At 43.9% G+C, this 115,343-nt stretch carries 96 protein-coding genes, 8 pseudogenes and 2 riboswitches (1 of these 106 running past the window's edge); of the genes and pseudogenes, 73 read left to right on the top strand and 31 right to left on the bottom strand.

Annotation, left to right across the window (positions count from 1 at the left end; all coding sequences use genetic code 11):
- From DW251_RS05690 to DW251_RS05680, 3 genes are all read left to right on the top strand, one after another.
- Positions 1 to 1,051, top strand: partial view of a LysM peptidoglycan-binding domain-containing protein gene (locus DW251_RS05690; RefSeq protein ID WP_118300469.1) — the 3' portion only. Its footprint begins 128 nt before the window's first position; 1,051 of the gene's 1,179 nt are visible here — the last part of the coding sequence; its start codon lies off the left edge, out of view; it ends in the stop codon at positions 1,049 to 1,051.
- A 113-nt stretch (positions 1,052 to 1,164) separates the two neighbouring features.
- Positions 1,165 to 2,448 (top strand): DUF5711 family protein, encoded by a 1,284-nt coding sequence (locus DW251_RS05685; RefSeq protein ID WP_118300468.1) that lies wholly within the window; start codon positions 1,165 to 1,167, stop codon positions 2,446 to 2,448.
- 104 nt (positions 2,449 to 2,552) lie between these two features.
- Positions 2,553 to 3,497: an ROK family glucokinase gene (locus DW251_RS05680; protein WP_021868670.1), complete on the top strand. Its 945-nt coding sequence runs from the start codon at positions 2,553 to 2,555 to the stop codon at positions 3,495 to 3,497.
- A gap of 143 nt (positions 3,498 to 3,640) precedes the next feature.
- Here DW251_RS05680 and DW251_RS05675 read toward each other — a convergent pair whose 3' ends face one another.
- The 4 genes from DW251_RS05675 to DW251_RS05660 form a co-directional block, all read right to left on the bottom strand.
- Positions 3,641 to 4,675, bottom strand: a complete 1,035-nt coding sequence (locus DW251_RS05675) for a hypothetical protein (protein WP_118300467.1) — start codon at positions 4,673 to 4,675, stop codon at positions 3,641 to 3,643.
- Positions 4,676 to 4,882: 207 nt separating this feature from the next.
- A complete protein-coding gene (locus DW251_RS05670; RefSeq protein WP_021868672.1) occupies positions 4,883 to 6,289 on the bottom strand; it encodes a HAMP domain-containing sensor histidine kinase in 1,407 nt (468 codons plus the stop codon).
- 4 nt (positions 6,290 to 6,293) lie between these two features.
- On the bottom strand, positions 6,294 to 7,004 hold the full coding sequence (locus tag DW251_RS05665) for a response regulator transcription factor (protein ID WP_021868673.1): 711 nt from the start codon (positions 7,002 to 7,004) through the stop codon (positions 6,294 to 6,296).
- A gap of 34 nt (positions 7,005 to 7,038) precedes the next feature.
- Entirely contained in the window at positions 7,039 to 9,549 is a 2,511-nt protein-coding gene (locus DW251_RS05660; RefSeq protein ID WP_118300466.1) for an endonuclease MutS2, read from the bottom strand.
- Between the two features lie 389 nt (positions 9,550 to 9,938).
- Here DW251_RS05660 and DW251_RS05655 point away from each other — a divergent pair, with 389 nt between their 5' ends.
- From DW251_RS05655 to DW251_RS05585, 15 genes are all read left to right on the top strand, one after another.
- Positions 9,939 to 11,264, top strand: a complete 1,326-nt coding sequence (locus tag DW251_RS05655) for a S1C family serine protease (protein WP_118300465.1) — start codon at positions 9,939 to 9,941, stop codon at positions 11,262 to 11,264.
- Between the two features lie 60 nt (positions 11,265 to 11,324).
- Positions 11,325 to 12,269, top strand: a complete 945-nt coding sequence (locus DW251_RS05650; RefSeq protein WP_021868676.1) for an HD domain-containing protein — start codon at positions 11,325 to 11,327, stop codon at positions 12,267 to 12,269.
- 9 nt (positions 12,270 to 12,278) lie between these two features.
- Positions 12,279 to 13,643 carry a 23S rRNA (uracil(1939)-C(5))-methyltransferase RlmD gene (gene rlmD, locus DW251_RS05645; RefSeq protein WP_118300464.1) on the top strand — a complete coding sequence of 455 codons (1,365 nt, stop codon included), beginning with the start codon at positions 12,279 to 12,281 and terminating at the stop codon, positions 13,641 to 13,643.
- Positions 13,644 to 13,798: 155 nt separating this feature from the next.
- A complete protein-coding gene (locus DW251_RS05640) occupies positions 13,799 to 14,857 on the top strand; it encodes a LacI family DNA-binding transcriptional regulator (protein WP_118300463.1) in 1,059 nt (352 codons plus the stop codon).
- Positions 14,858 to 15,096: 239 nt separating this feature from the next.
- A complete protein-coding gene (locus DW251_RS05635) occupies positions 15,097 to 16,176 on the top strand; it encodes a TRAP transporter substrate-binding protein (protein WP_118300462.1) in 1,080 nt (359 codons plus the stop codon).
- A gap of 145 nt (positions 16,177 to 16,321) precedes the next feature.
- Complete coding sequence (locus tag DW251_RS05630) at positions 16,322 to 16,837, top strand: TRAP transporter small permease (protein ID WP_118300461.1); 516 nt, start codon at positions 16,322 to 16,324, stop codon at positions 16,835 to 16,837.
- Positions 16,834 to 18,120: a TRAP transporter large permease gene (locus DW251_RS05625; protein WP_118300460.1), complete on the top strand. Its 1,287-nt coding sequence runs from the start codon at positions 16,834 to 16,836 to the stop codon at positions 18,118 to 18,120. Before DW251_RS05630 ends, DW251_RS05625 begins: the two co-directional genes overlap by 4 nt.
- A 27-nt stretch (positions 18,121 to 18,147) precedes the next feature.
- Positions 18,148 to 19,542, top strand: a complete 1,395-nt coding sequence (locus DW251_RS05620) for an L-fucose/L-arabinose isomerase family protein (RefSeq protein WP_021868762.1) — start codon at positions 18,148 to 18,150, stop codon at positions 19,540 to 19,542.
- Between the two features lie 233 nt (positions 19,543 to 19,775).
- Complete coding sequence (locus tag DW251_RS05615) at positions 19,776 to 19,985, top strand: hypothetical protein (protein ID WP_118300459.1); 210 nt, start codon at positions 19,776 to 19,778, stop codon at positions 19,983 to 19,985.
- 110 nt (positions 19,986 to 20,095) lie between these two features.
- On the top strand, positions 20,096 to 20,737 hold the full coding sequence (locus tag DW251_RS05610; protein WP_021868760.1) for a cytidylate kinase-like family protein: 642 nt from the start codon (positions 20,096 to 20,098) through the stop codon (positions 20,735 to 20,737).
- 110 nt (positions 20,738 to 20,847) lie between these two features.
- Positions 20,848 to 21,990 carry an AI-2E family transporter gene (locus DW251_RS05605; protein WP_118300458.1) on the top strand — a complete coding sequence of 381 codons (1,143 nt, stop codon included), beginning with the start codon at positions 20,848 to 20,850 and terminating at the stop codon, positions 21,988 to 21,990.
- 543 nt (positions 21,991 to 22,533) lie between these two features.
- Positions 22,534 to 23,973, top strand: coding sequence for a proline--tRNA ligase (gene proS / locus DW251_RS05600; RefSeq protein WP_118300457.1), 1,440 nt, complete (start codon positions 22,534 to 22,536; stop codon positions 23,971 to 23,973).
- Between the two features lies 1 nt (position 23,974).
- Complete coding sequence (locus DW251_RS05595; protein WP_118300456.1) at positions 23,975 to 25,279, top strand: CCA tRNA nucleotidyltransferase; 1,305 nt, start codon at positions 23,975 to 23,977, stop codon at positions 25,277 to 25,279.
- Positions 25,280 to 25,513: 234 nt separating this feature from the next.
- Positions 25,514 to 25,882: a RidA family protein gene (locus DW251_RS05590; protein ID WP_021868756.1), complete on the top strand. Its 369-nt coding sequence runs from the start codon at positions 25,514 to 25,516 to the stop codon at positions 25,880 to 25,882.
- A 169-nt stretch (positions 25,883 to 26,051) separates the two neighbouring features.
- A complete protein-coding gene (locus tag DW251_RS05585) occupies positions 26,052 to 26,897 on the top strand; it encodes a hypothetical protein (RefSeq protein ID WP_118300455.1) in 846 nt (281 codons plus the stop codon).
- A 58-nt stretch (positions 26,898 to 26,955) separates the two neighbouring features.
- On the opposite strand, the gene DW251_RS05580 is transcribed toward DW251_RS05585, so the two are convergent.
- Positions 26,956 to 28,077 (bottom strand): SLC13 family permease, encoded by a 1,122-nt coding sequence (locus tag DW251_RS05580; protein WP_021868754.1) that lies wholly within the window; start codon positions 28,075 to 28,077, stop codon positions 26,956 to 26,958.
- A 161-nt stretch (positions 28,078 to 28,238) separates the two neighbouring features.
- On the opposite strand from DW251_RS05580, the gene DW251_RS05575 reads away from it, so the two are divergent.
- The 4 genes from DW251_RS05575 (at position 28,239) to DW251_RS05560 (ending at position 32,658) form a co-directional block, all read left to right on the top strand.
- Positions 28,239 to 28,994: a MurR/RpiR family transcriptional regulator gene (locus DW251_RS05575; RefSeq protein WP_021868753.1), complete on the top strand. Its 756-nt coding sequence runs from the start codon at positions 28,239 to 28,241 to the stop codon at positions 28,992 to 28,994.
- 212 nt (positions 28,995 to 29,206) lie between these two features.
- The gene (locus tag DW251_RS05570; protein WP_118300454.1) at positions 29,207 to 30,805 is read left to right on the top strand and encodes a PTS transporter subunit EIIC; all 1,599 of its coding nucleotides are present in this window, start codon (positions 29,207 to 29,209) and stop codon (positions 30,803 to 30,805) included.
- 19 nt (positions 30,806 to 30,824) lie between these two features.
- Positions 30,825 to 32,159: a 6-phospho-alpha-glucosidase gene (locus tag DW251_RS05565; protein ID WP_118300453.1), complete on the top strand. Its 1,335-nt coding sequence runs from the start codon at positions 30,825 to 30,827 to the stop codon at positions 32,157 to 32,159.
- 13 nt (positions 32,160 to 32,172) lie between these two features.
- Positions 32,173 to 32,658: a PTS glucose transporter subunit IIA gene (locus tag DW251_RS05560; RefSeq protein ID WP_021868750.1), complete on the top strand. Its 486-nt coding sequence runs from the start codon at positions 32,173 to 32,175 to the stop codon at positions 32,656 to 32,658.
- Positions 32,659 to 32,751: 93 nt separating this feature from the next.
- Here DW251_RS05560 and DW251_RS05555 read toward each other — a convergent pair whose 3' ends face one another.
- Positions 32,752 to 35,007, bottom strand: a complete 2,256-nt coding sequence (locus tag DW251_RS05555) for a DMSO/selenate family reductase complex A subunit (RefSeq protein WP_118300452.1) — start codon at positions 35,005 to 35,007, stop codon at positions 32,752 to 32,754.
- Positions 35,008 to 35,231: 224 nt separating this feature from the next.
- Between DW251_RS05555 and DW251_RS05550 the strand changes: the two genes are divergently transcribed.
- From DW251_RS05550 to DW251_RS05540, 3 genes are all read left to right on the top strand, one after another.
- Entirely contained in the window at positions 35,232 to 36,173 is a 942-nt protein-coding gene (locus DW251_RS05550) for a MetQ/NlpA family ABC transporter substrate-binding protein (protein WP_118300451.1), read from the top strand.
- A 192-nt stretch (positions 36,174 to 36,365) separates the two neighbouring features.
- Positions 36,366 to 37,340, top strand: coding sequence for a methionine ABC transporter ATP-binding protein (locus DW251_RS05545; protein ID WP_118300450.1), 975 nt, complete (start codon positions 36,366 to 36,368; stop codon positions 37,338 to 37,340).
- A complete protein-coding gene (locus DW251_RS05540) occupies positions 37,333 to 37,968 on the top strand; it encodes a methionine ABC transporter permease (protein ID WP_021868746.1) in 636 nt (211 codons plus the stop codon). The genes DW251_RS05545 and DW251_RS05540 overlap by 8 nt, the downstream gene beginning before the upstream one ends.
- A 154-nt stretch (positions 37,969 to 38,122) precedes the next feature.
- Here DW251_RS05540 and feoB read toward each other — a convergent pair whose 3' ends face one another.
- The 5 genes from feoB to DW251_RS05515 form a co-directional block, all read right to left on the bottom strand.
- Positions 38,123 to 40,480, bottom strand: coding sequence for a ferrous iron transport protein B (gene feoB, locus DW251_RS05535; RefSeq protein WP_118300449.1), 2,358 nt, complete (start codon positions 40,478 to 40,480; stop codon positions 38,123 to 38,125).
- A gap of 160 nt (positions 40,481 to 40,640) precedes the next feature.
- Positions 40,641 to 42,176, bottom strand: a complete 1,536-nt coding sequence (gene putP, locus DW251_RS05530) for a sodium/proline symporter PutP (RefSeq protein WP_021868744.1) — start codon at positions 42,174 to 42,176, stop codon at positions 40,641 to 40,643.
- A 265-nt stretch (positions 42,177 to 42,441) separates the two neighbouring features.
- Positions 42,442 to 43,026 (bottom strand): TetR/AcrR family transcriptional regulator, encoded by a 585-nt coding sequence (locus DW251_RS05525; protein WP_021868743.1) that lies wholly within the window; start codon positions 43,024 to 43,026, stop codon positions 42,442 to 42,444.
- A 106-nt stretch (positions 43,027 to 43,132) separates the two neighbouring features.
- Positions 43,133 to 44,446 (bottom strand): SLC13 family permease, encoded by a 1,314-nt coding sequence (locus DW251_RS05520; RefSeq protein ID WP_021868742.1) that lies wholly within the window; start codon positions 44,444 to 44,446, stop codon positions 43,133 to 43,135.
- Between the two features lie 56 nt (positions 44,447 to 44,502).
- A complete protein-coding gene (locus DW251_RS05515; protein ID WP_118300448.1) occupies positions 44,503 to 45,363 on the bottom strand; it encodes a DUF6282 family protein in 861 nt (286 codons plus the stop codon).
- A gap of 187 nt (positions 45,364 to 45,550) precedes the next feature.
- Here DW251_RS05515 and DW251_RS05510 point away from each other — a divergent pair, with 187 nt between their 5' ends.
- Positions 45,551 to 46,477: a LysR family transcriptional regulator gene (locus DW251_RS05510; protein ID WP_021868740.1), complete on the top strand. Its 927-nt coding sequence runs from the start codon at positions 45,551 to 45,553 to the stop codon at positions 46,475 to 46,477.
- 26 nt (positions 46,478 to 46,503) lie between these two features.
- Here DW251_RS05510 and spoIIID read toward each other — a convergent pair whose 3' ends face one another.
- Positions 46,504 to 46,785: a sporulation transcriptional regulator SpoIIID gene (gene spoIIID, locus DW251_RS05505; protein WP_021868739.1), complete on the bottom strand. Its 282-nt coding sequence runs from the start codon at positions 46,783 to 46,785 to the stop codon at positions 46,504 to 46,506.
- 187 nt (positions 46,786 to 46,972) lie between these two features.
- Here spoIIID and sstT point away from each other — a divergent pair, with 187 nt between their 5' ends.
- The 10 genes from sstT to DW251_RS05455 all read left to right on the top strand — a co-directional run bounded on the left by sstT (position 46,973) and on the right by DW251_RS05455 (position 56,986).
- Positions 46,973 to 48,196: a serine/threonine transporter SstT gene (gene sstT, locus DW251_RS05500; protein WP_021868738.1), complete on the top strand. Its 1,224-nt coding sequence runs from the start codon at positions 46,973 to 46,975 to the stop codon at positions 48,194 to 48,196.
- Positions 48,197 to 48,236: 40 nt separating this feature from the next.
- Positions 48,237 to 49,634 (top strand): sodium:alanine symporter family protein, encoded by a 1,398-nt coding sequence (locus DW251_RS05495; RefSeq protein WP_021868737.1) that lies wholly within the window; start codon positions 48,237 to 48,239, stop codon positions 49,632 to 49,634.
- A gap of 188 nt (positions 49,635 to 49,822) precedes the next feature.
- Positions 49,823 to 50,848: a branched-chain amino acid aminotransferase gene (locus DW251_RS05490; RefSeq protein WP_021868736.1), complete on the top strand. Its 1,026-nt coding sequence runs from the start codon at positions 49,823 to 49,825 to the stop codon at positions 50,846 to 50,848.
- A 78-nt stretch (positions 50,849 to 50,926) separates the two neighbouring features.
- Positions 50,927 to 51,349, top strand: coding sequence for a protease complex subunit PrcB family protein (locus tag DW251_RS05485; protein WP_118300447.1), 423 nt, complete (start codon positions 50,927 to 50,929; stop codon positions 51,347 to 51,349).
- Positions 51,350 to 51,555: 206 nt separating this feature from the next.
- A complete protein-coding gene (cysE, locus tag DW251_RS05480) occupies positions 51,556 to 52,194 on the top strand; it encodes a serine O-acetyltransferase (RefSeq protein ID WP_118300446.1) in 639 nt (212 codons plus the stop codon).
- Between the two features lie 66 nt (positions 52,195 to 52,260).
- Positions 52,261 to 53,850 carry an SPOCS domain-containing protein gene (locus tag DW251_RS05475; RefSeq protein WP_021868733.1) on the top strand — a complete coding sequence of 530 codons (1,590 nt, stop codon included), beginning with the start codon at positions 52,261 to 52,263 and terminating at the stop codon, positions 53,848 to 53,850.
- 98 nt (positions 53,851 to 53,948) lie between these two features.
- Positions 53,949 to 54,863, top strand: a complete 915-nt coding sequence (locus DW251_RS05470; RefSeq protein WP_118300445.1) for a phosphatidylglycerol lysyltransferase domain-containing protein — start codon at positions 53,949 to 53,951, stop codon at positions 54,861 to 54,863.
- A 67-nt stretch (positions 54,864 to 54,930) separates the two neighbouring features.
- Complete coding sequence (locus DW251_RS05465; RefSeq protein ID WP_118300444.1) at positions 54,931 to 56,004, top strand: GNAT family N-acetyltransferase; 1,074 nt, start codon at positions 54,931 to 54,933, stop codon at positions 56,002 to 56,004.
- A gap of 12 nt (positions 56,005 to 56,016) precedes the next feature.
- Positions 56,017 to 56,772 (top strand): NAD-dependent protein deacylase, encoded by a 756-nt coding sequence (locus tag DW251_RS05460; protein ID WP_021868729.1) that lies wholly within the window; start codon positions 56,017 to 56,019, stop codon positions 56,770 to 56,772.
- Between the two features lie 4 nt (positions 56,773 to 56,776).
- Positions 56,777 to 56,986, top strand: coding sequence for a DUF951 domain-containing protein (locus DW251_RS05455; RefSeq protein ID WP_021868728.1), 210 nt, complete (start codon positions 56,777 to 56,779; stop codon positions 56,984 to 56,986).
- Here the strand turns inward: DW251_RS05455 and DW251_RS05450 are convergent.
- Positions 56,976 to 58,796 carry a sigma-54-dependent Fis family transcriptional regulator gene (locus DW251_RS05450; RefSeq protein WP_118300443.1) on the bottom strand — a complete coding sequence of 607 codons (1,821 nt, stop codon included), beginning with the start codon at positions 58,794 to 58,796 and terminating at the stop codon, positions 56,976 to 56,978. The two genes, DW251_RS05455 and DW251_RS05450, sit on opposite strands and share 11 nt — an antisense overlap.
- A gap of 176 nt (positions 58,797 to 58,972) precedes the next feature.
- Here DW251_RS05450 and DW251_RS05445 point away from each other — a divergent pair, with 176 nt between their 5' ends.
- From DW251_RS05445 to rpsR, 8 genes are all read left to right on the top strand, one after another.
- A complete protein-coding gene (locus DW251_RS05445; protein ID WP_118300442.1) occupies positions 58,973 to 60,193 on the top strand; it encodes a four-carbon acid sugar kinase family protein in 1,221 nt (406 codons plus the stop codon).
- 55 nt (positions 60,194 to 60,248) lie between these two features.
- The gene (gene larA, locus DW251_RS05440) at positions 60,249 to 61,526 is read left to right on the top strand and encodes a nickel-dependent lactate racemase (protein WP_118300441.1); all 1,278 of its coding nucleotides are present in this window, start codon (positions 60,249 to 60,251) and stop codon (positions 61,524 to 61,526) included.
- Between the two features lie 151 nt (positions 61,527 to 61,677).
- A complete protein-coding gene (locus DW251_RS05435) occupies positions 61,678 to 62,808 on the top strand; it encodes a glycerate kinase (RefSeq protein WP_021868724.1) in 1,131 nt (376 codons plus the stop codon).
- A gap of 32 nt (positions 62,809 to 62,840) precedes the next feature.
- Positions 62,841 to 63,797, top strand: a complete 957-nt coding sequence (locus DW251_RS05430) for a 2-keto-3-deoxygluconate permease (RefSeq protein WP_021868723.1) — start codon at positions 62,841 to 62,843, stop codon at positions 63,795 to 63,797.
- A gap of 216 nt (positions 63,798 to 64,013) precedes the next feature.
- Positions 64,014 to 65,048, top strand: a complete 1,035-nt coding sequence (pdxA, locus tag DW251_RS05425; RefSeq protein ID WP_021868722.1) for a 4-hydroxythreonine-4-phosphate dehydrogenase PdxA — start codon at positions 64,014 to 64,016, stop codon at positions 65,046 to 65,048.
- Positions 65,049 to 65,229: 181 nt separating this feature from the next.
- Positions 65,230 to 65,517, top strand: coding sequence for a 30S ribosomal protein S6 (gene rpsF / locus DW251_RS05420; protein WP_021868721.1), 288 nt, complete (start codon positions 65,230 to 65,232; stop codon positions 65,515 to 65,517).
- Between the two features lie 47 nt (positions 65,518 to 65,564).
- Positions 65,565 to 66,023: a single-stranded DNA-binding protein gene (locus DW251_RS05415; protein WP_021868720.1), complete on the top strand. Its 459-nt coding sequence runs from the start codon at positions 65,565 to 65,567 to the stop codon at positions 66,021 to 66,023.
- A gap of 53 nt (positions 66,024 to 66,076) precedes the next feature.
- Positions 66,077 to 66,346, top strand: a complete 270-nt coding sequence (gene rpsR, locus DW251_RS05410; RefSeq protein ID WP_021868719.1) for a 30S ribosomal protein S18 — start codon at positions 66,077 to 66,079, stop codon at positions 66,344 to 66,346.
- Between the two features lie 45 nt (positions 66,347 to 66,391).
- Here the strand turns inward: rpsR and DW251_RS18220 are convergent, their stop codons facing one another.
- Positions 66,392 to 66,958, bottom strand: a complete 567-nt coding sequence (locus DW251_RS18220; RefSeq protein ID WP_347474623.1) for a transposase zinc-binding domain-containing protein — start codon at positions 66,956 to 66,958, stop codon at positions 66,392 to 66,394.
- Positions 66,959 to 67,122: 164 nt separating this feature from the next.
- Positions 67,123 to 68,316, bottom strand: coding sequence for a transposase (locus DW251_RS05400; protein ID WP_243034884.1), 1,194 nt, complete (start codon positions 68,314 to 68,316; stop codon positions 67,123 to 67,125).
- Between the two features lie 320 nt (positions 68,317 to 68,636).
- On the opposite strand from DW251_RS05400, the pseudogene DW251_RS05395 reads away from it, so the two are divergent.
- From DW251_RS05395 to DW251_RS05300, 19 genes and pseudogenes are all read left to right on the top strand, one after another.
- Positions 68,637 to 69,074, top strand: a pseudogene (locus tag DW251_RS05395) (linear amide C-N hydrolase); the annotation flags it as partial.
- Positions 69,075 to 69,119: 45 nt separating this feature from the next.
- Positions 69,120 to 70,679, top strand: coding sequence for a cardiolipin synthase (gene cls, locus DW251_RS05390; RefSeq protein WP_118300439.1), 1,560 nt, complete (start codon positions 69,120 to 69,122; stop codon positions 70,677 to 70,679).
- 172 nt (positions 70,680 to 70,851) lie between these two features.
- Complete coding sequence (locus DW251_RS05385) at positions 70,852 to 72,285, top strand: phospholipase D family protein (RefSeq protein WP_118300438.1); 1,434 nt, start codon at positions 70,852 to 70,854, stop codon at positions 72,283 to 72,285.
- A gap of 18 nt (positions 72,286 to 72,303) precedes the next feature.
- The gene (locus tag DW251_RS05380; RefSeq protein ID WP_117504378.1) at positions 72,304 to 72,975 is read left to right on the top strand and encodes a response regulator transcription factor; all 672 of its coding nucleotides are present in this window, start codon (positions 72,304 to 72,306) and stop codon (positions 72,973 to 72,975) included.
- Positions 72,975 to 74,018, top strand: a complete 1,044-nt coding sequence (locus DW251_RS05375) for a HAMP domain-containing sensor histidine kinase (protein ID WP_118300437.1) — start codon at positions 72,975 to 72,977, stop codon at positions 74,016 to 74,018. The genes DW251_RS05380 and DW251_RS05375 overlap by 1 nt, the downstream gene beginning before the upstream one ends.
- A gap of 31 nt (positions 74,019 to 74,049) precedes the next feature.
- Positions 74,050 to 75,114: an FUSC family protein gene (locus DW251_RS05370; protein ID WP_118300436.1), complete on the top strand. Its 1,065-nt coding sequence runs from the start codon at positions 74,050 to 74,052 to the stop codon at positions 75,112 to 75,114.
- Positions 75,104 to 75,292, top strand: a pseudogene (locus tag DW251_RS05365) (CDP-alcohol phosphatidyltransferase family protein); the annotation flags it as partial. The gene DW251_RS05370 and the pseudogene DW251_RS05365, both read left to right, overlap by 11 nt.
- 725 nt (positions 75,293 to 76,017) lie before the next feature.
- Positions 76,018 to 76,107: pseudogene (locus tag DW251_RS18215) on the top strand (short-chain dehydrogenase); the annotation flags it as partial.
- A 58-nt stretch (positions 76,108 to 76,165) separates the two neighbouring features.
- Positions 76,166 to 76,348, top strand: a pseudogene (locus DW251_RS05355) (thioredoxin family protein); the annotation flags it as partial.
- A 12-nt stretch (positions 76,349 to 76,360) separates the two neighbouring features.
- Positions 76,361 to 76,681 (top strand): rhodanese-like domain-containing protein, encoded by a 321-nt coding sequence (locus DW251_RS05350; RefSeq protein WP_021870030.1) that lies wholly within the window; start codon positions 76,361 to 76,363, stop codon positions 76,679 to 76,681.
- A 1-nt stretch (position 76,682) separates the two neighbouring features.
- Positions 76,683 to 77,303: pseudogene (locus DW251_RS05345) on the top strand (FAD-dependent oxidoreductase); the annotation flags it as partial.
- Between the two features lie 249 nt (positions 77,304 to 77,552).
- Positions 77,553 to 77,780: pseudogene (locus DW251_RS18210) on the top strand (4Fe-4S binding protein); the annotation flags it as partial.
- A gap of 100 nt (positions 77,781 to 77,880) precedes the next feature.
- Complete coding sequence (locus tag DW251_RS05330) at positions 77,881 to 78,654, top strand: NifB/NifX family molybdenum-iron cluster-binding protein (RefSeq protein ID WP_118300435.1); 774 nt, start codon at positions 77,881 to 77,883, stop codon at positions 78,652 to 78,654.
- Between the two features lie 265 nt (positions 78,655 to 78,919).
- Positions 78,920 to 79,132 carry a DUF6219 family protein gene (locus tag DW251_RS05325; RefSeq protein WP_118300434.1) on the top strand — a complete coding sequence of 71 codons (213 nt, stop codon included), beginning with the start codon at positions 78,920 to 78,922 and terminating at the stop codon, positions 79,130 to 79,132.
- Positions 79,133 to 79,588, top strand: coding sequence for a thioredoxin-dependent thiol peroxidase (bcp, locus tag DW251_RS05320; protein WP_118300433.1), 456 nt, complete (start codon positions 79,133 to 79,135; stop codon positions 79,586 to 79,588).
- The gene (gene yaaA / locus DW251_RS05315; protein ID WP_118300432.1) at positions 79,588 to 80,340 is read left to right on the top strand and encodes a peroxide stress protein YaaA; all 753 of its coding nucleotides are present in this window, start codon (positions 79,588 to 79,590) and stop codon (positions 80,338 to 80,340) included. The genes bcp and yaaA overlap by 1 nt, the downstream gene beginning before the upstream one ends.
- A 130-nt stretch (positions 80,341 to 80,470) precedes the next feature.
- Complete coding sequence (locus tag DW251_RS05310; RefSeq protein WP_021869258.1) at positions 80,471 to 80,629, top strand: rubredoxin; 159 nt, start codon at positions 80,471 to 80,473, stop codon at positions 80,627 to 80,629.
- 351 nt (positions 80,630 to 80,980) lie between these two features.
- Positions 80,981 to 81,193: pseudogene (locus DW251_RS05305) on the top strand (antirestriction protein ArdA); the annotation flags it as partial.
- Positions 81,194 to 81,378: 185 nt separating this feature from the next.
- Positions 81,379 to 82,063, top strand: a pseudogene (locus DW251_RS05300) (AAA family ATPase); the annotation flags it as partial.
- Between the two features lie 95 nt (positions 82,064 to 82,158).
- On the opposite strand, the gene DW251_RS05295 reads toward DW251_RS05300, so the two are convergent.
- Both DW251_RS05295 and DW251_RS05290 read right to left on the bottom strand, forming a co-directional pair.
- Complete coding sequence (locus DW251_RS05295; RefSeq protein ID WP_021871220.1) at positions 82,159 to 82,983, bottom strand: SDR family oxidoreductase; 825 nt, start codon at positions 82,981 to 82,983, stop codon at positions 82,159 to 82,161.
- 138 nt (positions 82,984 to 83,121) lie between these two features.
- A complete protein-coding gene (locus tag DW251_RS05290) occupies positions 83,122 to 83,736 on the bottom strand; it encodes a hypothetical protein (RefSeq protein WP_021871221.1) in 615 nt (204 codons plus the stop codon).
- Positions 83,737 to 83,938: 202 nt separating this feature from the next.
- Here DW251_RS05290 and DW251_RS05285 point away from each other — a divergent pair, with 202 nt between their 5' ends.
- Positions 83,939 to 84,406, top strand: coding sequence for a heme-binding protein (locus DW251_RS05285; protein ID WP_021871222.1), 468 nt, complete (start codon positions 83,939 to 83,941; stop codon positions 84,404 to 84,406).
- Positions 84,407 to 84,533: 127 nt separating this feature from the next.
- Here the strand turns inward: DW251_RS05285 and DW251_RS05280 are convergent, their stop codons facing one another.
- The 5 genes from DW251_RS05280 to thiC form a co-directional block, all read right to left on the bottom strand.
- Complete coding sequence (locus DW251_RS05280; protein ID WP_021871223.1) at positions 84,534 to 84,875, bottom strand: arsenate reductase family protein; 342 nt, start codon at positions 84,873 to 84,875, stop codon at positions 84,534 to 84,536.
- Positions 84,876 to 84,965: 90 nt separating this feature from the next.
- Complete coding sequence (locus DW251_RS05275; RefSeq protein WP_021871224.1) at positions 84,966 to 86,030, bottom strand: FAD:protein FMN transferase; 1,065 nt, start codon at positions 86,028 to 86,030, stop codon at positions 84,966 to 84,968.
- On the bottom strand, positions 86,031 to 90,893 hold the full coding sequence (locus tag DW251_RS05270; protein WP_182433584.1) for a hemoblobin-interacting domain-containing protein: 4,863 nt from the start codon (positions 90,891 to 90,893) through the stop codon (positions 86,031 to 86,033). It lies immediately after the preceding gene.
- Between the two features lie 384 nt (positions 90,894 to 91,277).
- Positions 91,278 to 91,922, bottom strand: a complete 645-nt coding sequence (thiE, locus tag DW251_RS05265) for a thiamine phosphate synthase (RefSeq protein ID WP_021871226.1) — start codon at positions 91,920 to 91,922, stop codon at positions 91,278 to 91,280.
- Positions 91,923 to 92,070: 148 nt separating this feature from the next.
- A complete protein-coding gene (gene thiC, locus DW251_RS05260) occupies positions 92,071 to 93,378 on the bottom strand; it encodes a phosphomethylpyrimidine synthase ThiC (RefSeq protein ID WP_021871227.1) in 1,308 nt (435 codons plus the stop codon).
- 182 nt (positions 93,379 to 93,560) lie between these two features.
- A riboswitch (TPP riboswitch) is annotated at positions 93,561 to 93,670 on the bottom strand.
- 216 nt (positions 93,671 to 93,886) lie between these two features.
- Between thiC and DW251_RS05255 the strand changes: the two genes are divergently transcribed.
- The 7 genes from DW251_RS05255 (at position 93,887) to DW251_RS05225 (ending at position 100,995) form a co-directional block, all read left to right on the top strand.
- Positions 93,887 to 94,789: a LysR family transcriptional regulator gene (locus DW251_RS05255; protein ID WP_118300430.1), complete on the top strand. Its 903-nt coding sequence runs from the start codon at positions 93,887 to 93,889 to the stop codon at positions 94,787 to 94,789.
- A gap of 155 nt (positions 94,790 to 94,944) precedes the next feature.
- Entirely contained in the window at positions 94,945 to 96,570 is a 1,626-nt protein-coding gene (nikA, locus tag DW251_RS05250; protein ID WP_021871229.1) for a nickel ABC transporter substrate-binding protein, read from the top strand.
- 108 nt (positions 96,571 to 96,678) lie between these two features.
- Positions 96,679 to 97,620, top strand: coding sequence for a nickel/cobalt ABC transporter permease (gene opp1B, locus DW251_RS05245; protein WP_021871230.1), 942 nt, complete (start codon positions 96,679 to 96,681; stop codon positions 97,618 to 97,620).
- Positions 97,620 to 98,441 carry a nickel/cobalt ABC transporter permease gene (gene opp1C / locus DW251_RS05240; RefSeq protein WP_118300429.1) on the top strand — a complete coding sequence of 274 codons (822 nt, stop codon included), beginning with the start codon at positions 97,620 to 97,622 and terminating at the stop codon, positions 98,439 to 98,441. Before opp1B ends, opp1C begins: the two co-directional genes overlap by 1 nt.
- Entirely contained in the window at positions 98,441 to 99,271 is an 831-nt protein-coding gene (locus DW251_RS05235; protein ID WP_118300428.1) for an ABC transporter ATP-binding protein, read from the top strand. Before opp1C ends, DW251_RS05235 begins: the two co-directional genes overlap by 1 nt.
- Positions 99,264 to 100,043, top strand: coding sequence for a dipeptide/oligopeptide/nickel ABC transporter ATP-binding protein (locus tag DW251_RS05230; RefSeq protein WP_021871233.1), 780 nt, complete (start codon positions 99,264 to 99,266; stop codon positions 100,041 to 100,043). Before DW251_RS05235 ends, DW251_RS05230 begins: the two co-directional genes overlap by 8 nt.
- Before the next feature lie 16 nt (positions 100,044 to 100,059).
- Positions 100,060 to 100,995, top strand: coding sequence for a M14 family metallopeptidase (locus DW251_RS05225; RefSeq protein WP_118300427.1), 936 nt, complete (start codon positions 100,060 to 100,062; stop codon positions 100,993 to 100,995).
- Positions 100,996 to 101,136: 141 nt separating this feature from the next.
- On the opposite strand, the gene DW251_RS05220 is transcribed toward DW251_RS05225, so the two are convergent.
- The 7 genes from DW251_RS05220 to glp all read right to left on the bottom strand — a co-directional run bounded on the left by DW251_RS05220 (position 101,137) and on the right by glp (position 109,157).
- Positions 101,137 to 101,535, bottom strand: a complete 399-nt coding sequence (locus DW251_RS05220; protein WP_021871235.1) for a zinc ribbon domain-containing protein — start codon at positions 101,533 to 101,535, stop codon at positions 101,137 to 101,139.
- A 113-nt stretch (positions 101,536 to 101,648) separates the two neighbouring features.
- On the bottom strand, positions 101,649 to 102,887 hold the full coding sequence (locus DW251_RS05215) for an oleate hydratase (RefSeq protein WP_182433583.1): 1,239 nt from the start codon (positions 102,885 to 102,887) through the stop codon (positions 101,649 to 101,651).
- 33 nt (positions 102,888 to 102,920) lie between these two features.
- Positions 102,921 to 103,784: a 16S rRNA (adenine(1518)-N(6)/adenine(1519)-N(6))-dimethyltransferase RsmA gene (gene rsmA, locus DW251_RS05210; protein WP_021871237.1), complete on the bottom strand. Its 864-nt coding sequence runs from the start codon at positions 103,782 to 103,784 to the stop codon at positions 102,921 to 102,923.
- An 89-nt stretch (positions 103,785 to 103,873) separates the two neighbouring features.
- Positions 103,874 to 104,647: a TatD family hydrolase gene (locus DW251_RS05205; protein WP_118300425.1), complete on the bottom strand. Its 774-nt coding sequence runs from the start codon at positions 104,645 to 104,647 to the stop codon at positions 103,874 to 103,876.
- A gap of 5 nt (positions 104,648 to 104,652) precedes the next feature.
- Positions 104,653 to 105,873, bottom strand: coding sequence for an aminotransferase class I/II-fold pyridoxal phosphate-dependent enzyme (locus tag DW251_RS05200; protein WP_118300515.1), 1,221 nt, complete (start codon positions 105,871 to 105,873; stop codon positions 104,653 to 104,655).
- Positions 105,874 to 106,273: 400 nt separating this feature from the next.
- The gene (locus tag DW251_RS05195) at positions 106,274 to 107,554 is read right to left on the bottom strand and encodes an amidohydrolase family protein (protein ID WP_118300424.1); all 1,281 of its coding nucleotides are present in this window, start codon (positions 107,552 to 107,554) and stop codon (positions 106,274 to 106,276) included.
- Positions 107,555 to 107,755: 201 nt separating this feature from the next.
- Positions 107,756 to 107,852, bottom strand: a riboswitch (purine riboswitch).
- A gap of 108 nt (positions 107,853 to 107,960) precedes the next feature.
- Positions 107,961 to 109,157: a gephyrin-like molybdotransferase Glp gene (gene glp, locus DW251_RS05190; RefSeq protein WP_118300423.1), complete on the bottom strand. Its 1,197-nt coding sequence runs from the start codon at positions 109,155 to 109,157 to the stop codon at positions 107,961 to 107,963.
- Positions 109,158 to 109,513: 356 nt separating this feature from the next.
- Between glp and DW251_RS05185 the strand changes: the two genes are divergently transcribed.
- Together DW251_RS05185 and DW251_RS05180 are read left to right on the top strand one after the other, a co-directional pair.
- Positions 109,514 to 111,199 (top strand): 2-hydroxycarboxylate transporter family protein, encoded by a 1,686-nt coding sequence (locus DW251_RS05185; RefSeq protein ID WP_118300422.1) that lies wholly within the window; start codon positions 109,514 to 109,516, stop codon positions 111,197 to 111,199.
- A 133-nt stretch (positions 111,200 to 111,332) separates the two neighbouring features.
- Positions 111,333 to 111,971, top strand: coding sequence for a DUF6198 family protein (locus DW251_RS05180; RefSeq protein ID WP_118300421.1), 639 nt, complete (start codon positions 111,333 to 111,335; stop codon positions 111,969 to 111,971).
- 89 nt (positions 111,972 to 112,060) lie between these two features.
- On the opposite strand, the gene DW251_RS05175 is transcribed toward DW251_RS05180, so the two are convergent.
- A complete protein-coding gene (locus DW251_RS05175; RefSeq protein ID WP_182433582.1) occupies positions 112,061 to 112,768 on the bottom strand; it encodes a hypothetical protein in 708 nt (235 codons plus the stop codon).
- Between the two features lie 494 nt (positions 112,769 to 113,262).
- The gene (gene metG, locus DW251_RS05170) at positions 113,263 to 115,242 is read right to left on the bottom strand and encodes a methionine--tRNA ligase (protein WP_021871245.1); all 1,980 of its coding nucleotides are present in this window, start codon (positions 115,240 to 115,242) and stop codon (positions 113,263 to 113,265) included.
- Positions 115,243 to 115,343 lie beyond the last annotated feature (101 nt).

Here is a 115,343-nt window from a genome sequence, read left to right as displayed (position 1 = left end):
GGCAGGCCAGAACCTGAGGGTAGGACTGCTCCTTGGCAACCGGGAGATCCATGAGGACATGCCTTATGTGTTTGTAGATGGAGCAATGGAAATGGAGATCCTTTCCCAGGAAGGGGAAAAGGTGGTCTTTACAGAGGAAGCGTGGAAAAAGGCATACCAGCAGGTAGAGACCATGTTCCCACGAAGAACAGTCCAGGGCTGGTTTTTGTGCGCCGGAGAAGGGGTTACCTTAAGCCCTTTAAATTACTGGAGGCAGCACAGCCAGTATTTTACAGGGAAAAACCAGCTGATGTATTTAAACAGTGGACTGGACGGGGAAGAAGCTATTTATATTACCTCTTCCGATGGTTTTTACCAGCTGCGTGGATACAGTATTTACTATGAGCGCAACCAGATGATGCAGGATTATATGATCGCAAGGAAAGATATCCTGCGGGAAGAAAGCAAGACCGATGACCGGGCGATCCGGGATTTCAGAAAGAAAATGGACGAGCATAAAACAGCGGCTGTGCGCCAGAGAAGTGCGGTCAGTGTACTTTCCGGGCTTTGCAGTGTGCTGGCAGTCATGGTGCTGGCAGGCGGTGTAGCCATGTTTAATAATTATAAACGGCTTCATGAAATGGAACAGGTGGTGGCTTCTGTAGATCCGGAAGCAGTGATCCGTGAAGCCAGGGGAAATCTTTCTTCTGTTGCGGGAAACAGGACAACCGGGGAAACGCCAGTGGAGGTAATTCCGGAGACAATGGCACCAGGGGGATCTACTGCAGGGACAGTGGAAGCTTCTTTAACCAAGGAAACGCCGGATCAGACAGTGCCACCAGTCCAGACAACATCAGAACCGGCACAGACGACTGCCGCCCAGACCACCCAGGCCCAGGCAGCCAATGCAGAGGCTTCTTACAAAGTATATGTAGTAGGAGAAGGGGAAACGCTGTACGGGATCTGTTTTAAGGAATACCACAATATCAGAAAACTTCAGGAGATCTGCCAGATCAATTCCCTGACAGATGAAAACAGTATTTATGCAGGTCAGAAGCTGCTTCTTCCTTAAGATATATCAGGACGGAGATTTTTTGTTTTGCAAGGATTGGCTGTCGATTTTTCCTGTGAAATGTTGTATACTTAAGCGAGTATGAAGAAAAGAACATTTCACAGGAGACAAGGATGGATAATTCCAGTTTAATGAACCGTGAAAATAAAAAAAGACAATTGCGGCGTCAGATCGTTCCTCCCAGGTATCAGACGGAAGAGGAAAGTGAACAGGCGATCCGCAATGCTCATAAAAAGACAGTCAGGAAGCGACTGGCTGTTCTGGCAGTTGTGGCAGTGCTCTTAGGAGGTGCTGCTTTTGGTATTTATTATTATGACCGTTATCATTCCTTTTACGATTATCAGGTCGTGTGGGAGAAGAGCCTGGCAGAGGAAAATCAGGAAGCAGCAGTAAAAGGAGAGGGAAGTTTCTGCGAGTATGTAGACTTTGGTGATGGGGTGATCAAATACACCAAAGACGGAGCTTCTTATATTGATGGCAGGGGAAAGACCATCTGGATCCAGAGTTATGAAATGAAATCCCCATTTGTTTCTGTCAACGGCGAATTTGCTGCCGTTGGGGACAAACAGGGAAATTCCATTTATATCTGCGACAGAAGCGGCTGCCAGGGTCAGGCAACCACAGCGCTGCCTATTTTGTCCTTATCTGTATCTGCAAAAGGAGTGGTAGCCTCTGTACAGGAAGACTCCAAAGCAAGTTATATTTATCTTTATAAAAAAGACGGAAGCGCTCTGGATATTTATGTAAAATCCCTTCTTTCAGGAGATGGATATCCGGTGGATGTAAGCCTTTCACCGGGAGGGACCCAGTGGATCACTTCTTTTATGTATCTGGATCAGGGAATGATCAAAAACAAGATCGTATTTTATAACTTTGGTCTTGGAAAAAATGATCCTAAGCGAGTGGTTGGAGTTTTCCTTCCGGAAGATCTGAGCGATGCTATGGCCGGCAGAGTCCGTTTTATGGATGAAAGCCATGCAGTGATCTTTACAGACAAGGGACTGCAGTTTTTCTCCACCAGAGTGGAAACTTCTCCGGAATCTGTCAATCAGATCCTGTTAGATGAAAATGTGCGCAGCATCAGCTATACTGACAAGTATGCAGGTGTGATAACGGACAACGGGGAAGGTGCGGATCCATATTGTCTTCGGGTCTACCGCCCTGACGGCAGCCAGGTTTTTGAGACTACGTTCAGTTACCAGTATACAGGATTTGATATAGATGGAGATCTGGTCACACTGTATAATGATAATTCCTGCTGTGTTTACAACATGGCGGGAACGGAAAAATTCAGCGGAAGTTTTGATTTTACAGTGACAAAAGTATTGTCCGGACGTTTCCCTGGAACTCTTCTTGTGTTGGGAACACAGAAAATGGAAGAGATCCGGTTAAAGTAAAAGTAGACCATTAACGAACGAACAGCCTGCGACAGCAGGCAGTAGAGCGCAAATGCGTGGGGCGTAAGTTTACGGTAAAATAAAAGAAAGAGAGGATATATACCATGGGGATGAAATGTATCGGTGTTGATATAGGAGGAACCAGTGTAAAGATTGGTCTTTTTGAGACAACAGGAGAATTACTGGACAAATGGGAGGTAAAGACCCGCAAAGAAGACGGCGGTGTGAACATTCTTCCGGATGTAGCTGCTTCCATCCGGAAAAAACTGGATGAAAAGGGACTGGATCTGAAGAAAGATGTTGCAGGAGCCGGAATGGGCGTTCCGGGACCTGTTATGCCAGATGGATACGTGGAAGTATGTGTCAATCTGGGATGGCGCGACTTAAACCCACAGGAAGAGTTAAGCCGCCTTTTAGATGGAATTCCTGTAAAGAGCGGAAATGATGCCAATGTAGCTGCCCTTGGCGAAATGTGGCAGGGAGGCGGAAAAGGCTATTCTGACCTGGTCATGGTCACACTGGGAACCGGTGTTGGCGGCGGCGTGATCCTGGATCAGAAGATCATTGCAGGAAAACATGGCCTTGGCGGTGAGATCGGTCACATCCATGTACGGGATGATGAGTGGGAACACTGTAACTGCGGCGGTGTAGGCTGCTTAGAGCAGGTAAGTTCCGCAACTGGAATTGCAAGAGAAGCCAGAAGGACCATGGCAAAATCTGACAAGCCTTCTGCCCTTCGTGAATTTGGGGATAATGTAAGTGCTAAGGATGTGTTGGACGCTGCAAAAGCAGGAGATGAGATGGCTCTGGAAGTTATGAAGACAGTCAGCCATTATCTGGGACTTGCACTGGCACAGGTAGCTCTGACCGTTGATCCTGAGATTTTCGTTATCGGAGGCGGCGTTTCAAAGGCAGGACAGTTCCTGATCGATATGATCCAGAAGGATTATGATCATTTTACCCCAATCTCTGAAAACAAGGCAAAATTAGGACTGGCAACACTGGGAAATGACGCAGGTATTTATGGAGCTGCAAGACTGGTGCTGTAGAAGAAAATTAAAATCTGGAATAAATAAAAACTGAAATAAAGAAAATTTGAAATAAAGTAAAACCCGCTGATGTGATCGACTCAGCGGGTTTTTTGTGGTCATATGTAATTGAATTGCGGGAGTGCAAAGCACGCAGCAATGAATTAGTGGATCCATGCACCATTTGCGTCTACATTGTAGCCATCTGGTGTAGTGCAGCTTACATACAGGGCGCCGTCAGGAGCCAGGCAGTAATCTACGCCGCCAACATTGATCCATCCGGTAGCCATGTAGCCTTCCGCATCGAAATAGTACCATTTTCCATCTGTTTCCTTCCACTGGGATGCAGGGTAGGAACCATCTGGATTTTGCCACCACCAGCGGATGCCGTCAGCAGCTTTCTGCCAGCCTTCTGGGAAGGTGTTGGTATTATTGTTATCGGAAGTGTTGGAGCCTGGGGTCCAGGAGCTGGAAGATACCCATTTGCTCTTTGCGTTGTTGCTGGCTTTTACGGAACGTACTTTAAAGGTGTATTTGGAACCTGCGCTTACCCAGCTGGAGAAATCATAGCTGGTTTCATATACGGAAACAGTGGAAGCGGAACCATCTGGAGGTGTTACCAGGTTACCGTCTTTATACAGCTGTACCTGGAAATATTTGGCAGAAGAAACATCGCCCCAGGTTGCAGTACCTTCAGAGGAAGCGCTCCATTCTACACTGCCTGGTGCAGCCGCATTGCTCATATCAGCATCTTTATCAAATACAAGGCGGATGTTCAGGATGATGGTAGCGCCGCCGTCTGTTTTTCTTGCGCTTACATATTCTACCTTGTCATAACGGGATTTAATAGAGCTTGCAAGGGTAAGCTTAAAGTTGCTGGAACTGGAACCGGAGAAGGTATATTCATCTTCATCTTCCAGACCAATGCGGATCTCAGCTTCCGGTGGATTGGACTTGCTCCAGTCATCTCCTTCGTCATTGGTAACTTCCACGGAGTCGATGTAGAAATATTCTGTGTTGTCACCGGTAGGAGTTACTTCTACTTCGCCGCCGCTGCTTCCGGAACGGATGTCCGTGTCAATGGTCAGATTGATCTTTCCCACTTTTGTTTTGCTTGCAGCAAAGGTGCAGGGTGCCATGCAGGAAGAAACAAGAAGGGCGGAAAGAAGAACGGCAGTTACTTTTTTTAAACGGATCATATTATTCATCGTCCTTTCTTTAAAAAAATTGCCTGAGAGCAGTTTTTGGGAAAAACAAATGTCTGCTAACGCAGCCGCTTGTTTTTCTACTTGGCTCATTAAAGTATAACACAGTTCCACCCCTTTTTAAAGCAAAGAACCCCTTAAAAAGGGGCTCTGGAGCAAATCGTAAGGAAAAGTTAAAATATGCCGGTCGTCTAAAAATTTTTATAAAGAGGTAGAACTTGGAAGGGAGAAGATAAACTCAGTTCCGACCCCTTCTGTACTGATCACATCGATATTTTCACCATGTGCCTGGATGATCTCTTTTACAATGGAAAGACCAAGACCGGTACCACGTTTATCTTTGCCTCTGGAAAGATCCGTCTTGTAAAAGCGGTCCCAGATCTTTTTAATGCTGTCTCTGGGAATACCGATGCCTGTATCTTTTACGGAGACAAAGATCTTCTCGTATTTGCTGGATGCCTGGATGTAGATCACAGAGTCATCATGGCTGAACTTGATGGCATTGTCGATCAGGTTATAAAGGACCTGCTGGATCTTGCCCATGTCTGCGTAGACCATCTGGATGTTATCGGAAAATGTAAGGTCAAAGCGGATATGTCTGGAGTCACAGGTTCCTTCAAAGGATGCGGCAGTGTCTTTTATTACCCGGTTGATATCAAAATTAGTTCTGGATAAAAACCCTTTTGCATCTAAGGAGTTTAAAGTCAGCATGCTTTCTGTCAGTTTATGAAGGCGCTCTGTTTCAGAAATCACCCTGGATAAGTATTTTTCATACATTTCCGGCGGAATGGTGCCGTCCAAAATAGCTTCCAGATATCCTTTGATGGAGGTCAGCGGTGAACGGAAATCATGGGAGACATTGGCAATGAAATTGCGCTGGTATTCTTCCATTTTATTCAGCTCATCGGACATATAATTTAGGGTATTGGAAAGGTAGCCCATTTCATCGTGGGTCTTTACCTTGATCCGGTAGTTTAAGTTGCCAGCAGCGTATTCATTGGCACCGGCTGCGATCTTTCGCAGAGGCAGATATACCGTGATGGTAAATACTACAAGGATGATCAGCGACAGGCCAAAGATAATGGCACAGGTCATGTAGAGAATGTCCAAAATATGGCTCTGGGAATTTGCAATCTCACTGATGGGAAGGTGGATGAGCACGTAACCATACGTAGTGTAATTGCCGGTCACAGGAGCGGAAACACTGAGTACATTCTGGTCAAATAACTTGTAATAGGTGCCGATGGTATAAGAACGGTTTCCCGTTGCCGTGGGGTCAAAATCCGGGATGGTGGTATGGACGCGGCTGCCATTTTTACTGTCCATGATCACAACGCCGCTTTTGTTGACCACCCATGTTTCTGTGTGCAGATAGGTGGACACATTTTTTAATTGTGTGGAAAAAAGATCCATATCCTGATGCTGGCCCTGATACATAAGACTGCAGGAAGCCGCAATATCATTTGCCTCATCGTAAAGGGCATTTGCCCGGTCCTTGATCAGATAATCCCGGGTTATACCGGAAGAAAAGGTGGCAATGGTAAGCACGCTTAAAAGGCCGAAGATCAGGTAGCCCAGGACAAATTTGGAATAAAGAGAGCGGGCCATTACATCACCTCTTTACTTCAAACTTGTAGCCAATGCCCCAGACTGTAGTAATGGCCCAGCTGGCGTGATCTTTGATCTTTTCACGCAGTCGTTTGATGTGAACGTCTACTGTACGGGTATCACCAATGTATTCATATCCCCAGATATGATCTAACAGCTGCTCTCTGGTGAAGACCTGGTTGGGAGAGGAAGCTAAGAAATATAACAGCTCCAGCTCTTTTGGAGGCATTTCAATGGAATGACCTTTGTAAATGACGGAATAGTTGGTCAGGTTTACGATCAGGTCCGGGTATTCCACATAATCACCCTGCTGTTTCGGCTCTGTGATGGCAGCTGCAGGTGAAGCCTGATAACGGCGCAGGACCGCTTTTACCCTGGCTACCAGTTCCTTGGAGTCAAATGGTTTGATCATGTAGTCATCAGCACCCAGTTCCAGACCAAGGACTTTGTCAAAGATCTCACCTTTTGCGGAAAGCATGATGATCGGCACCTGGGAACTGGAGCGCAGCTCTCTGCATACCTGATAGCCGTCCATACCTGGAAGCATCAGGTCTAAAAGTACCAGATTTGGTTTAAATTCCGGGAAACGCTTTAAGGCTTCTTCCCCGTCGCCTACGATCATGGTTTCATAACATTCTTTCATCAGATAAAGCGAGATCAGCTCTGCGATGTTGGCATCATCATCTACAATGAGTATCCGCTGTTTTTCTGCCATTACAATTTACCTCCCTAAAAGTTAGATTATGTTCCTATTTGAATGTAACAATAGTAACACCGGTTCCGCCTTCGCCAAATTCGCCCAGACGGAAGTCTTTTACATATTTTAACTGTTTTAAACGCTTGTGGCAGGCAGTCTTTAAGGCGCCGGTACCTCTTCCGTGTACCACGCGTACACTTGGCAGGTGGGCCAGATAAGCGTCATCTAAGTATTTCTCCATAGTAGGAACTGCTTCGTCTGTTGTCATACCGATCAGATTGACTTCCGGTGAAACAGAGAAGGACTTGGACATCTTGATCTGTCCGGAGCCGGAATTAGAGCCTTTTGCCTGTGAAAAGGTCTTTTTGGATTTGCTGATTCCTACACCGGAAACAGCACCGTAGGAACGGGAAGAACCATCTCCTAAGGTAGCGCTGATATCGTCTTCACGGATCAGTTCAATATCACGGATATTGACCTTGGAACGCAGGATACCCATCTGTACAAACAGGTTTCCGGTGCTGTCTGGAAGGGAACTGACAGTACCTTTTAAGTTCATGGAAAGGACTTTTACGCCGTCACCGATCTTTAACTTCTTGGCAGAAACAGGCTGGCTTGGACCTTTGGCCTTTACTGCCAGTTTGTCGTCTGTTTTCTTTAACTGCTCACGCAGTTTGGTCCTCTGGGCCTCTAATTCTTTGTTAATGCCGGAGTCAGCAGCCAGTTTGTTGATCTGGCGGATGGTCTGGTCGGCAGTCTCTTTTGCTTCACGAAGGATGCGCTGTGCCTCTTCTGTTGCATTGCGGATCACCTTGTCCTTGCGCTCATCCAGATGCTCTTCCTTGCGGGTGAGGCGGGATTTTAACTGGGCGATCTCCTCTTTATAGGAACGGATCTCTTCCTGTTCTTTTTCAATGGTCACACGGCTGTTTTCCAGGCTGGTAAGCAGGTCCTCAAAGGACTCATCTTTTGCTTCCAGATGGTTCTTTGCATCTTCAATAATGTAGTCCGGCAGTCCAAGTTTTTTGGAAATAGCAAACGCATTACTCTTTCCCGGAACACCGATCAGCAGGCGGTAGGTCGGCTGCAGTGTTTCTACGTTAAACTCGCAGCATGCATTTTCCACGCCCGGGGTAGTAAGTGCAAATACCTTTAATTCGCTGTAATGGGTGGTTGCCATGGTACGGCATTTCATATTGTGTAAAAATGACAGCATGGCAATGGCAAGGGCAGCACCTTCTGTTGGGTCGGTACCGGCTCCCAGCTCATCGAAAAGGCAGAGGGAACGGGAGTCTGCTTCCTCTAAAATACGTACCGTATTGGTCATGTGGGCGGAGAAAGTACTTAAACTCTGCTCAATGCTCTGCTCATCACCGATATCAGCAAATACATTGTCGAATACAGCTAATTCAGAACCTTCCCAGGCCGGAATGTGAAGTCCCGCCTGTCCCATTAAGGTGAAAAGACCTACGGTTTTTAAGGAAACGGTCTTACCGCCGGTATTAGGACCTGTTACGATCAGCAGGTCAAAGTCTTTTCCAAGCCATACATTGATAGGTACTGCTTTTTTCTGGTCCAGCAATGGGTGGCGTCCGTCCTTGATATTGATGTAGCCCTTATCATTGAAAATTGGGGCTGTGCAGCGGTACTGGTGGGAAAGTGCAGCTTTCGCAAAAATGAAATCCAGCTGTGCTAACAGTGCCATGTCCATCTGCAGTTCTTCAATATGAGGAGCTGTCTGGTTGCTTAAAGAAGCTAAAACAGTCTCGATCTCTTTCTGCTCCTGGATCTCCAGTTCGCGGATCTCATTGTTTAATTTTACAATGGCTATTGGTTCAATAAAAAGGGTAGAACCTGTGGCAGACTGGTCATGGACCATGCCGGATACTTGGCTTTTGTACTCTGATTTAACAGGGAGACAGTACCGGCCGTCACGCATGGTGATCACAGCGTCCTGTAAATAGGTACGGTGGGAGTTCAGGATAGAGTTCAACTGGGTATGGATACGGTCTGCGCAGGCTTTTAAGGAACGGCGCACATGGGACAGGCCGGGACTTGCATCATCAGCGATCTCATCTTCGGAAAGGATGCAGCGCTTGATCTCATTATTCACTGGTGTAAGCGGCTCTAAGGCCTGGAATAACGGGTCTAAGGAGTCAGGCACATATTCCTCGGCTGCTGTCTGTTTCGGTGGCTGCTGACCTGGAAAACGTGGTGTAAAGGTGTTTTCCGGGACGTCCTGACGGCCGTAGGCTTTTGCACGGGCAGCAACTGTAAGAACAGAGCTGATAGAAAGCAGTTCGCTGATGCTTAAAGCACTGCCGATCTCCAGGCGCTTTAAAGAACTGCCGATGTCCCGCAGGCCGGAGAAGGAGACAGTGCCTTTTAAGCGGACTCTGTCAGCCGCGTCGGTGGTCTGCGCCTGCCAGGTACGAACTTCTTCCAGGTCAGAAGATGGCACAAGATCCCGGCAGAGGGCTTTACCCAGTGGGGAAGCCGCATGGGACTCCAGCTGGGCGATGATCTTTGTATATTCTAAAGTTTTTAAGGCTTTTTGGTTCATAAATGTTGGTTCCTCCGAGTGTTGCATAAGGTCCGCGACATAAGACCTGTGCTGACGCATGCGGTCTGTGTCGCTGGAATGTTTCTGGCAGAGTGGGTGTGAAAGGTCCACTCGCAGCCCCGCGCTGGCGCGCTCTACTGTCTGCTTGCGCAGACGGTTCGTTAAAGGCGCATAAAAAACAAATGCCACCTTTGGTGGCGCTTGTTTTTTCTTGGCGCCTTTATATTATATCATAAAAGCTATGTTTGACTATGGGAAATTTCTCAGGTGGTGCGGGGCGAAAACCCAGTAAGACGGGCACTTTTGGCTCAAGAATCCCATAGAACATCTTGCATAATAGCAGGAAGAACCTTATAATAGGAATAAGATTCTTCGCAAGGAGGAACGCAATGGCGGATAAGCGTACAGATAAGGATGACAACGTAAAAGAAGAGCGTTCCTGGCAGTTTATCCAGGAGAAGATCGTGCGTCAGCCGTTATCAAGAAGGCAGATCGTCAGATATATTATATTGACTGTTATTTGTGCAGTACTGTTTGGGACCATATCGGCGGTTTGTTTTACAGTTACGAAAACGGTAGTCAGAAAGATAATGGGGCAGGAAAAAATAGAAGAAAGCCGTTCCATTACAATACCGAAAGATGAACCGGAAACATCAGCTCCGGTACAGCAGACTCAGGAAGCTTCAACAGAAGAGACAGAACCGGTAGAAGAGAAAGTTCGTTCAGAGCTGGAAAAATATCCATATTCTCTGGAAGATCTGAACAAGATGTACGGAAATTTAAGGACACTGGTATCAGAAGCAGATAGTTCCATTGCTGCGATCCATTCCATCCAGCATGAAAAAGACTGGTTTGATAACCCGATTGAAACCACAGGACAGTTTTCAGGTGTTGTGATCGATGCCAGAAAAGAAGAAGTTCTGATCCTGGCACCAACAGAAGCAATAGAGACAGCAGACTCTCTGGAAGTTGCATTTTCAGACAGTGCCGTTCTTCCTGGAGCCGTAAAACAGACAGACTCCCGGATGGGACTGACCATGATCCGTGTAGATGCTACTTCACTGGATGATGCACAGTTTGAGAAGATAAAACCGGTAAAACTGGGAAATTCCTATGGGGTCAGACAGGGAGATCTGGTTATATCCATGGGTTCACCGGCAGGTATGGTACACTCCAGCAGCTATGGTTTCATTTCCTATATAGCTAAAAATGTACAGATGACAGATGGAAATGCCCGTGTTCTGTATGCGGATATCAAAAGTAAGGCAGATGCAGGGACTTTCCTGTTTAATACAGAGGGAGAACTGGTTGGCTGGGCCACAGACCGCTATGAGCAGGATGTGGATACAGGCATGAAAACATTTATGTCCATTTCTGATTATAAAGGAGCTCTGGAACTTTTAAGTAATGGGATCCAGGTGCCTTATTTAGGCATTGAAGGTCAGGAAGTTACTTCAGAAATGGAAAAAAATGGAATGCCATCTGGTATTTATATGATCGCGGCAGCTGCCGAAAGTCCTGCCTATAATGCCGGACTTCAGCCTGGTGATATTTTGTCCGGGATCAATGATATTAAGATCGAGGGAATGAAGAATTTCCAGGCCCAGGTGGAAAAACTCCATGTAGGAGACCGCATTACAGTAACAGTCCAGAGAAACAATGGAAAAGATGAGTACAAAGAGATTGAATTTGAAGTAACAGTGGGAGCCAGGTAGGAAAGGTGCCGGGCTCTCTTTTATGGAAAAAATCAAAATTAGAAAAGATGAGGTAAGAAAATGAGATATATCGAAACCTTCCGTGAAGGTATGCACGTATCTGATGTGTATTTATGTAAAAATAAGCAGATCCAGCTTACAAAAAATGGAAAAGAATATGGCAACCTGGTCCTTCAGGACAAGACAGGAACCATTGATGCCAAGATCTGGGACTTAAATTCTCCTGGTGTTGGAGACTTTGATACCATGGATTATGTTTGCATTGAAGCAGATGTGACCTTATTCCAGAACTCCAACCAGTTAAATGTACGCCGCATCCGCAAGGCAGGAGAAGGAGAGTATATAGAGTCTGATTATCTGCCTGTATCCAAGCGGGATATCGGAAAAATGTATGAAGAGCTTCTGGCATTTATCAAGAGCGTAAAGAACCCGTACTTAAACCGCCTGCTGTCCAGCTTTTTTGTAGATGACGCTGCTTTTGCAAAAGCATTCCAGTTCCATTCTGCAGCAAAGACCGTTCATCATGGTTTTGTAGGCGGACTGTTAGAGCATACGTTAAGTGTTACAAAGCTGTGTGATTATTACGCAGGATATTATAAAGAGTTAAACCGTGATCTGCTGATCACAGCGGCTATTTTCCATGACATCGGCAAGACAAAAGAACTGTCCCGTTTCCCGGAAAATGATTATACCGATGACGGACAGTTACTGGGCCATATCATCATTGGCACGGAAATGATATCAGACCGTATGAAGGAGATCGAAGGCTTTCCGGCAAGTATTGCAGTTGAGTTAAAACACTGTATCCTGGCACATCACGGGGAGCTGGAATACGGTTCTCCTAAGAAGCCGGCTTTACTTGAGGCACTGGCACTGAATTTTGCAGATACGACAGATGCAAAGATGGAGACCATGATCGAGGCATTAAATGCTGGTGGCGAAATCAAGGGATGGTTGGGATTTAACCGTTTCTTAGACTCTAATATCCGCAGAACAACGGAGTAAAATAGAAATATGGAAAAAAATCAGGAATTTACAGTATCCATTGAAGATATAAGTGAAGATGGCGCAGGGATCGGCAAACTGGATGGTTATATCTGGTTCATCAAAGATGCAGTGATCGGTGATGTAGTCCGTGCCCGTGCCATGAAAATGAAGAAAAATTACGGGTTTGCAAGGTTGATGGAGATCCTTACGTCGTCAGAGGCAAGAGTAGAGCCAAAGTGCCCGGTTGCCCGCCAGTGCGGCGGCTGCCAGCTTCAGGCTATGTCCTATGAAGAGCAGCTGAAATTTAAAGAGCGTAAGGTAAAAAACCACCTGTTAAGGATCGGAAAGTTTAAGGAAGATGAGATCCACATGCTTCCCATCATGGGAATGAAAGAGCCGTGGCGTTACCGCAACAAAGCACAGTTTCCGTTTGGGTTGGATAAAAATGGAAATATTGTGGCTGGATTTTATGCAGGCCGTACCCATGACATTATTGAGTGTGAAGACTGTCTGTTAGGTGTGGAAGAAAATAAGGATATTTTAGGCATTATCAAAGGATTTATGAGAGTCCATGGGATCCGCCCTTATGATGAGACGACCCATAAGGGCTTAGTGCGTCATGCACTGATCCGCAAAGGCTTCCATTCCGGTGAGATCATGGTCTGTCTGGTGATCAACGGAAAAGATATTCCGGCAAAGGAACAGCTGGTAGAAGAACTGTGCCAGGTGAAAGGCATGACCAGCATTTCCTACAGCATCAATCAGGAAAAGACCAATGTGATCATGGGAAAAGAGATCGTAAATTTATATGGCCCTGGTTACATCACTGATAATATTGGAAATGTGACCTATCAGATCTCTCCGTTGTCCTTTTATCAGGTCAATCCGGTGCAGACGGAAAAATTGTATGGAACCGCCCTGGAATATGCGGGACTGACCGGAAATGAAACAGTCTGGGATCTGTACTGCGGAATAGGAACCATTTCCCTGTTTTTAGCCCAGAATGCAAAGAAGGTCTACGGTGTTGAGATTGTTCCCCAGGCCATTGAAGATGCCAGAAGGAATGCTGCCTTAAATAACATTACCAATGCAGAATTCTTCACCGGAAAGGCAGAGGAAGTCCTTCCGGAACAGTATGAAAAGAACAAAGTCTACGCCGATGTCATCGTAGTAGACCCCCCAAGAAAAGGCTGCGACCAGGTCTGCCTGGATACCATTTTAAAAATGGCACCGAAACGGGTGGTTTATGTCAGCTGCGACTCCTCTACGCTGGCAAGAGATTTAAGATATCTTGCAGATGGCGGGTATGAGGTAGAGAAGGTAAGATGCTGCGATATGTTTGGGCAGAGTTGTCATGTTGAGACGGTAGTGGGTCTGAACAGAAAAATATAAAAGTGAGATCAAAACAGATACCGGAAAGTGGCTTAAAAACTACGTTTCGGTATATTTTTTATATAAATTTTAAATAATACTTGAAAAAATCTTATCAATATGTTAGTATAAAAAAGCAAACGGAAAACGATTTCCATTATGCAGATTGGAACAATATGAACAAAGACAAAGTAACTATCCATGATGTGGCGAGAGCAGCGAATGTTTCTCCAGCCACGGTTTCCAGAGTTTTAAACAACTCAGACCATCCGGTAAAGCCGGAGTTAAAGGAAAAGATCCTTCTTGCTTCCAAGCAGTTAGGATATATCCCAAATCTTCAGGCCAGAAACTTAAAGAGCAAAAAAAGTACATCCATCGGGATCATTATTCCGTCCATTGCGAATCCCTTTTATCCATCTATTGTAAGAGGGATCGAAGATGAGATCGTCAGCCGGAATTATCACATGTCCATATCAAGCTGTGACAGAGATAAAGAGCGGATCAACTACAGTATTGAAAATATGCTGGCAGTCAACGTTCAGGGAATTATCAGCATTTACATTGATGAGATCCCGGAAGCTATGTTTCGCCTGGTAAAACGTGGTGGAGTTGCTTTAAATGTTGTTTCCAATGGTATCTGTATCCCGGATATGCACACCATCCTTGTAGATAAGGTGGAAGAGTGCGGACTGGCAGTACAGCATCTGCTGGACCTTGGACATAAAAAGGTTGCCATGCTCTTTGATAAGCTGGATAATTCCATCCGAAGAAGCCGTCTGACCGGTTATAAGCAGGTGCTGGGAAAAGTGAAGATCCCATATCGGGAAGAATATGTTTATATCTGGGGACGTGATGCTGTCGCTGATGTAACAGAATCCGCGGATAAAGGATATTATCTGACAAAGGCTCTTTTAGAGAGAACTCCGGAAGTTACTGCTTTTGTGTGTATGAACGATGCCATGGCATTAGGTGCTTTCAAAGCAGTCCGGGAAGCCGGAAAAAAAGTGCCGGATGATTATTCCATTGTCGGATTCGATGATCTGGTATTTGCAGACTCCGTTGATCCGGCACTTACCACAGTAGGACTGGAGCAGTATCTCTGGGGAAAGAAGCTTGCACAGTATTATTTTTCTTTGCTAGAGCATCCGGAAGTGAAAGAATCCTGTGTAAGCGAGGAAGAAGTTCTGGTAAAATCCAGACTGATCGTACGCCAGAGTACAAAGAGGATCGGCTAAATACAAGTTGGCCATATAGAAGATATAAACAGACAAGTTACCTTTTGGTGATATCGTCACATATGTTTTGCACACCACATCCGGTGTGCAAAAAAATCAGGAAAATGGAAAACGATTTCCATATATTTTTTACCCACTGTGGAAAACGATTTCCACACAAAATCAAGGCTATGTACAGTGATCACACTGTATGAGTATAAAACCAAAAACATTTTATGTATTAGAAAGGGGTACTTATTATGAGAAAAATGTTTTATGTAATGTGTGCAGCAGGCGTAGCAGCATCTTTAGCAGGATGTACAAAGATGGACACAGCAGCTACCACGGCAGCACCGGCAGCTACAGAGGCACCTGCCAAGGAGGAAACAAAAGCAGAGGAGAAGACAGAAACAGCAGCAGAACCGGAGGTAAAACTGATCGGTGCCCATGTTAATACGGTTGACAGTTCCTATCAGGCTGGTTTCGATGCAATGAAGGAAAAACTGGAAGAGGTATCCGGCGGAAAGATGACTGTTGAGATCCATCCAAATGGAGAGTTAGGCGGAAATGAAGCAGAATTGGTTGAGAAGATGGCAACAGGAACCGTTGATATGATCGTTGCTTCTCCAAACTTCGTAGCAACCACCGGTGTTAAAGAAGCAGACCTGTTCTCCATCCCATTCCTTTACACAGGCTTAGATCATTGGACAGCAGTTGTAGACGGTGAAGTTGGACAGACCATTACAGATAAGATCAATGCAGGCGGCGTTCTTCATAACTTAGGCTACTGGAGCTGCGGTACCAGAGAGTACTTCGGTGTTAAACCTGTAAATACAGTAGAAGATTTCAAGAACGTAAAGATCCGTGTCCAGGACTCTGATATAGTACGTTCCGTATGGTCCGCACTGGGAGCAAACCCAACAACACTGGCTTATAACGAGCTGTACAGCGGACTTCAGAACCATGTAATCGACGCAGCAGAGAATGACCTTGGAAACATCTTACTGCAGAAGTTCTATGAAGCTGGTCCTTACGTATCTCTGACTGACCATGACATTGCAACCAGAATGTTCCTGATCGGAGCTAACAAGTACAACAGCTTAACTGATGAGCAGAAGCAGTGGGTAGATGAAGCAGCAGAATATGCCTGCAAAGAGCAGAGAGCATTTGATAAAGACCTGAACGATAAAGCACTTAAGACCATCAAGGAAAATGGCGGTATCGTTAATGAAGTTGATAAAGAAAGTCTGATCGCAGCTTGTGCAGATGCAAGAGCGGCAGCAGCAGAGAAGATCGGTGTAACTGATCTCTACAACAAGGTAAATGAAGCAGCAAAATAAGCAGGCATAGCAGATACGGCATTGTAAGAAAAACGCGTATAGCTGTGTAGATAGTTGTACGCGTTTTTCATATGTTTTTCCAGAATGTTTTGCACCTGATCCCGTGAAAAGATTCCGGGAGAACATTGAAAATGGAGGTTTTAACGTGAAAAAGATATGTGATCTGATGGAAAAAGTTCTGTATATCGTAGGAATGGCATCTGTTGCAGTTTTCTTTGTGTGCACCACAGTACAGGTATGTTCCCGTGTATTCGGATTCCAGGCGGCTTTTACAGAAGAAGTTGCCAACGCCGCTCTGGCATGGTGCTGCTTTATCGGATCAGCACCAATGGTTCGCTCCAATGAACACTTTAAATTTACAGCATTAACCGAAAAATTAAAAGGAAAATCCCTTTTTGCAGATGAACTGGCAGGACATATATTTGTCCTGATCTTCAACCTGGTGGTTGGCATTTACGGCATTAAGCTGGTACAGCAGTTTGCAGCATGGAAAATGACTTCTATGCCGGTAAGTAAAGGATGGAGCTGGTTATGTGTTCCCATCTTTGGCCTTACAGCAGCAGTGTTCTCTGTAGAAAATATCATAGATTGTATCAAACATCCTGACAGAGGCCAGGTAGAAGATGCAGTTGAAAAGGCAATGAAGGAGGCAGAGTTATGATCCTGGTACTGGTAGCAGCGTTTTTAGTTTTATTATTTGCAGGAATCCCCATTGCCTATATCCTGGGTCTGGTGGCACTCCTTGGTATTTCCCAGTTAAATTCTATTTCTTTAATTACAGTTGTACAGAAAATGTTTACCGGCCTGAACAGCTTTACACTGCTTGCAGTTCCGCTGTTCGTTCTGGCAGCAAACATTATGAACCGTGCTAAGATCAGTGAGAAACTGATCCAGTTCTGTAATGGTATCGTAGGAAGATTCCCAGGCGGTCTTGCCTATGCAAATGTATTAGTATCTATGTTATTTGCCGGAATTTCCGGTTCTTCCCAGGCTGATACAGCAGGTATCGGTTCTATTCTGATCCCGGCTATGGAGGAAGAAGGTTACAATCAGGAAACTTCCGTAGGTGTAACTGCGGCTTCTTCTACCATCGGTATCGTTATCCCGCCATCTATTCCTATGGTCGTTTACTCTTCCGTAGCAGGCGCATCCATCGGCGCTCTGTTTTTAGGCGGTGTTGTTCCGGGTATCCTGATCGGTCTTGGACAGATGTTTGTTATTTTCATGGGAAATAAGAAATATCATTATCCAAAACAGGATCCAATGTCATTTAAAGACTTTTTAAAGCTGGCTATAAAATGTCTTCCTCCAGTATTAACACCTGTTATTATTATCGGCGGCGTTATCGGAGGCCTGTGTACAGCAACTGAGTCCGCAGCGATTGCATGTATCTACGCGATCATCCTTGGTGTATTCGTATTTAAGAACCTTTCTTTAAAAGATGTAAAACCATTACTTTATGACACACTGCGTACCAGCGCCACTTCCCTGTTTGCTCTGGCAACCGCAAATGCTTTGGGACAGCTTTTAAGCTACTACAATGTAAGTACCAGCGTTCAGCAGATGTTCGCTACCTACTTCCCATATAAGTGGCAGTTCTTGCTGGCTGTGATCGGATTCTATTTATTCCTTGGAACATTTATGGATGCTATTCCTGCAATGATCCTGTTCGTTCCTGTATTAATGCCTGTTGCAACCGCATTTGGCATCACACCAGTACAGTTAGGTCTGATCATCGTTATCACACTGGCAGTTGGTCAGGTAACACCTCCTTACGGTCTGTGTTTGCTGATCGCAGGAAGGATTTCCGGAATGAGTGTGCAAAAGTCGTTTAAGGCTGTTATCCCGTATATCATGGTTTCTGTAGTAGTAGTAGTGCTGATCGCATTTTTACCGGATATCGCCTTTGCATTACCGAAACTTATTAAGCCAGAGTGGTTTTAACATGTAATTCTAAAGGAGGGATTTCTCATGGAGAAAAAGAAGGTAGCGATCGTCACATTAGGTGACAGCCGTCGCGAATTTTATAAAAAGAGAGAAGCAATTGTAGCAAGCGAGATTGAAAAGGTAAAAAAGGCCTTTGGGGATAAATATGACCTTTATATCTCACCTATTGTATTTGACACAGAAGATGGACAGAATATTTCTGATGAGATCAAGAAACAGGGCATTGAAGCTGTGATCATCCATGTGCCTATCTGGGCAACCCCATCTTTAGCATTCCGCATTGCCTATGGAACTTCCTATCCGGTGTTGCTGTTAGGAAATTTGCAGCGCAATACGTCCAGCCTTGTAACACTGTTGGCAGTTGGGGGTATGTTGGACCAGACCGGAAAGAAGTGTATCCGTGTATCAGGTGATTATGAAGATCCACAGATCCAGGAAAAGGTAGATAACTTTGTAAAAGGTGTTTATGTGGCAGAAGGCATTCGCCGTTCCAGCTATGGAATGATCGGCGGAAGAAGTATTGGTATTGGGACTACGGTAGCAGATCCAAGCCAGTGGCAGAGTACCTTTGGGGTAGAGTTTGACCACTGCGACCAGTATGAGATCGTATACCGTGCAAAGGCACTGGACGAAGAACGTGTCCAGAAGCATTTAAAGTGGGTAAAGGAAAATGTCCCGAGGATCGAATACGGTGACAAGTTTACAGAGAAAACACTGGAATTACAGGTACGCAGTTATCTGGCGTTAAAGGATATGGCTGCGGAAAAGAAATATAACTTCATGGGCATCAAGTGCCAGCAGGATATGAGTGACCATTTTGTTCTCCAGTGTCTGGGCGTGGCATTATTAAACAACCCATATGACGCAGACGGCGAAAAGACACCGATTCCTACCTCTTGCGAGTGTGACTGCGATGGTGCTATGACCATGCGCATCTTAAATCTGTGCGCAGAAGGAAAGCCTTCCTGTTTGCTGGACATCAAGTTCTTTGACGGAAACGATAAGGAATTTGTACTGGCAAACTGCGGCAGCGTGGCACCATATTTCGCTGATCCGGACAACAAAGAAGAAGCTATGAAGAAGATCGCTTTAATGCCTCATATCTTCGGGGAAGCAGGTGGTGCATCCATCCAGTTTATCTCCAAACCAGGTGATGTAACGGTTGCCAGACTGTTCCGCAGCAATGGGAAATATGTATTAGGCTGCTTTGAAGGAACCACAAAGATGTATCCTCTTGAGAAGTTAAAAGAGACTACATACTGCTATCCACATGCATTCGTAGAAGCAGAGGCAGACTATGAAAAGTTCTACGAGAAGATCAACTCAAACCATCTGCATATGGTTTATGGAAAGTATGCGAAGGTTTTGAAGATGTTCTGCGAGATCGTGGGAATTGAGTATATCTGCTTTAATAAGTAGTGTTTATATAAAAAACAAATGAATGAGTTGTAAAATTTACAGGTTTACACAGCAACGTCAAAATGTTATGATACTGGTACATTATTTACGAAAACGATATACCGGTGTCCTGAGGCCAGAAATCTTCCTGCAAGCAGGCTTGCATCAGATTTCTGGCCTTTTGGCTATGGTATTATCATGATGTTGTGGCAAAAGGTATTTTGCGGTGATTAACAGAATGTGAGGGGAAATGTATGAGACTCTTATACGAGTTATCCTGGTTATGGGAGATGATAGGTATCGCCATGGCTGCTGCGGTTGTCTGTGTGGCTTGTGCTGCGCTGATCTGTAAGGCAGCAAAGAAGAAACTCAGCAGGAAAGTGATAGCAGTTGTTGCTGCTGCGGCGTTTGCAGGTGCTGTTTTGGCAGTTATTCTAATCGCACGGACACCTATGCCGCTTTGAAAACACTGATCCACTTATACGGTTTAAGATAAAATTAACCCCATTTTCCCGGGAAATGTGCTATACTATCAGCACAGCAGTTACCAAGGAGAAAGGCGGGGAAAAGTATTATGAACAAGGTGATTACAGTGAGCCGTGAATTCGGCAGCGGGGGAAGAGAACTGGGTGTGAAGCTGGCAGAGGCGCTGGGGATTCCCTTTTATGACAAGGAACTGATCTCCATGGCAGCAGATGATATTAATATTGCAGAGGAAGCGTTCCGCAAATATGATGAGCATGTGATCGAGGACGATCCTTTGGATCACAAGATCCATCATTCTTTTTCGGAGTTGTATAAAGTGCCTATGTCTGACCAGATCTTTGTGGCCCAGTCCAATGTGATCCGCAGACTGGCTTCTCATGGCCCATGTGTGATCGTAGGACGCTGCGCAGATATGATCCTGGAGGACAGCGTGAACATTTTCATTTATTCAAAAATGAAACAGCGCATAAAACGTCTGATGGAGCTGGAACCGGAAGAAGGCATCAACGAAAAAGACATGGAAATGAAGATCCGTGCTGTTGACCGCAAGCGCCGGGATTATTACCAGTATTATACTGGAAATACCTGGGGAAGAGCCCAGAATTATCATCTTTGCGTGGACAGCAGTTTAGTTGGCGTTGACGGCTGTTTAAGAGCTGCTCTGGCATATCTGGAAGATGTGTGCAAAGATGAAGAAAAGCCGGAAGATGGCGAAAAAGAAACCGTATAACGGAAAAAGAAAAATATCGGAATGCAATTAAAGACCGTGAATAATTCCCGTCCATAAGACTCATAATAAGAATGTACAAAGGAAGTACAGATCAAAAAACAGGTGAGTCCATGGAAAAACCGGGAAAGAAACTGAAGAAATTTTTTATTATAACAGGAATCACAGGAATGGTGTATGCAGGTCTTAAATACCTGCTGCCACTTGTGGTTCCTCTTTTATTGGGTTATACACTGGCACTGCTCCTTCGGCCATCGGCCCGGTTTTTACAGCACCGGATTACAGTGCGTATATTTGGAAAAAAATGGAAGCCGTCACTGGGACTGATCGTATCGGTACAGCTGCTGATCTTAGCGGTGCTTGGAAGTTTTTTGCTGACTTTGGGCATCCGCCGTCTGTGGGAAGAAACGTCTACTTTGATGAACCAGCTTCCGGTATGGCTGGATGGGCTTTATTTCTGGATCGAGGAAAAATGTTCCGGTCTTGAGAAGCGGTTCGGCCTTGATCCCGGCTGGGGAATCCATGTGGCAGGAAGTATGATCGAAGCAGGAACAAAGTATGTGAAAGAGAAATCGGTGCCGTCCTTGATGGCTGGCTCTTATTATACAGCCGGAGTTATAGGTCGTATTGGATTTATAAGCCTGTTTTCTTTCTGCAGCGCCATTTTAAGCTTACAGGAAATGGAAGAGTTAAAAGAACGGCGGGACCGGTCTGTTTTCAGCCGGGAGTTCCGTCTGATCGGTGACAGGCTGGTAAGCACCGGGAAAGTGTGGTTTAAAAGCCAGGGGATCATATTTTTACTTACCTCATTTTTGTGTACAATAGGCATGTTTTTGGTGGGAAATCCATGTCCTGTCCTTGTGGGAATGGGGATTGGTATCATGGATGCCTTTCCGGTATTAGGAACAGGAACGGTGCTGGTGCCGTGGGCGGTCATTGAGATTGCCATGGGAAGCTGGAAAATAGCATTGATCTTAACCGGTTTATATCTGATCTGTACTTTTATGCGGCAGTTCCTGGAAGTACATCTTATGAGTGGACAGATGGGGCTTTCGCCTTTTGAGACACTGGGGGCAGTGTATGTGGGGCTGAAGCTGTTTGGAATCGCGGGGCTGTTTCTGGGGCCGCTGGGGTTATTGTTGATCGAGGATATGACAGAATTATTGATCACGCAGCCTATGAACGATGAACAGAGGCATAATGAAACAAATAAGTCAGCTATGATAGACGGTGGTAACCGTTTTATGTCCCATTGACAAAAATCCCGTTCTGGCGTAAAATCGAAAGGAAATGACGTAAATCAAAGAGAATCTATGAAATTCCATGAAAATGGTGTTGAAGGGGATCATTAAGTCGGACAGCCCGTTACAGAGAGAGGAACACTGGTGGAAGTTCCTTACGAAAGCGTGACCCAACCTGCCCTGGAGCTCTGTATGATAAATGCAGCGTATTTCCTGCGTTAGAGGATAAACAAGAGGGTTTCTGCAGAGGTAAAATGTCATTTGCCTCAACATTTTTGCAGGAACTAAGAAGGGTGGTACCGCCGAGTCATTCGGTCCCTTGCAGTAAGTTGATGCATGGGATCGGATGGCTCTTTTGATTTTATGTACTCTCGAAACCTTTCCTGCACTTGCCTTTGCGGCTGATTTTCCGCCAGTCGCGCCCAAATTTCATCAACGTACGCCCCGCGTACGCCTCAGAAATCTGAGCACAACTGACAAAAAATCTTCTCGCAAAATCAAGTACAAAAAGGTTCCGAAAGTACATGGTTTAAAAAGAAACAAATAAGGAGAAAAATCATGGCAGACAACAAAAAAATGGTAGAAGCGATCACATCCATGGACACTGACTTTGCCCAGTGGTATACCGATGTGGTTAAAAAAGCAGAGCTGTGCGATTATGCAAGCGTAAAGGGCTGTATGGTCATCAAGCCAGCTGGATATGCGATCTGGGAGAACATCCAGAAAGAACTGGACCGCAGATTTAAAGAGACAGGTGTACAGAACGTATACATGCCTATTTTCATTCCGGAAAGCCTGTTAGAGAAGGAAAAAGACCATGTAGAAGGTTTCGCACCGGAAGTTGCATGGGTAACTCATGGCGGATTAGAGCCACTTCAGGAGAGACTTTGCGTAAGACCTACTTCTGAGACTCTGTTCTGCGATTTCTATGCAAGAGACATCCATTCTTACCGTGACCTTCCAAAGGTATACAACCAGTGGTGCTCTGTTGTTCGTTGGGAGAAGACAACCCGTCCATTCCTTCGTTCCAGAGAGTTCTTATGGCAGGAAGGACATACTGCTCATGCAACTGCTGAAGAGGCAGAGGAACGTACCATCCAGATGTTAAATGTATACGCTGATTTCTGCGAGCAGGTTTTAGCGATCCCGGTTATCAAGGGACAGAAGACTGATAAGGAGAAATTTGCAGGTGCAGAGGCTACTTACACCATCGAGTCCCTGATGCATGATGGTAAGGCATTACAGTCCGGTACCAGCCACAACTTCGGTGACGGCTTTGCAAAGGCATTTGATATCCAGTTTACTGATAAAGACAATACATTAAAGCATGTTTACCAGACTTCCTGGGGTATGACAACCCGTATGATCGGCGCTATCATCATGGTACATGGTGATGACAATGGTCTGGTACTGCCTCCAAGAATTGCTCCTGTACAGATCATGGTAGTTCCGATCCAGCAGAAGAAGGAAGGCGTATTAGACAAGGCATTCGAGTTAAGAGACCGTCTGATCAAGTCCGGCTTCTCTGTAAAGGTAGACGACAGCGACAAGAGCCCGGGCTGGAAGTTTGCTGACTGCGAGATGCGTGGTATCCCGTTAAGAGTAGAGATCGGACCAAAGGATATGGAAAACAACCAGGCTGTTCTGGTACGCCGCGATACCCACGAAAAGACCGTTGTTTCCCTGGACGAGTTAGAAGCAAAGGCAGCAGAACTGCTTGATACCATCCAGCATGACATGTTAGAGAAGGCAAGAAAGCACAGAGATGCCCACACTTATACCGCTTTAGGCTGGGATGAGTTCGTTGAGACCATTAACACAAAGCCAGGTTTCGTAAAGGCTATGTGGTGCGGATGCCAGGAATGCGAAGACAAGATCAAGGAAGTAACCGGCGCAACTTCCAGATGCATGCCATTTGAGCAGGAAACTCTGTCTGACAAGTGTGTATGCTGCGGAAAGCCAGCTAAGAAGATGGTTTACTGGGGACGTGCATATTAATATGAAAATGAATATCCCGGAACCTGCAAGAAAGATCATTGACAGGTTAAATGAACATGGTTACGAGGCCTATGTAGTAGGCGGCTGTGTCCGGGACATGATCCTGAAAAGAGAGCCGGGAGACTGGGATATTACCACCAGTGCCAGACCGGAGCAGGTCAAGGCTCTCTTTACCAGGACACTGGATACAGGCATACAGCATGGCACTGTGACCATTATGGTTGGAAAAGAGGGATATGAGGTAACTACATTCCGGGTGGACGGCGATTATACAGATGGCCGACACCCGGATACTGTTACTTTTACCCCTTCTCTTGAAGAAGATTTAAAGCGCCGTGACTTTACTATTAACGCCATGGCTTATAATCACAATACAGGCCTGGTGGATATTTTCGGCGGCAGGGAAGACATTGACCGTAAAGTGATCCGCTGCGTTGGAAATCCAACGGAACGTTTTACAGAAGATGCCCTGCGTATCCTGCGGGCTATCCGTTTTTCTGCCCAGCTGGGATTTGAGATCGAAGATGCCACACGGCAGGCGATCACAGAAATCGCTCCAAATCTGATCCACGTAAGCAAAGAACGTATCCAGGTGGAACTGACCAAGCTGCTTTTAAGTGACCGGCCACAGACTATGAAGCTGGTATATGAAACAGGCATCAGCCCCTATGTTTCTGAAACATTTCACAAAATGGGAGAAATGCTTGCAGATATGCCGATTACTGTTCCTGCAAAAAAGGCCCTTCGTTGGGCTTTATTTTTAAGAAAAGGAACACCGGAGCAGTCAGTGCGCATTTTACGGGATCTGAAACTGGATAATGATACTATTTACCAGGTAAAGGTGCTGACTGGTTGGATCGAAAGATCCATTTGCGGGGAGATCGCTCTTCCAGATGGAAAAACAGATGAAATGTGTACGCTGGAAACGGCAGCAGAACTGGAATTTATGCCAGGTATCGAAAGCAAGCCTCAGATCCGTAAAGTCATGAGCCAGATGGAACCGGAATTATTTGATGATCTGTTAAATATTAAGCTGTGTCTGGCAAAAGAGGCAGCAAAAGACAAGGATAGCGAAAGTGTGGCGGTAAGGCAGTTAGAGCGGATCTGTGCATTGCGGGATGAGATCCGCGCAGACGGTGACTGCATTTCCTTAAAAATGCTTGCTGTTACCGGAAATGACCTGATAAAAGCCGGAATGAAGCCGGGAAAAGAAGTGGGGCAGACATTGCATCATTTTCTGGAACTGGTTTTGGAAGAGCCGGAGAAGAACAGCAGAGAATACCTTCTTGGAATGTTAAAAGTATAAAACAGTTAATAGATTTGCAAAATAGCACAGAGTATATTTATAGATAAATAGTCAGCTTTTAAATTTATTTGTTACTATGTTTTACAAAATTATTTAGGTTAATAAAAAATAATCATGTATGTTTTTACTTAATTTTAATGATGTATGTGTATAAAAACATTGCAATATTTACAAAGGTTGGCTATAATATTGGATACATGATGTGAACATCACAGTTCAAAGGAGGATTTGAAAATGAAATTAATCAACACAGAAAAAGCACCAGGCGCAATCGGACCTTATTCTCAGGGTTTTGAAGTAAACGGTATTGTTTATACTTCCGGTCAGATCCCGGTAAATCCAGCTGACGGCACTGTACCAGAAGGCATCGCTGCACAGGCTGAGCAGAGCTGCAAGAACGTAGGAGCTATCCTGGAAGCAGCAGGAAGCGGCTATGACAAAGTTATCAAGACCACCTGCTTCTTAGCAGATATGGGCGATTTCGCAGCATTCAACGAAGTATACGCTAAGTACTTTACTTCTAAGCCAGCTAGAAGCTGCGTAGCAGTTAAGTCTCTTCCAAAGGGCGTTCTTTGCGAGATCGAAGCAATCGCTGAGAAATAAGTAATAGTTGTGAAATAAAAATGGCTGCAGTTTCTTAGAAGCTGCAGCTTTTTTTCGCTTAAAATGGAAGTGGGAAACGCGCCCGGGGGCGCGTTGCAGGCTGTGAAGCGTTTGGAGCAGAACGGAAAGCGGTGCAAGGCCATTTATCAGGTACGGAGAGGTTTTAAATATGAAGAATAACATTGTGATCATGAATTTCAGTGGAGTTTACGAAGTGCAGGGCCTAAAGGCAGTGCTGGAGGCAGGAAAAACAAATAATCATATTATTTCCCAGTTGGACTGCCAGGACATTCCGGGGACTAACTGCTATTGTGATAGCCTGGCAGAGGAAGAGATCGAAAAGAGAATTGTCCCATTTGGTCCGGAAGGACTGCATTTTTTAGACTCCGGCAATTACCATTATCTGACAAAACTGTGGCTGGAATTGGTAAAGGAACCTTTTGAACTGTTAGTATTTGACCACCATACGGATATGCAGAGACCGGCCTTTGGCGGCATTTTATCCTGCGGTGGCTGGATCCGGGAAGCACTGGAGACCAATGAAAATTTAAAACATGTAATTCTGGTGGGACCACCGGAAACTGCCATGGAAGAAACAAAAAGGGAGCTTTTGGAAGACGGGGAAGAATTGATCAGGAAAGTAACCTGGATCTCTGAGGAAGAATTTCTTCAAAATGTGGAAAAGCCGGATGGAATAAAGAAACTTTGTGGACAGTGCAAAGAAAATGATTTAGGAGCCGATGAAAAAGATCCATTGCCACTGTATATTTCCATTGATAAAGATATTTTATCAGAGTCTGAAGGAAAGACCAACTGGGATCAGGGAAATGTGGCTTCAAATCAGGTTTTACATTTTATAGATGCGTATATGCAGCAGACACCGGATAAAACGCTTATTGGTGTGGATGTATGCGGGGAAGACCCGGAAGCAGACAGTGAGGAAGTTCAGGCGGTCTGCCGGGAAACCAGTGAAAAGATCAGCAGCTTTGTAATGACATTGTTTAAAGCGGATTAAAAAGTAAAAATCTGCCAGTTATCCCCGTCGGATCAGACGGGGATTTTTGCTGTATATTTTAAAGAATTTTCCATGCCACCAAAGCCAGGATGACCAGAAAGATCACATTATAAAGTGTAAATACCTTCATATAGCGCCCGGTATGCGCATTTTCTGTCCCCACATAAAAACGATAGGAGATCAGACTGGCTAAGGATGCGATCAGAGTTCCAAGGCCGCCGATATTGACCCCGTACAGCAGAGGTGTGACCTGGTCTGTAAAGCTTGAAAGCAGGATGGCAGCAGGTACATTGCTGATGCACTGGCTTAAAAGGATCCCAGCGCCCAGTTCACGTCCCCGGATCAGCTTGTGGAGCAGGTCAGATACTGCTGGGATGTTCTGCACATTTCCGATGAACAGAAAAAAGAAAACAAACGTTAAAAGCAGAAAGTAATCTGCTTTATGGAACAATGCCCGGTTGGTAAAAAGCAAAGTTACGAGGACGAGAACCAGCATAACAGGATATGGGATCAGGTGGGATACGCATCCCAGACAGACCACAAAAAGAGCCAGGTAAACAGCCAGCTTTTTCGGTTCTGGTTGTTCTTCTACTGGTTGGGAAGCTATGTCTACAGATGCAGAGGGAAGCATGCAGGCTGCCGCAACCAGCAAAATCAGAGAAAGGGCTGTAAGGGGAAGCATACGCATCAAGAAAGTCCCTGTGGAAACAGAAAAGGCAGAGGCCAGATACAGGTTCTGGGGATTACCTACAGGTGTGAACATGCTTCCTAAATTTGCTCCGATAGTCTGCAAAACAATGGTGGAGATCAACAGTTTTTGCTGTCCGGTCATAGTCAGGATCATAATGCCAAAAGGCACGAATGTAAGCAGCGATACATCATTGGTGATGAACATGCTGGAAAAGAAGCACAGCAGGGAAAGCACCAGTATTAATTGCCGTGTAGTCCGTACTTTTGTAAGCAGTGCAGAGCCGAGAAAATGAAAAAGACCAATACTCTGAAATCCAGCCACCACCAGCATAAGACAGAAAAGCAGGGAAAGGACCCGGAAGTCGATATACCCTATATAAGCGGCAGAGGGATGTACAAAGAATGCGGAAATAAAGGCTAAAATTCCGGCAACACATAATACAGTTTCTTTTTTAAAAAAGCGGATACAGGTATCTACAAATGGTTTCATAATCAACATGTCCTTTACAATATTCAATCAACAAATTCAGTTTATTCAAAATAAAAGTATACAGCGACTGGTGGAATTTGTAAAATCAAAATGAAAATGGTATACTACAATAATTAGCTTACTCAGGAACAATGCAATGAAGATGAAGAGGTGCTGTGTATATGGAGATTGACATTGAGAAACTGACTTGTGGAATACAGTTGACAGATATAGAGCGGAATGTATTGGAATATCTGCTGACTCATCTTGATCAGGCTTTAAAATTAGGGGTACGGGGAGTGGCCCGGGAAAACTTTACGTCTACATCCACAGTTATGAGACTTTCGCGTAAACTGGGTTATAATGGTTTTATTGAGATGTATTATAAACTTCTGGGAGCAGTGGGCGGTGTCAGCCGTGGTTATGAGGTAAATGAAGATTTTGTCAGCCATTTTGCCGGAAAGGAAGCTGTATCTTTGGAAAACTACCAGAACCTGCGCAGGGCGGCAGAAAAAATCTGCGCAACGCCGGATACTGTATTTATTTATGGTATGGGCTTTTCCTCTATGATGGCAAATTATCTGGGAAAAAAACTTCTGGTTTTGGGTATTAAATGTATTTTATCAGATGGGGCAGATTCTATTGGTATTTTTGAAAATAACATGGAGTCCATAGGTGTTTTTATTGCGTTTTCCAGATCGGGGCGTTCACCTCATGTGTTGAACCGGGTAAAGACAGCAGAAGAAAACTCTATTTTTACAGTAGGGTTTACACATGCAGGGGATAGTCCTTTGAAAGAGCAAAGTGATTGTGTGATCGAGGTAGAAGATGATAATCCTTTAGATGACAGGAATATGAAACCTACCCTTTATTTTGCAAAAACAATGATGATGATCGAACTTTTGATCTATGAATATTATCGCATTTCTATAAAATAAGAGCGTATTTATACAATTTTATATAATTCTGTGAAACGTGTTACGCAATTGGGTAAAAACGTGTTACGTAATTGGGTAACACGTTTTCTTTTGGTCTGAAAATCTGTACTTTTTCTCAGTAAGCTGTATAATTCCAAATATCACCACGTGGAATAAAAAACATAATCTTTTACAGACAGTGAATATTATGTTGGAAAATGGAGAGAGGTAAAATGAAAGAAAAAGTAATGAGTGCTATGCAGGCCTTTTCAAAGGCTATGTTCATGCCTGTGCTGATCCTTCCTATTGCAGGCCTTCTGATCGCCGTGGGAAATGTTTTGACAAATGCGAGACTGATGGAAATCTTACCGTTTCTTGACAATCCGGTAACAAAGGGATTTGGAACAATCCTTTCAGGCGCACTGGTAGCGATACTGAATAACCTAGGACTGATTTTCTGTACTGGTATTGCAATCGGACTTGCAAAGAAGAAAAAAGCGGAAGCCGGATTTACAGCACTTCTTGCATTCCTGGTATTTATCAATGCCATGAATAAATTCATGGGATTAAGAGGAATGTTAGTGGATGCAGACGCATTGAGAGGAAGCGGCCAGGCAGTAGTTCTGGGAATTCAGATCCTGGATATGGGTGTATTCCTGGGAATTATTCTTGGATGTGTAAGTGCATATGTGCATAACCGTTTCATTGATACGGAATTTAACAATGCATTCCAGATCTATGGAGGTGCAAGATTTGTATTTATTGTACTGATCCCGGTTATCATCATTCTTGCAGTTGTTCTTACTTATGTATGGCCTCCTGTGCAGATGGTGATCGACAGTCTGGGATATTTCATTAACAGAACCGGAAACTTTGGTATTTTTATTTACGGAGCACTAGAACGGCTTCTGATCCCTACAGGACTTCATCATCTGGTTTACACCCCGTTTCTTTACACAAAACTGGGTGGTACAGAGCAGATTGCAGGTCAGGTATACGAAGGCTGCCGAAATATTTACTATGCGGAAATGGCAGATCCGTCTATCCCGATCTTATCCTCTTCTGTAGTATGGGATGCAAGAGGACTTTCAAAAATGTTTGGTCTGGTTGGCGCATGCCTTGCAATGTATCACACAGCAAGACCCGAAAACCGTCAGAAGATCAAAGCAATCCTGATCCCGGCTGCATTTACATCCTTTATTGCCGGTGTAACAGAACCAATTGAATTCTCTTTCCTGTTTGTAGCGCCGATCTTATTTGTAGCCCATGCAGTATTAAGCGGACTTGGAATGGTAGTATTTAATATATTAAACTGCCGTGCCATCGGACCAAATGGATTTATTGATTTCCTCCTGTATAATATCCCGTTAGGAATTGGAAAGACACATTGGCCAATTTATCTTTTAATAGGAGTTGCGGAATTTGTTATTTATTATTTCTTATTCCGTTTCCTGATCACCAAGCTGAACTTAAAAACACTTGGGCGTGAAGATAATGGAATGGAAATGAAACTTCATACAAAGGCTGAGTATAAAGAAAAGACTGCAAAAGCATCTACAGAAAAAACGGCAGCATCTGAAAAAGGGGAGATCAATGCAAAGCTGATCGTAGAGGCATTAGGTGGTCCGGATAACATTGAAAAAGTAGATAACTGTTTTACACGTTTACGTCTGATCGTAAAAGACAGTTCAATTGTTAAGGATGAGGTTTTAAAGCAGAAAACAGGAGCAGCAGGCGTATTTAAGAAAAATGAGACAGTTCAGGTAGTTTACGGTCTTCAGATCAATCAGGTAAGAAAGGCAGTAGACAAGGAACTGGGCTTGGATCAGTAATAGAAGGGAGATCATAAAAATGGACGGAAAAAAGTTTAATGTAGTGATTGCCGGAGGCGGCAGTACTTACACACCAGGAATTGTAAAAATGATGCTGGAACATCAGGAAGACTTTCCGCTGAATTCAGTAACACTTTATGATAATGATGCAGAGCGTCAGGCTGTTATAGGTGAAGCACTTGAAATATTAATGAAAGAAGAGGCTCCACAGATTCATTTCGCATATACGACCGACCCAGAAACAGCGTTTACAGGAAAGGATTTCTGTATGGCACATATCCGTGTAGGAAAATATGCAATGCGCAGGTTGGATGAGCGGATCCCAATGAAATATGGCGTTGTTGGACAGGAAACCTGTGGCCCGGGCGGTATTGCTTATGGAATGAGAAGCATTACCGGTATGCTGGAGATTATTGATTATATGGAAAAATATTCTCCGGATTGCTGGATGCTCAATTACTCTAATCCTGCATCCATCGTTGCGGAGGCCTGCCGTGTATTAAGACCAAAGGCAAAGGTGATCAATATCTGTGATATGCCGGTAGGTACCAGAAGAAGAATGGCATACATTGTAGGAAAAGAGTACGATGATCTGGATGTTCGCTATTTTGGTTTAAATCACTTTGGCTGGTGGACCAGTGTAAAGGATAAAACAACGGGCGAAGATTATATGCCTAAATTAATAAAATATGTTGCTGAAAACGGTTATCTTACCCAGAAAGCAATCGAAACACAGCATATGGATGCAAGCTGGCAGGCGACACACAGAAAAGCGAAAGATCTTCTGGCCCTGGATCCACAGTTTTTACCAAATACATACTTAAAGTACTATATGTATCCGGATTATGTAGTAGAACATACAGATCCAAACCACACCCGTGCAGATGAGGTTATTGAAGGCAGGGAGAAAGAAGTATTTGGCGCAGCAAGAGAGATCATCCGCAAAGGAACTGCTACAGGCGGTGAGTTTACTGTTGATAATCATGCGGCTTTTATCGTATCACTGGCAAGAGCGCTGGCTTATAATACACATGAGATCATGCTGTGTATTGTGGAAAATAAGGGTGCCATCAGCAATTTTGATGATGACGCTATGGTAGAGGTTCCTTGTGTTGTAGGTTTTAATGGTCCGGAGCCAATGTGCCAGGGAGAAATCCCAACCTTTGAAAGAGGTATGATGCAGGAACAGCTTGCAGTTGAAAAACTGGTTGTACAGGCATATGTAGAACACAGCTATTTAAAACTGTGGCAGGCGCTTACTTTATCAAAGACAGTTCCAAGTGCTTCTGTAGCAAAACAGATCCTGGATGATCTGATTGAAGCAAACAAGGATTACTGGCCTGAATTAAAGTGATCAGGAGGTGCGTATGGGATTATTTGGCTGGCTGAAAAAAGCACCAGAGATTAAAAAAGCAGAATTTGTATCTCCGGCTACAGGAAAAATTATTCCGGTCGATCAGGTAGAAGATGAGACATTTGCTTCTAAAATCCTAGGAGATGGTTTTGCTGTGGAACTTACAGATGGTGAAGTAATTGCTCCATTTGACGGCGAAGTGACGGCTGCATTTCCTACAGGACATGCCTATGGTTTAAAACGTGAAGACGGTTTAGAATGTTTGATCCATATTGGTTTGGATACAGTAGAATTAAATGGTTCTGGATTTGATGTAAAAGTAAAACAGGGGGATCAGGTAAAACAGGGACAGGTGCTGGTAAAGGTTGATCTGGACCAGGTGACAGGCGCAGGAAAATCTCTGGTATCACCGGTTGTATTTTCAAGCGGAGCAATGTTTACGCTGTTGGAAAAAGAGTTTGCTGTGAAAGGTGAAGAAATCTTACGTCTTGAACAGTAATTATAAAACAGATAATATTTATTGAGCACTCAGTTAAAAGCAGGAGTTGTCCGAACTGATATTTTGCGGATAACTCCTGTTTTTCGTATATTGTTATAATTTTTTCACTTCCACCAGGTTCGTATGCTGTCCGTTCCCTCTTGCAAATGGAGTCGGTCTCTGGGAGGTGAGTACGTTGATGGAGCCTCGTGTATCTACGCCGTTTTCGTCTGGCGTATACCAGGTGCCCTGGGAAAGAGTGGCGACACCTTTGGCTACCCGGTCGGTGATCTTAGCAGGGATCTTTACTTGCCCCCGGTCATTGTATACAAGAACCATATCACCGTCATGGATGCTACGGGCGGCGGCATCTTCCGGGTGGATCCAGAGTTTTTGTGGGTCCAGTCTGCGAAGCCCCAGGTTATTGTCATGGACCGTATGGGTGCGGCATTTGCTGTGCCAGCCGGATAACTGCAACGGAAAGCGCTTTGTCAGCGGGTCCTCCGGACCTTCCGGCGGGGCTACGTACCGGGGGATTGGCGGCATAAAGTCTTTCATAGGAGTTTTCCACAATTTAGTAGAAAACAGCTCGATCTTCCCACTTGGAGTCGGGAATGGATGATGCTCCGGGTCTTTTACCTCTTTTTCAAAGGAAATAGGATAATGACCTTCTTCAAATTTATAAATACCCTTTTCACGGAATTCATCATATTCCGGCAGTTCCGGTTCTCTGGTGCGCAGGTCATCGTAAATATAGCGCATCCACTGGCTGTAATCACGGCCTTCTGTAAATTCTTCTTCTAAGTCGATCCGCTTTGCCAGTTCCCGGATCCATTCATATTCTGTTTTACATTCATAAAGAGGTTCAATGACCTTATTGTTAAATCCCAGAAATTCCGTAAATTTCCACGGCTTTGTAATATTTTCCTCCTCAAACATGGAAACTCCTGGAAGGAGCAGGTCTGCAAATTTGGCGCTGGCGGTCATAAATAAGTCGGAGCAGACGATGAATTCGCACTTGGAAGTGTCTTTTAAAAGTTTGGCAGTGCGGTTGATGTCCCCATGCTGGTTTACAAGGGTGTTGCTTGCCAGGTTGAAGATCATTTTTATATTGGAATTCAGTGTAATATCCTTTGGATCATCAAAGATTCCCTGATCGCAGGTACGGATGCCGTCATATTCGTTCATGCCTTTACCATGATCCACTGCATCAGTCCAGAGGAAAACTGGCAGTGCTCTGTTATAAGGATTATCAAGGACCGGAAATCCCGGCAGTTCATGGGTGGAACAGTCACCGGCACCGGCTGCAGAACCACCGCTGATGCCTACATTTCCTGTAAGACAGGCAAGAAGGATAGCGCCACGGGCACTTTGCTCCCCATATGCATTTCTCTGGGCGCCATATCCCTGGATAATGGCAGCCGGTTTTGTGGTGGCATAGCGGATCGCCAGCTCACGGATGGTGTCAGCTGGGATACCGGTGATCTTTTCACCCCATTCAGGTGTCTTTGGAATACTGTCTGTTTCGCCCATTAAATAGGAAAGGCAGTTAAGGGATGGATCTGCGCCTTCCGGCATATGGGCTGCGTCAAAGCCAAGACAGCATTTATCTAAGAATTCCTGATCCTGAAGCCCTTCTTTTATAATAACGTAGGCCATGGCATCCGCCAAAGCGCTGTCTGTAGCAGGACGGATGGGGATCCACTGGGCATTTAAGGCAACAGCAGTATCATTTTTTCGGGGATCAATGACAATAATGGGAATACCGGCGGCTTTTGCCTTTTTTAAGTAAAACATGGTGCTGCTGTCAAATTTTGTCTCTGCAGGATTATGACCCCACAGGATGATCAGATGGCTGTTTAACCAGTCGGAAGGATGGGTGCCGGTCTCGCTGGTTCCATAGGTAATATCCGTTGCATTGCGGATGCAGGCAGAGCTGTAGGAGTTATAGCAGCCAAGATAACCGCCGTCTAATGCCAGCAGGCGCTGCATCATACGGTCGCCACGCATAACAGCGCTGATGCCGCAGCCGTCATTGACATAGCGGGAACCGGGACCGTAAGTATCCCGGATGCGGATGTATTCAGATGTAAGGATATCCAGGGCTTCCTCCCAGCTGATCCGGGCAAATTTCCCTTCTCCACGTTCACCGACCCGTTTCATAGGCCAGCGAAGCCGGTCTTCGCCTAAAAATGTTTTATGGTAGTTTAAGCCTTTGGCGCAGGCGCATAAGGGAACAGGATGCTCCGGTGTTCCTTTTGTTTCAGTGGAAAGTTTTTCAATAACTCCGTCACAGACGTGGGCGTAGATGATGCAGCGGCCGCCGCAGTTATTCCGCCCGGTTGTGGGAATGATCTTTGTTTCGCTCATGGGGGGTATGCCTTTCTTTTATAGGTATATTTATTAGAGTATAGCATAATCAGAAATTGCCTGTTATAGGTTTTACCTATAGCCAGATAAAGATTTTATGAAATAGACAGACCAAGGGGGATGTGTTAGAATTCAGACTATCAAAAGAAACACAGACAACAAGCAACAAACACAAACAAGGGAGATCAGACCACCGGGGCCTGATAAGAGAGGAGACAAATATTATGAAGAAAAGATGGTTATCATTAGCAGTAGCAGCAACAGCAGCAATTACCGTTCTTGCAGGATGCGGCAGCAAGGCAGCAGAGACTACCGCAGCAGCAACTGAGGCAGCAACCACCGAAGCAGCTTCTTCTGAAGCAGCTGAAAGCAGCGCAGAAGAGACCAAGGCAGAGGCAGCAGCTGAAGGCGAAATTCCTGCTCCGGAAGGCGATGACAACAAGATTTCTATCGGTGTTACACCGGTTCCACATGCTGAGATCGTAAATGATGTAGTAGTTCCAAAGCTGGAAGCAGCTGGCTGGGATGTAGAAGTAGTTGAATTTAATGATTATGTTCAGCCAAATACCAGCCTGGAAGATGGCGAGATCGATGCAAACTATTTCCAGACTATCCGTTATCTGGAAGAGCAGAACAAGGAAAGAGGACTTCATTTAGTAGAAGTTGCAGGCATCCACTTAGAGCCAATGGGTATCTATTCCAAGAATTACAAGAGCCTGGAAGAGCTTCCTGACGGAGCAACTATTGCAGTACCAAACGATGGATCCAATGAATCCAGAGCTATTAAGCTGTTAGCAGACAATGGACTGATCACTCTGGCTGAAACAGAGGATCTTTACAACCTGACCAGCATTGCAGAAAATCCACATAATTTCGAGATCACTGAGCTGGATGCAGCAAACCTGCCAAGATCCCTGGACGATGTAGACGCAGCAGTTATCAATGGAAACTACGCACTGGAAGCAAACTTAAATCCTGAGAAGGATGCTTTAGCAGCAGAGCTTGCAGACAGTGACGAAAGCTACAAGTACATTAACTATCTGGTTGTTAAAGAGGGAAATGAAGAAAGCACTAAGACTAAGGCTCTGATCGCAGCATTACAGAATGATGATGTAAAGAACTACATCGAAGAGAAGTACAGCGGTTCCGTTATCCCGGCATTCTAGGATACAGTTACCGTTCCCTGTATACAATAGCAACAGACAGAAACATCCGGAAATCCCCCACTTCTGAATGTTACCTGATATGAGATTATGAGATGGCAGAGGCTGCTGTAAAAACCTGAAAAACAGGAAATTTTGCAGCAGCCGTTTGCCCGTTTTATATCTGTTTCAATATCTGTTTAGAAGGAGAAATTTATGATCAATATTGAACACGTAAGCAAACAATTTGGTAGCCTTCAGGTGCTGGAGGATATTTCCATTAATATCGACCAGGGAGATATCTTTGGGATCATCGGACAGAGCGGCGCCGGTAAATCCACATTGCTGCGCTGCATCAACGGACTGGAAAAGTACAACGGCGGCTCTATTACAGTAGAAGGAAAGGAGATCGCAGGTCTCAGCCAGAAAGAACTTCAGTTGGTGCGCAAGGACATGGGAATGATCTTTCAGAACTTCAATCTGTTAGGCCGTCTGAATGTGTATGATAACATTGCCCTTCCTCTTCAATTCTGGGGACAGAATAAGAACAGCAAGGAAAATCATGACCGTATTATGGAACTGTTAGATCTGGTCGGCTTAAAGGATAAGGTAAACAGCTATCCCAAACAGCTTTCCGGCGGTCAGAAACAGAGAGTGGCGATTGCAAGAGCCCTTGTATTAAATCCAAAGATCCTCCTTTGTGATGAGGCAACCTCTGCATTGGATCCGCAGATCACAAAAGGTATTCTGGCACTGCTTTTAAAGATCAACAAAGAGCTGGGGATCACCATTGTTGTGGTAACCCACCAGATGGAAGTTGTAAAAGAGATCTGCAACAAAGTTGCGTTCTTAAAGCATGGTAAAATGATCGCTACCGGAAAGCCGGAAGAACTGTTCGTAGCGCCAAATAAGGACGTTCAGGAGTTCGTAGGTGACAGCGTAGAGTTCCTTCCAAAAGACGGCGTCAATGTCCGTCTGTTCTTTAACGATGAAACTGCCAGCGACAGTGCTATTACTCACCTGGCGCATGAACTGGGAATCAATTTTGGTATCTGCCAGGGCAAGCTGGAGAACTTCCGCGGAACCATTATGGGAAGCCTGGTGATCAATGTAACAGAAGCAGACAGAGAGCGTGTAACTGCATGGCTTACAGACAGAGGTATTTTATGGGAGGTGCTTGAAAATGTATGATGTAATTATGAAAGCCTTCGGGCAGACTGTATATATGGTCATCGGTTCTACCATTTTTTCCGTGATCTTAGGTTTTATCCCGGCCATCGTGCTTACAGTGACAGCACCGGACGGCCTGCGGCCTAACAAGATCATTTACGGTATCCTGGATATCCTTGTAAATGTATTCCGCAGCTTCCCATTTATCATTTTAATGGTTATTGTTATCCCGTTTACCCGTATGATCGCAGGAAAGGCCATTGGTACAAAGGCAGCTTTAGTGCCTTTAACCATTTCTGCCATTCCTTTTGTAGCCAGAGTGATTGAGTCTGCTCTTCGCAGTGTAGACCATGGTCTCATCGAAGCAGCCCGTTCTTTCGGCGCAGGAGACCTGCAGATCATCTTCCGCGTATACTTAAAAGAAGCTCTTCCGGCTATCCTTTCCGGTATCACACTGACTATGATCAGCCTGATCGGTTACAGCGCAATGGGCGGTGCCATTGGTGCCGGCGGTCTGGGCGATGTGGCCATCCGTTATGGATACCAGGCCTATAAAATGCCGTATCTGATAAGTACCAGTATTGTGCTGATCATCTTTGTGCAGGTGATCCAGAGTGTAGGAAACTTATTATATAAGAAATTATCATAAACGCAGGCTGAACCTTCGTTAACAGTCCAGGAAAAACATATATATGCATATAAAAAGCAGCCACTCTGCTGCAGGCCCTATAAATGGAACCGGCAGAGCGGCTGCTTTTTTGTGCAGTGAATGAGATGATCCGGTAAGCCGGACCAAAATATATTTAAAAGAAAAATCCTCCGATCAGATAAACAATATAAGCTGCGATCCATGCAACCACACACTGTAAGATCACAACGGTCAGTGCCCATTTTCCACCCAGCTCTCTCTTAATAGAAGCAATGGCAGCCACACATGGTGTATACAGCAGACAGAAAACTAACAGGCTGGCAGCGGACAGAGAAGTCATACTGGATACCAGTGTGCTGGTTTTTCCAAAGAGGATAGACAGCGTGGAAACAACGCTTTCCTTTGCTAAAAATCCTGTAATAAGGGCAGTGGCGATCCGCCAGTCTCCCAGTCCCATTGGATGCATTAATGGGGCGATCAGGCCGGAGATCATAGCAAGGATACTGTCCTTAGAGTCTGTAACAATGTTTAAACGCAGGCTGAAGGTCTGTAAGAACCAGATAGCAAGGGTTGCCATGAAGATAACGGTAAAGGCTCTCTGAAGGAAATCCTTTGCCTTATCCCATAACAGCAGACCAACGTTTTTGGCACCTGGCATACGGTAATTTGGCAGCTCCATAACAAAAGGAACAGCTTCTCCGTTAAATAAAGTTCCACGTAAAATAAGTGCCATTAAAATACCCATGATAATACCGCCAAAATACAGGGCTATCATCACAAGGGTGCCATGCTCCGGGAAGAATGCTGCGGTAAAAAAGGCGTAGATAGGCAGCTTTGCGGAACAGCTCATAAACGGGGTCAGCAAAATGGTCATTTTACGGTCACGTTCCGATGGAAGAGTACGGCTTGCCATAACGCCCGGAACGGTACAGCCAAAGCCGATAAGCATAGGCACGATGCTGCGGCCGGAAAGACCGATCTTTCGCAGCAGCTTATCCATAACAAAGGCTACTCTTGCCATATATCCGCTGTCTTCCAGCAAAGACAGGAAGAAGAACAGTGTAACAATGATCGGCAGGAAGCTTAATACACTTCCCACACCGTTGAAAATACCGTCCATAACAAGGGAATGGATCACCGGGTTTACATTCCAAAGGATCAGGAAATGGTCTACCAGCGTGGAAAGAGCGGAAATGCAGCTGTCAAGGAGGTCAGATAAGAAACTTCCGATCACGCCGAAGGTAAGGTAGAATACCAGTCCCATAATACCTGCAAAACAGGGTATAGCGGTATATTTTCCGGTAAGTATCTTATCCATTTTCACGCTGCGCAGATGTTCCTTGCTTTCTCTTGGCTTGATAACGGAAGCATCACAGGTTTTTGCAATAAAATCAAAGCGCATATGTGCAATGGCTGCTGCACGGTCCAGGCCGCGCTCTGCTTCCATCTGGGTAATGATATGCTCTAAGGTCTGTTTCTCGTTCTCATCCAGGTTCAAGCTGTTTATAATAAGGGAATCTCCCTCCGCCAGCTTGGAGGCAGCAAAACGCAGTGGGATACCGGCGGCTTTTGCATGGTCCTCAATCAGGTGCATAATGGCGTGAAGACAACGATGGACAGCACCGCCGTCATCATTTACATCACAAAGGTCCATGGTTCTTGGAGGTTCCTGATATTTGGCAACGTGGATGGCATGTTCTACCAGCTCGTCGATGCCCTCATTTTTGGCAGCAGAAATAGGAATGACCGGGATACCAAGCATTTCCTCCATCTGGTTGACCATAATAGAACCGCCGTTATCCCGCACTTCATCCATCATATTTAATGCAAGGACCATAGGGATATCCAGTTCCATTAACTGCATGGTCAGATACAGGTTTCGCTCAATGTTGGTGGCATCTACAATGTTGATGATGCCCTTTGGATGCTCATCTAAAAGAAAGTTTCGGGTTACCAGCTCTTCACTGGAATAAGGGGACATGGAGTAGATACCAGGAAGGTCTGTTACAAGGGTATTGCTCTTTCCGCGGATCATACCGTCTTTCCGGTCTACGGTAACGCCAGGGAAGTTACCTACATGCTGGTTGGAACCGGTAAGCTGGTTAAACAGTGTGGTCTTGCCGCAATTCTGGTTTCCTGCAAGGGCAAAGGTAAGCAGCTCTGTATCCGGCAGTGGATTTTCCGTTGCTTTAATATGGTATTTTCCGCCTTCACCAAGGCCTGGATGAGGCTTGGACTGTTCAATGGTGCTTAAGTCCGGATTCTGGGGGCGGGGAAGAACGCCGTCCCTTACATCTGTAATTTCTATTTTTTCTGCATCTGCAAGGCGCAAGGTCAGCTCATAGCTGTGGATGCGCAGCTCCATAGGGTCGCCCATAGGGGCATATTTCACCATGGTCACCTCTCCTTTGGGGATAAGGCCCATGTCTAAAAAGTGCTGGCGCAAAGCTCCTTCTCCGCCAACAGACAAAATCGTTGCAGTTTTTCCAATGGGTAGATCGCGAAGTGTCATACTAGGCTCCTTTGTCCCTGGTATATTATAGAAAAGGATATACCAGGGGTAATTTTGTTGATAAAAATTATCATTAATACCAATCTAAGGTATGACACATAAGAAGATTTGTCAAGAGAAGATTTATTATATAAAGAAGCTTTGATTTATAGCTTAAGATTTATTTTCCAACAGAATCAAATTCATCATAAATTTCTTTTGAAGGCTCCTTTGTAAGAAGGGAAACAATGACAATAGCAAGGCAGGAAAGGACAAATGCAGGAAGCAGTTCATAAATATTGAAGTTTCCGCCTAATGGGCGTACCAGATACTTCCATACAAAGACCATAACGCCGCCTGTAAGCATACCGGCCAGTGCGCCCTGCATATTGGTACGGCGCCAGAAGAGGGCGAACAGCACCAGCGGTCCGAAGGATGCTCCAAAACCGGCCCATGCAAAGGATACGATGGTGAATACAGAGCTGTCCGGGTTCCATGCCAGGAAAACGGCTACAATGGCAATTCCCATAACCGTAAGACGGGCTGCATTCATGGAAGCGGCAGTGCTCATTTTGATCTTTAAAAAGTCCTGGAGCAGGTTCTGGGATACACCGGAAGCAGCAGTTAAAAGCTGGGAATCAGCAGTTGACATGGTACATGCCAGGATACCTGCAAGTACAACGCCTGCGACCAGTGACAGTAAGAAACCATTCTGTCCAAGAAGATGTGCAAACTGGATGATAACAGTCTCAGACTGGGAGCTGGTGGTAAACATTGGGATAGAACCTGCTACAGAAGCGCCATATCCGATGATACCGATAAGAATGGCAACGCACATGGAGATCAGTACCCATACAGTTGCGATCCGGCGGGAAAGTACCAGTTTTTTCTCCTCTTCGATAGCCATGAAACGAAGGAGGATATGAGGCATACCGAAGTAGCCAAGGCCCCATGCTACGGTAGATACAATAGAAAGCAGGCCGTAAGGTGCAGCAGAAGCAGTTGCCCTGTCATGAAGCTGGGTTATGGAGAGGTAACCGGCTAGAGAAGTAGCGTTGTTTACAACTTCGCTCCAGCCACCGGCCATATGGATGCCATAAAATACGATGACGACCAGGGAAATGGACATAACCACGCTCTGGATCAGGTCTGTAGTGGAAACTGCCATGAAGCCGCCCATAACGGTATAACCTACGATAACAACTGCACCAACGATCATTGCAATGTGATAATCGGTACCGAAAAGGCTGGAGAATAAGGTTCCGATGGCTTTAAATCCGGAAGCAGTATAAGGAATAAAGAAAACAAGGATGATGATGGCGGAAATGCACATCAGGATATTTTTGTCATCTTTAAAACGACGGGAGAAGAAGTCCGGAATGGTGATGGCATTGCATACGATCGAGTAACGGCGCAGACGCTGTGCTACGATCAGCCAGTTTAAATAAGTACCAATGCCAAGGCCGATGGCGGTCCAGCCTGCGTCTGCAATACCGGTGAGATAAGCAACGCCTGGCAGACCCATCAACAGCCAGCTGCTCATATCAGAGGCTTCCGCACTCATAGCTGTTACAAAGGGACCAAGCTTTCTGCCGCCTAAATAGAAATCATCTGCGGAATCACCGCTGCCTTTCTTGCTGAAATAAAATCCTACATACACCATTGCAAGCAGATAGATCACAATGGCTGCCAGGATACCAGCCTGTCCTGAAATCATAATCTTATTCCTCCTCGAAATAATGATCTCCCTAGTCTTTCATGCGCAGAATGATTTCGGGAGAACATAATATTGAGGACGATTATAACATACATAAAAATAGACTACAATACAGAATGAAGTATAGAATAAATACTGTACGAATATTAATGAAATGTGACAAAAACCCAGTGTTTATATAGAAAAAATAACTGTACGATTATAATAAATAAAACATATACAAAAAATAAGAATTAAAATAATATCCACAGCAGGTTGTACATTTTTAAGGAAGAAAGCTGCTTAAAAAACCCGGAAGGACCTTTGCGCTGTATTCCGTCAGGGCATATTCGCCTGCACAAAGACACCAGTCATAAAGAAGGGCCCGTTCGCAGAGAGCATACAGCTTTACCATTTCATTTACATTGGAACGGCTGCTTAACTGGCCTTCAGCCTGACCTTTGGCGATGATCTTTCGCAGCAGTTTATAGTAAATCCGGTTGTGGTCTAACAGATGTTTTTCCCCATTGGTAGTCAGCTGGGTAGAATAAAGCCTTGCTAACAGGTCCAGGGAAATGCTGTCCTCGATCATATGAAAAAGTTCCCTGTTTAAAAACAGCAGCTGTTCCATAGCAGTCATTTCTGGTGTCAGAAGTCCGGTAAGTTCCTCATATTTCTCATCAAAAAGAGAGCTTAAAGTAGAAAGAAGGGCATCTTTGCCGTCAAAATAGTGGTAAAAAGAGCCTTTGGAAGTGCCGGAAAGCTCGATGATCTCTTCTACTGTCGTATCTTCATAGCCCTGCTCATAAAATAGCTTCCAGGCTGCGCTTACAATGCGGCCTCTGGTGTTGCGGGTGGATTTTTTTGCCATGGGAGGTTCCTCCGTTTTTGTTTATGTACTCTGTATCCATTATACATAAAAACGGGTCTTCTGCAAAGAAAGACAGAAAACCCGTTTGAATGAAACACGATTATATTTACAGAACCATAGCAATCACAAAGTTATAAATAGTGCAGGTGATCACGCTGATGGGAACAGCTACCATGAGAAGACGGTTAAACAGCTCATTGCGTTCTTCCTCTTTCGGGGTGGAACCAAGGATCAGGGAACCGCCGGAAGAAAATGGACTGATAGCGCTGGACTGGGCACCAAGGATCGTGCAGGCAAATAATACCGGCGCGCTTAAACCTACAGAAGCAGCCAGATTCGGGATCAGCGGGAACAATGCCGGAGCAACCACTCCTGTAGTGGAACTGAAGAAACTCATGATGGCACCTACCAGGCAGAAAGCAATAGGAACCAGAGGCTTTGGTACATTGGAACCGATCCAGGTAGAAAGTGCTTCAATGGTTCCGGCTTCTACTGCAACAGCGATCAGCATACCGGCACCTGCGATCATGATAATGGTATTCCACGGAACTTTTGCAATGGCTTCTTTCTGTGGAGCCAGTTTTAATAAAAGGGCGATCACAGTAAAGATAATGGCAACCAGACCTACATCTACTTTTCCGCTGATATATTTAACAGCAGCATTTCCCGGCATCAGGATGTTTAACAGAGGGAAGATCAGGACAACAGCCATCATAGCCATCATTAAGGTAAGGGTAGTCTTCTGGTCTTTTGTAAAGCTTTCTGGTTTCTTAAAAGTAACACCTTTACCAATATTTCTGTTTTCTTTAAAGCCAAAACGGAAGATAGTGATCAGGATCAGGGAGAAGAAGATGGCAAATGCAAAAATCTTCATTTCCATATTAAAGGAGTCTACAGCTGCGATTTCAGGAGAAGCTTCATAGGCAGTGTCAGACAGTCCGCGGAAAACAACGCCAAGATTGGAGGTTGGGAAATTACCACCGGCTAAAGCACCGCAGTTAATGGCAACAGCACCGGTCAGTTTGTCCATTCTGGACTCATCGCAGATCACCAGAGTGATCGGAGCTAAAAATGCAAGAACGGTGAAAAAAGTAGCTCCCATAACTGAAAGGATGACTGCTACTGCAAACAGCGCATAAGGCAGAAGTCCCGGAAAATTGCGACAGGCGTATAACAGGGCACCGGACATTTTCTCAAGGGTTCCGTTGATCGCTGCAAAATTATAAAATAATGAAACAGATAAGATAACAAACATGGTACTTGTAGGCCAGAAACCAATGATCTGCTTTGGCTTTAATCCCATAACGAAACATCCGATGATGTAAGCAAATACAATACAGAAAAGACCGGTATTGATCTTGGTCCTGTATCCAAGAAAAATTGCCAGTGCGATTGAAAGAATAATAATGATACTTAACATGTGTTCCCCTCCTGATAGGTGTTATATTTTCCTGAAGCTTTTATTCTGCAAGCTTCTTATTCAATTCCAAGAAGCTTGTAAGGAATGGTTCTTGTCATGTGGTAAATATGCTCCTCCGGGATGCCGTGATCTGCCAGATATTGCATATATTCCTCTAAAGCCAGCTCCCAGTGCGGATTTTCGGTCTGTCCGCCGTCTGTATCTACCATAACGTGTTCATAACCAACGGCCTTAATAAGCTCCAGATTGTCTGGGAGATTGCTCTTGTAAGCACCGCCGCCCATATTCTGTGCGTAACACCGTTCCAGGATCACGTCATAATCTTTTACCAGGCGGATCTGGTCATCTATGCTCATATCCACTACCCACCATTCCGGATGAGTGATAACGATCTTTTTAACGCCGGCATCTTTTGCAGCTTCTACCACTACAAATGCTTCTTCTGGGGAAACATGGGCTGTTCCAAGGACTACGTCATAGTCACGGATCAGTTTAAATACATCCACAAGTTCCGGAACTACCTTCCCATCCCGCACTAATTCGATGCCTTTAGCCGGATCCTGGCCCATTTTCTCTAAATGGCGTTTTGCAGATTGGGTAGGAAGCCAGATCTCTTTTGCACCCAGCTTTAAGCCTTTTTCTACGGCTTCCGGGTTGATACCGCCGATGACCTTGTTCATAACAACGCCGCCGTACATGGTGAAACCGGTATTTTCACCGTATACTTTTTTCACGTACTGATTGGTGAGATAAGCACGGTTTACTGTAAAGCCCAGATGAGTTTTGATGACAATGGCTCTGGCGCCGACTCTGACTGCTGCATCTGCCAGTTCAAAGTCATCATAAGCACGCAGCCTTAAGTCTGGATTTGTATGTACGTGCATATCGCACACACCTTTCATGGAAATCTTTCCCATAATAAACCTCCAATTTGAGAGAATATTTTATTGATCTGTTTTTATCGCTTATGTAATTATAATAATCTACTTTTGCCAACGAAAAAATACAAAATATGCTATAATATATATCGGAAAAACCGATAGCTATAAAGAAAACACAGATTGGTCAGCAGGGATCAGCGAAACAAAGGGGGAAATACAGATCATGGAAATGAAAGAACTGGATTATTTTATTGCCATAGCAGAAGAAAAGAGTATTTCAAAAGCGGCAGAGCGGCTGTTTATGGCCCAGTCCAGCCTCAGTCAGTTTTTAAGCATATTGGAAAATAATGTAGGGAGTAAGCTGTTTATCCGTACTTCCCGGGGAGTGCGTCTGACCCAGGAAGGGGAACTGATGCTCCAGTATGCATATAAGACACTGGCAGAATACCGGTCTGTACAAAACGAGATCAAAGATATGAAACAGTTAAAAAGCGGCCGTGTGATCATGGGGGTCAGCAGTTTCAGAGGTTCTTATCTTCTTCCACCAGTGTTAAATGCATTCCGCCTGGAGCATCCGGATGTGAAAGTGGAGATCGTGGAGCAAAATTCCATGGTATTAGAGCAGCAGCTGTTGTCCGGCGAGATCGATATTGCCCTTTTAGTTATGTCTGAGGCAGATCCCAGACTGAATATAGAGTGGGTCTTGAAAGATGAGATATGCCTTATTACCAGCCATACCTACCCGGTCATGGAGTTTGCAAGAAATAATGAGGATAATCCGGACTCCAGGATACCACAGTATGTGAATTTAAAAGATACACTTTCCTATGAATATCTTCTCAGCGATTATGATACGATCCTGGGCCGGGAAGCAAGGCAGATATTTAATAAGAATGGAATACAACCGATTGCCAGCAATCACAAGCTGTCAGCCCTTATGTCAGCAGCTATGGGAGCAGCAGGACTGGGACTTGCATTTACCTATTACAGTTCCAGACATTATTTCAGAAATGCAGAGTTTTTATCTCTGGGTGCAGAAAGTGCTTTTATTGATCTGGGAATAGCACTGCCGCCTGGCAGATACCATTCCAAAGCGGCTCTTGCATTTAAAGATACGCTGAAAGAGGTCCTGCAGGCGGCAGATGGCTGAACCCTATCTTATTACAAAAATAAACGTTACTTCTCTTCCCGACTGCAGATGGCAAGTCGATGCTGGTATTGATATTTCTCCTTTGTAGCCATCCCACCCCGGATATGACGCTCGGATTTGTTCAGATCCAGGACTACTCTTGTCTGGGCGGCGAGAGCCGGATTGATGGAGATCAGTCTCTCCGTGCAGTCCTTGTGTACTGTGCTCTTACTGATCCCAAAGCGTTTTGCTGTCTGCCGGACAGTAGCGTTGTGATCTATGATGTAATTGGCAATGGCGACAGCTCGTTCTTCAATATAATCTTTCATGGGTTATCCCCTTGAGAACGTTTTTTACATCATATTAGGACAATGGGAAATTTATGCAGGTTCGTGTACAATCATCTAAAAGTGTCCGCCAGAAAAAAACATTTGTATTTTATAGACATATTGTGTATAATGTTTTCCGTTGCGTATTTTTAACACTTTACCAAATAGAAGGGAATAGGAAAAGAGTATGAAGAAGATAGTTCAGGCCTGGACCGGCATCAGCCTGGTGCAGAGGATTGTGGCTGGTCTTGTGATCGGTGCTTTATTAGGAATGTTTGTTCCGTCCGAAGGAGGGATCGCCATTTTAGGTGATGTATTTGTTGGCGCGTTAAAAGCCATTGCGCCATTGTTAGTATTTTTCTTAGTTATCAGTTCTCTGTGCTACGCAGGAAAAAGCCACGGAGGCGTCATCCGTACAGTTATTATTATGTATATGTTCAGTACCTTCCTTGCAGCTATCGTAGCAGTTACTGCAAGCAGTGCATTTCCTGTAACACTGACACTGGTGGATGCGGCAACTGATATGGCAGCACCTCAGGGTGTAGCAGAAGTATTAAGAACACTTCTTATGAATGTGGTAACAAACCCGGTACAGTCTTTAGTATCTGCAAACTACATCGGCATCCTTGTATGGGCCGTTCTTATCGGTATCGCACTTCGTAAGGCATCTGATACCACCAAGCAGTCTTTAAATGATATTTCCGCAGCTCTTTCAAAGACCGTAACCTGGATCATCCAGTGTGCTCCATTTGGTATTATGGGTCTTGTATACAATACCGTTTCTGTAAATGGACTTTCAACTTTCACAGAATATGGTAAACTGTTAGCAGTGCTTTTAGGCTCTATGCTGTTTATCTACTTTGTCACCAACCCGATCCTGGTATTCTGGTGCATCCGTAAGAACCCATATCCGCTGATCTTCAAGTGCTTAAAAAAGAGTGCCATTACTGCATTCTTTACCCGCAGTTCTGCTGCAAACATTCCTATTAATATGGAAGCCTGCGCAGAAATGGGACTGGATAAGGATACATATTCTGTTACCATTCCACTGGGAGCAACCATCAACATGGACGGTGCAGCGATCACTATCACAGTCATGACACTGGCTGCAGCCCACACCTTAGGTATCGCAGTTGATATCCCAAGTGCCATTATCTTAAGTATCCTGGCAACTTTATCTGCCTGCGGCGCATCTGGTGTAGCAGGAGGTTCCCTGCTTCTGATCCCTATGGCATGCTCACTTTTCGGTATTTCCAATGACATTGCCATGCAGATCGTAGGTATCGGCTTTATCATCGGCGTGATCCAGGACTCTGTAGAAACAGCATTAAACTCTTCTTCCGACCTGCTTCTTTCTGCATCTGCAGAATTCAGACAGTGGCGTCTGGAAGGAAAAGAAATCAAGTTTTAATTTTTGATCAGTTTTGATTTAGAAAGATGAGGATTTATCCATGCTCAGCACCATTGAAACGATTAACCAGGTTGTGAATGATTTTATCTGGGGTGTTCCTGCAATGGTCTGCATCATCGGCGTTGGCTTTTATTTAAGCTGCCGTACCGGTTTTTTGCAGATCCGCAAGTTCTCCTATGCCATCCAGACTACCATCGGAAGGATGTTCCGCAAGAGAAATGCTTCTGACGGAGCGCTGACACCATTTCAGGCGGTGTGTACGGCTCTGGCGGCCACAGTTGGAACAGGAAATATTGCCGGTGTAGCAGGAGCCATTGCCATTGGAGGACCAGGCGCTGTGTTCTGGATGTGGGTTTCTGCCGTTCTTGGTATGTGCACCAAATTTGCAGAGGTAACTCTGGCTGTCTACTACCGTGAGACAAACAAAGAAGGGGATCTGGTAGGCGGTCCTATGTACTATATTAAAAATGGACTTGGAAAGAACTGGCAGTTTTTAGCTGTCCTGTTTTCCGCTTTCGGTGTGCTTACTGTATTTGGTACAGGAAATGCAACCCAGGTCAATACGATCACAACGGCTGTGAACTCTGCTCTCTTAAGCTGTGGACTGATCTCAGAAGGGGCAGTAAAGACTTCCAACCTGATCCAGGGTATCATCATTGCCGCTTTGGTAGCTCTGATCCTGTTAGGCGGTGTAAAGCGTATTGGTCAGGTAACAGAGAAGCTGGTTCCTTTTATGGCGCTCCTTTATATTGTGTTATCTGTAGGTATCATCCTCTTTAGGATCCAGGCACTTCCATCTGTGATCCAGGCCATTTTTGAAGGTGCTTTTAAACCTGCAGCTGTAACAGGCGGAGCAGTGGGAAGCCTGTTTATGAGTATGAAAAAAGGCGTTTCCAGAGGTATCTTCTCCAATGAGGCAGGTCTTGGTACCGGCTCTATCGCCCATGCATGTGCAGATACCAGAAAACCGGTAAAGCAGGGAATGTTCGGTATTTTTGAAGTATTTACCGATACCATTGTGATCTGTACATTAACAGCTCTTGTTATCCTTTGCAGTCAGGTACCGGTAGGTTACGGACAGGCAGCAGGCGCAGAGCTGACTATTCAGGGATTTATTTCTGTTTATGGAAACTGGGTATCTGTCTTTACTGCAGTTGCCATGTGCTGTTTCGCATTCTCTACCATTCTGGGCTGGGGACTTTACGGCGCAAGATGTATTGAATTTTTATTCTCAGAAAAAGTCATTAAGCCGTTTATGGTAGCATATTCACTGGTGGCTATTTTAGGGGCTACTGCAGATCTGGGTCTGATGTGGAATATTGCAGAGACATTTAACGGTCTTATGGCGATCCCCAACCTGATCGCCCTGTTCCTTCTTTCCGGAACAGTGGTGAAACTGACAAAAGAATATTTTGCAGGAGAAGGCGCTGGAAAATAACCAGAGTATATAGCCGGGGCAGCTGTTAAAGCCCGCGGTTATACCAGATATGCATGAATTGCATAGCAGATGAAACAAATTTTCATTGATTTTCAGAAATAATGAGACTATAATGAGCAACAAGGTAAGTACATATTTAAAATGATGAAAATCAGTAAGAAGAATTAAGAAACGGAGGATACAAGATCGTGGAAAAGAAAAATCTTGACTGGGCAAATATCGGTTTCAGCTACATGCCAACTGATATGCGTTATGTATCAAACTATAAAGACGGAGCATGGGATGAGGGAACTCTGACCGCTGACTCCAATGTTACTATTAACGAGTGCGCAGGTATCTTACAGTACTGCCAGGAATGTTTCGAGGGCTTAAAGGCTTACACAACAGAAGACGGCAGCATCGTTACTTTCCGTCCTGACATGAACGCAGAGCGTATGATGGACTCCGCATCCAGACTGGAAATGCCAGTATTCCCTAAGGAGAAATTCTTAGACGCATTGGATCAGGTTGTTAAGGCAAACGCAGCATGGGTTCCACCTTACGGAAGCGGCGCAACCTTATACATCCGTCCATATATGTTTGCTTCAGGTCCTGTAATCGGTGTTAAGCCATCCCACGAATATCAGTTCAGAATGTTCGTTACACCAGTTGGACCATACTTCAAGGGCGGCGCTAAGCCGATCACCATCTGTGTCAGTGACTTCGACCGTGCAGCACCTCACGGAACAGGCCATGTAAAGGCTGGTCTGAACTATGCAATGAGCCTTCATGCACATGAAGTAGCACATGCAAATGGATTTGATGAGAACATGTTCCTGGATCCGGCAACCAGAACTTATGTAGAAGAGACCGGTGGTGCAAACTTCCTGTTCGTAACCAAGGACGGCGAAGTTGTTACTCCAAAGTCTGACTCTATCCTTCCTTCTATCACAAGACGTTCTCTGGTATACGTTGCAGAGCACTACCTTGGATTAAAGGTTACCCAGAGACCTGTTAAGCTGTCTGAGTTAGGTGACTTCGCTGAGTGCGGACTTTGCGGTACTGCAGCAGTTATCTCCCCAGTAGGCAAGGTTGTAGACCACGGCAAAGAGATCTGCTTCCCAAGCGGTATGGACGAGATGGGACCAGTGATCAAGAAGCTGTATGATACTTTAACCGGTATCCAGATGGGCCGTATCGAAGCTCCAGAAGGCTGGATCAGAAAGATCTGCTAATAAATATCAAACAGACAAACATAGAAATGAAATCTCCTGGATATATTGTTGTAACAGTATATCCGGGAGATTTTTTTGATGAAAAACGGAAAGCGTTTATTATGTACAGTCTGCGTCGGGATCGTGGCACTTTGCCTGCTTTTATCCGGCTGCAGCATTCTGGGTAAAAAAGAGGAAAAAGTGCGGGATCTCACGATCACACCTGTTTCCGACAGCGAACTTCCTCAGGAGCTGCAGACGCTGATCAAACAGAAAACATCAGCACCCTTTAAAATGACCTATACAACAGATGAAAATCTGTACATAGCTGTTGGATATGGGCCCCAGGAAGGCGGCGGATACAGCATCTGTGTGAATGAGCTATATCTGACGGGAAATTCTGTTGTAATAGCAACGGAATTAAAAGGACCTGAAAATGGAGAGGATAAAGGCGTTGAGAGCTCCAGTCCATATATTGTGGTGAAAACGGAATTACTGGATCTGCCGGTTGTGTTTCAATAAAAATGCATGAAAAATAAAAATGCGCTCTTTTTTTGAAAAATAACATATGATATAATGAGCCCTAAAGCAAAACAAGCGGCTGCGCAGCAGACATTTGTTTTGTTTGGGCCATTAACGAATGGACCGTCTGCGTAAGCAGACAGTAGAGCACGTCAGTGCGTGTCCATGAGTGACGCATTGCGAATACACCATGAGGGAGCCGTATTATGATATTTAAAGACATTTGGTTAGACATCAAAGCAGTACAGGAACGTGACCCGGCAGCAAGAAGTGCTTTGGAAGTTTTACTTTTGTATCAGGGGATACATGCTCTGATCTGGCATCGTTTTGCCCACTGGTTTTATAAGCATAAAATGTTCTTTATTGCCAGACTGATCTCACAGATCGCCAGGTTTTTCACTCTGATCGAGATCCATCCGGGAGCGCAGTTAGGACATGGGATCCTGATTGACCATGGTTCCGGCGTGGTCATCGGTGAAACCGCTGTTGTAGGTGATAACTGTACGATTTATCAGGGCGTTACATTAGGCGGTGTTGGTACCCAGAAAGGCAAACGTCATCCTACTCTTGGAAATAATGTAATGGTAGGTGCCGGAGCCAAGATATTAGGAGCCTTTGAAGTAGGCGACAACTGCTCCATTGCTGCCAATGCAGTTCTTTTAAAACCACTGGAAGATAATGTAACAGCAGTGGGAATTCCTGCAAGACCTGTAAAAAAAGATGGTGTTACACTTCCAAAGCGGAAAGAGACCATGACACTGGAAGAATATGAAATAATGAAAGAGCGTATGCTCCAGATGGAAGAGGAGATACGCCAGTTAAAAGAAAAGTTAAATAAGCAGTAAAGTTATAAAACACCTGTTGTCCGCATAGACTTTCGTAAAAGACTATGAGAACGGCAGGTGTTTTTTATGGAATTAATAAAGAAGCAGATACATATGAACCGGTGGAAAGGAAATGCAGTGACCCAGATCACTCTGGACGAAGATTTTATTGTTCCTGATACACTGGAAGATATGGAACAGGTCATACTGGAGCAGGCTCATATCCAGGGGGAAAATGTAAAGACCCAGGAGGAGAAGATCACAGTAAAAGGAAAACTGGAATTTCAGGTTCTTTACAGAAAAGAAAATGGGGGACTGGAAACATTAGGAGGAAACATTCCTTTTGAAGAGACTGTAAATGTTCCGGGACTGGCAGAAGGAGATCATACAGGTTTAAACTGGATCCTGGAAGACATGAAAACGGATATGATCAATTCCAGGAAGCTGGGGGTAAAAGCTGTGATCACGGTGGAGATCCATACAGAGGGAGAAACATCCCAGATGGCAGCTTCGGACCTGAAGGAGACGGGAACAGCCGGAAGTTTTTCAAGTCAGACAGAAGAAATGCCCCCGGAAGTGAAAATGGGAAGTATTTCTCCTGTTATACTGGCTCTTCACCGTAAAGATACTTACCGTATACGGGAAAATACGGTCCTTACAGGGGGAAGACCGGATATAGAAAATCTATTGTGGAAGGATATTTCCATAAGCAGCCAGTCTGTAAAGCCGTTAGATGGCCGCCTGCACCTGGAAGGACAGCTTACATTATTTGTGATCTATGAAACAGAAGAAGAAAATATGCCGGTGCAGTGGATGGAAGAGGTGATCCCGTTTTCAGGTGATATAGAGATAGCCCAGGCACATGAAGGACAGATCCCCATGGTATCTTTGCGCCTGGCTCATGGAGAAGTGGAGGCGAAACCGGATCCGGACGGGCAGATGCGGGAACTGGATCTGGATGTAGTCTTAGATCTGGATATCCGGCTGTATGAAGAAAAAGAAGAAATGCTGTTAAAAGATATTTATTCTAACAGCTGTCAGATCACGCCGGAGAAAAATGAGATGGGATATGACCGGCTGATCGCAAGAAATGTATGCAGACCGAGGATTGGGGAGAAAATACATCTGGGGCAGCAGGAGCGGATCCTTCAGATCTGCCATACCCAGGGAATGGTACAGTTAGATGAGATCGAACCGGAAGAAAACAGTCTGGATATAGAAGGGATCCTGGATGTGACTATTCTCTATCTCACCAGTGATGACAGCGCCCCGATCCAGTCTGTTTCCAGGCAGATCCCTTTTAAATGCAGCGCCCAGGCAGCAGGTATTACCAAAAAGAGTATTTATCAGCTGGATGCAGGAGTAGATCAGCTGACAGCTGTAATGACGGGAGCAGATACGGTGGAAGTAAAAGGTGTGGCAGCCCTGGACTTTATGATCCTGGAACCGGTACAGGAAACGGTGATAACCGGAATAAAGGAAGAACCCCTGGATCTGAAACAGTTACAGGAACTTCCCGGGATCGTCGGATATATTGTCCAGGAGGAAGACTCTCTTTGGGATATTGCAAAAAAATTTCATACTACAGTGGAAAATATCGTTACCACCAATGAACTTCCAGGTGAACAGGTAAAAACGGGGCAGAGGCTGCTTCTGGTGAAAGAGGTGGGAGTGTAGGTGGACCGCCTGTGATATGGAGAAAAAAGTAATGTATGATAGATAGGAAATATGGTATAATCTGATGTGCGCAAACGAAAAAAGAAATGAGGTACGAAATGGATTTGAATTTTAGGCCTGTAGAGGCTGAAGATATGTCCAGGCTGCGCCCTTTTTATGGTCTCAGGCCCAACAGGACCTGTGACAGCGTATTCCTGGACTCTTTTTTATGGAAAGATTACTACAAGGTAGAATGTGCAGTCAGCGAAGACAAGGCAGTTTTATGGCTTATGGAAAAAGATGGCATACTTTCAAGCGCCATGCCTCTTTGCAAGGAAGAAGATCTTCCATATTTCTTCTATCAGATGGTAGATTATTTTGACAATGTACTCCATAAACCTTTCTATATTTCTCTGGCTGATGCAGAAGCTGTAGAATATCTGAACCTGGATCCGGAAAAGTTTGAAGTAACAGAATTAGATGATCTGAAAGATTATCTTTATGATGGAAATGCCATGCGTACACTGGCTGGAAAGAAGCTTCATAAGAAGAAAAACCGCTTAAACGGCTTTTTAAAGACCTATGAAGGCAGATATGAATACCGCAGGATCTGCTGCTCCGACCGTCAGGAAGTATGGCAGTTTATGGAAAAATGGAGACAGCAGAAAGTAGAGTCTTATGAAAATGAGATCTCCCTGGATTACGAGGTAGCCGGTATCCATGATATTTTAAAGAACTGCTCTGCTTTCAATGTGCCGATGGCAGGCGTTTACATTGACGGGGAATTGAAGGCATTTACAGTAGGAAGCTTAAATGAGCGGGAAAATATGGCAGTGATCCATATTGAAAAGGCTGATCCGGAGATCAACGGTCTGTATCAGTTTATCAATCAGCAGTTTTTAGTTCATGAATTCCCGGATGTAGCCCTGGTAAACAGAGAAGATGATGTAGGTATGCCGGGACTGCGCAAGGCGAAGATGAGCTATTATCCGATGGATTTTGCAAGAAAATATTCGGTTAAGAAGAAATACTAAGATCATGAAAATGAGGATGAAATATTCCATTAAATGAGGCTGTGATACTGGGCAGAAAGAGGCGGATATGGTACGATATTTAGAGAAAAGTGAATATGGAAAATGCAGGCCCTTATGGGAAGAGGCATTTCCGGAAGACTCAAAAAGCTTTGCAGATTACTATTTTTCCGAAAAACTTCCCGGCAGTAAAGTGCTTGCCATAGAAGGAGGAAAACTTCTGACCATGGCTCACTTAAATCCCTATACCATTTCTGTAAATGGAAAAAAATGGGAACTGCCTTATATCGTTGGTGTAGCCACAGCTGCCCACCAGCGCCATAAAGGCTATATGCGCCAGGTCCTTAATCAAATGCTCCGGGACTTAAATCAGGAGAAAAAGCCGTTCTGCTTCCTGATGCCTGCTGCAGAGGCTATCTACCGGCCATTTCAGTTTGCTTTTATCTATGACCAGCCGGTATGGAAGCCTGAGGATGAACCGGAAAAAGATCTGGAAAAGGTTCCTGTAGATCTGGCGGAAAAGTCAGAAGAGCTGGCTCACTGGCTGAATAACTGGCTTGAGAAACGTTATGAAGTCTATGCAGTGAGAGACAGGGCTTATATGGAACTTCTTAAAAAAGAGCTGGAAAGTGAAGCAGGAGAAGTGACGGGGCTGTATGAAAAAGACGGAAAACTTCATGCTTTGGAAGCCTGGTGGGGACTTGGAAAAAGAGAAGAGCGGTTTTATTACAGCATATCGGAAATAAAGCCTTCAGATATGCACCCGGCGATCATGGTCCGGATCACAGATGTAAGATCATTGTTAGAAGTCATTGGATTAAATGAAAACGCGCCAGGAGATAAATTTCAGGCAGTTCTTTCCATAAAAGATCCGATTATTTCGGAAAATGAAGGATGCTGGTTGTGGAAACTGGGAAAAAATGGAAGTACTCTGGAACGGATGAAGGGACTGGGGCTGCAGACAGAGGCAGATGAGGCAGAACAGATCCCATCTTCCAGCGAAGTGTTGGAGATCAACATTGACGAGTTGGCACAGTGGATCTTTGGGTACAAGACGCTGGAAGAGACATTAGGTGTGATGCCACCGTTCTGGACAGAATATGTGAGGACGCTGCAAGGGGTATTTTTGGACGAGGTTGTGTAGGAGGAAACGCATATGGATGAAAAATGGCAGCAGTTAAAAGACTGGATCAATGAAAGCGACAACATCGTATTCTTTGGCGGAGCCGGTGTTTCTACGGAAAGCGGCATACCGGATTTCCGCAGTGTGGACGGACTGTATAATCAGAAATATAAGTACCCGCCGGAGCGGATCATCAGTCACAGCTTTTACATACAAAATCCGGAAGAGTTCTACCGCTTCTATAAAGACCGTATGCTGTTTCCAGATGCAAAACCTAATGCAGCCCATAAAGCCCTTGCAAAACTGGAACAGGAAGGAAAATTAAAGGCTGTGATCACCCAGAACATTGACGGCCTTCATCAGATGGCAGGAAGCAAAGAAGTGCTGGAGCTTCACGGTTCTGTACACAGAAATTATTGCACCCGCTGCGGCCAGTTTTATGATCTGGACTATGTGAGAAACAGCGAAGGCGTTCCTACCTGCACCTGCGGCGGCCGTATCAAGCCGGATGTAGTCCTTTATGAGGAAGGACTGGATGACCGGACTATCCAGAAGTCCATTGATTATATCCGCAACGCGGACATGCTTATTATCGGAGGTACGTCCCTTGTGGTCTATCCGGCAGCCGGTCTTATTGACTATTACAGAGGCAACAAGCTGGTTCTGATCAATAAAAGCGTAACATCCAGGGACTCCCAGGCAGATCTGGTGATTTCTGACAGCATCGGAAAGGTTTTGGGAACAGTTGTTGGAAATGACAATGGATCAGGAAGATCCAAGGAGAAATAGAACTATGCCAGGAGAACGTTTAAACTACGAAGTAGGAGATATCGTAAAATTAAAAAAGCCCCATCCATGCGGAAGCAGTGAATGGGAGATCTTAAGAGTAGGAGCGGATTTCCGCTTAAAATGTACCGGCTGCGGGCACCAGATCATGGTAGCCCGCAGACTGGTGGAGAAGAATACAAAAGGGTTAAAGAAAAAAGACGAGATCACCGGTTGATATAGCGCCACAAAGTGGTCCGGCTGATTCCCAGCTTCTTTGCTGCAGCTGTCTGGTTTCCATTGCAGCTGTTTAAAACATGCTGGACAATGTCCTGGTTGATGCGGTCAAGAGGCTGTTCTAAGTTCAGGGAAAAGCCTTCTTTTTCGGTGGCTGCTTTGGAATGTGTTATCATATGCGCTTCATTGTCATCCGGGAAAAAGGCAGATTCTTCTTTTAATATTTTTTCAATGGTATCACGGGATATATAGGCAGTGCTGGTTTCCAGTACTGCTTTTTTTAATATACGTTTAAACTGGGTGCGGTTACATGGATAGTCATATTCCATAAGAAGCTTTGCGGCACCGTCTTCCAGTCCTACCACCTGGCGGCCCAGATTCTGGTTCAACGTATCAATATAAAGAGCGGCTGAAGGAACAATGTCATTTTTCTGTTCCCGTAAAGGCTTGATAGGAAGAGGCACACATCCAAGCATATTGGTATACTCCAATGCAGCATGGGGCATATGACCGTCCTTTGCCTGGGTGCAGGAAAAGATCAGACGGTTGCGGATATGCAGGTTGGTGTCCAGTATGATAGATAACAGCTGTTTCTGCCGCGGGTGGGACAAAACGCCCAGATTGGAGATGTAAATGGTATTTCCGTTGTCTGTAAAAGGAGAGTTGTAATGATTGATCAGGAAATTCCAGGTTTTATCATTTAACATGGAACAGTTTACAACGTAAAGCGGTTCATCATTAAACTGGCTCTTTGCATAGTGGAGATAAGCTACACGGTCTTTGCCTGTACCGATCTCTCCGGTGATCATAAGAGGGACTGAAGAAGAACCTGACTGATCCATGGCAGCGGCAGCGCTGCGGGATAGTTCTGTATTGCTGTAAAAGCTTTCAATAAAGCTTTGTAATGCCTGTTCTTTATCCATAATGGTGATGCCGTATTTAGAGTGGCTTAAAGGGATCTTGGATAACATGATGCGGAAGATGATATAAGGGAAATCCCCTTCCTCAGCCAGGCTGGAGCGGACGGAATACAGCTGGTTTCCCAGTGTGACAAAGAAAGAACACCTGGAGGAAGTGCGGCATTTTCCAAGCTCTTTTTGCAGGCTCTGGATAAATTCTTCCTCTTTTTCATCATTGATTGTGGAATAATGGCAGCGGCCTTCCAGATCCAGGATCAGATACTGGTTGGAGCTGCTGCGGATCAGGGACTGCATCATGGCATTGGAATTGCACAGCTTCTGGTACTGCTGCCAGGTGCCAATGGCATTTTCCATGGCCTGTTTTACGCTTTCTGCGCTGGAGGTAAGAAGGATAGGCGTAAGTCCGATCATTTTTGCATGGTCATAAGGGATCATATCGCAGACTACAGTTTTATAGCCCTGTTCCTTCATACGGTCCAGAAGATCGCCGGAGCCTTTCCAGTTATCTACGGAGAAGGAGAAAATATCTACATGGATCTGGAGAAGATCGCAGAGGTTTTTTGCGATGACAGTCAAAGACTGAAAGCCTAAAAGGGCAAATTTGGTCCCGGTATTCTGGGCCATTTTAATACAGCGCAGTACATCATAATAGCCAATACCAATATCGATGACCGGGATATGCACAGACTGGGAGATCATCTTGGCTGTGTTTGCGCGGGAGATGATAACGTCATAATGTTCGCTGTAGCGTTTTGCAAGGGCAAGTCCCTGTTCCATGCTTCCTGCATAGACGGTAAATTCGATCTCAGGGTATTGCAGGGCACATTGTTTCATAAGAGTGGCAAGTCCTTTATAGGGAGCAACTCCCAGTATACGGATTTTTTTTATCATTTAAGTCACCTCACATTTATAAATGTTACAAATTTAAACATATTATACAATAAATTCATTGAAATAGAAAGACAAAAGCGTGTAGAATATAAAACGAATGAGAAAAAAATCTAAAAAAAATATGAACTCTCACAAAAGTGTTTCAAAAATGAACAATTAGAAAGGCGGTGAAATGGTTGGAAGAAAGATACCTGATCATTGCAGATGATTTTACCGGAGCCAATGATACCGGAGTCCAGCTGCGCAGAAGAGGTTTTCCAACAGAAGTGCTGTTTTGCGGAAAGCCGATGGGTGCAGACAGATCCATTGTCATTGATACAGAGTCCAGAACAGTTCATCCTGATCATGCATATGAGATAGTGTCCCATGCGCTGGAAGATGTGGATTTTGACAGCTTCCGCTATGTGATCAAAAAAGTTGATTCCACCATGAGAGGAAATATTGCAGCAGAGATCAAGGCAGTAGATGAACATTTCAAACCGGAATTAATGATCTTTGCACCGGCTCTTCCGGATTTAAAGAGAACGACTGTAGATGGGGTGCAGTGTTTAAACGGCGTAGAGATCTGCCGCACGGAGCTTGCCAGCGACCCTAAGAACCCGGTAGTAGAAGATAATCTGGTACGGATGCTGGGAAGATATTATGAAGAAAAGGTCATTTTAAAGAGACTTCCGGATGTGAGAAGTGATGATCTTGACTTTACAGAAGGCCGCATTTATGTATGCGATGCAGACTGCAATGATGACTTAAAGAAAGTTTTAAAGGCAGTTGCAAAGACAGGAAAGAAGGTACTTTATATTGGTACCGCAGGTCTGGCAGATAACCTGATGGAACTGGAACGTCCGTCACTTCCGGCACTGGGAGTAGTTGCAAGCGTAAGCACCGTGACCAACCGGCAGATGAAATACTGTGAGGAAGCGGGTATCAAGATGGTAAAGCTTCCGATGCATGATATTCTGTCCGGAAAAGAGGATACAGAGTCTTATCTGAAAGAAGTGGTAGATTCTTTAAAGGCAGGTAAAGATACCATTCTTCTTACTAATACAGCCTATGACAGAAGCGAACTGGAGCTTTCCTTTGAAGCCGGTGAGGCGTTAGGACTTGGCCCTGTAGAGACTGGTGATAAGGTACGTTCCATAGTTGGCCGTCTGGCAATGGAAATCCTGGAACAGGTAAAGGTTTCCGGTGTATTTCTTACAGGTGGTGATACAGCCCTTGGAATGCTGATGAACATTGAAGCAGACGGTTCACAGATCCTTTCTGAGATCCGCGTAGGTATCCCGTTAGTCCGGGTAAAAGGCGGAAAGTACGAAGGAATGAAGCTGGTAACAAAGGCAGGTGCTTTTGGAGCTGATGATGCAGCTGCATTTGCATTGCGTAAGATCAAAGAAGCATAAAAACAACTTAAAACTTAACGATCCAATCATTCATTTAAAACAGGAGGAAGCAGAGATGAAAGAATTTTTATTACCTTATGGAAAAGAAAAATTAACAGCAAAGATCGAGGATGAGCATCTGGCAGGTGTGCTGTTATCTGAACTTCACAGCTACAAGGCGCCAAAGAGCGGGGCAGAGCTGGTTCAGGATGCTTTGGAGCATCCAATCGGAACTCCAAGACTGTGCGATATGGCAGTTGGAAAGAAAAAGGTAGTTGTTATTTCTTCTGACCATACAAGACCTGTTCCAAGCCACATCATGATGCCTCTGATCTTAGCTGAGATCCGTAAGGGCAATCCTGATGCTGATATTACCATTCTTATTTCAACCGGTCTTCACAGAACAACTACCAAAGAAGAGCTGGCAGCAAAATTTGGTCCTGAGATCATGGCAAATGAGAAGATCGTAGTTCATGATTGCGATGACAAGGACAACCTGGTATACCTTGGCAAGCTTCCATCCGGCGGCAATCTGATCATTAACCGTCTGGCAGCAGAAGCAGACCTGTTAGTAGCAGAAGGCTTTATTGAGCCACACTTCTTCGCAGGTTTCTCCGGCGGCAGAAAGAGTATTCTTCCTGGTGTTGCAAGCCGTGAGACTGTTATGTACAACCATAACTCCGGATTTATTAATGATCCTCATGCACGTACCGGTGTTGTTGAAGGAAACCCGATCCACAATGATATGCTGTATGCAGCAAGAGCAGCAAGACTGGATTTCATCGTAAATGTAGTTATTGATGCAGCACATGATCCTATTTTTGCAGTAGCTGGTGACTGTGATCTGGCTCACAGAGTTGGACGTGAGTTCTTAGCTTCCAAGTGCCAGGTAGATGCAATTCCGGCAGATATCGTTATCTCCACCAACGGCGGATATCCTCTGGACCAGAACATTTATCAGTCTGTAAAGGGTATGACCGCAGCTGAGGCAACTGTAAAGGAAGGCGGCGTTATCATCATGCTTTCCAAGGCAGCTGATGGACACGGCGGAAAATACTTCCATGAGACTTTCCGTGATGAGAAGGATCTGAACCGTATGATGAAGACCTTCCTTGACAGAAAACCGGAAGAGACCATTATCGACCAGTGGCAGTCCCAGATCTTTGCAAGACTGCTGTTAAAGGCAACCGTAGTATTTGTATCTTCCTGCGATGACCAGTTAGTAGAAGACCTGCATATGGTTCCTGCACACAGCATGGAAGAAGCTTTGGAGAAGGCAAAAGCCATCGTTAAGAAGGATGACTACAAGGTAACTGTTATCCCGGATGGTGTATCTGTTATCGTCAGAGAGTAATTGATCAACTTTGAACTCTGAATTGTCTGGAAGCAGGCTTTCTGGTGTGTTTCCAGACAGATGAAATAAATGTACTCCCGGAGTCTTTCTCGCAAGATCAGGTACAGAAAGATTCCGAGAGAACATATAAAGAAAAAGGAGAAAGACAGACATGAAATTTGTTCTCATTCCTGATTCATTTAAGGGAACCTTAAGTTCTGAGCAGATCTGCGAGATTGCAAAGGAAAAAGTAGAAAAACATTTTCCTGGAGCTGAAACAGCCTGCGTTCCTGTAGCAGACGGCGGCGAAGGCTCTGTAGATGCATTTATTACCGCTTTAGGCGGCAGCAAGGTAACTGTAAAGGTTAAAAACCCATATTTTGAAGATATGGACTCCTACTACGGTCTGATCAACGAAGGCAAGACAGCAGTCATTGAAATGGCTTCCTGCGCAGGACTTCCATTAGTAGAAGACCGCAAGGACCCAAGAAAGACCACTACATATGGCGTTGGACAGCTGATCTTAGCAGCAGCTGAAAGCGGCGTAGAAAAGATCATCGTAGGACTGGGCGGATCCAGTACTAATGACGGTGGTTGCGGTGCAGCAGCAGCAGTTGGCGTTAAATTCTATGACAAAGACGGAAAGGAATTCGTTCCAACCGGCGGAACCACCGCAGATATCTGTAAGATCGACTTAAGCGGCAAGGCAGAGATCTTAAATAAAGTTGAGATCGTTACCATGTGTGATATTGATAACCCAATGTACGGACCAACCGGCGCATCCCACATCTTCGGACCTCAGAAGGGTGCAGATGAGGCAATGGTACTGGAACTGGATGAAGGTATCAAGAACTTAAGCCGTGCTATTACAGAAGCCATCGGCAAGGATATCAGTGAAGTTCCTGGAACCGGTGCAGCAGGCGCTATGGGCGCAGGCATGATCGCCTTCTTTGGCTCCCGTCTGCAGATGGGTATCCAGACGGTTCTGGACACTGTAAAGTTTGACGAAATGATCAGCGATGCTGATTACATTATCACCGGTGAAGGAAAGCTGGATTCCCAGAGTCTTCGCGGCAAGGTTGTGATTGGTATTGCAGAGCGTGCAAAGAAACAGAATAAAAATGTGATCGCTGTTGTAGGCGGTGCAGATGATGCAGAGATCGATAAAGCATATGAAATGGGTGTAACTGCCGTATTCCCTATCAACCGTCTGCCTCAGGATTTCTCCATAAGCCGTCATCACAGCAAGGAGAACCTGGCTTATACAGTAGATAACGTTTTAAGACTGATCGCTGCAAAATAAAAAATATAATTTAACATAAGGGGGATACTAGAATGAACATTCTGAAAACCGTGAAAAAAATTCCTGGTGGTTTAATGGTAGTTCCGTTGCTGTTAGGTGCAATTATTAATACATTTTTTGGCGGTACGATCTGGACCATGTTTGATGGTACATTTACTACATACCTTTGGAAATCAGGTGCAATGCCGATCCTGGCAGTGTTCATTTTCTGTAATGCAACAACTATCAACTTCAAAAAAGCAGGCGTTACCGTTTATAAAGGCGTTGTAATTACCGCTGTCAAAGTTGGTGTTGGTATTATCATTGGTCTGATCTGTGGTAAGCTGTTTGGCGAAGCAGGTTTCCTGGGACTGTCCACACTGGCGATCGTAGGTGCCCTGGCAAACTCCAATGGTGGTCTGTACGCAGCATTAGCTGGTGAGTACGGTGATGCAACAGACGTAGGTGCTGTTTCTATCCTTTCTATCAACGATGGTCCTTTCTTCACCATGGTAGCTTTAGGCGCTGCTGGTGTTGCAAAGATCCCAATGTCCGTACTTGTAGGCTGTATCATTCCTGTAATCGTTGGTTGTATCATGGGTAACTTAGATGAAGACATCCGTAAGTTCTGCGAACCAGGTGCTTCTATGCTGATCCCGTTCTTCGCATTCCCTCTGGGCGCTGGCTTAAACATCATGAACCTGATCAAGGCAGGTGGCCCTGGAATCCTTTTAGGTGTTGGCTGTACTCTTATTACAGGTCTGGTTGGATACCTTGTATACAAGCTGTTAAGAATGGATCATCCGGAAGTTGGTGGTGCTATTGGTACAACAGCAGGAAACGCAGCAGCAACTCCTGCATCTGTAGCAGCTGTAGATGCAACTTTACTGGCAGTATCTGAAGCAGCAACTGCTCAGATCACAGCAGCTATCATCGTAACCGCTATCTGCTGCCCGATCCTTGTATCATGGCTCCATAAGCTTGAGGATAAGCGCAGAGCAGCAAAATAAGTAAATAGATAATAAAAGAATAAGTACAGCTGGTTTGGCTGTAAGATAAGTGGGACCGGGTGGAAGCATCCGGTCCTGTTTGTTACAGAAATGCCGACCGCCTGCGTCAGCGGGCGTGTCTGAGTAGGAAATCTAAGCATATGACATACTATTTTCAATAAAGTATGGTATATTGAATACAGAAAATTTTATTATTCCATTTTTCAGGAGGCAGATATGAGCGAAAAGAAGATCGTAGGTATTACCATGGGAGATCCGGCCAGTATCGGACCGGAGATTACTGTAAAAGCATTTGCAGACAAGTCCTTATATGACCTGTGTAACCCGGTAGTAGTAGGGGATGCCTGCGTAATGGAAGCAGCACTTCCTATTGTAGGACATACAGAAATGAAGATCCATGCCATTAAGGATGTTTCTGAAGCAAAATATGAATATGGAACCATTGATGTGCTGGATATGGGTCTGGTTGACATGGCACAGTTAAAAAGAGGGGAAGTTTCCGCTATGTGCGGAGATGCCGCTTTTAAATACGTAACAAAGGTTATTGAACTGGCAATGGATAAGAAGGTAGATGCTACTGTTACCAATGCTTTTAATAAAGAAGCTGTAAACCTGGCAGGACATCATTATTCCGGACATACAGAGATCTACGCAGATATGACCGGCACCAAGAACTATACCATGATGCTGGCACATGAAAATCTGCGAGTAGTCCATGTTTCCACCCATGTTTCCCTGCGTGAAGCCTGCGACCGTGTAAAGAAGCAGAGAGTATTAGACGTGATCCGTATTGCAGACAAGGCATGCAAGGATCTGGGCATCAAGGAGCCAAAGATCGGCGTAGCAGGCCTGAACCCACACAGTGGTGAGCACGGCCTGTTTGGAAGAGAAGAGATCGATGAGATCATCCCTGCAATTGAGGCAGCAAAGGCAGAAGGCATCAATGCAGACGGACCTGTACCGCCTGATACTGTATTCTCCAAAGCAAGAGGCGGCTGGTATGACATCGTAGTTGCCATGTATCACGACCAGGGCCATATCCCGTTAAAGGTAGTAGGTTTTGTATACAACCATGAAAAGAAAGCATGGGATGCAGTGGCAGGTGTAAATATCACTTTAGGACTGCCGATCATCCGCGTATCCGTAGACCACGGAACTGCATTTGACCAGGCCGGAACCGGTACAGCAAGTGAATTAAGCCTCAGAAATTCTATTGAATATGCGGTAATGTTTGCGAATAATAAAAATTAAGTATGTGCCGTTGACAAATGGCGGCCGTTATCGCAAAAAAGTCCTTAAAAAGTCTTGAAAAAATTGCAAAAAGGTCTTGCATTTAAAGGCTTTCTTTGCTAGAATAACTATTCGTGACATATAAAATCCTTGCTCCTGAAACTGAAAGCAGGGGCCAGAGACCACAAGGAGGTAAAACAAGATGAACAAGTACGAATTAACCGTTGTTCTGAATGTGAAGCTTGAAGACGAAGAGCGTGCAGCAGCAATCGAAAAGGTAAAAGGTTACATCACCCGTTTCGGTGGCACTGTGACCAACGTAGATGAGTGGGGTAAGAAGAGACTTGCTTATGAGATCCAGAAGTCTCATGAAGCATACTACTACTTCATCCAGTTTGAGTCCGATTCTGTATGCCCTAACGAAGTAGAAGCTCACGTTCGTATTATGGAACCAGTGATCAGATACTTATGCGTTAAGGTTGAGGCATAAGAATACCCAGACCGTGAAAACGGAGTTAAAAAAGGAAGTGTGACCGTATGAACAGAGTTATCTTAATGGGCAGATTAACAAGAGATCCGGAAGTAAGATATTCACAGGGAGAGCGTTCTATGGCAATCGCCAGATACACTCTTGCAGTGGACAGAAGAGGCCGCAGAGGTCAGGATGGAAATGACCAGACTGCAGATTTTATCAACTGTGTAGCATTTGACCGCGCAGGTGAGTTTGCAGAGAAGTATTTCCGTCAGGGCATGCGTGTACTGGTTTCCGGAAGGCTCCAGACAGGCAGCTATGTAAATAAAGACGGTCAGCGTGTATACACCACCGAGGTCATCCTTGATGACCAGGAATTCGCAGACAGTAAGGGTGCGGCATCTGATATGAGCGGCTATGGACAGTCAGCTCCATCTCAGAGACCGGCTCCTACCAGCGCGATTGGTGATGGGTTTATGAACATTCCGGACGGAGTTGAAGACGAAGGACTTCCGTTCAACTAGGCTCTATCAGGCCGGACATGTTCCATGGTTAATAATAAAGGAGGACAACACCAATGGCATTTAATAAAACAGACAGACCAGAGGGCGCTAAGATGAGAAGACCAGGCGGAATGCGCAGAAGAAAAAAAGTTTGCGTTTTCTGTGGCGATAAGAACGGCGTTATCGATTACAAGGACACTAACAAATTAAAGAGATACGTATCTGAGAGAGGTAAAATCCTTCCTCGTCGTATCACTGGCAACTGCGCAAAGCATCAGAGAGCTTTAACTGTAGCTATCAAGCGCGCTCGCCACATCGCACTCATGCCATATGTATGCGAATAATATTTGATTAAAATATGTAAGTATTTTGAGACTCTGCGTGAGAAATCACGCAGGGTTTTTTTGTACTACAATAGGAAAGTTCGACTTCCGTCGAACTCTTGATAAAAAGAGCCCGCACAAAGGCGGGCATGGCAAACTGAAGCGGTGTTTCGATTTGTGAATACCGCTTTCCGAAAGAATACAGTGAATATGTGGATTCCATTCAAGAGGGCGACCGAAAGTGTGAAGCACACAAATAAAACCAGGAACAAAGTTTTGAGACTTATTTATCTTATTAAACATGTGAAGGATGACGCTTTGAACAGCACGAAAAAGGCAGTTTAAAAGAGAACGGTCTTCCAGGAAGAAATGACGAAGTTCCTCATCGATTGTGAAAACACAATGACGATGTGTGCAGTTAACAAGCTTAAAGGCCATACTGGTAGAGCGTTCCTGGGAATACTTCACACCGCAAGTAGGGCAGAAGCGGCTTTTGCAGCGGAAGGGAACAAATTTCATGTTGTGGCAAGTGGTGCAGACATACATGGCACCGCCAAAAGAAGGATCGCCACAATTCAGCATTTTATCGATATTTTCCATCTCAGAATCTCTGGGATGGAGGGTATATTTGATTTCCTCATAAATAGTCAGTAAAGATTCTTTGCAAGATATTCATAAGTCTATTATGTAGGAAAAGAGGAGAAAAAGAAGGATTTTAATAATTTACTAAAACTTCCCACACCAAAACAGGGCTTCGCACCTTGAAAATTCAATATTTCAGCTAACAAAATAGTGCTTTATGCTATTGCAACCTCTGGATGAAGTGCATTACGCAGATATTCCGGCAATCTTGCCTCAAAATCAACAGTAAAAGCAGTCAGTTGTTTATCGCTGAGCTTTAAGATCTCCTGAAGGCTTGCCATTAAGGCATCCATCAAGATGCAAAGTGACCTGCGGAAAGTAATGTCTGCCATTTCATCAATGAGAAAGAAGAATAACTCACCAAGAGTTCTCTGATCTTCGTTTTGGCGCTGTTCCATTGCAAGCAACATATATCTAGTAAATACAATGGCCACATGGGCTGTCAGCGCATCATAAGATAAGCTATGGCATTCTCCGATCAGGTTCAGCATGGATTTGCAGGTCTTGAAGAAAACCTCAATCTGCCAACGTTTTCCATAAACACGGATGATTTCTTCCTCAGAAAGAGTCGTATCCGTACAGATAAAAGCAAGCCAGTCCTTGCGGTTCGATTTGTTCCTTACGCATACGATTTTCGCCGGAATTGGAGTTTCTTTTCCTGCCATAACATCAACAGACAGCAGATATTTTGATCTGCCATGGCGCTTTTTGTTCTTGGAATAGATTTCTTTGATACTCAGCTGTTTACCACCGTATGAGTATTTAATCCGGCTGCTCTTCTTGATCATAGCAATCACATCCATGCCTTTTGAATGGATGGCTGTGATCTGCACCGGGTTTGAAAACCAGGAATCAAACAGAACATAGTCAGCATTCAGTCCCACGCTGAGGGCAGTGTCCAGCAAAGCCATCATTGCTTCTGGAGCTTTTGTCTGAGCAAGCTTGCGTCTTTTTCCTGCAAGGGTTCTGTTATCAAAGTCCTTTACCGGACCGATGATATTTGTAGTTTTTGCAGATGCCAGCAGACAGCTGTTTACAGGAATCAATGTATTTCCATCACTCCAGCTTAAAGTAAGCATTCGGAATCCTTTTTTGAAACGCATATCCGTGTGGTCAAAAACTTTTGATCCCAGTTCTGTTTTCTTGCAGCTGGTGCGGTTAAAAAGACTGTCATCAATGATGAAGACATTTTTTCTGCTGTCATTCGTCAGACCTTTGATGTCGTGATTTACGATATCTGCAGCAAGAAGAGAAGTGAAACGGAGCCAGTTTGTCTTTGTAGAATTAAGGAAACGGTAGAACGTGTTCTTGGAAAATGCTTCCTTAAAAGAGCCGGTCTGTTGCTGCATATACATACTTCTTCCGACAAAAATGTTACTGAGTTTGTAACGAAACAGAGAAACCGGAGAAACGCCTTTTTCTTTCATGCCATTACATCTGGCAAGAAGCTTGCCGACATGGTGTTTAGAAAAAAATCTCTGAACGCAGTCAATTAGGGCTTTTTCATCAGAATGGTTTTGTGGTATACTGGACATGGCATAAATCTCCTTTGTAAAGATGGTTTCTAGTCAATTCCATTATACCAAACGGAACAGGTTTATGCCTTTTTTATTGGCTGAAATATTGAATTTTCAAGGTTCAACACACCACATCGGTGTGGGAAGTTTTAGTAAATAATTATATGTATTTATCCCCAAAGCAACCAAAAAACACTTTTGGAGGAAATTTGGCTCTTGATGCATATAGTAGAGGTATGGGAAGTTTAGGTCTTCCGGGAGATCTTTCATCTTCTTCTCGTTTTGTGCGTGTGGCTTTTACAAAGGTAAATGCAATTTCAGGTGAATCTGAGGAAGAAAGTGTTAGTCAGTTCTTTCACATTCTTGGATCTGTGGATCAGCAACGTGGATGTTGCGAAGTGACTGATGGAAAATATGAAATCACATTGTATACATCTTGTTGTAATGTTATTAAAGGTATCTATTATTATAATACTTATGAAAATCATCAGATCAGTGCGGTAGATATGCATGCAGAGGATCTGGAAAGTAATAAATTGATTTGTTATCCAGTAATTCAAGGGGAACGAATCAATTATCAAAATAAATAGTATTTTGAATATAGAGCTGACGTAGAAAGAAGAGGTGGAATACATATGAAGCAAGATACCTTAGAAGGAAAAGCAAAAACAAAAAATGGAATAAAACGATTGTGCTTTTCCATAATCTGCATTCTTCTGGAAGTGATTTTTATTATTACTATCGTAACACGCTTGAATGAATATGCAGAAATCATAAATTTATTTACCAGAATTTTAAGTGGAATCTTAGTTTTGAGATTGTATGCGTCAGATAAGACATCTTCTATGAAAATGCCTTGGGTCATTTTAATTCTGATTTTCCCAATTATGGGTGTAGGCCTGTATTTATTGATTGGCTTGAATGGTGGCACGCATAAAATGCGTGAGCGATATGCAGAAATTGATAGCAAATTGTTACCAATGCTTCCAGACAATCAGGAGTGTTTAAGCAGAATAAAAGAAAAGATTCCGAAAGCAGGAAATATTGCAAGTTACATACAAAGAAATTCGTGGTATCCAATCTATCAGAATACGGATATCAAGTATTTTGATGAAGCAGTGAAGGGATTAGAGGCACAGCTTGAAGAACTTGCGAAAGCACAAAAGTTTATCTTCATGGAATATCATGCGATAGAAGATGCTGAAGCTTGGCATAAGATTCAAGATGTTCTGGAAGAGAGAGTAAAAGCCGGTGTGGAAGTCAGGGTATTCTATGATGATATGGGGTCTATAGGTTTTATTAACACAGATTTTGTAAAAAAGATGGAGAGTATAGGAATTCATTGTCGTGTATTCAATCCATTTGTGCCAGGCTTAAATCTATTTTTGAACAATCGTGATCACAGAAAAATAACAGTAATTGATGGAAAAGTTGGATTTACAGGTGGATATAATCTTGCAAATGAATACTTTAATTATACGCATCCGTATGGGCAGTGGAAAGATACCGGTATTCGTTTAGAAGGAGATGCTGTTCAGTCACTTACAGTGACATTTTTAGAAATGTGGAATGCTGTTAGTGAAAAAGCTACGAATGATACTGATTTTAGTAAATACATTATTCATTACGATTATAAAGCACAGCAAACAGGTTTTGTTCAGCCTTATGCAGACAGTCCTATGGATAATGAGCAGGTCGGAGAAGAAGTTTATATCAGTATGATAAATAAGGCCGAAAATTACTGTTGGTTTATGACACCATATCTAATTATAACAGACGAAATGACACATGCGTTATGTCTGGCTGCTAAGCGAGGGGTAGACGTAAGAATTATCACACCAGGAATTCCTGATAAAAAATTCATTTATAATATAACTCGCTCTTTTTATCATGGATTGGTTAAACATGGAGTGCGAGTTTATGAATGGACACCAGGATTTTGCCATGCGAAAATGAGTATAGTGGATGACTGTATGGCAACCTGTGGAACAATCAATCTGGATTATAGAAGCTTATATCATCATTTTGAAAACGGCTGTTTTATGGCAAATTGTCAGGCAGTTGTGGAAATTAAAAATGATCTGATAAGAACGATGGGAGAATGTCGTGATGTAACAGATCAATATTGTACTGGGCGCAGTGCATATTTGCGACTGGGACAATTATTTATGAGATTATTTGCTGGATTGTTATAAGAATTTAGTGAAACGACCTTTCAAAAAATAGTTGATTTTGAGAGGTCGTTTTTGTTATGTCTGATTGCCGGTACAGGAAATTTACATGGATAAAATTAATTCTGTTGAGGTAAAATTGAGGTTGACTTTGTATTGTATAGACATAGGATGAAAAAAAGTCAGGTGATGTGCGATGGGAAAACGTAAGATATGTAAAATTGTTTTTGTTATACTGTCAATTTTTTTATGTGTGGCTTTTTATGAATTATTTGGAATCTGTATTGCATATAAAAAACAGCCGGAAGTGTCTAATACCATCAAAAAAGAAACACAAAATGATTCGTGGAACGAACGCAGCGAGAATATGGAACGAGCAGTGATCATAGAAAAAAATCCAGAAGCACTTTTACAAAGAGTGCGTTTGATCCGAAATGCAAAAGAAGACATTATTCTTTCTACTTTTGCATTTCAATCAGATGAAAGTGGAAAATTGATCTTAGGAGCACTGCATGATGCGGCAGACAGAGGTGTGCATGTTCGTCTGTTAGTAGATGGAATGGAGAGCTGGGTTGATATGGAAGGCAATCCGTATTTCTATGGATTATCTTCCCATAAGAATGTTGAAATTAAACTGTATAATAAGGCCAATCCGTTGAAACCATGGAAGATGATGGGGAGAATGCATGATAAATATTTGATTGCAGATGGTAAGACATATATTCTTGGTGGAAGAAATACATACAATTATTTCCTGGGTGATTTTCTGGGACATAAGAACTATGACAGAGATGTGTTAGTGGTTTGCGATGAACCTGAGAAAGAAAATTCAGTTAACCAGTTGTTAGAGTATTTTGAAACGATATGGGAACAAGAAGACAGTGGTTATTTTCATGACAATAAAAAACTGGCAAATAGAAAATCTGTAAAGAACGCAGTTTTAGAGCTGCAGAACGGCTATCAGAAATATTTTGAAGAGAATAAGGAAAGAATCTGCGATACCAATTACACGGACGAAACTTTTGAGACAGAAAAGATTGCATTAGTGTCAAATCCTATCCACACAGGTCCCAAGGAACCAGTAGTCTGGTATCAACTGGGAGAACTAATGAAAAATGCAAAAGAGCGCGTGAAAATTCATACACCATATATTATCTGCAATGATATGATGTATAATACATGGAAAGAGATTGCGGAGAGAGTTCCGGATTTTTCTATCATGACCAATTCGGTTGCCAACAATGGAAATCCGTTTGGTTCTGCTGATTATGCGAGAAACAGAAACAGAATTTTAAATACAGGAATTGATATCTGGGAGTATGAAGGCGGCTATTCTTACCACGGAAAAAGCATCCTGATTGATGATGATCTATCCGTAATCGGTTCCTTTAACATGGATATGAGAAGCACGTATCTGGATACGGAACTGATGCTTGTAATACGTAGCAAAGAGATTAATAAACAGTTGGAAGAAGGCATGATGGAATATGAAAGAGTGTCCCGACAGGTATTGGAAGATGGAACCTATCGTGATCCGTATTATGTAGAGCCAATTGAATTGACAAAGAAGCGTCAGAGAAACGTACTTTTGGTACAGCATCTGCTTGGATGGGCAAGATATCTGTTCTGATAAAGGAGGAAGAAGATCGTGTTTCAAATATTAATTGTAGAAGATGATAAAGAATTAAGCCAGCTATTCCAAAAAGTGCTTGAGAAGAATGGATATCAGGTCAAAAGTGCATCGGATGGAGCACTGGCATTAGAAATATTGGATAAAGAGTATATTGATCTGATCATTTCCGATATTATGATGCCGGTTATGGATGGTTATGAACTGGTGTCGGAACTCCGTTCAGCAGGATATCAGATACCGGTACTTATGATCACTGCGAAAGGTTCCTTTGATGATATGCGCCAGGGATTTCTTTCGGGAAGTGACGATTATATGGTAAAACCGGTAAATGTGAATGAAATGGTTTTAAGAGTCGGGGCACTGCTTCGCCGTGCACAGATACTGAATGAACACAAAATTGTGATCGGTTCAACAGAGTTTGATTATGATGCAATGACGGTTACAACTGATAAGGAAAGTCTTGTTTTGCCTAAAAAAGAATTCCTGCTTTTATATAAGCTTGCAGCTTCGCCAGGCAGAACATTTACAAAACAACAGTTAATGGATGAAGTATGGGGATACGAGACGGAGGCAGACCCACATACGATAGAGGTACATATAGGAAGAATCAGGGAGCGTTTGAAAGATAACCCTGATTTTGAAATCGTAACAATGCGTGGAATTGGATACAAGGTGGTGAAAAAATAATGGAACAAAAGAAAGAAAAAGGATTGCGGATCCGATCCTGTCTGACTGGTGCAATCTGGCTGGCACTTGTATTTTCAACAGTCATATCTGCGTTATTATTTGCTTTTTTGAATCATTTTTTTAATCTGCCTGGTAGCATACCTGTGCTTGGCTGGCTTTTGATTTTTAATACATTGATTGCAGGGCTGATTACTTCCTTTATCAATGCAAGGTTGCTGGAACCAATTACCAGACTCAGTAAAGCAATGAAGGAAGTTTCGCAGGGAGATTTTGAACAGCACTTGGAAACGAACAGCCGTATCGCAGAAGTTGGAGAATCTTACCAGAGTTTTAATGTGATGACAAAAGAGCTTCGTGCAACAGAAGTACTGCAGATGGATTTTGTCTCCAATGTTTCTCATGAGTTTAAGACCCCGATCAATGCCATTGAAGGGTATACAATGCTTCTTCAGGGAGAAGAACTGTCTCATGAGCAAGAGGAATATGTAGAAAAAATCCTGTTTAATACCCAAAGGCTTTCCGGATTGGTTGGAAATATTTTGCTGTTATCCAAGTTAGAGAATCAGAACATACCCATGAAAAAAACAGAATATCGTTTGGATGAACAGATCCGTCAGGCATTTCTTTCCCTGGAGACAAAATGGACAGAAAAAGAAATTGGTTTCCAGGTAGAGCTGGAGGAAGTTAAATATACTGGGAATGAAGGACTTTTTATGCATATATGGATGAATCTTTTAGATAATGCGATTAAGTTCAGTCCTGCAAAGGGGACAATTATGATGTTTCTGAAGCAGGAAAAGGATTCTGTAATGTTTATTCTGGAAGATGAAGGACCGGGAATAGAGGATGATGTGAAAACCAGAATATTTGATAAATTTTATCAGGCAGACGGTTCTCACAAAGCAGAGGGAAATGGTCTCGGCCTTGCACTTGTGAAACGGATCGTAGATAGTGCTGGCGGGACAATCAAGGCAGAAAACCGGGAATATGGTGGATGCAGATTTGTTGTAGAGCTTCCAATACAGAAAGATGAGGCCATATAAGTTTAAGAAAAACAGATAGAGGAGGAATTACATGACATTTTATCAGGAATTGCAGTTAAATCAGGCAGGTTCTAAAAATCTGTTGAAAAAGAGTGAAACAGTGAAAGAAAAATTATATCATATGTGGGTATATCTGGTGAAGATAGCTGTTACAATGGCATTTTGTTTTTTCTTTGTTAGTATTTTTAGCATCCTATTTGGAAATGAGAACAGCATTGTAGGTGTAGTAGTCTTATTATGTCTCATGGTGTTTCGGAATGCGGATCTGGGGATCCACACCGGACAATCTACGATGCTTTTGGCTTTGTTCTTTGTAATTATGACTGTATGTCCGCATTTAGCAAATCAGTTTTCACCAGTATTGGGAATGCTGTTAAATATTGCGGCACTGGCTGTGTTGATTCTGTTCGGATGCCATAATCCATTCATGTTTAATCAATCTACATTGGTTCTTGGGTATCTGCTGCTATATGGATATGATGTAACAGGAAAAAGTTATCAGATGCGATTAACCGGAATGGCATTAGGTGCAGCACTTACCTGCTTTGTATTTTATCGAAATCATAAAAACAGAACTTATAAAAGAAATCTGAAAGATCTGATACAAGAATTTGATATCACTTCTTCCAGAACAAAATGGCAGATATGTCAGATTTTATGCGTACCGATTGTCCTTTGCATTGCAGAACTTTGTAATATGCCACGTGCAATGTGGGCTGGTATTGCGGCCATGTCCGCGATTTTGCCGTTTATGGAAGATATGCACTACAGAGTCCGTAAAAGGATTGTCGGAAATATTGCAGGTGTAATATGTTTTACAGTATTATATTTTCTGCTTCCTTCGTCAATCTATGCATATATAGGAATTCTTGGTGGAATTGGTGTAGGACTTTCTGCAAAATATGGCTGGCAGGCAGTATTTAACACATTTGGTGCTTTGGCTATTGCTACAGAGCGTTATGGACTAAAAGGAGCAGTTGGTCTTAGAGTGATTCAGAATGTTTTTGGCGTTGTGTTTGCTTTAGCATTTTGTGTTATATTTTATTGGTTTATGTCTAAAAAAAAGGAAAGTGAGGTGACCGTACATGCAGAGTGAAGTGAATCAGGAAGAAAATTTGAATAGAATTATTACGGTTCCTAATCTTCTTTCTTTTTTTCGGCTTTGTCTGATTCCGGTAATTATATGGAGTTATTGTGTAAAGAAAAATCCTCTGTTAGCTGGTGAAATCTTATTGCTGTCTGGTCTTACGGATCTTGCTGATGGATATATCGCAAATAATTTTTGCATGGCTGGATAAAGACAATCGGGTTGCTCCGCTAACGGATGAACAATTAAATCCGGTATAGAAAATACTAAATTACGAAACTGGGAAATATGATTCAGTGCAGAAACATTTCCGGGTATTTGAAGCGTAGAAGGCTTGAGTCATCCGTTGTAAAAGCAAGAAAAAATAATACATTTGCGGTCAATTTGTTATCGACAGTTGACCGCAGGCACGGTATAATAAATATAAATCTAATAAGAAAACCAAATAATCATTACTGTAAAATGTCAGGTAATGGTAGTCATCATTTATAATTGGAAGGAACAGGTTGGCTTTACCCTAATGGTGGAAAATCCACCATTTTTCCACCCAAACTGTAATTCCTCAGATGAAAACAGGTTTTCTTATCTTTTCTGAAATTGACAGAAAAAGCAGTAAAATCAAGGCTTTGAATGACTTTGATTGACATAGAATGCAAGCTGTTTTCTGTACTAGGATGAACTCCTAAGCACTAGTTGAGGGTTCGATTCCCCCTGGGAACGTGCATTTTTTGCAGCAATGATCGTAAAAGCTCATTGCTGCTTTTTCTTTTTTCCGGTGCTCGTGAGCACCGAGAGAACACTTAAACGCAAATATCGAGCACCGAAATTTCTTAACGGGTACCAATGCAATAATTCAATCCTGGTACCGAACGGAGATAACTACAGCGTAGAGGAGACTTTTGATAAGGTAATGGTGTCATTCTTTCAACCTCCTCTATGGTGAATATTTCTGGACAACCAAGTGGATTTGCTTATCCTGCATCAAAATTTGCAGTAAACGGGTAGACGGTATGGCAAGAAGCTAAGACAATGTAGTATGGTGATATCATCACGGAAAAGAGAGGAGATTGCAAATGAACGTGCGGATATCAAAGTTGGAAAGATCAATGTGGATGAGCAGCATGAACTGGCAAGTGAATTTGGTATTATGAGTATCCCGACTTTGGTGGTGATGAAGAATGGAAAGATTGTTCAACAGGTTTCGGGTGCGAGACCCAAGGAGGCCATTCTAACAATGATTTAAGGAGATATGTTTATGGGTCTTTTTGATTTTTTTAAACAGGAAGATATCAATCAAGGGATAGAGGAATATGGTTCGACTGCCGGTGCAATTCTGTTGGACGTTCGTATCCCGCAGGAATATCAGGAAGGGCATATACCAGAAAGTAAAAATATACCGTTACAGCAACTTAACAATATTGTATCTGTGGTGAAAAATAAAGATATCCCATTATTTGTATATTGTTATTCAGGAGTCCGGAGCCGTCAGGCAACTGGTATGCTACAGCACATGGAATATATGAAAGTAAAGAATATCGGCGGCATTGCTGCTTATACAGGAAAGGTAGAAAAATAAGATGAAGGTAGTAATCGTAGGCGGTGTAGCCGGAGGAGCTACAGCCGCAGCAAGAATACGCAGACTGGATGAACATGCAGAAATTACTGTGTTTGAAAGATCCGGATACATATCCTATGCGAATTGTAGGCTTCCATATTATATTGGAGACGTGATCATAGATACGGAAGAACTTACCCTACAGACACCAGAGAGCTTTTTTAAACGTTTCCATATCAATATGAAGATACATCATGAAGTTATTTCCATACATCCGGACCGTAAAACGGTTTCGGTGAAAAATTTGGAGAACGGTGAGATATTTGAAGAAAACTATGATAAGCTGATCCTCTCTCCAGGTGCAAAGCCAACACAGCCGAGACTTCCTGGAGTAGGCATTGATAAACTTTTTACACTTCGTACTGTAGAAGATACTTTTCGGATAAAGGAATATATAAATAAGAATCATCCAAAATCTGCTTTATTGGCAGGTGGTGGCTTTATTGGTCTGGAACTGGCAGAAAATTTGAGGGAGCTTGGCATGGATGTTACAATTGTCCAACGGCCTAAGCAGCTGATGAATCCTTTTGATCCGGATATGGCATCCATGATCCATAATGAAATGAGAAAGCATGGGATAAAAGCGCTAAAACAAAATTAGGCAAACATAAGCCGGATCTTTGGATTGTTACCAAAGATATGACGAGACAACCGAATCAGCCATGGTGTGCTGACAGGACAACACCTGTAATTTTAATCACGGGCAATCCTGATGTTGTTGAAATTAAAAAGGATCCTGGGAAACTAACTGTTCTTTCTATGCCATTATCGATAGTTAATTTGCGGAAAACCGTCAAAATATATGTGCCGTGAGGAGAAGTTTATGCTGTATATAACACTATTATTTGCATTCCGTGTTCCGTGGGGATGGACATACACTGCAGGAACAGTAGCTGATTAGGTGGCACAGTTTAGTTTTGGATTTTATAGTTTGATGCTTACATCTCTGTTGTTAGGCTTGATCGTAATGGTGTTATATAAGCCACGAACCTGGTGTACATTTTGTCCAATGAGAACAATGACACAAGGCATCTGTAAATTAAAAAATAATGAAAAATAGTAATACCATTAGCTAATGCATATAGGCATATGTCAAAAACTTTATTGACATATGCCTTTTATAGAGCTAATATATAGGAAATGAGAGAAAGGAGCAGTTTATGCCGAGACCAGTAAAATGCAGAAAAGTCTGCCATTTCCCGAATGTTTTAGAGTTTCTTCCGGCAGATGGTACTGAGAAAAGCACACCGATTGTTTTGACCGTGGATGAGTATGAAACCATCCGTCTTTTGGACAAGAAAGGTTATAGTCAGGAGCAGTGTGCAGCATCTATGCAAGTCGCAAGAACAACGGTTCAACGGATTTACGAGATTGCCAGGAAGAAAATAGCAGATGCTCTCATTGATGGACATCCGCTCAGAATTGAAGGTGGAGATTTCAGAATCTGTGATGGTCAGAGCAGTAACTGCAGCCTTGGAGGATGTTACAAGCAGGAGATTTACCAAAAATATGCGGTAGAAAAAGGAGAAGGTATCATGAGAATAGCAGTAACATATGAAAATGGACAGATTTTTCAGCATTTTGGACACACAGAGACATTTAAGATCTACGATGTAGAGGAAGGGAAAGTGGTACATTCAGAAGTAGTAGATACGAATGGAAGCGGACATGGTGCATTGGCAGGAGTTCTTAATGCATTAAATGTCGATGTTTTGATCTGCGGCGGAATTGGAGGAGGTGCTCAGACCGCGTTAGCGGCAGCAGGTATTAAGCTTTATGGCGGAGTTTCCGGTGATGCAGATCAGGCGGTGGAAGCATTTATTAATGAAACACTTGATTATAATCCAGATGTGAGGTGTTCTCACCATGAGCACAGTCACGGGGAAGGACATACATGTGGAGAACATGGCTGTGGAAGCTATAGCTGTCATTAAGAAGAACAGCAAAAAATAACAATACGAAAGGATGCGTCAAGGTAATGAAAGAATTATCGTGATACATCCTTTTGTGTTATTTGATAAGATGGCAGATTACATTTTCAATACGGCAGTTAAAACCTGTGAATGTTGCATCGATCTCTACATGGATTGAGTATTTTTCTTTTCTTGCTTGTAGAAAGTGATGAACGGAAGATATAATATTGTTAACGATCCAGAGATATTTACATTGGAAATAGCTTAATCAATTTGGAGGTATATCATGAAAGCACATAAATATTGGTCAGTCGGTGCGTTAATTACTATGATTGGAACTTTTTATACCGGATATAAAGGATCTAAATCAAGTCATAGGTATTTTGCGTGTAGCGCTCTTATATGTATGATTATGTCCATGTACACTGGACATAAAATGATTTCAGGTAATAAGAGAACGAGAAAACAGGTGAAAAAGACAGAAGCGGAGGAATCATAAATGTTAGAGTTAGGAACCAAAGCACCGGCTTTTGAATTGCCGGATCAAAACGGAGAAATGCATAAATTAAGTGATTATTTAGGTAAAAAGGTAATTTTATATTTTTATCCAAAGGATAACACGGCAGGCTGTACAAAGCAGGCATGTGGTTTTTCCGAGCGTTATCCTCAATTCACTGAGAAAGGAGCAGTTGTTCTTGGGGTAAGTAAGGATTCTGTAGCCTCTCACAAGAGATTTGAGGAAAAATATGGATTGGCATTTACACTTTTGGCAGATCCGGAGCGCAAGGTGATCGAAGCGTATGATGTATGGAAAGAAAAGAAAAACTATGGAAAAGTCTCTATGGGCGTGGTAAGAACCACATATCTTATTGATGAGCAGGGAGTTATCATCAAAGCCAATGATAAAGTCAAGGCGGCAGATGATCCTGAAAACATGCTCAAGGAACTGTCATAATGAAGATTATTTTATCACCTGCAAAAAAGATGATTGTAGATACAGATAACATAGCACCGGTTGAACTGCCTGTCTTTATTGATAAGACAGAGGAGATATTGAGCTGGATGAAAAGTAAATCAAAAGAGGAACTGCAAACTATCTGGAAATGTAATGACAAGATTGCGGAGCAGAACTTTAACAGATTGGAAAATATGGATCTTTATAACAGGCTTACTCCGGCTGTTTTAGCATATGAAGGGATTGCATTTCAATATATGGCACCATCGGTGTTTGAAATCCAGCAGTTTGAGTATTTGCAAAATCATTTAAGAATCCTGTCTGCATTTTATGGCATTTTAAAACCAATGGATGGTGTGACTCCTTATCGTCTTGAAATGCAGGCAAAAGCTGAGATTGAAGAAACAACAAATCTATATGATTACTGGGGTGACCTGCTATATCATTCAGTGATTGATGATAGCAGAACGATCATAAATCTGGCATCTAAAGAATACTCAAAGTGCATAGAAAAGTATCTGACACCACAGGACAGATATATTACGATTGTATTTTGTGAGTTATCCGGAGATAAATTGGTTACAAAAGGTACATATGCCAAAATGGCCCGCGGTGAAATGGTTAGATTTATGGCAGAGAATAATATTGAAAATCCTGTAGATATAAAAAAGTTTGATAGACTTGGATATACTTTCAGAGGAGATCTGTCATCGGAGACAGAGTATGTTTTTGAACGAAAAGCCATAAAGTAAAATCGTGATAGAAGAACATAACGTAGAAATGTTCATTGCAAAAATGATAATAATTACTATTATTATCTTGACTATCATGTATTATTGTTATATACTTTTATAAAGAATAAATTCTATGGAGGAACTGGTCATGAAATATGTATGTGATGTTTGCGGATGGGAATATGATGAAGAGAAAGGATATCCAGAAGGTGGTATTGCACCAGGAACAAAATGGGAAGATGTTCCGGCAGATTTTGAATGTCCATTATGCTTTGTTGGAAAAGATCAGTTTTCTAAAGCAGAATAAATAATCAAGAAGAAGAGGAAGGATTTTTTTATGGAATTATTATATGTGTAGAGTCTGTGGACAGAGGATAGGGGAATGTGCAGCATGTTTCCGTATTGCTCCCATTTTGTTACCAATTGCTATCCTTTTACTACCATTCTGCCTCTTTTTTTCAGAATTGACCTGTGCTAATATTATCATAGACAAATGAGACATGAGCTACAAACTTACATTTCATTTGTTTCTCTTTTGCAAAAGAATACGGACAAAATATAAAGCGTCTGCTCATTGCCGGAATGGTGATGGGTATGGCGCTTTTTTTGATTCCGAAAACCGGGTGACGACCTGAAAAATGAAACAGGAGGAAATAGCATGGCATATGAATATGACCACGATTGCCCATTTGAAGCTTACATCACGAATCTCGGAAAATATAACGAAGGGGAGCTGGTAGGCGAATGGGTAAAGTTTCCTACCACGTCAGAAGATCTGCAAAAAGTATTTGAACGAATTGGAATCGGTTCAAAAGATGACTTTGGTAATCCTTATGAAGAATGGTTCATAAGTGATTATGATGTGTACGGCGGCAGACTGCCATGAACCTGTGTAAGCAGAATAGGCTTGATGCCTGGGGCAGCCTTCGGGTTGCCTTTACATAGTTTCCACTTTCAAAAAATAAAAAAATTTGCGTTTTTGAAAGCGACATCTTGCATATACTATTAGCAGACAGTATAATACGTACAGCGAAGCGGTTTCGAGAAATGAAAAAACTTCAATTTTTGAAAGCGGGTATGGAGTCCGGTGTCAGTCCCGCTCAGTTCATCTCTATTAATTTTGAGGATTTAAACTACGCATATCTGCAAACTGCAAAGGCACTGCATAATGAAATCACAAAACGAGCCACAGAAATCAACGGTAAAGCCTATCTGTTCTTTGATGAAATCCCGGAAGTAAAAGACTGGGAGAAGTGTATCAACTCCCTGCGTGTATCCCTTGACTGCGACATCTATATCACCGGTTCAAACGCAAAGCTTCTTTCCAGTGAGCTTTCCACTTATCTTGGCGGACGTTATGTGGAGTTTATTATTTATCCATTCTCCTTTGCAGAGTTCCTGGAACTGTATCGCCCCATTGCGCCAGATGAACCGATCCAGAAATGCTTTCAAAAGTATCTTTTATCTGGAACTTTTGCGCCGGGACTATAAAGTTACAGTAGGCAAAACCGGAAACAAGGAAATTGACTTTGTATGCGACAAACGCGGGGAAAAACTGTATGTTCAGGTTACCTATTTGCTGGCATCCGATGAAACCATCCAGCGTGAGTTTGGAGCATATGATAACATCCGTGATAACTACCCGAAATATGTTGTCTCTCTGGATGAATTCGACATGAGCAGAAACGGAATTAAACACCGCAACATACGGGATTTCCTACTGGCAGAGGAATGGAATTAAAAAAATAGCCGCTAATGGAATTCATTTTCCAAAAGCGGCTGCTCTTTTTATCTCTTTATTTCTTTAATTTAAATTTTTCAATTCATGTCATATGATTATCTTCCGGAGGTAGTACCACCATCAATGCACAGTGCCTGGCTTGTGATCTCGCGGGCGAAGTCACTTGCAAGGAATACGGTTGCCCAGGCAATATCTTCTTCCTTCTGATCATGTCCCAGCGGGATCATGCTCTTAACGGAAGCATTCCACAGTTCTTCACGTTTCTCAGGAGTCAGTTCATTATGAACTTCTGGATCCCAGCCATTGTTCATGCCTTCCAGGATCTCTTCCCACATTGCTGTACGGATAATTCCCGGGAGAATAGCATTTACACGGACTCCGTAAGGAGCTGCATGTTTTGCTGCGGACTGCATCAGGCTTGTTACAGCTGCCTTGGATGCGCTGTAAGTCTGGAGCATTCCCATACCGTCTCTGCCTGCAATAGAGGATACAAGGATCATGTTTCCGCCCTTATTTGCTTCCAGATGTGCCAGACCATGTTTGATCATATGTACGGTTCCCACTACATTGATATTGAACAGTCTCTGAACCTCTTCTGTAGTTGTATGCATCATATCCTGAAGGGAAATTACGCCTGCTGCATTTACGATCACATCGATCTTTCCGCCGCCAAATGCTGCTGCGTCAGCGATCAGCTTCTTAACGTCTTCTTCCACAGCTACATCACATTTTGTAAAGCCGCCCTTTACGCCAAGTGCCTCGATCTCTTTTACAGTAGCAAGGCCCTGATCTTCTTTACGGTTTGCAATATATACGTTTGCGCCACATCCTGCAAACTGAAGTGCCATCTCTTTACCCAGTCCACGTCCACCACCTGTAACAAGGACTGTCTTTCCAGTAAAATCAATATTCATTGCCATAACCAAAATCCCCTTTCCAGATATATGTTCTGTTTAACTCTGTTAATATTTTATCACTCTGTATGGAAATGTCAATGTTTATAATCTTAAGTTTTTACAGTTTTTCCCATAATTACAGGCTTTTCTTTTGTTAATTTTTTAATCAACTTTTTCAAAACAACCACATTTATTCTCCGGCCAGGTATCCTCCAAACCTTCCCGGTAATGGTACCACAGGATTTCTCCATCTGCCATGGATATGCCGATTTCTTTTATCCCGTCATGATCTAAGTCTTCCATCTGTGCTTTAGCCTGCCAGTCCGCTTCTTTTTCTGATCCCCATAAAAGAGTTCCTACTCTGGCACCGTTTGCGCTGTCATATACAGCATAGCCGTTTCTATTATCTAATGGGGAAAGGCAGAAAATGAGAGCGCCTGTATCATCCAGGTGCAGGTCTTCGGAATAAGCCCTGTAAGTGCGCCAGTCGCTGCCAGGGATGTTGGAATCTGAACCGGAACCTGGTTCTGGCTCTGCATCTGTGTTTTCCGTAATGATCTTTCCGTTTTCTGTTGGACCTGCAACCGGCTCCTGGACCTGGATCCCATATAAGAGCCAGAATGTGCAGACCAATAAAAATACACTGACCAGAACCGGGATGATCCCAATGATCATTAAAATACGCCATTTTTTCTGCCCCGTCTTTCTGCTCTGGATCATGCCTGCTGCAATAAAACTAATTCCCAATAGCAATGTGGCTATTTCCAATCCAAACATCCATTTTCCCTCTTTCTTACAAATTATGAAACTGATCCTATTGTTCTGTATATCTGAACTATACAGCTGTTCCTTCAGGGAAAATATTAACTAAGGGTTAGTTTTAGAAACAGTTTTGGGGACTTTATTTTTTTACTATACACATTTCTATTTAAAGGCTATAATAATTCTGGAAAAATATGAGTATAGAGAGGGTATTCTTATGTACGATTTAAAAATGTTAGAAGAGATCAAAAGCCAGGAAGAGCGTATCCACTTTTCTTCTTTTGATTACAATGATGCTTACACACTGGGAACCATGCTTCGCGAGCGTGGTCTGACCACTCCAAAGCCAATCGCCATCCGTATTGTTTTTGATGATATTATCCTGTATCAGTCCTTCCTTCCGGGAACAGACGAAAGCAATAACCAGTGGATGAACCGCAAGCAGCACACGGTTGAGCGCTGCCATACTTCTTCTCTGCGTGCAGCTGTTGAGCGGGAATTAAACGGTGTAAAGGAAAACTGGCAGCAGGACGAGTCCCACTATGCATTCTGCGGCGGTGGATTTCCAATTATTGTAAATGATGAGTTCCGCGGTGTTGCCATGATCTCCGGTCTGCCTCATCTGGAAGACCACAGAAATCTGGTGGAAGTAATGGATCAGTTCTGCGCACAGAAGAACGCGTAAGATCTATTCCTATTATTGGTTCTCACAGCAAATATAAAACAGGTCGCGGATATTTCCATAAAATGTGATATCTGCGACCTGCTTTTTTATTATACGCATTTTTCTGCTATTTTTATCTATTACCTATCTATTCCCATTTTTTCCACACATCCGGCTGATAGCCTAAGGTAGACTGCTTTCCGTTTCTGACCACCGGTGTTTTGATCACCTGGGGATTTTCCAGGACTTTTTGCAGCTTATCTTCCTCTGCGATATATTTGATCAGGGACAAAATATCTTTGTCTTTCCCATCCCAGTTGATCATATTTTCCAGGCCTCCGTTTGCCTGGGCAACGGAGTTAAACTCGCCTTTTGACATGCCTTTTTCCTTCATGTCAATGAACTGGTATTTGATGCCACGCTCTTTGAAAAAGCGTTCTGCTTTCTTTGTATCATTGCACTTTTTTGTGCCGAAGATCTGGATGTTCATAAAATATGTCCGCCTTTTTCCTGAAAATCTGTGTTTTTATTCATATCTTCACTCATGATACCATGCTGCATTTGTCTTTACAAGCCGTCTTTATCTGCGGATCACCTGGATCTCCTGCTCTGTGCCAAGATCTACCGGTTTGAAGGTGTTTTCCAGGCCTTCTGTAATATAGATCTGGCCTTTATCATCTTCTAAGACTGCCTCGTAATTCTGGTGGCTGCGCCAGTGTTCAGCCGCTTTTTCCGGACCCATGACAAAAAGGGCAGTGGAAAGACCATCACAGAGGAAACCGCTGTCACTGATAATGGTCACAGATACCAGCCCATTTTTAGCCGGAGCACCGGTTTTAGGATCCATAATGTGCCAGTAGACCTGACCGTCATCACCTGTGAAATAACGCTCGTAGCCACCGGAAGTAACCACCGCCTTATCTGTTACAGAAACACCTCCCAGATAACGGTCCTCTTCTGCTGCCCGGATACCGATGAACCAGTCAGACCCGTCCGACTTTGTACCTACTGTCTGGATATTTCCTCCCAGACTGAAAAGAGCAGAAGTAACACCTTCTTCTTTCATCAGGTTTGCCAGGACCTCTGCTGTATAGCCTTTTCCTACACTTCCCAAATCTACCATCATATCCGGTTCTATGGATACAGTATTACCATTTACCTGGATCTTGCGGTAATCTACGCGGGAGACTAATGCTTTGCGTTCTTCCTCATCGGGGATGCGATGTTCACCTGTGGTAAAGCCCCAGGCTTTTACAATGGGATAGGCGGAAATGTCTAAGGCACCGTCTGTATCTTTGCAAAGTTTTAGTGACTGAAGCATCAGATTTGCAAATTCCTCTGCAAAGTTCTCATTCTTCTTCTCGTTTAAATTCCACATGGGACTTCCTTCTTTTGTCACAGAAAGTGTATCTTCCAGTTCTTCTATTTTCCCCCGGACTTTTTCTTCTACGTCATCATTTCCGCCATAGATCTGGAACTGCATCACTGTGTCCATGGCAAATACGGTAAAGTTCTTTTCTTCGGATCCTGTCTCTGTACGCAAAACAGGGCGGTCATTTTTGACCGCCTCTGTTTCAGCTGTTTTTGTAGATGCACTGCATCCGCATAACATCAGTGCCAAGATCACCAGACACCATTTTTTCAATTAGATTTCTCCTTCTGTTTCGGTTGCTTCTGTATCTTCGGCAACATCGTCAGCTGCATTGTCTTCGGAAACATCTTCATTGGAGTCTTCGGAGTTATTGTCCTCGGAAGCATCTTCTTTATCTTCTTCAGCTGGAGTTTCCTCTGTATCCTTATCTTCGGAGTCCTTATCCTCAGATGCATCTTCCTCTGGCTTATCCTCTGCCGGCTCTTCTGCAGTATCTTCCTTATCTTCCTCAGAAGGTTCGGTTACTTCATCTTCTGCCGGAACTTCTTCTGCATCCTTATCAGCCGGAACTTCCGGAACAACTGTTTCATCCTTTGTTTCAGGAACAGTTACTTCTTCCTGAGCCTCTTCTTTCATTTCCTGCTCATCTAAAAGTTCTTCCTCTGCTTCGGTTGGGTCTACCAGTTCGCCATCTCTTACATAGAATACATAAGAACCATATTCGCTCTTCTTACTGTAAATAGTAACTTTGATCAGATCACCTGTTTCGTAAGCATCGAAACCATCCTTAGCAAAATCAATGTAATCTTTTCCTTTTCCCATACCATCACTTTCAGGTGTTGTACCTACTTTAAACTGCTGATCTGATATAGAACCATAACTACAGCTTTCATACTGATGCTGTCCTACCATTATATAATCTATAGCACCAAGATAGGTATCTCTTGAAATATCGTTTATGGTGTCTACTTTAAGGAGTAAACGATATGCTTCATACTTCGCCAGGAAACTATCTACTGAAACTTCTTCAAAAGTGATATCCTTATCACTTTCATCGTTTCCATTATCTCCAGAATTATCTTCACCAGGTGCTGCAACTAATTTGCCTGCTTTCAGATAGAATACATATGGATCATAGTCTGCTTTAGCAGTAGAGTAAATAGTGACTTTAACCGGAGTACCGTCTGTACCAAAATCAGCAATATCAGTTGTAAAATCGATATATTCCTGCTCTCCGGTTTCTGTATTAGTGCCACCCTGCTTAAATTTATTTGAGTTTTTGCTAATATCTGGAGTACCATAAGAATATTTTACATCTCCAACCTCAATATAATCGATAGCTTTTAAGTAAAGATCTCTGCTGACATCGTTAATTTTCTCATCAGTAAATGTTAAGCGATATGTATCATAATCATCAAACCAATATTTCACATGAGCTTTCTCAAAGGTAAGTCCCTCAACGCCCTCATCTTCTCCGGCATTACCATCAGACTCAATAATTACTTCAATTACCTGGCTCTTGTATCCATCTGCTTCAATTGTGAGTTTATGTGTACCAACCGGTAATTCAGATGTATCAATGGTAATCTCTGTGTCATTTACTGTTGTGTCAAGTTCTTCTTCTCCATACTTAACAGAAGTAATTGCTTTCAGATACTCTGCATTACCTTTCAGTGTCCATTCATTTCCTCGCTGGATATTAAGCTGTCCAGTAAGCTTTGGAGCATCCTTATCTTCTGCAGGAGGAACAATTTCGGAACCATCTTTCAGAACATATCTGCCATTGCTGTTCTTTACAGCAGTAAGAGTAATGGTATCATATCCCTCTGCCTCAACAACAATTTCAACTGTATCACCTGTAAATCCAGTATCAACAGTCATACGCAGGCAGTCATTAATGCTACCGTAACCACTGTCTACAACAGAAGCTGCGAACTCATTATTATTATATCCAAGTCCAAGTAATGCCTTTGTATAAGTCACATCACCAACCGTAACAGATTTTACTGCGTCAAGATAATCTGCCAGCACCTTCTTAGCATCAGTATCTGTATCATTCTCGAAAGTAATGTAATAGTTGGCAGGAGACATGAAGAAGCCAGCTTCCTTGTACTCCAGGCTCTTTACAACCGGAACAAAAGTAACCTCAGGCTCGTCAACACCTTCTGCAACTACGATCTGTGCTGTTAACGCATCTACATATCCCTTTGCGCGAAGAGTCAGTGTATGTGTTCCAGGTTTGATGTTTCCGATAGTCAGGCTCTTCTTGTCAGCAGATATCTCATAATATGCTGCATCGCTTCCTTCATAGCCCTTTGTATAAAGGGTATCATCCTCATCTAAAACTACAGAGGTCAGATACTTTAAGAAACCGCCTTCAGAACCGGTTACATCTACTTCTGCGTCTGCATAGTATCCCTGGATCTTGCCAAAGGTTCTCTTATCAGATGCATACTCATTCTTGCCATCTGGATACTTCACAGTCAGAGTCAGTCCCTCTTCCAGAAGCTGATCATAAGTAATCTTAAATGCATTCATCTGGTATCCGTCTGCTTCTACTGCGATCTTGTATTCTTCTCCCGGTGTGAACAGGCTCTGATCCAGAGTTAAAGTTCCCTTTTCAACATCTACTGTATACTTGTCTTTTGCAAGTCCGGTCCAGCTGTCATTGATCACAACATTTTTGATAGCAGCCAGATACTGTGCATTTTCATGCTTCAGAACAACATTTTCGCCTTCCTTGTTCTGCTCTACTGTGAATGCACCAGCTGCCGGGCGGGCAAAATCACCGTTATTCTGGATCTCACCTAAAAGACCATCTTCCAGAACTTCCTTTGCAGTTGCCGGACTGTTGCTCCAGGTCACACCGGTTCTCTTGTAATCCTCAAAGGAAAGGATCTGATCGTCTTCGTATTTCTTATTTTCTACGCTGGATACATAATCGGTCCAGTCATAGTATTTTCCTTCTGCTCTGTCAAATACTGCATCCTTGATAATGTTGTACCACCAGTCTACAACTGCCTCAGACTCAGCTGTAGATCTTCCAGCTTCTTCCAGAAGTTCTGCATTTACCAGCAGGTCGGTATCAAATACCAGATTTGCAGAAATAGCGCTGCTTCCGGAACTGCTTTCGCCGGAGCTGCTGCCTCCGCCTGAACCTGTGGATGCTGTGGAGACGCCATCAAATGAATACTGGGAAATTCCCATTTCATCCTTGGATGGAACATTTTCACCATTTGTTACTTTAAAGCTGACAGAGGTTGCCTTAAATCCGTCTGCATATACAGTCAGCTTGTAATTGCCCTTATATTTTAAATGATCTACATTATCATTATAAAGGACAAACAGATCCTGGCTGAACAGGAACCAGTCATCAATCTCGTTTAATTCTACCGTCTCAGTTGGTCCTTCCAGAACCACACGGCTGATCGGTGTCTCAATTCCGTATACCATGTTTTCAACCTGGAAATGCAGGTTTACGCCAGACTGGGCTGTTTCCTGTAATTTCAGAACAGGTGCCTGGGCATTTACTACATGGATCGGAACAAGAGCAGATGTACCTGCCTTGGACTCTACGCGGACATAATATCTTCCGTTGTTTGTGAAATTGCCCTGTCCGCTCTTAATGGTCAGTTCGCCTACGCGGCCACTTCCATGAGCTACATCTTTTGCACGGTCAAATACAAGATCACTGTTGATGGTGTTCTTATTTTCATTGTACTCTACCAGCTGAAGGCGGTTAATTCCGTCAAACCACTCTTTCTCATCGTCGGTATTGTAATTGAACATAATGGTTACAGTTGCTTTTCCATCTTCGCTTAATTCTGCATCCGGTGAATAAGCAGGATGAGCCACCGGCTTTTCTCCAAGAGCGAATGTTGTCTTAGATGGTGAATATCTTACAGAACCATCATCTGCATAGTTGGTCAGATAGTAATCCCAGATGGATACCGGTCCGTGTGTCATGATCTTTTCAGGAAGATAGCTGTCTCCTGTGTAGATAATACCATCTGCTGCAGTATCATCTAAGGAAACGGTCTGTACCTGTGCCCCGTCATCATTGCTGCTTACAGTAAGAACAGCCGGTGCCTTTGTAACAGCCAGTTTGCATATACTTCCATCATCAGTTACATTTGAAAGAGCTGCAGTTACATCTACGCCATCTGCATAGACCTTTGTATTGCCTGCATTATAGCCATCTTCAAATGCTACCGTGATCCACCAGCCAAGGGAATTTAACTCTGTCAGTTTTGTCTGATCCTGCTTTACAAAAACTGCTTTATTCTGGTCTGGCTGGTTATTTCCATTGTTGGAATTGTTGCCATTGTTTGTATTGTCGTTGCTGGAATTACTGTCGTTGGTATTTCCATTGTTAGTGTTTCCGTTGTTGGTGTTTCCGTTGTTGGTGTTTCCGTTGTTGGTGTTTCCGTTGTTGGTGTTTCCATTATTTGTATTGCCGTTATTGGCATTATTATTTCCGTTATCTGTACTGCCGGAGCTGCTGTGGCTGCTTCCACCGCCACCTCCGCCTCTTACAGTAGTCTTAGAATTGGTATCTTTTCCAGGATTACTTGAAAATCCTTTTCCAGGCACTACCTGAATGTTTCCATTTTCATCTACCCACTGTCCGTCTGCATTGACTTTGTAGCCATCTGGTGTTACATCATTTGCAAACATTTTTCCAGTGTTCTCTCCTGCTGCCAGCTCAAAATAATAGCTGCGGCCATCGACCCACTGCCATCCGGTTACTGCTGCACCTTCAGTGCTGTCTGCAGTAGTGCTGAAGAAATACCATTTGCCAGCTGCATCCTGGTACCATCCGGTAACCATTTTGCCTTCTACAGCATCTGGTGTCTGATTAAAATAATAAGTACGGTCATTAATACGGAGCATGCCGGTTGCCATAATACCTGTCTCAGGCTGCAGATAATACCAGCCGCTTGCAGTATGGACCCATCCGGTTGCCATTTCTCCTGAAGGCTTTCTATATTTCCAGCCTGCATCTTCTTTTACCCAGGTTCCCGCCTGCAGCTGTGACCCGATTGCTGCCTGTGCACCAAAAGCAGTTCCTGCCTGCAAGGATGCAGCTGCAAGAAACATGGCTAACAGTGCTTTTGTTCTTCCTGTTTTTCTCATAAGTACAAAACTCCTCTTTTGTAGATTACTGAACATGTGAGTTAATGCATACTAACTCGCATGCCGCATTAGTATACACTAACTGAAATTTTTTCGTCAATTATGAGGGGCAGTTTTATTTTGATAAAATTTTTCAACAAGAAATCGTGCAGGTTATTGGAAAAATTTCCATTAAAAAAAGTTGTTATCAGTTTATTGTTATAGTTTGGTGAGAATAACGCAGAATTGGCTTAAATAAAGGATTTTTCTGAATTTGTTAAAAACAGGACAAATAGAAAAGGGACCGCTTATGGCAGTCCCCTTTGTTATCAAGAATTTTTCTCATTTTTTGAAATATCATGTCTTTTTATGACGGACATCCCAGTTGTAACCACTTGGCATCGTCTAAATAATACGTTCCATTTTTTGACGAAGGGCTCGGGTAGTCCCTTCAATATCTTCTGCTGCAAAAATACCGGATACAATGGCAGCTCCTGCTGCACCGCTTCCCTGCAGTTTTTCAATATTATCCAGGCAGATACCGCCAATGGCTACTACCGGGATCTTTACAGATGCGCAGATTGCCTGCAGCTGTTCCATCGTCATAGGGCGGGCATCTTTTTTGGTTGATGTGCCAAATACGGCACCGCTGCCCAAATAGTCAGCCCCCTGTGACTGGGCTTTTAATGCCTGTTCTACCGTTTTGGCTGTGACTCCCAGGATCTTATCCGGTCCAAGAAGTTGTCTTGCAAGACCGGCATCCATGTCATTCTGGCCTACATGGACACCGTCTGCACCACAGGCTTTTGCCAGTTTTATATTGTCATCGATCAGGAGAGGAACATTGTATTTTTCTGTGAGAGCGCGCATTTTCTTCGCCTCTTCCAGATATTCTTCCACGTTGTCATCCCGCAGTCCTTTTTCACGAAGCTGCACCATGGTGGCGCCGCCTTTTAAGGCTGCTTCTGTCTGCTCATAAAGACTCATTTTCCCGGTCCAGGCCCGGTCGGTTACTGCATAGATCAACAACTGGCTTTTGTCAAATTTCATGGTTCTCTCCTTTTCTCATATCCATCATCCACTCACAAACCCGCGCTAACGCGCTCTACTGTCTGCTATCGCAGACTGTTTGTTCGTTAATGGCCCAAGAAAAACAAATGTCTGCTTCGCAGCCGCTTGTTTTTCTTTTGGGCTCATTTCATTCATCAAAAATACTTACGATCTCGCCGTCTAAAATGCGGTTCATATTTTTTACAGCACAGAAGTTGCCGCACATAGAGCAGGTATCTTCTTTTTCCGGCTTCGCAGATGCTCTGTAGTTTCTCGCCTTTTCCGGATCAATGGAAAGCTCAAAGGTCTTTTCCCAGTCCAGTTTCTTTCTTGCCATTCCCATCTGGCGGTCCCACTCGGAAGCGCCCTTAACACCTTTTGCAATATCTGCTGCATGGGCTGCGATCTTGGAAGCGATGATGCCTTCTTTTACGTCATTCAGATCCGGCAGGCGTAAATGTTCAGCCGGTGTTACATAGCATAAAAAGGCTGCGCCGTAGGTTGCTGCGATGGCACCTCCAATAGCTGCTGTAATATGGTCATATCCAGGTGCAATGTCTGTAACCAAAGGTCCTAATACATAGAAAGGAGCGCCTTTGCAGATGCTCTGCTGGATCTGCATATTGGCTGCGATCTGGTTAAGAGGCATATGGCCCGGTCCTTCTACGATCACCTGTACATTTTTCTCCCAGGCTCTTCTTGTCAGCTCTCCTAATGTTACCAGCTCTTCGATCTGGGAAACATCGGTGGCATCTTCTAAGCATCCCGGACGGCAGGCGTCACCTAAACTGATGGTCACATCGTATTTCTGGCAGATATCCAGGATCTCATCAAAATGCTCATAGTATGGATTTTCCTTTCCGGTCATCTCCATCCATGCAAAGATAATGGAACCGCCTCTGGATACAATGTTCATAAGGCGTTTATTTTTCTTGAAACGCTGGGCAGTTGCACGGTTGATACCAATGTGGATGGTCATAAAATCCACACCGTCCTGTGCATGCATTTCCACGATCTTTAACCACTCTTCGGTGGTGATATCTTTCAGTGCCTTATGATAGTATACCACTGCGTCATAGATCGGTACAGTACCAATGATAGCCGGGCATTCAGCAGTCAGTTTTCTTCTGAATTTCTGGGTATCTCCCCAGGAGCTTAAGTCCATAATGGACTCTGCGCCCATTTTTACTGCGTCATTTACTTTCTGAAGCTCCATATCCAGGTCTTTGCAGTCTCTGGAAGTTCCCAGGTTTACATTGATCTTGGTCTTTAACATGGAGCCGATACCGTTTGGATCCAGGCATTTGTGGTTTTTGTTTGCAGGAATTGCTACTTTTCCCTCTGCCACCAGCTGCATTAACCGGGCTGTATCCATCTGCTCTTTTTCTGCTACTGCCTGAAGCTCCTTTGTAATAATTCCTTTTCTGGCAGCATCCATCTGTGTTGTGTAGTCCATTTTCTTTCTCCTTCACATAATAATATTTTTCCACAGAAGGGGTACCTGGACGGAACGTTTTCCACATTTGCTGCACAGATCTCTAGCGCATATGTGGATCATCTGGATTTGCGCAGAAACAAAAAAAACGGTCCGCCCACATAAGGAACGGACCGCAAAATATACGCACGATACGCAAATATAATATGCGACACATTATTTCCCTACGTTGGCATTACCCACATCAGGTACAATAGGTCGAAGTTCGATTACTTCCTCTCAGCCTGCTTCACAAGCTCCCTGTTCGTATTCAGAATAACATTTATTGGTAAAAATTGTCAAGTTGTTTATCAAAACACACCACTTTATGGCGCCGGATACATTGATATTCCCCTTTGGAATAACCGGCATTTTTTCTCAATAAGTGCTTCTTTCGGCTGTTGCTTTATCAGCCTTGTTGTATACTGTCTTTTTTTCTGTTATAGTAGTTAGCATTAACTTACTGTTTATTGTACTTCAGGAGGATCTTATGGAATTACGTCAGCTGGAATATTTTATGATCACATGTGAAAAAGGCAGCTTTAACCAGGCTGCAGAGTGCCTTTATACCACACAGCCCAATGTGAGTAAAGTGATCAGTTCCCTGGAAAAAGAACTGGGACGGCCTCTTTTTGAGCGCAGCAGCCGGGGGATCCACATTACCCCCTATGGTGAAACGGTCCGTGAATATGCCCAGAATATCCTGCACAATATAAGCCTGATCAACTCACTGACCGATCACAACCAGGGAAAAAAATTCAGTCTGGCCACTTATCCCAGCAATATGATCTCCCGTCTGTTGACTGATTTTTATAAAGAAATGGGAAATTCCTACATTGTAGAACATTTAGAAGGCACGGTGGAAGAGATCAGCAACCGGGTAGCCCAGGGACTTTCTGAAATTGGCATCGTTTATATTGCACAGAAACAGCTCCACCAGTTCCAGCATATCCTGTCCCACAAAAAGCTGAAATTCGTTCCTCTTGACAGCAAAGAAGCCTGTGTTTACGTTGGTCCAAAGCATCCCCGCTATCATGATGAAAGTATTGACTTTCAGGACCTTTCTTCTCTTTCCTTTGTACGGGGTGTAAGGGATTTTTTCTCTGTAGAGCACCATTTGAACCATGTGAGCCTTGGGGCGATCAGCACAGAGCAGCTCCACTATGCAGTCTATACCAACAGTGATCATCTGACTGTCAATCTGTTACTGAACACAGATATATGCAGCCTCGGCATTAATTTTCTCTATGACCAGTACCGCCAATATAATGTTCGCCAGCTTAGGATCAATAATTGTGAGCCTTTTCTCCTCATCGGCTACATCTGCCCGGATCATGCAAAATTAAGTAAAGCTGCTGAATGGTTTATCTGTCATTTTAAGGAAATTTTATAAGTTTTTTCGCCCGGTTATAACATTTTGGAATAACTAAGCCCCTCCAATTTCATTAGTAGTAAGTTTTGCCTAACCCATGTTATACTTTCTACCGTTCGCCTCAGGCGAATGAATAAACAACATTATGTTCTTTTTACAACAGGAGGAAACTTATCATGAAAAAAAGATGGGGCACAATGCTTCTGGCAGGTCTCTTAGGCACCGCCTTATTAAGCGGCTGCGGTTCATCCGCTTCTGACTCTGCATCTTCTGCTGCAGAGTCCAATCCTTCAGAAACTACCACCACAGCTGAAGGTACAAAGGAAGACCTGATCTTCGTAAACTACCGCGATATCCGCGATTTAAACCCACATTTATATGCCGGCGAAATGTACGCCCAGGAAATGTTATATGAGGGCCTGGTCAATATTACCTCTGACGGTTTTGAAGGCTGTCTGGCAGAAAGCTGGGATGTCAGTGATGACGGTAAAGTATATACATTCCACATTCGTCCAGGCGTAACATTTTCTGATGGCGAAAAGTGTGACGCATATGCCATCAAAGCAAACTTTGACGCAATCCTGGAAAATAAAGACCGCCATACCTGGCTGGAAATGATGCATCTGTTGGTAGGTGTAGATGCTCCCGATGAAAACACTTTTGTGATTGAATTATCCGAACCATATTATCCCCTTTTAACAGAGCTTGGTGTAACAAGACCATTTGCCATGATCTCCCCGAAAGCCATGAAAAACGGCAGCACCAAAGATGGGGTAGAAGCTTATATTGGTACCGGTCCCTATGTGCTGGATGAATTTGTTACCGATGAGTATGCTGTATTCAAGGCAAATCCGAACTACTGGGGCGAACAGCCTGCCATCAAAACCATCACCGTGAAAGTCATCCCGGATAATCAGACCCGTATCCTGGCTCTGGAAAAAGGTGAGATTGATATGATCTTCGGAAAAAATATGATCGACGCAGATGCCATTAATCAGTATCTGGACAGCGATCAGTTTACCGTGGAACTTTCTGATCCAACCTCTACCAGACAGATTGTTCTGAATACTTCCTCTGACATTCTTTCAGAGAAGGATGTACGTATTGCGCTCCAGCATGCAACTAATAAGCAGAATATCTCTGACGGTATTTTTTACGGACTGGAAAAACCGGCAGACACTCTGTTTGCATCCACTGTTCCATATTGTGATATTGAACTAGAACCATATGTTTACGACCTGGAACTGGCAGGACAGATTTTGGATGAAGCAGGCTGGAAAATGGGTTCCGGCAATGTCCGTGAAAAGGATGGACAGCCGTTAAATATTGATCTTCTCTATAATAGTGACAGCGTGACTGAAAAATCCATTGCAGAGTATCTTCAGAGCGAATACCAGTCCATCGGTGTTTCTTTAAACATCCACGGGGAAGAGGAGCAGTCCTACCGTGATAATATGAAAGCAGGTAATTTTGATATGGTATTCAATATCTGCTGGGGTACACCATACGATCCACAGTCCTCTCTTGCTGCCATGCGCGCTCCTGTATATGGTGACTATGCAGCGCAGCTTGGTCTGGATGATAAAGCAGAAATCGATGATGCCATTACCGAGATCCTGATCACCACAGATGAAAACAGACGCCAGGAACTTTATACCTATGTTCTGACCCATCTCCACGAAGATGCCGTTTATATTCCACTGACCTATGAGTGCAATAAGGCAATCTACCGCTCTGATATGAAAGGCTTCCACTTTACCCAGACTCAGTACGAGGTTCCATTCCAGGATTTCTCTTTCTAAATCTGGCAAAACAAACCTAATCTTGTGTATAAAGCCGTCTCCTCTGAGGCGGCTTTGTTCCAGTCGGATCCTTTTATTACATTTATTTTTTCAACGGGAGGTATTATTTTGAAACCCTATATTATCAAGCGGATCCTTTCTGCCATACCGCTCCTTCTCATCATTTCCTTTGTATGCTTCGTTTTTATCAACCTGATCCCTTCTGATCCGGCTGAAGTAGCTTTACGTGTACGCCAGGTACCTATCATCACGGAAGATGCCATTGCTGAGGTCCGTTCCCAGCTTGGGCTGGACAAGCCTTATCTGGTCCGTTACTTTACCTGGGTATTGGACTGTCTTCACGGTGATTTTGGCATCAGTTATGTAAACCCAAGCCGTACTGTTGCCGGAGAACTGCTGCGCTGTATGCCTGCTACTTTACAGCTTGCAGGTGCTTCCCTTATTATGGTGATCCTTTTAAGTCTCCCTATCGGCTTTCTTTGTGCTGTATATAAAGATGGCTGGTTTGACCGGATCATGCGGAGCCTTGTATTTATGACCACTGCCATGCCCCCTTACTGGGTCGGACTTCTGTTGATGTGGCTGATCTCCATTAAACTGGACCTTTTGCCTACCAGCGGAAACGGTACCATCAGGCATCTGATCCTGCCGGCTTTTACTGTATCCTTAAGCTATATTTCCACCTATATCCGCCTGATCCGCAACAATATGCTTGAAAATATGAAACAGGATTATGTACTTTATGCCAATGTACGCGGTCTCCCGCAGAGATCCATTCTGGTAAAACATATCCTGAAAAACTCCATGCATACCTGTATTGTTGCCATTGGCATGAGTATCCCACAGCTGATCTCAGGAACCATTGTAGTGGAAAATGTATTTGCATGGCCGGGACTGGGAACCTTGTGCATCAGTTCCATTTTCAACCGGGATTATCCCGTGATCCAGACTTACGTTCTGCTCATCGGTGTCCTGTTTGTTATGTTCAATCTGCTGTTTGACATCCTGCAGACCGTGTCTGACCCCCGTATGCGAAAGGAGAGCAACTAATGTTACACCGGTTTCTTCATAATAAAACTGCCGTTGGTACAATAACCATTGTACTGATCGTGGCATTCATGGGCCTTTTTGCCCCATTTATTGCTCCACATGATCCCTATGCCACCAATATTCTTAACAAATTTGCCCATTTCAGCAAAGAATATCCCCTTGGCACAGATAATCTTGGGCGCTGTATTCTCTCCCGCATGATCTACGGGATCCGTCCCACTCTTGGCCTGGCTGTGCTGACCATGTTAGGCACCATCGGTCTCGGCGCCCTGATGGGCCTTTTAGCCGGGTATTTTCGTGGCATTACGGAAGAACTGATCATGCGTATAGTGGATGTAATGCTGTCTTTCCCCAGTCAGATCATGGTTTTTGCTGTAGTTGCGCTGCTGGGCATTAACGTACAGAACGTGATCCTGGCAAATGTATTTATCAAATGGGCCTGGTATGCCCGTATGATCCGAACGGGCGTTATGCAGTACCGTGACCGGAACTTTGTCCAGTTTTCCCGCTGTGTAGGAACTCCGGAACGTTTTATCCTCTTCAGACACCTGGTTCCATCTATTGCAGCTGATCTGGCTGTCCTGTCTTCTCTGGATGTAGGCTGGGCCATTATCAATATTTCCACTTTGTCCTTCCTGGGACTTGGTGTACAGGCTCCTACTCCTGAATGGGGTGCTATGTTAAGCGAAGCAAAAAATGTCCTGACCAGTAATCCGTCCCAGATGCTGGTTCCCGGTATTGCCATCGTTATTCTGGTTTCTGCCTTTAACTTAATGGGTGATGCCATCCGTGATGTGTTAGACCCAAAGGAGGTGCTGTAATGTCTGCCGTTTTAAAAGTTGAAAACCTGAATGTAACTCTGACATATCGTAAAGCCTCCAAAAAGCTGGTAGAAGATGTGAGCTTTGAAGTCCACCCAGGAGAATGCCTGGGGATCCTTGGGGAGTCCGGAAGCGGAAAAAGCATGACTGTAAAATCCATCCTGGGTCTGTTAGATAAAAATTTCCAGGTTTCCGGAAGCGCTGTTTTTGATGGCCATGATCTTTTAAAAGAGTCAAAAGAAGAACTTCGCAGGCTCCGTGGAAGCCGGATCACCATGGTACTTCAAAACCCTATGACCTGTTTTGATCCTTTATACCGCATTGGAAATCAGATGGCTGAAACCTTCGCCGCACATACTGCATGGAATGCACAGGAAATACGTACCTGTTGCCTTAAGATCCTGGACCAGATGCAGATCTTAAATGGAGAAGAAGTTCTGGAAAAATATCCTCATCAGCTCTCCGGCGGTATGCTCCAGCGTATTATGATCGGTATTGCCATGGCATTGCAGCCGGAACTTCTCATTGCTGATGAACCAACAACTGCCATTGATGCCGTCACTCAATACGAGATCCTGGAAGAGTTTGTCCGCATTAAAAAGAATAAAAATACTGCCATGCTTTTCATCACCCATGACCTGGGAGCCATCTCCAAAGTAGCAGACCGCATCCTTGTTATGAACAGCGGACAGATCGTAGACAGCGGAGACTTTGAGCATATCCGAAATCATGCAAACGATCCCTACACCCGCCTGCTGATAGAAAAGCGTTCTGCTGTTATGTGCCACTACCGTGACATCTTACATGGAAAGGAGATATCCCATGCTTGAAGTAAATAATGTATGCGTCAGCTTCCGAAGTGAACGCCAGGAAAAGATTTTCGGAACTGCCAGAAACCAGGTGTTGTTTGATGTGTCCTTAAAAGTCTCACAGGGAACCTGTCTGGGAATACTGGGAGAATCCGGAAGTGGGAAATCTACCCTTGGCCGTGTGATCTGTGGTCTTTTAAAGCCTGACACCGGAGAAGTAAAGATCCAGGATGTATCTGTTTATGCCTCCAGAAATGGCCGGAAAAACCTTCAAAAACGCTTAAGTGTTGTTTTCCAGGATTACACCACTTCTGCCAATCCCCGTTTCCGTGTAAAAGAGATCATTGCAGAAGGACTGGCTGCAAGAGAACGAAATCAAAAGATCCGCCTGAACCGTTTGGAAGAGATCAACCGCCTGTTAGAGCTTGTTGGGCTGAATTCCTCCTATGCAAACCGGTATCCCCATGAGCTGTCCGGCGGACAGTTGCAGCGTGTATGCATTGCCCGGGCTGTAGCCTGCCAGCCAGAGATCATTCTTTTTGACGAAGCTATCTCTTCTCTGGATGCCCATACTCAGATTCAGATCATGGATCTGCTCCATGATCTGAAAGAAAAACTGGGGCTGACTTATATTTTCATTACCCATGACCTGACTTCTGTCACTTATCTGTGCGATGATGTGCTTTTTCTGTATCATGGCCGCATTACTGAACACATTCCTGTATCCCGTATTGCAGAAACAAAAGATGACTATGCCAGAAAGCTTTTGGCTTCTATTATCGAATTCAACTAAAGGAGATCTGAAAAATATGAGACTGTCTGACTTAAAAGCCGGCAGCAATACAAAGCAAACCCTTTTACTGCCAGTTGCCAGCCACTATCCCATAGAAATGACTGTTATCTGCGGAAGCTGTCCCGGAAAAACCCTTGTAGTGACCGCAGGTGTCCACGGCTGTGAATATGTAGGCATAGAAACCCTGAACCGTCTGAAAAAGGAACTGGACCCCATTGATCTTTCAGGGCGTATCATCCTGCTTCCCCTGGTAAATCCAGAAGGCTTTTACATGGGGTCCAAACAGATAATCCCTGCAGATGGTCAAAATTTAAACCGTACGTTTCCCGGAGATCCTGAGGGTACTTTTTCCAGCCGTCTTGCAAAGCTCCTTGAAGAAACACTGTATCCTGAAGCTGATTTTCTCATAGATCTCCATGGTGGTGATGTGAACGAAGCTCTTACTCCCCTGGTCTTCTTTCCCACAACTGTTTCTGACGCACTGGCCGCAAAAGCTTCTGCAGCTGCAGCCTCACTCTCGATTCCATATCGGGTCGCTTCTACTGCAAAAAACGGACTCTATAGCTGGGCTGCTCAGTGCGGTATCCCGGCACTTTTAGCAGAACGGGGAGAAAGAGGGCTATGGTGCGAAGATGAGGTCACAGCATGCAAAAGGAATATTTTTGAGTTAATGGCTCATCTTAAGATCAGACCTTTTTCAGATACTGACCTTCACCAGGAAGAGATCTGTCAGGCAGTTTATGAAGAGGCACCAAAAAATGGGTTCTGGTATCCTGCTGTCTCACATGCAGGTCAGAAATTAAAAAAGGGCACCCTTCTTGGCACCCTGAAAGATATTTATGGAAATGAAATTTTCCGATGTACAGCTCCATTTGATGGCGTTGTACTTTATTACACCCTGAGTCTGGGTGTAAAATGCAAAGATCCATTGATCGCATTTGGGGAGATTTAATATTTATTTTGCAGGCGTTGGGTTCACTCACAAACACGCGCTGGCGCGCTCTACTGTCTGCTATCGCAGACGGTTTGTTCGTTAAGGACGCAAGGAAAACAAATGCCGCTTAAAGCGGCGCTTGTTTTCCTTAAGCGTTCCTTATATCCGTCCCCCACACTTCGGACAGTAGTTATAATCTTCGTCTGTCTCAAATCCGCAGCGCATACACTTCTTGTGGGGATTTCCGGAACCTTCCTGCCAGGTGCGGGTGTATTTTCCTTCCTGGACCAGGTGAAGGTCGGCGGATGTGATCGCCGGTTCTTCGCCTCTTAATATGGCTTTTCCGATCTCCGGCTCCAGCTCGTAAATGGCGCTGCAACAGGACATCTGCACATAAAAGCGCTTATTCCACTTAAACAGCGGGATAAAGAAAAAACTGAAATACATATAGGTCATAAAGACCTGACACTGGCTGGTGCTGCCACAGCTTCCGCAAAGAATGCTTCTTGCGTAGTTAAGCAGCTTCCGGCCCTGACTGATACCTCCGATAAACAGCATATTGCTGTCCTCCTTTTAAAAACAAATACTTTATAGAAACTGTCACTGGCAGTTTCTTTCAAACGCATGGAAACTAACAGACCGCCTGATGGCGGCATGACCATACACAAAAATTATAAGTCAGCACGGTACAATGAACAAACCACCTTGTAAACTGTGATCCATTTTCTGATCCGGGACTGCCTCTTTTCTTCTGTTCCTGCTGCCCGTCTTCCTGCATGCATCAGCTCATCCACTGCACTTCTGGCACTTGCCACAGCATAGTTTCCTGTAAGGCAGCAGCCTTCTTCCAGCCGTGAAAATGCTCCCACAAAGCCAAGATTTCTGCTTCCAGTTGGAACTGTTTTAGGCCGGTCTGTAAAATGATGAGGCCGAAGGGGCTGAAGTTTATCTTCTTCGCCCACAAAGGCTTCCGGTTCTCCCAGAGCAATATGCAGGTCAGCTGCCTTTTTCCATAATTTTCCAGAACCGCTGCCATTATCCATAATGCAGACATCCCCGGATCTCAGATCTATCTTTTCAAATACAAAAGCTTCCCGGTCAGTCTCTTCTTCCTGCAGTCTGCGTTTTACATACAGTTTTTTCACTGCCAGACCGGTTCCGCTTCCGTTGTCATTTCCATTTTCAAGCTCCAGATCCGTTACCTGAGTGTTTTCCAGCAACAATACGCCTTTGCGGCGCAGATACTGTTTCAGCAAACGGATCAGCTCCTGTCTTTCTTCCGGTGAAAGAAACAGAAACGGTCCTTTTAATTCCCATAAACTTCTGCGAAATTCCGCCAGATTGCTGTCTTTTTTCAGGCCAAACACACACTGGCACAGCTGCCACAGATCTGTCTCAAATATATGAGGTGTCCCACTGAACCAGTCTTCAACACTTAAAACATCCAGTCTTTCCTCTTCTGTACATAACAGCCGCCAGAGTGCCGGAAGGTCTGCACATCCCAGACGTTCTCCACCTTCTGTTTTTGGAAACGTAAACACTTTTTCCCCGGAACCTGGCAGTTTTCCACACAGTTCCAGAAAATCTTCGCAGTTTTCCCGGCTTACTACAAGAAGACCTGCATTTCCACATGCCTCCTCATTTTCCCCATACACCATAATACTGCTTCCAGGAAAATGGCAGTCTTTTATAAGCCAGACTGCTGCCGCCAGAGAGCTTAAACTATTTCCTATAATATAAGCCTTCTGCTTTCCATAATCTCGGCTGCGCACTACAGCTGCTTCCACAACCGCCAGTCTGGCATCATTTTTCGCTTTTTTATCTTTTTGTATCTGATAAGTCCATGCACCGGCTGCCGCGCCTAAACCTGCAGCCACAGCCAGCCGGATCCATCTTTTTTTATCTGACATAGGCATTTGCCTTTCTTTTTATAAACAGCCCACTTACTGCACGAAGTAATTAGCTAACTGGGCAAACTGCTCCAGGCTTAAAGCTTCTCCACGGACAGAAGGTGATACGCCCAGGCTCTCAATGGCCTTTGTGATCTCTTCTTTGGAGAATGAGATCTCCGGAGAGTTATTTAAACCATTCTGCAGTGTTTTTCTTCTCTGGTTAAAGGATGCGCGGATCAGCTTGAACATCAGCTTCGGATCTTTTACCTGTACCGGCGGCTCCTGATAGCGGGTCAGACGGATTACCGCGGAACCTACATTTGGTCTTGGGATAAAGCAGTTTGGCGGCACATTTGCCACAATATATGGGCTTGCGTAGTACTGCACTGCCAGAGACAGGGCGCCGTAATCCTTAGATCCCGGTCCCACCTGCATACGGTCTGCCACTTCTTTCTGGACCATAACCGTGATATTGTCGATTGGCACATTGCTTTCAAACAGTCCCATGATAATAGGGGTAGTAATGTAATATGGCAGATTGGCAACTACTTTAATCGGTCTGCCGTTGTTGTATTCCTTTACCAGTTCATTGATATCCACTTTCAGGATATCCTGGTTGATAACTTTTACATTGGAATAGTCTTTTAATGTATCTGCAAGGATAGGCAGCAGATTAGTGTCGATCTCCACTGCGATCACCTGTCCGGCACTTTCTGCCAGATACTGGGTCATGGTACCAATTCCCGGACCGATTTCCAGAACGCAGTCATCCTTTGTAATGCCTGCTGCGCTTACAATTTTTTCCAGAACATGAGCATCGATCAGGAAATTCTGGCCGAAGCGCTTCTGGAACGCAAACTGATATTTCTGGATGACTTCAATTGTTTTTTTCGGATCTGATAATTTCTCATTCATTTACGATTTTACCTGCTTTTGTCTTCTTTCTGTTTCTATTATTTTTATATCATTTCGCTTCCACCCGCCAGTGACGGGCGGATCTGCATCTATAAACGGTAAAGCCTTCTGGCATTATCCCAGGTCATTTTCTCCACGGTTTCCCGGTCCACACCTTTGATGGCTGCCAGCTGGTCTGCCACATAGGTCAGGTTCAGGGAAGAATTTCTCTTTCCACGATTGGGAACCGGTGCCAGATATGGGCAGTCGGTTTCCAGTACCAGGCGGTCTAAGGGGGCATATTCTACGGTTTCTACCAGTTTTCTGGCATTTTTAAAAGTAAGTACGCCGCCAATGCCAAGGAAAAATCCCATATCCAGGTACTCCCTTGCCATTTCCTTTGTATAAGAAAAGCAATGGATCACACCACCGATGTCCGATCCGTGTTCTGCCTTCATAATATCCAGGGTATCTTTTGCAGCATCACGGCTGTGGATGATCACCGGAAGCTTTAACCTGCGGGCCAGATCTAACTGGGCCACAAACCATTTTTTCTGGATCTCTTTATCCGGCTCTTCCCAGTAATAATCAAGGCCGATCTCGCCAATAGCCCGGACTTTTCCGTCCTGTCTTTCTGTGCACCAGGTCTCAATATCTTTTAAGCCTTCATCAGACAGTTCTGCGCTTTCACTTGGATGTACACCTAATGCAGCATACATGAAATCATGGTTTCTGGCAAGCTCCAGTGTAGTCTTGCAGCTGGAAAGACTGGCAGCTACATTTGTAACAGCGTCAATGCCATTTTCTTTAAAACTGGCTAAAAGCTGCTCCCTGTCCTCGTCAAAGGCTTCATCGTCATAATGGGCATGTGTATCAAATATCATGTTGCTTATGCCTCCTGCAGATTAAATACATATTTGTCCAGGCGGTCAAAGGCCTCTTTTACCCTGGACAGCGGCAGAGCCAGGTTCATACGGATATGACATGGGCCGTGGAAAGCTACTCCGTCCTGCCAGATCACGCCTACTTCAATGCCTGCTGCCTGAAGCTCTGTAATAGTCTTTCCATGTTTTTTGCACCATTCTGTGCAGTCCAGGAAAAGCATGTAGGTGCCTTCCGGCTTGGAAACATTGACTCCTTCAAAATGCTTTTCAATGTAATCGCAGGCATAGTTTACATTTCCACTTAAGACCTCTTTTAATTCATCCACCCATTCATAACCTTCCAGCTTATAGGCACCAATTAATGCATACATAGATAACAGGTTCATGCTGTTATAATGGCTTAAAGAGGACTCTTTTAAAATGCGGTCCCTTAACCAGTCATTGTAGATAATATGATAACTGCCAATCAGACCAGCCAGGTTAAAGGTTTTAGACGGAGCATAAAGTGCTACGGTCCTCTGCTTTGCATCTTCCGATACAGACTGGGTTGTAATGTGTTTATGTCCATTTAAGAGAAGGTCAGACCAGATCTCATCAGAAACTACATATACATCATGTTTCTTGTAGATCTCCATGGCCTTCTCGATCTCCCAGCGCTCCCATACACGGCCGGTTGGGTTGTGCGGGCTGCAGAAAATAGCTGCATGGATATGGTTCTCCACGATTTTCTTTTCCATATCCTCAAAATCCATGCGATATACATTATTCTCATCCTTCACTAACGGGCTGTGGACAATGTGATAACCGTTGTTGGTCAGGCTCTTTGTAAAACCGATATAAGTGGGAGAATGAAGCAGTACACTGTCACCTTTCGAGCAAAGTACATTTAATGCACTGACCACACCGCCTAAAACACCATTTTCATATCCAATGTGCTTTGGTTCCAGTCCCTCTATGCCATTTCTGGTCTTATGCCACTTGATGATAGCGTCAAAATATTCTTCTCTTGGAGAAAAGTAACCATAGGTAGTATGTTTTGTTCTCTCAATAATCGCTTCCGGGATCGTATGTACAGCCGGAAAGTTCATATCTGCCACCCACATTGGGATAATATCAAAACCTTCCTTCGTCTTCCCCGGCCATTTGATCCAGTCAGCCTCAAAAGGTTCCACTGCAATCGAGTCTTTTCCCTTTCGGTCTAAAATTGTTGTGAAATCGTATTTCATTGTATTTTCGTCCTTTCTGCTGCTCAGAACAGTTTTATCTGCAATATTTTTATTATAATTTCTCAATGATACACTGATGTTCTTGGGATTGCGCCTTGTTGCTGCTGTCAGCTCCTGGCGTATTTCTTCATTTGGGATAAATGCTGTCTGCGCATCCTGATCATATCCAAGATATCCCAAATGGATCAAATACATCAATACATCATCGATCTACTCCTTTTATATCTGCAAGCCTGTTACACGGATACAGGATCATGTTGCTCTGCAACAGATCGTTGTATACATAATAACATGAAGCCGGGTGGTTTACAAGAAAAGCAGCCGGAACAGGCTGTATTTTCCTGTATCCGACTGCTTTTTATACGATGCAAATAGCTGAACCCAACTTACTTTCGCATGATTAAAACAGCTTTCTGCCTTCTACATATTTTCCGGCAACTTCTCTCTCATCCCCCAGATAAATGATACGCTCCAGCCTCTGCTTTACAGTAAGCGGCTGGGGATGTTCCAGACGGCTGTCATCGCAGACCACTGCATCAAATTCATAGCCAGGCTCAAAGCTTCCCACCTTTCCAAAGAAAGCTCCGCCGCCCTTGGTTGCCATATAAAATGCTTCTTCAATGGTCAGTGGCTTTAAGGAAGCATCTAACAATCTCCAGCGAAGCTTGGATGCCTGGATGGACTGTGCCATAGCTGCAAACAGGTTCTCACTTGTTCCGCCTGCCACATCACTTCCCAGTCCTATGTTCATTCCCTCTTCCAGATACCGGCGCACCGGTGCTACACCGGAAGAAAGATTGGTATTGGAGTCAGGACAGTGGGCGATAAATACACCTCTTTCTTTCATGCGGGCAATCTCTTCCTCACCGGAATAAACGCAGTGGGCCATGATCGTAGGACACTCTCCTCCAAACAGTCCAAAATGGTCATAAGCATCCCCGTAAAATTCAGACCAGGGGCATAATTCCTTCACCCAGGCGATCTCTCCCGGATTTTCAGACAGGTGGGACTGCATCGGCAGGTCAAAATCCTTCTGAATTCCTTTTAACCGCTCCATCAGTTCATCGGTACAGCTTGGTGTAAACCGTGGCGTAAGGATCGGTCTTGTATGGTCGTAATTTTTGTCAGCCACCATTTTAAGCCACTCTCTGGTCGCTTCTTCTGAGTCTTTCGCTGACGGCTCCCGCAGATAATCCGGGCTGTTGCGGTCCATATTTACCTTTCCGATCATAGTGGAAAGACCGCTTTCTTCCATCAGATCCATAAGCAAAATTGTCGATTCTTTATGGATTGTTGCAAAGATACATGCCCTTGTAGCGGCGCTTTTTCTCATCTGCTCTGCAAAGATGCCGTATGCTTTTTTCGCATATTCCAGATCTTTGTATTTCGCTTCCTCTGGAAACGTATTGGTCTCCAGCCAGTCAAGAAGCTCCATATCCATTCCCAGACCCCGGAAGGAATACTGCGGGGCATGAATATGAAGATCTGTAAGTCCCGGAAGGATCAGTTGATCTCCCATATCTTCTACAGGGACATTTTTCAACTCGTCCGGAAGCTCTTTATAAATCCCCCGGACCTTTCCATTTTCACAGACAAGATAACTCTGCTCATTGATGCATAATTCATTTTTATCTTTTGTGTATACAATATTTCCCTTTAAAGCAAATGTTTTATTTTCCATATGTTTCCTCCTTGATCTCAATCAGGATTTGTAAACATCAGATCATAAACCCACAAAACAGCCCGTCTGCGTTTGGTGTGCGTATTTGCCCTCCTTTCCAGATGCATGGCAATGAAAAAAGAGCCCCGCCTGCGCGGGACTCCTTTAAAATTCACTTTCATCTGTCACCAAACCCGCACACAGCAACACATAGCCAGGTACTCACAGCTACATGCACTATGTAGTCAACTCTTTACGGCAGTTGGTAGAAACTCCGGACCTATCTCCGGGATATACATATGAAATCTGCTTTATGAAGTTACCTTTATTATAGCCAAAGAAAGTGGATATGTCTAGTAGCGTCCCCTATTCTTTCAAGTATTCATCACAGCAAAAAATGCCCCTACATTTAAAATGTCCGCATTCTTTACAGCCACAGCACTTCTACCTTATCCCCAGCCTGTACCGGCCCACTGCCTGCCGGTATCTCGATCAGGCAGTTACAACCTACCATGCTGCGCATCTGCCCATTTGCCTGCTGGTCTGGAAGCCAGACCTCTTTTCCGACCGCTTTTCCTCTTAAAAAACGACGTCTCCTGCTGTTCTTTGAGAAACCGGTTACAGCAGTAAGAGTTTCCCGACGCAGCTTCAGCTCTGGATCACCCATTTTTAATGACAAGATCTCACGTACAAACATTTCAAATGGAATTGCTGCAGAAAATGGATTGCCAGAAAGCCCTATAAACAAAACACCATCTTTTTCAGCTGCAAGCGTAGGCATTCCCGGTTTCATGGCAATACCATGAAAGAGGATCTTTGCTCCTATGGAAAGCAATGCCTCTTCTGTCAGATCTTTCTGTCCCACGGAAACACCACCGGTAGTGATCACCAGTTCTGCCTGGTTGGCTGCTTCTTTTAAAGCCCCAGTCATAACCTCCAGATCATCTCCCACAGTCTGACTCATCATCACCTGAGCGCCCAACTGATGTAAACGTGCCTTCATGTATACAGTATTCGTATTATATATTTTTCCAGGCGTCAAAGGTGTTCCCGGCTCTACTACTTCACTGCCGGAAGAAACAACTGCCGCTCTCACCCGTTCATACACAGGCAGCTCCATAATACCATTCCCACTGGCAACTGCCAGAGCAGCCGCATCGATCTTAGTACCTGCATGGAGCAGAATATGACCTTTTTTGTACTCTTCTCCTTTAAAACAAATGCTGCCTCCCGGCTCTACTTCTTTATAGATCTGTACTACATTTTCCCCTTCATCTGTATCTTCCTGGCGAAGGACACAGTCAGCACCGGCAGGTATCATAGCGCCGGTCATAATGCGGACCGCCTCTCCTGATCTGACCTGTATATCCAGATAATCTCCTGCATAGATCTTTCCTGTAACTTTTAACTTAACCGGGTTCTCTGCATCTACCCCCACGCTGTCCTTAGAACATAAAGCATATCCATCCTGCGCAGACCGACTGAAAGGAGGCATATCAAGTAACGCAAATACATCCTGCGAAAGTACCAGCCCCAGACATTGTTCCAAAGGTTTTCTTTCTGTTCTTCCCTGTGTTACATGATCCATAAGGATATCCAATGCCTGTTCCAAACTGATGCGCATGATCGTTCCTCCTGTGTTTGCTTATGCTGCTAAAATTTCTTTGTATCCTGCCAAATTTCTTCGACATTTCCATCTTTGTATATCGTTTCACAAAATATTATACCTGAAATAAAACCCCTGTCAATTTAACATTTCTTCTGGATGGCAGAAAATACGTCATATCTATCTGCAGCTCGCCGGCAAATGTAAACTGATGTAAATAAAAGTTTGCATTTCTACCATTTTTCCCATTCATCTTACGCCCACATAAACTGGAACAATCACGTTTTCTCTTATTTTTCTCAATTTGGCATCATTTTTGCTTTTAATGATAACAGGAACTGGATCGTATATCCAATACAGAGAGGAGAACGCATATGTCATTACCAAAAAGAATTGAAATTACAGAAGTAGGCCCAAGAGACGGCTGGCAGAACCATAAAGCTATGATCATCCCAACAGAGGTAAAAGCAAAATATGTGAAAAAAATGATCGATGCCGGCGCTGATAAGATCGAAGTTACTTCTTTCGTCAATCCAAAAGCCGTTCCACAGATGGCAAATGCCAAGGACCTGGTTGCCCTGGTACAGCCTTATGCAAAAGAAAAGGGATGTCAAACCATCGGTCTTTCTTTAAATAAGCGTGGTGTAGATGATGCGGTAGCTGCCGGTGTAGACTATGTTGGTTTCGGTATTTCCGTCAGCGAAGAACATAATAAACGCAATTCCAACCGTAAAAAGATCAATTTTGATGTATGCGGACTTTCATTCAAGCATTTTGTACTGTTTTTCGCCGTTGTTTTTGTCAGTGCCTATCTGGGATTTATGCCTACTGTGACCATTTATTCCAATTCGGCAGGTGCCTTTACTGCAACTACATTTGTCGGGTCTGTAGCCTTTCTTATGGCAGTAGGCGGTGTCTTTTTCTGGCTTGGAAATACCATTCCTATTTTAAATAACTATTTAGGCGGAGCCTGTCTTCTGCCACTCCTTGGTGCCTCTTTGATGAATTATCTGGGACTGGTACCTGAACCTTTAGCAAATGGTGTCCGCATGGTCATGAAGGGCGGTTTCCAGGATATGTACGTTGCCATGCTCCTTATCGGATCTGTTCTTGTAATGGACCGGAAACTGATCTTAAGCGCAACCGCCCGCTATCTGCCAACCATCATCGGAAGCCAGGTCTTTGCTCTTGGTTTCTGTATGATCGGCGGTGCCATTACTGGTTTTGGAGCAAAAGAAGGTCTTTTCTATATCGGCGCTCCCTGTATGTCCGGCGGTTCCGCAGGTGCTATTACTACCCTTCCTTCTCTGTACAGCGCCTTATCCGGACAGGACATGACCGGTATGGCAGGACAATTCCTCTGCTACGCTTCTATCGCCAATATCCTTGCAGTGCTCATGGCAGCTGTAGGCGGCGCTGTAACTGCTAAAATGAGCGGCTGGAACGGTGGCGGAAGGATACTGGTAAGCCAGAGCGCAGAAGAATTAAAAGAAGAAAAACGGGCCGGCACCAGTGCCGACTACAAAAAACTGGGAAGTGGCATTTTTATGTCACTGGTGATCTACCTCTTAGGTGATATCTTAGGCAAACTTCCGGGAACCAGCGTGATCGCCGGCCTGGCATGGTCCATTATTATCGCGATTGTAATTAAATGTACGGGTATTCTTTCTGATGATATAGCTGATAATTGTGTTTACTCCATGAATTTTGCCTTAAAAGCCCTCCTGCCTATGCTGGTTGCAGGAATTGGCATCAATTCCTTAAAGATCACCGACCTGACCAAGTTTTTCAGCCCTGGTGTCTTTGCCGTTATCTTCTTTGGCGTCCTGGGTGCTTTTATCGGTGCCATGATATTTGCCAAACTGGCGGGGCTGTTCCCTTACGAAGCAGGTGTAACTGCAGGTCTTTGCTGCTGTAACATCGGTGGAAGCGGGGATCTGGCTGTTTTAACAGCTGCTGACCGTATGAACCTTCTGGCATTTGCCTCTATCTCTACACGAATTGGCGGTGCTTTGATGGTCGTATGGCTGGGATTTTTGTATCCACTGTTAATGAAATAGCCTGCTGGAAACCATTAAAACTTATTGCTGATAATTCTCTCCTGAAATATTACATAGTAACTGACAAACAGGGACCCATCTGTGCCAGTCCGGGTACAGTTTGGGGCCCTGTATTTTATAAGGTGGTTTGTATATGAAATTTGTAAAACGTATTGTGATCTATCTGGCCGGATTGTTTTTCGTTGCCCTGGGAGTTGCATTTTCCGTCAATTCCAATCTGGGCGTATCTCCGGTCAATTCACTGCCCTATGTGGTAAGCCGGATCCTTGGAAAAGACCTTGGAACCTGTGTGACCGTTATCTTTATCGGCTATATCCTGATCCAGATCCTGCTTTTAAGAAAGGCTTTCCGCCCTCTGGATCTTGCCCAGATCCTCTGCTCCTTTGCCTTTGGATATTTCGTTGACCTGACAGAAACCCTTCTTGGAAGCTTCTGCCTTCCCGGCTATCCCGGAAGGCTTGTAATGCTTGCCATCAGTATTTTCCTCGTTGCTTTTGGCATCTGCCTATATCTGGACACCGACCTGATCGTCATGCCTATGGAAGGCCTTACCGCAGCCATGAATAAAACTGTTTTTCCTAAAAAAGCCTTTCATGAAGTAAAAGTGATCCTGGATTGTACGGTAGTTGTTGTAGGTATTGTCCTGTGTTTTGTTTTCCTTGGAGAACTTCAGGGAATACGGGAAGGAACTGTACTGTGCGCCCTGTTAGTTGGAAAAGTGATGAAACCTATGCAGAAAGTGCTGGTTCCGACTGTAAAGAGATTTTGTTGATAACTTTCAACACATACTTCAAACTTAACAGCCCCTTTCGTGGGGCTGTTTTGCGTAAATCTATGTCACTTATTTTTCTTTTAGGCACATCAAATCTTACTTAAAAAATCCTCTTCCGAATTCGATCTGGCTGCCTTTTTAACCCATGCGCTTAGACGCTCTGCATCTGTTTCAGTCAAGATCATTTCACGGGTTTTCTCCGATACGGGACCAGTTTCTTCAAGTATATCCAAAATACTTTTCGCTATTCCCCAAGCCACTCCTTTCTTCATTCCACGTTCCAAACCGATAGATAAAATGCTCATCCTTACAGCCTCCCATTCTTCTGATTGCTTTATCTCTGTCACAATCTCATCTAATTGCGCTATGCGCTCATCTTTTACTAAAATTTCAGAATTTTCCAAAGTCGTATGTTTCATATACTGCAGCAGGCTTACTAATACAGGCTCTCCCTTTTTGCTGGTCATATTTAAAAATATCTTTTTAGTTCCATCTTCCAGATGCAAGTCCCTTATTTCTTCGCACTGCTCTGTAAAAGTATATTTTGCCAGCCCTTTTCCAAATATATCCTTCTGGGTGATAAATGTAATGATCGTAGGTGGCAGATGTTTATACCGGGTCTTTCTTCCCGATTTTAATAAAGGCGTATCGATCAGTCCCTGATAAAATCTCGCCCTGCGCCGCATATCATCCTGCTCTGTATCATTTTGCATTTCCGTTGCAAAATTGCGTCCTGAAATGTCTGTTGCCCTTGCGTCTAAACGGATTGCCCGCTGCCCGCTCTTATTCAGGATCACCTCTTCTACATATACTTCCTTCAGTTTTAAATTTTTTTCCCCTGTTATAATACTTAAAACATTTCTGTGTGCTGTTTTGTTTTTCATAACAGATAAAAATAAGGCAAAATCACAGAGATTAAACTCCCTATTTTCCAGCTACATCTCATGATCGGTTATTTCCGGTTCCCATACACTGTTTGACATAGGCATCGTCCTTTCTGTTAGTCGGCAGAAAGTTTTCTCTGTACTCTCTGCCTGTTTCATTGGTTTGTGATTTAAGCAAAGAGTTTCAGATAAGATGCTGTTTTGGATACAGCTTAGAAATATAGAATATTTAGAATATATTTGAAATCCTGCTTATATTCAGAATAGCAGTTTTCTCTTAAAATGTCCAGTATATGCGCGAAAAAGGGAGGGGAATATTTTTCCTCTCCCTTTATCTCTTTATATTTCAATTATATGCGCCCAAATTTCTACTATTACAAACATGAAATACATTTATTTACTGATCATTAGCAGATCTCAGCTCCGGCTGGCATCTTCTTTTCCGGTACCATTAAGGACAGATTTCCCTCTGCGTCTTCTGCACACAGGATCATGCCTTCGGATACGACTCCGGCTAATTTAGCAGGCTTTAAGTTGGTTACTACCATAACTTTCTTTCCTACCATTTCCTCTGGTGAGTAATGAGCCTTGATACCGCTTACGATCTGGCGGGTCTTGGTTCCGATCTTTACCTGGGAGCAGAGAAGCTTTTTGGACTTCGGTACTGCTTCGCACTTAACGATCTCACCGATCTGGAACTGCAGTTTTGCAAAATCATCGTAGGTGATCTCTGCCTTTGGCTCTAAGTCAATGCCATCATCCTCAGCTGCCTCTTCTGCAGGTTTTGCAGCTTCTGCTGCAGCTGCGCGCATTTCCTCTACTTTTGCCATAACTTCCTTGATATCCATACGTGCAAAGAGGATCTCAGGCTTGTCTGTTACCTTATTTCCTGAAAGATACAGACCGAAGGTATCCATTTCATCCAGCTCTCTCTTCTTTGTATTTAACTGAGCCAGGATCTTCTCAGAAGTCTCAGGCATAAATGACTCTAACAGGGAAGCGCCGATGGTGATCGCCTCTGTCAGGTTGTAAAGAACCGTTGCAAGGCGGTCTTTCTTAGCCTCGTCCTTTGCAAGAGTCCATGGAGTTGTCTCATCAATGTACTTGTTGCATCTTCTGAAGATACCGAAGATCTCTGTAATGGCATCTGCTACACGCAGCTGGGCCATCTTTGCGTCTACCTTCTTTACTTCCTCTAATACAACAGCCTTTAAGTCTTCGTCAACAGCTTCTGCAACGCCCTTGTTTTCTACAACGCCGCCAAAGTACTTGTTGCTCATGGAAATGGTACGGTTTACAAGGTTTCCAAGGATATTTGCCAGGTCAGAGTTCATACGCTCTACCATCAGCTCCCAGGAGATAACGCCGTCATTTTCAAATGGCATTTCATGAAGCACGAAGTAACGTACTGCATCTACGCCAAAGAAATCTACCAGAGTATCTGCATAGAGAACATTTCCCTTGGACTTGCTCATCTTGCCATCGCCCTGAAGCAGCCATGGATGACCAAATACCTGCTTTGGAAGCGGTACGCCTAAAGCCATCAGGAAGATCGGCCAGTAAATAGTATGGAAACGGATAATGTCCTTACCGATCAGGTGCAGGTCTGCAGGCCAGTATTTCTTAAACTGGTCAGTGCTGTTTCCATCACAGTCATAGCCGACACCGGTAATATAGTTGGTCAGCGCATCCAGCCATACATAGGTAACATGCTTTGGATCAAAGGTTACCGGAATACCCCAGTCAAAGGTAGTTCTGGATACACACAGATCCTGAAGTCCTGGAAGAAGGAAGTTGTTCATCATCTCATTCTTTCTGGAAACAGGCTGGATAAACTCTGGATGAGAATTAATGTACTCGATCAGCTGCGGTGCATATTTGCTCATACGGAAGAAATATGCCTCTTCCTTTGCCGGCTTAACCTCTCTGCCGCAGTCAGGGCACTTGCCGTCTACTAACTGGGATGGAGTCCAGAAAGACTCACATGGAGTACAGTAAAGTCCCTCATAAGCACCTTTGTAGATATCTCCCTGGTCATAGAGTTTTTTAAAGATCTTCTGTACCTGTGCTTCGTGGTCAGCATCTGTGGTACGGATAAATTTATCATAAGAAGTATTCATCAGATCCCAGATACGCTTGATCTCGCCTGCAGCCTTATCTACAAACTCCTTTGGAGTGATGCCTGCAGCCTCTGCCTTCTCCTCGATCTTCTGTCCGTGCTCATCGGTACCGGTCTGGAAGAACACATCGTATCCCTGAGCTCTCTTATATCTTGCAATACTGTCTGCCAGCACGATCTCATAGGTGTTGCCGATATGCGGCTTACCGGAAGCATATGCGATGGCAGTTGTAATATAATACGGTTTTTTCTTACAATCCTGACACATATTTTAAATCCCTCTTTCCAGCCCCCTTTTGGGGCATTCTAATGATGTAAGTATAAGCGTTTACAGGGCTTTCGTCAAGACGCCCTATGCCACATACGTTG

Source organism: Clostridium sp. AM22-11AC (genome assembly GCF_003473545.1).
GTDB lineage: Bacteria > Bacillota > Clostridia > Lachnospirales > Lachnospiraceae > Enterocloster.
The sequence above is the reverse complement of the archived record's forward strand: the minus strand, read 5'-3'. Positions and strand labels throughout refer to the sequence as shown.

Coding starts and splice junctions, on each gene's coding strand:
- DW251_RS05685 (WP_118300468.1), top strand. CDS start 1,165: ATGGATAATTCCAGTTTAATGAACCGTGAAAATAAAAAAAGACAATTG.
- DW251_RS05680 (WP_021868670.1), top strand. CDS start 2,553: ATGGGGATGAAATGTATCGGTGTTGATATAGGAGGAACCAGTGTAAAG.
- DW251_RS05675 (WP_118300467.1), bottom strand. CDS start 4,675: ATGATCCGTTTAAAAAAAGTAACTGCCGTTCTTCTTTCCGCCCTTCTT.
- DW251_RS05670 (WP_021868672.1), bottom strand. CDS start 6,289: ATGGCCCGCTCTCTTTATTCCAAATTTGTCCTGGGCTACCTGATCTTC.
- DW251_RS05665 (WP_021868673.1), bottom strand. CDS start 7,004: ATGGCAGAAAAACAGCGGATACTCATTGTAGATGATGATGCCAACATC.
- DW251_RS05660 (WP_118300466.1), bottom strand. CDS start 9,549: ATGAACCAAAAAGCCTTAAAAACTTTAGAATATACAAAGATCATCGCC.
- DW251_RS05655 (WP_118300465.1), top strand. CDS start 9,939: ATGGCGGATAAGCGTACAGATAAGGATGACAACGTAAAAGAAGAGCGT.
- DW251_RS05650 (WP_021868676.1), top strand. CDS start 11,325: ATGAGATATATCGAAACCTTCCGTGAAGGTATGCACGTATCTGATGTG.
- rlmD (WP_118300464.1), top strand. CDS start 12,279: ATGGAAAAAAATCAGGAATTTACAGTATCCATTGAAGATATAAGTGAA.
- DW251_RS05640 (WP_118300463.1), top strand. CDS start 13,799: ATGAACAAAGACAAAGTAACTATCCATGATGTGGCGAGAGCAGCGAAT.
- DW251_RS05635 (WP_118300462.1), top strand. CDS start 15,097: ATGAGAAAAATGTTTTATGTAATGTGTGCAGCAGGCGTAGCAGCATCT.
- DW251_RS05625 (WP_118300460.1), top strand. CDS start 16,834: ATGATCCTGGTACTGGTAGCAGCGTTTTTAGTTTTATTATTTGCAGGA.
- DW251_RS05620 (WP_021868762.1), top strand. CDS start 18,148: ATGGAGAAAAAGAAGGTAGCGATCGTCACATTAGGTGACAGCCGTCGC.
- DW251_RS05615 (WP_118300459.1), top strand. CDS start 19,776: ATGAGACTCTTATACGAGTTATCCTGGTTATGGGAGATGATAGGTATC.
- DW251_RS05610 (WP_021868760.1), top strand. CDS start 20,096: ATGAACAAGGTGATTACAGTGAGCCGTGAATTCGGCAGCGGGGGAAGA.
- DW251_RS05605 (WP_118300458.1), top strand. CDS start 20,848: ATGGAAAAACCGGGAAAGAAACTGAAGAAATTTTTTATTATAACAGGA.
- proS (WP_118300457.1), top strand. CDS start 22,534: ATGGCAGACAACAAAAAAATGGTAGAAGCGATCACATCCATGGACACT.
- DW251_RS05595 (WP_118300456.1), top strand. CDS start 23,975: ATGAAAATGAATATCCCGGAACCTGCAAGAAAGATCATTGACAGGTTA.
- DW251_RS05590 (WP_021868756.1), top strand. CDS start 25,514: ATGAAATTAATCAACACAGAAAAAGCACCAGGCGCAATCGGACCTTAT.
- DW251_RS05585 (WP_118300455.1), top strand. CDS start 26,052: ATGAAGAATAACATTGTGATCATGAATTTCAGTGGAGTTTACGAAGTG.
- DW251_RS05580 (WP_021868754.1), bottom strand. CDS start 28,077: ATGAAACCATTTGTAGATACCTGTATCCGCTTTTTTAAAAAAGAAACT.
- DW251_RS05575 (WP_021868753.1), top strand. CDS start 28,239: ATGGAGATTGACATTGAGAAACTGACTTGTGGAATACAGTTGACAGAT.
- DW251_RS05570 (WP_118300454.1), top strand. CDS start 29,207: ATGAAAGAAAAAGTAATGAGTGCTATGCAGGCCTTTTCAAAGGCTATG.
- DW251_RS05565 (WP_118300453.1), top strand. CDS start 30,825: ATGGACGGAAAAAAGTTTAATGTAGTGATTGCCGGAGGCGGCAGTACT.
- DW251_RS05560 (WP_021868750.1), top strand. CDS start 32,173: ATGGGATTATTTGGCTGGCTGAAAAAAGCACCAGAGATTAAAAAAGCA.
- DW251_RS05555 (WP_118300452.1), bottom strand. CDS start 35,007: ATGAGCGAAACAAAGATCATTCCCACAACCGGGCGGAATAACTGCGGC.
- DW251_RS05550 (WP_118300451.1), top strand. CDS start 35,232: ATGAAGAAAAGATGGTTATCATTAGCAGTAGCAGCAACAGCAGCAATT.
- DW251_RS05545 (WP_118300450.1), top strand. CDS start 36,366: ATGATCAATATTGAACACGTAAGCAAACAATTTGGTAGCCTTCAGGTG.
- DW251_RS05540 (WP_021868746.1), top strand. CDS start 37,333: ATGTATGATGTAATTATGAAAGCCTTCGGGCAGACTGTATATATGGTC.
- feoB (WP_118300449.1), bottom strand. CDS start 40,480: ATGACACTTCGCGATCTACCCATTGGAAAAACTGCAACGATTTTGTCT.
- putP (WP_021868744.1), bottom strand. CDS start 42,176: ATGATTTCAGGACAGGCTGGTATCCTGGCAGCCATTGTGATCTATCTG.
- DW251_RS05525 (WP_021868743.1), bottom strand. CDS start 43,026: ATGGCAAAAAAATCCACCCGCAACACCAGAGGCCGCATTGTAAGCGCA.
- DW251_RS05520 (WP_021868742.1), bottom strand. CDS start 44,446: ATGTTAAGTATCATTATTATTCTTTCAATCGCACTGGCAATTTTTCTT.
- DW251_RS05515 (WP_118300448.1), bottom strand. CDS start 45,363: ATGGGAAAGATTTCCATGAAAGGTGTGTGCGATATGCACGTACATACA.
- DW251_RS05510 (WP_021868740.1), top strand. CDS start 45,551: ATGGAAATGAAAGAACTGGATTATTTTATTGCCATAGCAGAAGAAAAG.
- spoIIID (WP_021868739.1), bottom strand. CDS start 46,785: ATGAAAGATTATATTGAAGAACGAGCTGTCGCCATTGCCAATTACATC.
- sstT (WP_021868738.1), top strand. CDS start 46,973: ATGAAGAAGATAGTTCAGGCCTGGACCGGCATCAGCCTGGTGCAGAGG.
- DW251_RS05495 (WP_021868737.1), top strand. CDS start 48,237: ATGCTCAGCACCATTGAAACGATTAACCAGGTTGTGAATGATTTTATC.
- DW251_RS05485 (WP_118300447.1), top strand. CDS start 50,927: ATGAAAAACGGAAAGCGTTTATTATGTACAGTCTGCGTCGGGATCGTG.
- cysE (WP_118300446.1), top strand. CDS start 51,556: ATGATATTTAAAGACATTTGGTTAGACATCAAAGCAGTACAGGAACGT.
- DW251_RS05475 (WP_021868733.1), top strand. CDS start 52,261: ATGGAATTAATAAAGAAGCAGATACATATGAACCGGTGGAAAGGAAAT.
- DW251_RS05470 (WP_118300445.1), top strand. CDS start 53,949: ATGGATTTGAATTTTAGGCCTGTAGAGGCTGAAGATATGTCCAGGCTG.
- DW251_RS05465 (WP_118300444.1), top strand. CDS start 54,931: ATGGTACGATATTTAGAGAAAAGTGAATATGGAAAATGCAGGCCCTTA.
- DW251_RS05460 (WP_021868729.1), top strand. CDS start 56,017: ATGGATGAAAAATGGCAGCAGTTAAAAGACTGGATCAATGAAAGCGAC.
- DW251_RS05455 (WP_021868728.1), top strand. CDS start 56,777: ATGCCAGGAGAACGTTTAAACTACGAAGTAGGAGATATCGTAAAATTA.
- DW251_RS05450 (WP_118300443.1), bottom strand. CDS start 58,796: ATGATAAAAAAAATCCGTATACTGGGAGTTGCTCCCTATAAAGGACTT.
- larA (WP_118300441.1), top strand. CDS start 60,249: ATGAAAGAATTTTTATTACCTTATGGAAAAGAAAAATTAACAGCAAAG.
- DW251_RS05435 (WP_021868724.1), top strand. CDS start 61,678: ATGAAATTTGTTCTCATTCCTGATTCATTTAAGGGAACCTTAAGTTCT.
- DW251_RS05430 (WP_021868723.1), top strand. CDS start 62,841: ATGAACATTCTGAAAACCGTGAAAAAAATTCCTGGTGGTTTAATGGTA.
- pdxA (WP_021868722.1), top strand. CDS start 64,014: ATGAGCGAAAAGAAGATCGTAGGTATTACCATGGGAGATCCGGCCAGT.
- rpsF (WP_021868721.1), top strand. CDS start 65,230: ATGAACAAGTACGAATTAACCGTTGTTCTGAATGTGAAGCTTGAAGAC.
- DW251_RS05415 (WP_021868720.1), top strand. CDS start 65,565: ATGAACAGAGTTATCTTAATGGGCAGATTAACAAGAGATCCGGAAGTA.
- rpsR (WP_021868719.1), top strand. CDS start 66,077: ATGGCATTTAATAAAACAGACAGACCAGAGGGCGCTAAGATGAGAAGA.
- DW251_RS05400 (WP_243034884.1), bottom strand. CDS start 68,316: ATGCAGCAACAGACCGGCTCTTTTAAGGAAGCATTTTCCAAGAACACG.
- cls (WP_118300439.1), top strand. CDS start 69,120: ATGAAGCAAGATACCTTAGAAGGAAAAGCAAAAACAAAAAATGGAATA.
- DW251_RS05385 (WP_118300438.1), top strand. CDS start 70,852: ATGGGAAAACGTAAGATATGTAAAATTGTTTTTGTTATACTGTCAATT.
- DW251_RS05375 (WP_118300437.1), top strand. CDS start 72,975: ATGGAACAAAAGAAAGAAAAAGGATTGCGGATCCGATCCTGTCTGACT.
- DW251_RS05370 (WP_118300436.1), top strand. CDS start 74,050: ATGACATTTTATCAGGAATTGCAGTTAAATCAGGCAGGTTCTAAAAAT.
- DW251_RS05350 (WP_021870030.1), top strand. CDS start 76,361: ATGGGTCTTTTTGATTTTTTTAAACAGGAAGATATCAATCAAGGGATA.
- DW251_RS05330 (WP_118300435.1), top strand. CDS start 77,881: ATGCCGAGACCAGTAAAATGCAGAAAAGTCTGCCATTTCCCGAATGTT.
- DW251_RS05325 (WP_118300434.1), top strand. CDS start 78,920: ATGAAAGCACATAAATATTGGTCAGTCGGTGCGTTAATTACTATGATT.
- bcp (WP_118300433.1), top strand. CDS start 79,133: ATGTTAGAGTTAGGAACCAAAGCACCGGCTTTTGAATTGCCGGATCAA.
- yaaA (WP_118300432.1), top strand. CDS start 79,588: ATGAAGATTATTTTATCACCTGCAAAAAAGATGATTGTAGATACAGAT.
- DW251_RS05310 (WP_021869258.1), top strand. CDS start 80,471: ATGAAATATGTATGTGATGTTTGCGGATGGGAATATGATGAAGAGAAA.
- DW251_RS05295 (WP_021871220.1), bottom strand. CDS start 82,983: ATGGCAATGAATATTGATTTTACTGGAAAGACAGTCCTTGTTACAGGT.
- DW251_RS05290 (WP_021871221.1), bottom strand. CDS start 83,736: ATGTTTGGATTGGAAATAGCCACATTGCTATTGGGAATTAGTTTTATT.
- DW251_RS05285 (WP_021871222.1), top strand. CDS start 83,939: ATGTACGATTTAAAAATGTTAGAAGAGATCAAAAGCCAGGAAGAGCGT.
- DW251_RS05280 (WP_021871223.1), bottom strand. CDS start 84,875: ATGAACATCCAGATCTTCGGCACAAAAAAGTGCAATGATACAAAGAAA.
- DW251_RS05270 (WP_182433584.1), bottom strand. CDS start 90,893: ATGAGAAAAACAGGAAGAACAAAAGCACTGTTAGCCATGTTTCTTGCA.
- thiE (WP_021871226.1), bottom strand. CDS start 91,922: ATGAAATTTGACAAAAGCCAGTTGTTGATCTATGCAGTAACCGACCGG.
- thiC (WP_021871227.1), bottom strand. CDS start 93,378: ATGGACTACACAACACAGATGGATGCTGCCAGAAAAGGAATTATTACA.
- DW251_RS05255 (WP_118300430.1), top strand. CDS start 93,887: ATGGAATTACGTCAGCTGGAATATTTTATGATCACATGTGAAAAAGGC.
- nikA (WP_021871229.1), top strand. CDS start 94,945: ATGAAAAAAAGATGGGGCACAATGCTTCTGGCAGGTCTCTTAGGCACC.
- opp1C (WP_118300429.1), top strand. CDS start 97,620: ATGTTACACCGGTTTCTTCATAATAAAACTGCCGTTGGTACAATAACC.
- DW251_RS05235 (WP_118300428.1), top strand. CDS start 98,441: ATGTCTGCCGTTTTAAAAGTTGAAAACCTGAATGTAACTCTGACATAT.
- DW251_RS05230 (WP_021871233.1), top strand. CDS start 99,264: ATGCTTGAAGTAAATAATGTATGCGTCAGCTTCCGAAGTGAACGCCAG.
- DW251_RS05225 (WP_118300427.1), top strand. CDS start 100,060: ATGAGACTGTCTGACTTAAAAGCCGGCAGCAATACAAAGCAAACCCTT.
- DW251_RS05220 (WP_021871235.1), bottom strand. CDS start 101,535: ATGCTGTTTATCGGAGGTATCAGTCAGGGCCGGAAGCTGCTTAACTAC.
- DW251_RS05215 (WP_182433583.1), bottom strand. CDS start 102,887: ATGTCAGATAAAAAAAGATGGATCCGGCTGGCTGTGGCTGCAGGTTTA.
- rsmA (WP_021871237.1), bottom strand. CDS start 103,784: ATGAATGAGAAATTATCAGATCCGAAAAAAACAATTGAAGTCATCCAG.
- DW251_RS05205 (WP_118300425.1), bottom strand. CDS start 104,647: ATGATATTTGATACACATGCCCATTATGACGATGAAGCCTTTGACGAG.
- DW251_RS05200 (WP_118300515.1), bottom strand. CDS start 105,873: ATGAAATACGATTTCACAACAATTTTAGACCGAAAGGGAAAAGACTCG.
- DW251_RS05195 (WP_118300424.1), bottom strand. CDS start 107,554: ATGGAAAATAAAACATTTGCTTTAAAGGGAAATATTGTATACACAAAA.
- glp (WP_118300423.1), bottom strand. CDS start 109,157: ATGCGCATCAGTTTGGAACAGGCATTGGATATCCTTATGGATCATGTA.
- DW251_RS05185 (WP_118300422.1), top strand. CDS start 109,514: ATGTCATTACCAAAAAGAATTGAAATTACAGAAGTAGGCCCAAGAGAC.
- DW251_RS05180 (WP_118300421.1), top strand. CDS start 111,333: ATGAAATTTGTAAAACGTATTGTGATCTATCTGGCCGGATTGTTTTTC.
- metG (WP_021871245.1), bottom strand. CDS start 115,242: ATGTGTCAGGATTGTAAGAAAAAACCGTATTATATTACAACTGCCATC.